Annotated in this window: 110 protein-coding genes, 1 pseudogene and 1 riboswitch (1 of these 112 only partly in view); of the genes and pseudogenes, 41 read left to right on the plus strand and 70 right to left on the minus strand. The window is 63.5% G+C overall.

Going from position 1 to position 115343, the window contains the following annotated elements; all coding sequences use genetic code 11:
- From G8767_RS13885 to G8767_RS13890, 3 genes are all read left to right on the plus strand, one after another.
- Nucleotides 1-354: the 3' portion of a TetR/AcrR family transcriptional regulator gene (locus G8767_RS13885; protein WP_166810488.1), read on the plus strand. 237 nt of this gene lie to the left of the window's left edge; only the last 354 of its 591 coding nucleotides appear in the window; the start codon falls outside the window, past its left edge; its stop codon occupies nucleotides 352-354.
- Entirely contained in the window at nucleotides 351-482 is a 132-nt protein-coding gene (locus G8767_RS36330) for a hypothetical protein (protein WP_260395768.1), read from the plus strand. Before G8767_RS13885 ends, G8767_RS36330 begins: the two co-directional genes overlap by 4 nt.
- A gap of 63 nt (nucleotides 483-545) precedes the next feature.
- Complete coding sequence (locus G8767_RS13890; protein WP_240952284.1) at nucleotides 546-932, plus strand: VOC family protein; 387 nt, start codon at nucleotides 546-548, stop codon at nucleotides 930-932.
- On the opposite strand, the gene G8767_RS13895 is transcribed toward G8767_RS13890, so the two are convergent.
- The 4 genes and pseudogenes from G8767_RS13895 to G8767_RS35805 form a co-directional block, all read right to left on the minus strand.
- Entirely contained in the window at nucleotides 916-1320 is a 405-nt protein-coding gene (locus G8767_RS13895; RefSeq protein WP_166810490.1) for an arsenate reductase ArsC, read from the minus strand. The genes G8767_RS13890 and G8767_RS13895 overlap by 17 nt on opposite strands.
- On the minus strand, nucleotides 1317-2417 hold the full coding sequence (gene arsB, locus G8767_RS13900) for an ACR3 family arsenite efflux transporter (RefSeq protein WP_166810491.1): 1101 nt from the start codon (nucleotides 2415-2417) through the stop codon (nucleotides 1317-1319). Before arsB ends, G8767_RS13895 begins: the two co-directional genes overlap by 4 nt.
- Complete coding sequence (locus tag G8767_RS13905; protein WP_166810492.1) at nucleotides 2414-2800, minus strand: metalloregulator ArsR/SmtB family transcription factor; 387 nt, start codon at nucleotides 2798-2800, stop codon at nucleotides 2414-2416. The genes arsB and G8767_RS13905 overlap by 4 nt, the downstream gene beginning before the upstream one ends.
- Nucleotides 2801-2885: 85 nt before the next feature.
- A pseudogene (locus tag G8767_RS35805) lies at nucleotides 2886-2978 on the minus strand (ArsR family transcriptional regulator); the annotation flags it as partial.
- 83 nt (nucleotides 2979-3061) lie between these two features.
- Between G8767_RS35805 and treZ the strand changes: the two are divergent.
- Nucleotides 3062-4783 carry a malto-oligosyltrehalose trehalohydrolase gene (treZ, locus tag G8767_RS13915; RefSeq protein ID WP_166810493.1) on the plus strand — a complete coding sequence of 574 codons (1722 nt, stop codon included), beginning with the start codon at nucleotides 3062-3064 and terminating at the stop codon, nucleotides 4781-4783.
- 41 nt (nucleotides 4784-4824) lie between these two features.
- Here the strand turns inward: treZ and G8767_RS13920 are convergent, their stop codons facing one another.
- Nucleotides 4825-6369 (minus strand): MFS transporter, encoded by a 1545-nt coding sequence (locus tag G8767_RS13920; RefSeq protein WP_095969903.1) that lies wholly within the window; start codon nucleotides 6367-6369, stop codon nucleotides 4825-4827.
- Nucleotides 6370-6498: 129 nt separating this feature from the next.
- Between G8767_RS13920 and G8767_RS13925 the strand changes: the two genes are divergently transcribed.
- Nucleotides 6499-7020, plus strand: coding sequence for a TetR/AcrR family transcriptional regulator (locus tag G8767_RS13925; RefSeq protein ID WP_095969902.1), 522 nt, complete (start codon nucleotides 6499-6501; stop codon nucleotides 7018-7020).
- Between the two features lie 13 nt (nucleotides 7021-7033).
- Here G8767_RS13925 and ilvA read toward each other — a convergent pair whose 3' ends face one another.
- The 3 genes from ilvA to G8767_RS13940 all read right to left on the minus strand — a co-directional run bounded on the left by ilvA (nucleotide 7034) and on the right by G8767_RS13940 (nucleotide 10791).
- Complete coding sequence (gene ilvA / locus G8767_RS13930) at nucleotides 7034-8389, minus strand: threonine ammonia-lyase IlvA (RefSeq protein ID WP_095969901.1); 1356 nt, start codon at nucleotides 8387-8389, stop codon at nucleotides 7034-7036.
- A gap of 78 nt (nucleotides 8390-8467) precedes the next feature.
- On the minus strand, nucleotides 8468-10243 hold the full coding sequence (locus G8767_RS13935; RefSeq protein ID WP_095969900.1) for a pyruvate dehydrogenase: 1776 nt from the start codon (nucleotides 10241-10243) through the stop codon (nucleotides 8468-8470).
- Between the two features lie 113 nt (nucleotides 10244-10356).
- Nucleotides 10357-10791 carry a nitroreductase family deazaflavin-dependent oxidoreductase gene (locus G8767_RS13940; protein WP_065456581.1) on the minus strand — a complete coding sequence of 145 codons (435 nt, stop codon included), beginning with the start codon at nucleotides 10789-10791 and terminating at the stop codon, nucleotides 10357-10359.
- A 234-nt stretch (nucleotides 10792-11025) separates the two neighbouring features.
- Here G8767_RS13940 and G8767_RS13945 point away from each other — a divergent pair, with 234 nt between their 5' ends.
- The gene (locus G8767_RS13945; protein ID WP_166810494.1) at nucleotides 11026-11259 is read left to right on the plus strand and encodes a hypothetical protein; all 234 of its coding nucleotides are present in this window, start codon (nucleotides 11026-11028) and stop codon (nucleotides 11257-11259) included.
- Nucleotides 11260-11354: 95 nt separating this feature from the next.
- On the opposite strand, the gene dnaE is transcribed toward G8767_RS13945, so the two are convergent.
- The 5 genes from dnaE to lspA all read right to left on the minus strand — a co-directional run bounded on the left by dnaE (nucleotide 11355) and on the right by lspA (nucleotide 18104).
- On the minus strand, nucleotides 11355-14891 hold the full coding sequence (gene dnaE, locus G8767_RS13950) for a DNA polymerase III subunit alpha (protein WP_166810495.1): 3537 nt from the start codon (nucleotides 14889-14891) through the stop codon (nucleotides 11355-11357).
- A 99-nt stretch (nucleotides 14892-14990) separates the two neighbouring features.
- Entirely contained in the window at nucleotides 14991-15929 is a 939-nt protein-coding gene (gene rarD / locus G8767_RS13955; RefSeq protein WP_166810496.1) for an EamA family transporter RarD, read from the minus strand.
- Complete coding sequence (locus G8767_RS13960) at nucleotides 15926-16597, minus strand: hypothetical protein (RefSeq protein ID WP_166810497.1); 672 nt, start codon at nucleotides 16595-16597, stop codon at nucleotides 15926-15928. Before G8767_RS13960 ends, rarD begins: the two co-directional genes overlap by 4 nt.
- Nucleotides 16594-17520 carry an RluA family pseudouridine synthase gene (locus G8767_RS13965; RefSeq protein WP_007733161.1) on the minus strand — a complete coding sequence of 309 codons (927 nt, stop codon included), beginning with the start codon at nucleotides 17518-17520 and terminating at the stop codon, nucleotides 16594-16596. The genes G8767_RS13960 and G8767_RS13965 overlap by 4 nt, the downstream gene beginning before the upstream one ends.
- Nucleotides 17517-18104, minus strand: a complete 588-nt coding sequence (lspA, locus tag G8767_RS13970) for a signal peptidase II (RefSeq protein ID WP_230091214.1) — start codon at nucleotides 18102-18104, stop codon at nucleotides 17517-17519. Before lspA ends, G8767_RS13965 begins: the two co-directional genes overlap by 4 nt.
- Nucleotides 18105-18271: 167 nt before the next feature.
- Here lspA and G8767_RS13975 point away from each other — a divergent pair, with 167 nt between their 5' ends.
- From G8767_RS13975 to G8767_RS13985, 3 genes are all read left to right on the plus strand, one after another.
- Complete coding sequence (locus G8767_RS13975; RefSeq protein ID WP_166810498.1) at nucleotides 18272-19198, plus strand: hypothetical protein; 927 nt, start codon at nucleotides 18272-18274, stop codon at nucleotides 19196-19198.
- On the plus strand, nucleotides 19195-19959 hold the full coding sequence (locus G8767_RS13980) for a sensor domain-containing protein (protein WP_346842990.1): 765 nt from the start codon (nucleotides 19195-19197) through the stop codon (nucleotides 19957-19959). The genes G8767_RS13975 and G8767_RS13980 overlap by 4 nt, the downstream gene beginning before the upstream one ends.
- Before the next feature lie 142 nt (nucleotides 19960-20101).
- Nucleotides 20102-21493, plus strand: a complete 1392-nt coding sequence (locus G8767_RS13985; RefSeq protein WP_095969894.1) for a glutamate decarboxylase — start codon at nucleotides 20102-20104, stop codon at nucleotides 21491-21493.
- A gap of 83 nt (nucleotides 21494-21576) precedes the next feature.
- Here the strand turns inward: G8767_RS13985 and G8767_RS13990 are convergent, their stop codons facing one another.
- From G8767_RS13990 to G8767_RS14115, 26 genes are all read right to left on the minus strand, one after another.
- Entirely contained in the window at nucleotides 21577-22086 is a 510-nt protein-coding gene (locus tag G8767_RS13990) for a hypothetical protein (protein ID WP_029538256.1), read from the minus strand.
- Nucleotides 22087-22202: 116 nt separating this feature from the next.
- Entirely contained in the window at nucleotides 22203-23567 is a 1365-nt protein-coding gene (locus G8767_RS13995) for a DNA polymerase IV (RefSeq protein WP_166810500.1), read from the minus strand.
- Nucleotides 23568-23603: 36 nt separating this feature from the next.
- Nucleotides 23604-23942, minus strand: coding sequence for a TfoX/Sxy family protein (locus G8767_RS14000; RefSeq protein ID WP_095969892.1), 339 nt, complete (start codon nucleotides 23940-23942; stop codon nucleotides 23604-23606).
- Between the two features lie 67 nt (nucleotides 23943-24009).
- Nucleotides 24010-27123: an isoleucine--tRNA ligase gene (gene ileS, locus G8767_RS14005; RefSeq protein ID WP_166810501.1), complete on the minus strand. Its 3114-nt coding sequence runs from the start codon at nucleotides 27121-27123 to the stop codon at nucleotides 24010-24012.
- A gap of 333 nt (nucleotides 27124-27456) precedes the next feature.
- Nucleotides 27457-27765 carry a hypothetical protein gene (locus G8767_RS14010; protein ID WP_124569363.1) on the minus strand — a complete coding sequence of 103 codons (309 nt, stop codon included), beginning with the start codon at nucleotides 27763-27765 and terminating at the stop codon, nucleotides 27457-27459.
- A 49-nt stretch (nucleotides 27766-27814) separates the two neighbouring features.
- Nucleotides 27815-28642 (minus strand): DivIVA domain-containing protein, encoded by an 828-nt coding sequence (locus G8767_RS14015; protein WP_003941722.1) that lies wholly within the window; start codon nucleotides 28640-28642, stop codon nucleotides 27815-27817.
- Nucleotides 28643-28768: 126 nt separating this feature from the next.
- Nucleotides 28769-29047: a YggT family protein gene (locus tag G8767_RS14020; protein WP_003941780.1), complete on the minus strand. Its 279-nt coding sequence runs from the start codon at nucleotides 29045-29047 to the stop codon at nucleotides 28769-28771.
- A gap of 4 nt (nucleotides 29048-29051) precedes the next feature.
- Nucleotides 29052-29198, minus strand: a complete 147-nt coding sequence (locus G8767_RS14025; protein WP_235169615.1) for a hypothetical protein — start codon at nucleotides 29196-29198, stop codon at nucleotides 29052-29054.
- Nucleotides 29199-29236: 38 nt separating this feature from the next.
- Nucleotides 29237-29887 (minus strand): cell division protein SepF, encoded by a 651-nt coding sequence (locus G8767_RS14030; RefSeq protein WP_003941752.1) that lies wholly within the window; start codon nucleotides 29885-29887, stop codon nucleotides 29237-29239.
- Nucleotides 29888-29972: 85 nt separating this feature from the next.
- On the minus strand, nucleotides 29973-30722 hold the full coding sequence (locus tag G8767_RS14035) for a YggS family pyridoxal phosphate-dependent enzyme (RefSeq protein ID WP_166810502.1): 750 nt from the start codon (nucleotides 30720-30722) through the stop codon (nucleotides 29973-29975).
- 6 nt (nucleotides 30723-30728) lie between these two features.
- Nucleotides 30729-31496 carry a peptidoglycan editing factor PgeF gene (pgeF, locus tag G8767_RS14040; protein WP_095969888.1) on the minus strand — a complete coding sequence of 256 codons (768 nt, stop codon included), beginning with the start codon at nucleotides 31494-31496 and terminating at the stop codon, nucleotides 30729-30731.
- A gap of 108 nt (nucleotides 31497-31604) precedes the next feature.
- Nucleotides 31605-32792 (minus strand): cell division protein FtsZ, encoded by a 1188-nt coding sequence (ftsZ, locus tag G8767_RS14045; RefSeq protein ID WP_095969887.1) that lies wholly within the window; start codon nucleotides 32790-32792, stop codon nucleotides 31605-31607.
- A gap of 258 nt (nucleotides 32793-33050) precedes the next feature.
- Entirely contained in the window at nucleotides 33051-33857 is an 807-nt protein-coding gene (locus G8767_RS14050; protein ID WP_019748870.1) for an FtsQ-type POTRA domain-containing protein, read from the minus strand.
- Nucleotides 33854-35362 carry a UDP-N-acetylmuramate--L-alanine ligase gene (gene murC / locus G8767_RS14055; protein ID WP_095969886.1) on the minus strand — a complete coding sequence of 503 codons (1509 nt, stop codon included), beginning with the start codon at nucleotides 35360-35362 and terminating at the stop codon, nucleotides 33854-33856. The genes G8767_RS14050 and murC overlap by 4 nt, the downstream gene beginning before the upstream one ends.
- Entirely contained in the window at nucleotides 35359-36528 is a 1170-nt protein-coding gene (gene murG, locus G8767_RS14060; protein WP_166810503.1) for an undecaprenyldiphospho-muramoylpentapeptide beta-N-acetylglucosaminyltransferase, read from the minus strand. The genes murC and murG overlap by 4 nt, the downstream gene beginning before the upstream one ends.
- Nucleotides 36525-38003: a putative lipid II flippase FtsW gene (gene ftsW, locus G8767_RS14065; protein WP_095969884.1), complete on the minus strand. Its 1479-nt coding sequence runs from the start codon at nucleotides 38001-38003 to the stop codon at nucleotides 36525-36527. The genes murG and ftsW overlap by 4 nt, the downstream gene beginning before the upstream one ends.
- On the minus strand, nucleotides 38000-39523 hold the full coding sequence (gene murD / locus G8767_RS14070; RefSeq protein ID WP_166810504.1) for a UDP-N-acetylmuramoyl-L-alanine--D-glutamate ligase: 1524 nt from the start codon (nucleotides 39521-39523) through the stop codon (nucleotides 38000-38002). Before murD ends, ftsW begins: the two co-directional genes overlap by 4 nt.
- 5 nt (nucleotides 39524-39528) lie before the next feature.
- A complete protein-coding gene (mraY, locus tag G8767_RS14075; RefSeq protein WP_003941699.1) occupies nucleotides 39529-40611 on the minus strand; it encodes a phospho-N-acetylmuramoyl-pentapeptide-transferase in 1083 nt (360 codons plus the stop codon).
- On the minus strand, nucleotides 40608-42176 hold the full coding sequence (murF, locus tag G8767_RS14080) for a UDP-N-acetylmuramoyl-tripeptide--D-alanyl-D-alanine ligase (protein ID WP_166810505.1): 1569 nt from the start codon (nucleotides 42174-42176) through the stop codon (nucleotides 40608-40610). The genes mraY and murF overlap by 4 nt, the downstream gene beginning before the upstream one ends.
- The gene (locus tag G8767_RS14085) at nucleotides 42173-43807 is read right to left on the minus strand and encodes a UDP-N-acetylmuramoyl-L-alanyl-D-glutamate--2,6-diaminopimelate ligase (protein WP_124569357.1); all 1635 of its coding nucleotides are present in this window, start codon (nucleotides 43805-43807) and stop codon (nucleotides 42173-42175) included. The genes murF and G8767_RS14085 overlap by 4 nt, the downstream gene beginning before the upstream one ends.
- A 151-nt stretch (nucleotides 43808-43958) precedes the next feature.
- Nucleotides 43959-45833: a penicillin-binding protein 2 gene (locus tag G8767_RS14090; protein WP_095969881.1), complete on the minus strand. Its 1875-nt coding sequence runs from the start codon at nucleotides 45831-45833 to the stop codon at nucleotides 43959-43961.
- Nucleotides 45830-46474 carry a hypothetical protein gene (locus tag G8767_RS14095; protein ID WP_124569356.1) on the minus strand — a complete coding sequence of 215 codons (645 nt, stop codon included), beginning with the start codon at nucleotides 46472-46474 and terminating at the stop codon, nucleotides 45830-45832. Before G8767_RS14095 ends, G8767_RS14090 begins: the two co-directional genes overlap by 4 nt.
- Nucleotides 46471-47484, minus strand: a complete 1014-nt coding sequence (gene rsmH / locus G8767_RS14100; RefSeq protein ID WP_007730079.1) for a 16S rRNA (cytosine(1402)-N(4))-methyltransferase RsmH — start codon at nucleotides 47482-47484, stop codon at nucleotides 46471-46473. Before rsmH ends, G8767_RS14095 begins: the two co-directional genes overlap by 4 nt.
- Nucleotides 47485-47674: 190 nt before the next feature.
- Nucleotides 47675-48106, minus strand: a complete 432-nt coding sequence (mraZ, locus tag G8767_RS14105) for a division/cell wall cluster transcriptional repressor MraZ (protein WP_003941779.1) — start codon at nucleotides 48104-48106, stop codon at nucleotides 47675-47677.
- A 596-nt stretch (nucleotides 48107-48702) separates the two neighbouring features.
- Nucleotides 48703-49149: a DUF3040 domain-containing protein gene (locus tag G8767_RS14110; protein ID WP_003941660.1), complete on the minus strand. Its 447-nt coding sequence runs from the start codon at nucleotides 49147-49149 to the stop codon at nucleotides 48703-48705.
- A 237-nt stretch (nucleotides 49150-49386) separates the two neighbouring features.
- Nucleotides 49387-49938, minus strand: a complete 552-nt coding sequence (locus G8767_RS14115) for an SAV_6107 family HEPN domain-containing protein (RefSeq protein WP_235169621.1) — start codon at nucleotides 49936-49938, stop codon at nucleotides 49387-49389.
- 147 nt (nucleotides 49939-50085) lie between these two features.
- Between G8767_RS14115 and G8767_RS14120 the strand changes: the two genes are divergently transcribed.
- The 3 genes from G8767_RS14120 to G8767_RS14130 all read left to right on the plus strand — a co-directional run bounded on the left by G8767_RS14120 (nucleotide 50086) and on the right by G8767_RS14130 (nucleotide 53136).
- Entirely contained in the window at nucleotides 50086-50691 is a 606-nt protein-coding gene (locus G8767_RS14120) for an N-acetyltransferase (RefSeq protein ID WP_003941672.1), read from the plus strand.
- Nucleotides 50688-52286: an NAD(P)/FAD-dependent oxidoreductase gene (locus G8767_RS14125; RefSeq protein WP_166810506.1), complete on the plus strand. Its 1599-nt coding sequence runs from the start codon at nucleotides 50688-50690 to the stop codon at nucleotides 52284-52286. The genes G8767_RS14120 and G8767_RS14125 overlap by 4 nt, the downstream gene beginning before the upstream one ends.
- Nucleotides 52287-52356: 70 nt before the next feature.
- Nucleotides 52357-53136, plus strand: a complete 780-nt coding sequence (locus tag G8767_RS14130; protein WP_166810507.1) for a DUF3153 domain-containing protein — start codon at nucleotides 52357-52359, stop codon at nucleotides 53134-53136.
- A 43-nt stretch (nucleotides 53137-53179) separates the two neighbouring features.
- Here G8767_RS14130 and G8767_RS14135 read toward each other — a convergent pair whose 3' ends face one another.
- The gene (locus G8767_RS14135) at nucleotides 53180-54169 is read right to left on the minus strand and encodes a methylenetetrahydrofolate reductase (protein ID WP_020908084.1); all 990 of its coding nucleotides are present in this window, start codon (nucleotides 54167-54169) and stop codon (nucleotides 53180-53182) included.
- Nucleotides 54170-54339: 170 nt separating this feature from the next.
- On the opposite strand from G8767_RS14135, the gene G8767_RS14140 reads away from it, so the two are divergent.
- The 4 genes from G8767_RS14140 (at nucleotide 54340) to G8767_RS14155 (ending at nucleotide 59705) form a co-directional block, all read left to right on the plus strand.
- On the plus strand, nucleotides 54340-55479 hold the full coding sequence (locus G8767_RS14140; RefSeq protein WP_206029338.1) for a polyprenyl synthetase family protein: 1140 nt from the start codon (nucleotides 54340-54342) through the stop codon (nucleotides 55477-55479).
- A 2-nt stretch (nucleotides 55480-55481) separates the two neighbouring features.
- Nucleotides 55482-57074 carry a phytoene desaturase family protein gene (crtI, locus tag G8767_RS14145; RefSeq protein WP_095969875.1) on the plus strand — a complete coding sequence of 531 codons (1593 nt, stop codon included), beginning with the start codon at nucleotides 55482-55484 and terminating at the stop codon, nucleotides 57072-57074.
- 98 nt (nucleotides 57075-57172) lie between these two features.
- Nucleotides 57173-58741 carry an alpha-(1->6)-mannopyranosyltransferase A gene (locus G8767_RS14150; protein ID WP_124569352.1) on the plus strand — a complete coding sequence of 523 codons (1569 nt, stop codon included), beginning with the start codon at nucleotides 57173-57175 and terminating at the stop codon, nucleotides 58739-58741.
- Nucleotides 58742-58760: 19 nt separating this feature from the next.
- Entirely contained in the window at nucleotides 58761-59705 is a 945-nt protein-coding gene (locus tag G8767_RS14155) for a phytoene/squalene synthase family protein (protein ID WP_166810508.1), read from the plus strand.
- Between the two features lie 35 nt (nucleotides 59706-59740).
- On the opposite strand, the gene G8767_RS14160 is transcribed toward G8767_RS14155, so the two are convergent.
- On the minus strand, nucleotides 59741-60109 hold the full coding sequence (locus G8767_RS14160) for an Rv2175c family DNA-binding protein (RefSeq protein WP_095969872.1): 369 nt from the start codon (nucleotides 60107-60109) through the stop codon (nucleotides 59741-59743).
- A gap of 318 nt (nucleotides 60110-60427) precedes the next feature.
- Between G8767_RS14160 and pknB the strand changes: the two genes are divergently transcribed.
- Both pknB and G8767_RS14170 read left to right on the plus strand, forming a co-directional pair.
- A complete protein-coding gene (gene pknB / locus G8767_RS14165; protein WP_166810509.1) occupies nucleotides 60428-62491 on the plus strand; it encodes a Stk1 family PASTA domain-containing Ser/Thr kinase in 2064 nt (687 codons plus the stop codon).
- Between the two features lie 27 nt (nucleotides 62492-62518).
- Complete coding sequence (locus G8767_RS14170) at nucleotides 62519-62947, plus strand: protein-tyrosine phosphatase family protein (RefSeq protein WP_124569349.1); 429 nt, start codon at nucleotides 62519-62521, stop codon at nucleotides 62945-62947.
- An 81-nt stretch (nucleotides 62948-63028) separates the two neighbouring features.
- Here the strand turns inward: G8767_RS14170 and G8767_RS14175 are convergent, their stop codons facing one another.
- From G8767_RS14175 to G8767_RS14210, 8 genes are all read right to left on the minus strand, one after another.
- Nucleotides 63029-64414, minus strand: coding sequence for a 3-deoxy-7-phosphoheptulonate synthase class II (locus tag G8767_RS14175; protein ID WP_007730070.1), 1386 nt, complete (start codon nucleotides 64412-64414; stop codon nucleotides 63029-63031).
- 90 nt (nucleotides 64415-64504) lie between these two features.
- Entirely contained in the window at nucleotides 64505-64996 is a 492-nt protein-coding gene (locus tag G8767_RS14180; RefSeq protein ID WP_003941683.1) for a polyadenylate-specific 3'-exoribonuclease AS, read from the minus strand.
- Nucleotides 64997-65062: 66 nt separating this feature from the next.
- Nucleotides 65063-65869 carry a lysophospholipid acyltransferase family protein gene (locus tag G8767_RS14185; RefSeq protein ID WP_166810510.1) on the minus strand — a complete coding sequence of 269 codons (807 nt, stop codon included), beginning with the start codon at nucleotides 65867-65869 and terminating at the stop codon, nucleotides 65063-65065.
- 94 nt (nucleotides 65870-65963) lie between these two features.
- Nucleotides 65964-67004 carry an ROK family protein gene (locus G8767_RS14190; RefSeq protein WP_020969875.1) on the minus strand — a complete coding sequence of 347 codons (1041 nt, stop codon included), beginning with the start codon at nucleotides 67002-67004 and terminating at the stop codon, nucleotides 65964-65966.
- A gap of 124 nt (nucleotides 67005-67128) precedes the next feature.
- The gene (locus G8767_RS14195; RefSeq protein ID WP_166810511.1) at nucleotides 67129-67524 is read right to left on the minus strand and encodes a hypothetical protein; all 396 of its coding nucleotides are present in this window, start codon (nucleotides 67522-67524) and stop codon (nucleotides 67129-67131) included.
- Nucleotides 67521-68771: an ArsA-related P-loop ATPase gene (locus tag G8767_RS14200; protein WP_166810512.1), complete on the minus strand. Its 1251-nt coding sequence runs from the start codon at nucleotides 68769-68771 to the stop codon at nucleotides 67521-67523. The genes G8767_RS14195 and G8767_RS14200 overlap by 4 nt, the downstream gene beginning before the upstream one ends.
- Nucleotides 68772-69209 carry an SRPBCC family protein gene (locus G8767_RS14205; protein WP_166810513.1) on the minus strand — a complete coding sequence of 146 codons (438 nt, stop codon included), beginning with the start codon at nucleotides 69207-69209 and terminating at the stop codon, nucleotides 68772-68774.
- A 63-nt stretch (nucleotides 69210-69272) separates the two neighbouring features.
- A complete protein-coding gene (locus tag G8767_RS14210; RefSeq protein WP_095969865.1) occupies nucleotides 69273-69659 on the minus strand; it encodes a polyketide cyclase / dehydrase and lipid transport in 387 nt (128 codons plus the stop codon).
- Between the two features lie 159 nt (nucleotides 69660-69818).
- Between G8767_RS14210 and G8767_RS14215 the strand changes: the two genes are divergently transcribed.
- Entirely contained in the window at nucleotides 69819-71630 is a 1812-nt protein-coding gene (locus G8767_RS14215; protein WP_095969864.1) for a long-chain fatty acid--CoA ligase, read from the plus strand.
- Between the two features lie 82 nt (nucleotides 71631-71712).
- Here G8767_RS14215 and G8767_RS14220 read toward each other — a convergent pair whose 3' ends face one another.
- The 4 genes from G8767_RS14220 to G8767_RS14235 all read right to left on the minus strand — a co-directional run bounded on the left by G8767_RS14220 (nucleotide 71713) and on the right by G8767_RS14235 (nucleotide 76315).
- Nucleotides 71713-72840 carry a glycosyltransferase family 4 protein gene (locus G8767_RS14220; protein ID WP_095969863.1) on the minus strand — a complete coding sequence of 376 codons (1128 nt, stop codon included), beginning with the start codon at nucleotides 72838-72840 and terminating at the stop codon, nucleotides 71713-71715.
- A gap of 106 nt (nucleotides 72841-72946) precedes the next feature.
- The gene (locus G8767_RS14225) at nucleotides 72947-74305 is read right to left on the minus strand and encodes a hypothetical protein (RefSeq protein WP_296554664.1); all 1359 of its coding nucleotides are present in this window, start codon (nucleotides 74303-74305) and stop codon (nucleotides 72947-72949) included.
- Between the two features lie 74 nt (nucleotides 74306-74379).
- Nucleotides 74380-75432: a C40 family peptidase gene (locus tag G8767_RS14230; protein WP_166810514.1), complete on the minus strand. Its 1053-nt coding sequence runs from the start codon at nucleotides 75430-75432 to the stop codon at nucleotides 74380-74382.
- 325 nt (nucleotides 75433-75757) lie between these two features.
- Nucleotides 75758-76315 carry a C40 family peptidase gene (locus G8767_RS14235; RefSeq protein WP_003941754.1) on the minus strand — a complete coding sequence of 186 codons (558 nt, stop codon included), beginning with the start codon at nucleotides 76313-76315 and terminating at the stop codon, nucleotides 75758-75760.
- 14 nt (nucleotides 76316-76329) lie between these two features.
- Nucleotides 76330-76508, minus strand: a riboswitch (cyclic di-AMP (ydaO/yuaA leader).
- 521 nt (nucleotides 76509-77029) lie between these two features.
- Here G8767_RS14235 and G8767_RS14240 point away from each other — a divergent pair.
- On the plus strand, nucleotides 77030-78790 hold the full coding sequence (locus G8767_RS14240; protein ID WP_166810515.1) for a DEDD exonuclease domain-containing protein: 1761 nt from the start codon (nucleotides 77030-77032) through the stop codon (nucleotides 78788-78790).
- Nucleotides 78791-78868: 78 nt separating this feature from the next.
- Nucleotides 78869-79144: an Lrp/AsnC ligand binding domain-containing protein gene (locus G8767_RS14245; RefSeq protein ID WP_003941677.1), complete on the plus strand. Its 276-nt coding sequence runs from the start codon at nucleotides 78869-78871 to the stop codon at nucleotides 79142-79144.
- An 8-nt stretch (nucleotides 79145-79152) separates the two neighbouring features.
- On the opposite strand, the gene trpD is transcribed toward G8767_RS14245, so the two are convergent.
- The gene (gene trpD, locus G8767_RS14250; protein ID WP_095969860.1) at nucleotides 79153-80244 is read right to left on the minus strand and encodes an anthranilate phosphoribosyltransferase; all 1092 of its coding nucleotides are present in this window, start codon (nucleotides 80242-80244) and stop codon (nucleotides 79153-79155) included.
- A 112-nt stretch (nucleotides 80245-80356) separates the two neighbouring features.
- Nucleotides 80357-80845 (minus strand): hypothetical protein, encoded by a 489-nt coding sequence (locus G8767_RS14255; RefSeq protein ID WP_166810516.1) that lies wholly within the window; start codon nucleotides 80843-80845, stop codon nucleotides 80357-80359.
- 127 nt (nucleotides 80846-80972) lie between these two features.
- Here G8767_RS14255 and G8767_RS14260 point away from each other — a divergent pair, with 127 nt between their 5' ends.
- The 4 genes from G8767_RS14260 to G8767_RS14275 all read left to right on the plus strand — a co-directional run bounded on the left by G8767_RS14260 (nucleotide 80973) and on the right by G8767_RS14275 (nucleotide 85303).
- Nucleotides 80973-81584 carry a heme-copper oxidase subunit III gene (locus G8767_RS14260; RefSeq protein WP_095969859.1) on the plus strand — a complete coding sequence of 204 codons (612 nt, stop codon included), beginning with the start codon at nucleotides 80973-80975 and terminating at the stop codon, nucleotides 81582-81584.
- A gap of 64 nt (nucleotides 81585-81648) precedes the next feature.
- Nucleotides 81649-82500, plus strand: a complete 852-nt coding sequence (locus G8767_RS14265) for a cytochrome c (RefSeq protein WP_003941682.1) — start codon at nucleotides 81649-81651, stop codon at nucleotides 82498-82500.
- A complete protein-coding gene (locus tag G8767_RS14270) occupies nucleotides 82497-83639 on the plus strand; it encodes a ubiquinol-cytochrome c reductase iron-sulfur subunit (RefSeq protein ID WP_007730058.1) in 1143 nt (380 codons plus the stop codon). Before G8767_RS14265 ends, G8767_RS14270 begins: the two co-directional genes overlap by 4 nt.
- A gap of 59 nt (nucleotides 83640-83698) precedes the next feature.
- Complete coding sequence (locus G8767_RS14275; protein WP_007730057.1) at nucleotides 83699-85303, plus strand: cytochrome bc complex cytochrome b subunit; 1605 nt, start codon at nucleotides 83699-83701, stop codon at nucleotides 85301-85303.
- A gap of 149 nt (nucleotides 85304-85452) precedes the next feature.
- Here G8767_RS14275 and G8767_RS14280 read toward each other — a convergent pair whose 3' ends face one another.
- Nucleotides 85453-85749, minus strand: coding sequence for an antibiotic biosynthesis monooxygenase (locus tag G8767_RS14280; RefSeq protein ID WP_166810517.1), 297 nt, complete (start codon nucleotides 85747-85749; stop codon nucleotides 85453-85455).
- A gap of 66 nt (nucleotides 85750-85815) precedes the next feature.
- On the opposite strand from G8767_RS14280, the gene G8767_RS14285 reads away from it, so the two are divergent.
- Nucleotides 85816-86205, plus strand: coding sequence for a DUF3224 domain-containing protein (locus G8767_RS14285; protein WP_166810518.1), 390 nt, complete (start codon nucleotides 85816-85818; stop codon nucleotides 86203-86205).
- A 102-nt stretch (nucleotides 86206-86307) separates the two neighbouring features.
- Here the strand turns inward: G8767_RS14285 and G8767_RS14290 are convergent, their stop codons facing one another.
- Nucleotides 86308-86724 (minus strand): cytochrome c oxidase subunit 4, encoded by a 417-nt coding sequence (locus G8767_RS14290; protein WP_003941723.1) that lies wholly within the window; start codon nucleotides 86722-86724, stop codon nucleotides 86308-86310.
- 39 nt (nucleotides 86725-86763) lie between these two features.
- A complete protein-coding gene (locus tag G8767_RS14295; protein WP_007730054.1) occupies nucleotides 86764-87828 on the minus strand; it encodes a cytochrome c oxidase subunit II in 1065 nt (354 codons plus the stop codon).
- 319 nt (nucleotides 87829-88147) lie between these two features.
- Here G8767_RS14295 and asnB point away from each other — a divergent pair, with 319 nt between their 5' ends.
- Entirely contained in the window at nucleotides 88148-90073 is a 1926-nt protein-coding gene (gene asnB / locus G8767_RS14300) for an asparagine synthase (glutamine-hydrolyzing) (RefSeq protein WP_019748911.1), read from the plus strand.
- Between the two features lie 63 nt (nucleotides 90074-90136).
- Here asnB and G8767_RS14305 read toward each other — a convergent pair whose 3' ends face one another.
- The 3 genes from G8767_RS14305 to G8767_RS14315 all read right to left on the minus strand — a co-directional run bounded on the left by G8767_RS14305 (nucleotide 90137) and on the right by G8767_RS14315 (nucleotide 92878).
- Nucleotides 90137-91114, minus strand: a complete 978-nt coding sequence (locus tag G8767_RS14305; protein ID WP_095969856.1) for a carbohydrate kinase family protein — start codon at nucleotides 91112-91114, stop codon at nucleotides 90137-90139.
- Nucleotides 91115-91310: 196 nt separating this feature from the next.
- Entirely contained in the window at nucleotides 91311-91661 is a 351-nt protein-coding gene (locus G8767_RS14310) for an iron-sulfur cluster assembly accessory protein (RefSeq protein ID WP_007730053.1), read from the minus strand.
- Nucleotides 91662-91810: 149 nt separating this feature from the next.
- Nucleotides 91811-92878, minus strand: coding sequence for a glycerate kinase (locus G8767_RS14315; protein ID WP_166810519.1), 1068 nt, complete (start codon nucleotides 92876-92878; stop codon nucleotides 91811-91813).
- A 134-nt stretch (nucleotides 92879-93012) separates the two neighbouring features.
- Here G8767_RS14315 and G8767_RS14320 point away from each other — a divergent pair, with 134 nt between their 5' ends.
- From G8767_RS14320 to G8767_RS14345, 6 genes are all read left to right on the plus strand, one after another.
- A complete protein-coding gene (locus G8767_RS14320; protein WP_007730051.1) occupies nucleotides 93013-93669 on the plus strand; it encodes a DUF3043 domain-containing protein in 657 nt (218 codons plus the stop codon).
- Between the two features lie 2 nt (nucleotides 93670-93671).
- On the plus strand, nucleotides 93672-94259 hold the full coding sequence (locus G8767_RS14325; protein WP_166810520.1) for a bifunctional adenosylcobinamide kinase/adenosylcobinamide-phosphate guanylyltransferase: 588 nt from the start codon (nucleotides 93672-93674) through the stop codon (nucleotides 94257-94259).
- Nucleotides 94256-95404 carry a nicotinate-nucleotide--dimethylbenzimidazole phosphoribosyltransferase gene (gene cobT / locus G8767_RS14330; protein WP_166810521.1) on the plus strand — a complete coding sequence of 383 codons (1149 nt, stop codon included), beginning with the start codon at nucleotides 94256-94258 and terminating at the stop codon, nucleotides 95402-95404. Before G8767_RS14325 ends, cobT begins: the two co-directional genes overlap by 4 nt.
- A 2-nt stretch (nucleotides 95405-95406) precedes the next feature.
- Nucleotides 95407-96174, plus strand: a complete 768-nt coding sequence (locus G8767_RS14335; RefSeq protein WP_080656754.1) for an adenosylcobinamide-GDP ribazoletransferase — start codon at nucleotides 95407-95409, stop codon at nucleotides 96172-96174.
- A 9-nt stretch (nucleotides 96175-96183) separates the two neighbouring features.
- Nucleotides 96184-97158, plus strand: a complete 975-nt coding sequence (locus tag G8767_RS14340; protein WP_166810522.1) for a helix-turn-helix domain-containing protein — start codon at nucleotides 96184-96186, stop codon at nucleotides 97156-97158.
- A gap of 126 nt (nucleotides 97159-97284) precedes the next feature.
- On the plus strand, nucleotides 97285-98106 hold the full coding sequence (locus G8767_RS14345) for a dienelactone hydrolase family protein (protein ID WP_166810523.1): 822 nt from the start codon (nucleotides 97285-97287) through the stop codon (nucleotides 98104-98106).
- On the opposite strand, the gene G8767_RS14350 is transcribed toward G8767_RS14345, so the two are convergent.
- Nucleotides 98100-99203, minus strand: a complete 1104-nt coding sequence (locus G8767_RS14350) for a branched-chain amino acid aminotransferase (protein ID WP_166810524.1) — start codon at nucleotides 99201-99203, stop codon at nucleotides 98100-98102. The genes G8767_RS14345 and G8767_RS14350 overlap by 7 nt on opposite strands.
- Nucleotides 99204-99235: 32 nt before the next feature.
- Nucleotides 99236-100336: a glycine cleavage system aminomethyltransferase GcvT gene (gene gcvT, locus G8767_RS14355; protein ID WP_095969849.1), complete on the minus strand. Its 1101-nt coding sequence runs from the start codon at nucleotides 100334-100336 to the stop codon at nucleotides 99236-99238.
- A 158-nt stretch (nucleotides 100337-100494) separates the two neighbouring features.
- Here gcvT and G8767_RS14360 point away from each other — a divergent pair, with 158 nt between their 5' ends.
- Nucleotides 100495-102012: a leucyl aminopeptidase gene (locus G8767_RS14360; protein ID WP_095969848.1), complete on the plus strand. Its 1518-nt coding sequence runs from the start codon at nucleotides 100495-100497 to the stop codon at nucleotides 102010-102012.
- A gap of 55 nt (nucleotides 102013-102067) precedes the next feature.
- On the opposite strand, the gene G8767_RS14365 is transcribed toward G8767_RS14360, so the two are convergent.
- Nucleotides 102068-102418 carry a hypothetical protein gene (locus G8767_RS14365; protein WP_003941713.1) on the minus strand — a complete coding sequence of 117 codons (351 nt, stop codon included), beginning with the start codon at nucleotides 102416-102418 and terminating at the stop codon, nucleotides 102068-102070.
- 364 nt (nucleotides 102419-102782) lie between these two features.
- On the opposite strand from G8767_RS14365, the gene sucB reads away from it, so the two are divergent.
- From sucB to G8767_RS14390, 5 genes are all read left to right on the plus strand, one after another.
- Nucleotides 102783-104525, plus strand: a complete 1743-nt coding sequence (gene sucB, locus G8767_RS14370; RefSeq protein WP_166810525.1) for a 2-oxoglutarate dehydrogenase, E2 component, dihydrolipoamide succinyltransferase — start codon at nucleotides 102783-102785, stop codon at nucleotides 104523-104525.
- A 120-nt stretch (nucleotides 104526-104645) separates the two neighbouring features.
- Complete coding sequence (locus G8767_RS14375) at nucleotides 104646-105533, plus strand: TIGR01777 family oxidoreductase (RefSeq protein WP_095969846.1); 888 nt, start codon at nucleotides 104646-104648, stop codon at nucleotides 105531-105533.
- Nucleotides 105534-105562: 29 nt separating this feature from the next.
- Nucleotides 105563-106324, plus strand: coding sequence for a lipoyl(octanoyl) transferase LipB (gene lipB, locus G8767_RS14380; RefSeq protein ID WP_095969845.1), 762 nt, complete (start codon nucleotides 105563-105565; stop codon nucleotides 106322-106324).
- Nucleotides 106325-106375: 51 nt separating this feature from the next.
- The gene (gene lipA, locus G8767_RS14385) at nucleotides 106376-107386 is read left to right on the plus strand and encodes a lipoyl synthase (protein WP_166810526.1); all 1011 of its coding nucleotides are present in this window, start codon (nucleotides 106376-106378) and stop codon (nucleotides 107384-107386) included.
- Between the two features lie 76 nt (nucleotides 107387-107462).
- The gene (locus G8767_RS14390) at nucleotides 107463-108218 is read left to right on the plus strand and encodes a DUF4191 domain-containing protein (protein WP_003941625.1); all 756 of its coding nucleotides are present in this window, start codon (nucleotides 107463-107465) and stop codon (nucleotides 108216-108218) included.
- Nucleotides 108219-108290: 72 nt separating this feature from the next.
- Here the strand turns inward: G8767_RS14390 and G8767_RS14395 are convergent, their stop codons facing one another.
- Nucleotides 108291-108764 (minus strand): RDD family protein, encoded by a 474-nt coding sequence (locus tag G8767_RS14395; protein WP_166810527.1) that lies wholly within the window; start codon nucleotides 108762-108764, stop codon nucleotides 108291-108293.
- A gap of 213 nt (nucleotides 108765-108977) precedes the next feature.
- Between G8767_RS14395 and glnA the strand changes: the two genes are divergently transcribed.
- Nucleotides 108978-110414, plus strand: coding sequence for a type I glutamate--ammonia ligase (glnA, locus tag G8767_RS14400; protein WP_003941609.1), 1437 nt, complete (start codon nucleotides 108978-108980; stop codon nucleotides 110412-110414).
- A gap of 404 nt (nucleotides 110415-110818) precedes the next feature.
- Here the strand turns inward: glnA and G8767_RS36545 are convergent, their stop codons facing one another.
- Together G8767_RS36545 and G8767_RS14410 are read right to left on the minus strand one after the other, a co-directional pair.
- Nucleotides 110819-111439, minus strand: coding sequence for a YdeI/OmpD-associated family protein (locus G8767_RS36545; RefSeq protein ID WP_166810528.1), 621 nt, complete (start codon nucleotides 111437-111439; stop codon nucleotides 110819-110821).
- A 121-nt stretch (nucleotides 111440-111560) separates the two neighbouring features.
- Entirely contained in the window at nucleotides 111561-112526 is a 966-nt protein-coding gene (locus G8767_RS14410) for a YafY family protein (RefSeq protein ID WP_166810529.1), read from the minus strand.
- Nucleotides 112527-112636: 110 nt separating this feature from the next.
- Here G8767_RS14410 and G8767_RS14415 point away from each other — a divergent pair, with 110 nt between their 5' ends.
- Entirely contained in the window at nucleotides 112637-113578 is a 942-nt protein-coding gene (locus G8767_RS14415; RefSeq protein WP_124569308.1) for an alpha/beta hydrolase, read from the plus strand.
- Here G8767_RS14415 and G8767_RS36550 read toward each other — a convergent pair.
- The 3 genes from G8767_RS36550 to G8767_RS14430 all read right to left on the minus strand — a co-directional run bounded on the left by G8767_RS36550 (nucleotide 113484) and on the right by G8767_RS14430 (nucleotide 115274).
- The gene (locus G8767_RS36550; RefSeq protein ID WP_346842994.1) at nucleotides 113484-114128 is read right to left on the minus strand and encodes an ATP-binding protein; all 645 of its coding nucleotides are present in this window, start codon (nucleotides 114126-114128) and stop codon (nucleotides 113484-113486) included. The two genes, G8767_RS14415 and G8767_RS36550, sit on opposite strands and share 95 nt — an antisense overlap.
- Nucleotides 114129-114223: 95 nt before the next feature.
- Nucleotides 114224-114496: a hypothetical protein gene (locus G8767_RS14425; RefSeq protein WP_240952287.1), complete on the minus strand. Its 273-nt coding sequence runs from the start codon at nucleotides 114494-114496 to the stop codon at nucleotides 114224-114226.
- 319 nt (nucleotides 114497-114815) lie between these two features.
- Nucleotides 114816-115274: a DUF5994 family protein gene (locus G8767_RS14430; RefSeq protein WP_166810531.1), complete on the minus strand. Its 459-nt coding sequence runs from the start codon at nucleotides 115272-115274 to the stop codon at nucleotides 114816-114818.
- Nucleotides 115275-115343 lie beyond the last annotated feature (69 nt).

The raw sequence follows: 115343 nt of genomic DNA on the forward strand, positions 1-115343 counted from the left end.
AGACTCGTTACCCGTAGGGAAGCCGACGAAACCGATCCGTGGGCAATGCTCGCCGTACATGTTCACGAAGCCCCGGATCCCGGCGCAGCCAGGGCTGAGATCAAGGAACGATACGTTCACGGGATCGCGCGACGCATCGGCGACACCTCGCCGGATTTGGTTCGTAGCCAACTGGTCGTCTCACTCGTGCTCGGGCTTGCCACAGGTATGCGAACGCTGGACCTTCTCGGCGAGGATTCGTTGTCGTCGAAGGATTTGATCAAGCAGTACGGGAGACTCGTACAAACGATCGTCGACGAGATCGAACCCGTATCCGAGCAGGAACCGGACATCAATGGCACGGTGGAGGGATGACTACCTACCGATACCTCGACGCCGATCGGAACCTCCTCGAAGAGAAAGATTTCGAAACCGAGCAGGATGCACAGGAATACCGGCTCTCGGTCCTCGGTGCCGAACACATCGAGCCTGCCGACGGATAATGCCTCCGCGAAGGAAGCCGAACCAAGGAATTCTGTAGCGTCGAGCCCATGCCTGTAGCTCGCTTGGGATCGATCACCCTCGATTGCAATGATCCACAACGCCTTGCCGAATTCTGGCGAAATATGCTGGGCGGCAAAATCACGCACAGTACTGAGAAGTTTGCGACCGTCAGCGCAGGCGGCGGCCAGATCACCGCAATCCGCATCGACGAACATCGCCCGAGCACGTGGCCGACGGGTGCAATACCGAAGCAGATTCATCTGGATCTAGTGGTCGATGATCTGGACATCGCACAGGAGCAAGCTGTCAGCCTCGGCGCCCAACTCGGTAGACGGCAGAACGCGCCGGAGCGTTGCCGGGTGCTGCTCGATCCCGCTGGTCATCCGTTCTGTTTGTGTCTGGCGGGTCCGAATCTGTCGCCGTGGTCAATGCCTAGCGAAGCTGGTTGAGTTCGGCGATCAGGGCTCGAACGCGACGCTCGATTTCGTCGCGGATCGGGCGAACCGCGTCGAGGCCCTGTCCGGCCGGATCGTCGAGAACCCAGTCTCGGTAGCTCTTACCGGGAAAGATCGGGCACGTGTCGCCGCAGCCCATGGTGATGACGACATCCGAGTCCTGGACTGCGTCGGCTGTGAGGATCTTCGGAGACTGAGCTGAGATGTCGATACCGCGCTCTGCCATCGCCTCGACCGCTGCCGAATTGACGGCCTCGACGGGTGCGGATCCGGCGGAACGGACCTCGATAGCATCACCCGCGAGATGGCTCAGAAACCCGGCTGCCATCTGCGAGCGGCCGGCGTTGTGGACGCACACGAACAACACGGATGGCGTACTCATGACATCGCGCTTTCTCGACCAGGTGAAACCTCTTCGGCTGCAAAGCGTTTGCGTAGAGCAAGGGAGACGTACACCAGACCGACGAGCACCGGCACCTCGATCAGCGGGCCGACGACACCGGCAAGCGCCTGTCCCGAAGTGGCGCCATAGGTGGCGATGGCAACGGCGATCGCAAGTTCGAAGTTGTTGCCCGCGGCGGTGAACGCGAGGGTCGTGGTGCGTTCGTAACCCAATCCGATTGCGGCGCCGAGGATGTAGCCTCCGCCCCACATGAGTGCGAAGTACGCGAGCAACGGCAGCGCGATCCGGACGACGTCCCATGGTCGCGAGGTGATCTGTTCACCCTGCAAGGCGAAGAGGACGACAATCGTGAACAGAAGGCCGTAAAGGGCCCACGGACTGATCGCCGGGATGAACCTGTTGTCGTACCAGTCACGCCCCCTTGCCCTTTCGCCGAAGTAGCGGGACAGGAAACCGGCAACCAGCGGGATTCCGAGGAAGATCAGAACAGATTTGGCGATCTGCCAGGGTGACGTGTCGATCGTGGTTTGTTCGAGGCCGAGCCAACCGGGTAGGACGGACAGGTAGAACCAGCCGAGAACTGCAAACATGAAGACTTGGAATACCGAGTTGATCGCGACCAGAACGGCGGCGGCTTCACGGTCACCGCAGGCCAGGTCGTTCCAGATGATGACCATCGCGATGCAGCGAGCGAGGCCGACGATGATCAGTCCGGTGCGGTATTCGGGGAGATCCGGCAGCATCAGCCAGGCGAGGGCGAACATCAATGCGGGCCCGAGAACCCAATTCAGGACCAGGGAGCCCGCGAGTAGTTTCTTGTCGCCGGTGACCGTGTCGAGTCGGTCGTAGCAAACTTTCGCCAATACCGGGTACATCATGATCAGCAAGCCGAGGGCGATTGGCAACGAGATCCCGTCGATCTGGACCTTCTCGATGACCGTGTTGACGCCGGGTATCCACCGCCCCAGCAGGAGTCCTGCAACCATGGCGACGCCGATCCACACCGGTAGATAGCGGTCGAGGGTGGAGAGTTTGCCGACCACCGCAGGGTGGTCGACGCCGGCAGCCTTGCTCATGCCGTGACCTCAGCGCAAGAGCCTGCAGCACTCACGCTCGTACCTTCAACCAGGAGTACCGCGGAAAGCTGCTGCAGCGCAGCCGGAATCACCCAGTAGTACACCCAGGTCCCGCGTCGTTCACAGTCGAGTAGTCCGGCCTGGCGCAACACCTTGAGGTGATGCGAGATAGTCGGTTGGGACAGGTCGAACGAGTCGGAGATGTCGCAGACGCAGGCTTCACCACCCTCGTGACTCGCCACCAAACTGAGCAGACGGAGGCGAACCGGGTCACCGAGCGCTTTGAACATCCGAGACAGGTCGCCGGCCCAATCCTCGGTCAACGGTTCACGCACGAGTGGGGTGCAGCACGCTTCGGACTCCGGGGCGCCTTGATTCGACATTCTTCGATATTGACAGATTTCGAATCAAGGCGCAATCAAGTGATCTTCGACCACGGACCCCGGCCCGTCTAACGGGGGCGGTCACCGCACGTCGTTCGAGGAGAACAGCGTCACGCCAGACACCGTCGAGTTGGGCAACCTTTTCCCGGAGACCGATAGTTCTGAATCCAGCCGAATGATCCTGCGGATAGAAACCGTCCATGACGACCGATCCCGCCCCGCCAGGCTGCCGCATCCGACCGAACAAGGCATGCTGATCGTGTGCATACTTTCGAGGTCTGGGCGCCCACGCCGGAATCGGTCCGGGTCGACGTCAACGGAGTCACTCACGACATGGAACGCACCGACGACGGGTGGTGGCGAGCCGAGGTCGACTGCGACAGCCAGGCCCGTTACGGGTTTGTCGTCGACGGCGAAACGCTGCCGGACCCGCGATCACCGCGACAGCCCGAGGGCGTGCACCTTCGCTCCCAACTGCACCGGTTGGACGAGTCGTCCTGGACCGACTCTCACTGGACCGGAAGGCAACTTCCGGGATCGTCCGTCTACGAACTGCACATCGGAACATTCACCCCCGAAGGAACTTTCGACGCCGCGATCGAGCGTCTCGATCACCTGGTAGACCTCGGCATCGGGTTCGTGGAGCTGATGCCGGTCAACGGCTTCAACGGAACTCACAACTGGGGCTACGACGGCGTGCTCTGGTACACCGTCCACGAGGTCTACGGCGGTCCGGACGGATTGCAACGTCTGGTGAACGCTGCCCACGAACGCGGACTCGGCGTGATCCTGGACGTGGTCTACAACCATCTCGGCCCGTCGGGCAACTATCTCGAACGGTTCGGTCCCTACATCGCGGACGGGGCGAACACCTGGGGCCGAACCATCAACATCGGCGGCCCGCAGTCGGGCGAGGTTCGCGAGTACATCATCGGCAACGCCTTGCGATGGATGCGCGACTTCCACATCGACGGCCTACGCCTCGACGCAGTCCATGCCCTGGTCGATCACACCGGGACGCACATCCTCGAGGAACTCGCCGTCCGAACGGAAACACTGTCGGCCCATCTGGGTCGACCGCTCACGTTGATCGCCGAAAGTGATCTCAACGACGCCACTCTCGTCACGCCACGCGCGGCAGGCGGGTTCGGCCTGGACGCGCAGTGGGACGACGACATCCACCACACCATTCACGCGGCCGTCTCGGGTGAACGCCAGGGCTACTACGCCGACTTCGGTTCGTTGGAGTCACTTGCGAATACGTTGCGGCGCGGTTTCTTCCATGCCGGAACCTATTCGTCGTTTCGCGAGCGGGTTCACGGTCGGCCGATCGACATCACGCATCAGCCGGCCAGTGCTCTGCTCGCGTACACGTGCACCCACGATCAGATCGGCAACCGCGCGATCGGCGACCGCCCGAGCGCCTATCTGACGCCAGGCCAATTGGCGATCAAGGCGGCGCTGGTCCTGCTCTCGCCGTACACGCCGATGCTGTTCATGGGCGAAGAATGGGGAGCCACCACCCCGTTCCAGTTCTTCACCTCGCACCCGGAACCGGAACTCGGCGAAGCCACCGCCACAGGCCGCAAGGCGGAGTTCGCGGCACACGGCTGGAACAGCGACGACATTCCGGATCCGCAAGATCCACAGACATTTCTACGATCGAAACTCGACTGGGACGAGCGAGCCGACGAGACGCATGCTCGTATCCTGGCGTGCTATCGCGATCTACTTGCCCTGCGCAAGAAGCGAATCGAGATCACCGATCCTTGGCTTGGGCACTTGCACGTCGACTACGACGAGGACGGCCAGTGGATCACCCTGCGCCGCGGCGCATTACAGATCGTGTGCAATCTGGGAACGGACGCGGCCTCGGTCCCGGCCGGCGGAACCCCCATTTTATGCTGGGATCCGCCGACACAGGACGAGACCGCGTCCGCAACCGTCGTGCCTGGGCACTCGTTCGTCGTACTCGAACGCTGACTACCTGGGTTCCGTCAGAGTCGGCGCTACTTCTACACGGGTCAACGCTTCGCGTTCTCTGGGGTACTCCGCAGCATCCGCAACACCAATGCGGCACTGACGAAGAGAACCAAAGCGGTAGCGCCGGCAGCAACGTGCATACCGTCGACGAAGGCCGACTTCGCGGAATCGGCAAGCACCGAACCGAGTTCACCGGGCAGGTACGTCGCTTCCTGCAGCGCACCACCCAAAGTGCCCTGCGCGGCGTGCGCCTGATCTGCTTCGAGCATCGACGTGTCGATTCCCTTGCGGAAGATCGCCATCACCACGCTGCCCAGGATCGCCACGCCGAGCGCGATACCGAGTTCGTACGCCGTCTCCGACACCGCGGACGCAGCACCGGCACGCTCGGGTTCCACCGAACTGACCACAAGATCCGACGTCAGTGTCAGTGCGACACCGACACCTGCACCGGCCAGACCGAAGCCGATCACGAACATCAGCGGGCCGCTGTCGACGCCGAGGGCGAGCAGCATCGCAGCACCGATACCGGCAACCGCGAGGCCTGCGCTGAGCACGTGAGACACCGACCACCGGCGGATCAACCATGCCGCCGCAACCGCAGTGAACGCGCTGAGCAACATGCCCGGAAGCATCAGCAAGCCGGCGTTGAACGCCGAGTTACCGAGTACCAACTGCAGGTACTGCGAACCGAAGAACAGCACGCCCGCCAGCGCGAAGATCGAGAGCAGGTTGGTGATGACCGCGGTGGAGAACGACGCGTTGGCGAACAGTTTCAGATCCAACATCGGATCCTTCAGCATCCGCTGACGACGCACGAACACGTAACCCGCCGCGAGACCAACCAGGCCGATGACCAGCAGCGTGCCACTGACGCCGTGCACCACGGATTCCTTGACCGCGTACACGAGCGGCAACATGGTCGCCATCGACAGACCTGCACTGATGAGGTCGAATCGACCCGGATTGGGGTCCTTCGACTCCGGGATCAGAATCGGGCCGAGTACCACCAGCGCGATCATGACCGGGATGTTGATCAAGAAGACCGAGCCCCACCAGAAGTGCTCGAGCAACCAACCACCGACCAACGGGCCGGCTGCGGTACCGCCACCTGCCATCGCGCCCCAGACGCCGATGGCTTCGGTGCGCTGACGCGGGTTGACGAAGATCGTGCGGATCAGACCGAGGGTGGCCGGCATCAGCGTTGCACCGGAGATGCCCTGCAGCACACGGGCGGCGATGAGCATTTCCGGACTGACTGCGAGGGCCGCGATGATCGAGGCCAGACCGAAGCCCACGGCGCCGATCAGGAGCAGTTTTCTCCTGCCGATCCGGTCACCGAGCGTACCCATCGTGATGAGCAGACCGGCGAGCACGAACGAATAGACGTCGATGATCCACAGCAACTGCGTGCTGCTCGGTTCGAGGTCCGCGCTGATGAACGGAAGCGCAAGATCGAGCACCGTGCCGTCGACTGCGATGAGCAACACAGCAAAGGCAAGGACTATCAAGCCCGCCCAGTCACGCTTTGTCGCCCGAACCTCGTCGGGATTGATTGCAGACGTGTGATCTGCCGACACTGACATTGCTCCCCTGCGACTTTCTCTGATGTTCTTTCGAAAAGATTTCACTGAACCGTCCAGCCGGTACAGTAGGTCTACGGTAACAGTGAACCGTCCGAGCGGTAAAGTTATTTCCGGGTAGGGTCACATCACATGGCTGCCGACACTCGCGATCGAATTCTCGACGCACTGGAGAAGCTGCTGCTGGTCAGCGGCGTCGCCCAAGTCACGCTCGAAGGCGTTGCCGCCGAGGCGGGGGTTTCCAAGGGCGGGCTGCTCTATCACTTCCCCAGCAAGGAAGCACTCCTCGCGGCGATGGTCCGCAGACTCGGCGAACGCTCGGATCAGCAACTCGAGGACGCCGTTGCCGGCGGTACGACTGTCACCGAGTTCTATCTACAGATTCCCGATGCCAACGAAAGCGAAGAACTCTCCCTCTTCCGCTCCATCATTGCCGCGCTCCGAACAGTCGACGGACAACACGACGAAATCCAGAAGGCTGTCACACATGTGATGCGGAGCTGGGACAAGGGTCTCCAGACCGAAATCGCCGATCCCGTACTGGCCGAGATCATCCGCCTCGTCGGCGACGGCCTGTACCTGGCGGCCATGCTCGGGCTCCCCCAGCCCGACCCCGAGCTGCATCGACAGGTTGTCGAGCGGCTCAGGCCCTGACCGGGGGCGTCCCTTACGTCAGATAGCGGTACGCCGGGCTTCCCGGCTCGAGCCTCTCGGACTGCATCGGCGCGCGCTCCATCCGCTCGAGCAACGACGCCAACCCGTCGGCGGAACCGAGTTCGATACCCACCAACGCGGCGCCCGTCTCGCGATTGTTTCGCTTGACGTACTCGAACAGGGCGATGTCGTCGTCCGGCCCGAGCACGTCCGAGAGGAAGCGTCGGAGCGCTCCCGGTTCCTGCGGGAAGTCCACCAGGAAGTAGTGCTTGAGCCCGAGGTGAACGAGCGAGCGCTCGAGGATTTCGCCGTAACGGGAGACGTCGTTGTTGCCACCGGAAATCAGACACACGACGGTCGATCCCGGCTCGAACGTCAGATTCTGAAGTGCCGCAACGGAAAGCGCCCCCGCCGGTTCGGCGATGATGCCCTCGCTCTGATATAGCTCGAGCATCGCCGTGCAGATAGCGCCCTCGTCGATCTGATTGACGACGAACGATCCCGAACCGGAGCGCGTCTGAAGTTGACGAGCCACGAGCGGCAACGACGCGTGCGACACGACGGCAGCACCCAGACGTGAGACGACCTCGTAGGGAACGTCGCCGATCCGCTTGACGGCGGCGCCATCCACGAACGGATCGACGTCGGGAAGAGTTACCGGGCCGCCGGCAACGAGAGCGGCTGTCATGGATGCCGCGCCGGACGGTTCAATTCCGACGATCGACGTCTTGGGCGACCGCTCGTGCAAGTAGGTGGCTATCCCCGCGATGCAACCGCCGCCGCCGACCGGCACCACGATCGTGTCGAGAGGTGCGTCCAGTTGCGTGAGGATCTCGGCCGCGATGGTTCCTTGCCCCGCAGCGGTGCGCACGTCGTCGAACGGGGGGACCATGGTTGCGCCGGTTTCGGCTACGTCCTCCGCGGCCGCAGCAGCGGCGGCGTCATAGGTCTCACCGATCATGAACAGTTCGACAAACGCTCCGCCGTGGGCGCGGATGCGATCACGCTTCTGCTTTGGGGTATTGGCCGGAACATAGATCCGACCCTTGATCTGCATGGTTCGGCACGCGAAGGCAACACCCTGAGCATGGTTTCCGGCGCTGGCGGTCACCACGCCTGCCGCACGCTCGGCCTCGTTGAGCTGAGCGATCAGGTTGTACGCGCCGCGAATCTTGTACGAACGGACACCTTGGAGGTCCTCGCGCTTGAGGTACACGTGCGCGCCGGTCAACGCCGAAAGGCGGTCGCTGTACTGCAAGGGGGTAGCCGCAATGACGTGCTGAATTCGCTCGATGGCCGCGTCGATCTCCTGCGCGTCGAGCGCGGGGAGGGCGGACTTGGTTACTACGACATCGGGCGAGTTAGACACTCCGCCATTTTCGCACGTCGGGGATCAACCTTCCCACCGCCCCGCCCCGCATCGTCGGCAGGGCAGGGCGGGAGTAGGTCAGCCGCGAGGATCCAACTGCGAGGGGCGTGGCACGTTCCGCAGATTCGACTTGGCCATCTGTACTGCCTCGCCGACGCCGCCGTTCATCACCATCTTCGACATCGCCAGGGCGAAGCCCTTCATCTGACCACCGGTGATGGTGGGCGGCAACGACAATGCCAGCGGATCGGTCACCAGATCGACCAAGGCCGGACCGTCGTGATCGAGCGCGGCGCGTAGGCCCGCTTCGATGTCAGCGGGATTCTCGATTCGGCGCGAGAAGATACCGAGCGCAGCAGCAACCGCCGCGTAGTCGACAGCGGGCACGTCGACCCCGAAATCCGGAAGGCCGTCGACCAGCATCTCGAGCTTGACCATTCCGAGTGTCGAATTGTTGAACACCACGATCTTGACCGGCAACTTGTACATCGCGACGGTGACCAACTCACCGAGCAGCATCGACAATCCGCCGTCGCCGGACACCGAGATGACCTGACGTCCCGGACTCGACCACGCCGCACCCATCGCGTGTGGGAGCGCATTGGACATGGATCCGTGCAATGCCGAGGAGATGAAGCGCCTCGACCCGTTCGGATTGAGGTAGCGCGCCGTCCACACATTGCACATTCCGGTGTCGGCAGTGAAGATCGCGTCGTCCGCAGCCAGATCGTCGAGGATCGAGGCCGCATACTCGGGATGGATGGGCGTGCGCTGCTTGACCGGATCCGTGTATGCACCAACCACTTTGGTCATCAGAGTGTTGTGCTTGGCGAGGGTGTCCTCGAGGAACCCGCGGTCGGTCTTGCGATCGAGCTGCGGAATCAGTGCACTCAATGTGCTCGCGACGTCGCCGTGCACAGCCAGGTCCAGGCTGGTTCGACGCCCCAACCGCTCGGCCGCGATGTCGATCTGAGCAGTGCGAACATCATCGGGCAGGAATTGATCGTAGGGGAAGTCCGTGCCGATCAGGAGCAGGAGATCGGCGCCGTGGATACCGTCGTGCGCCGCACCGTAACCGAGCAATCCGGTCATCCCGACGTCGTACGGGTTGTCGTACTGGATCCATTCCTTGCCACGCAGCGAATGCCCGATGGGAGCACCGACGGTTTCGGCCAGCGCCAACACCTCTTCCCGTGCGTCTCGCACACCCGCGCCGGCGAAGATCGCAACCTTGCGCGAGCCGTTGATCACGTCTGCCAACGCCTTCACGTCACCGGCGTCCGGAACGACTGTCGGCCTACGAGTTTCAACGAGCGTCGGCGGGGTCCCTTCGGCCGGACAATCGGCGATGTCCCCGGGAAGCACGATCACCGAGACGCCGTTTCGAGCCACCGAATGCTGAATCGCCGACTGCACCACGCGAGGTGATTGGACTGCCGTGCTGACGAGTTCGGTGTAACTCGAACATTCGATGAAAATCCGCTCGGGATGCGTTTCCTGGAAGTAGCCCATTCCGATCTGGGCGCTGGGGATGTGTGAGGCGATCGCGAGGACCGGGGCGCCCGAACGATGAGCGTCGTACAGGCCGTTGATCAGGTGAAGGTTTCCGGGACCGCAGGATCCCGCACACACTGCGAGTTTCCCGGTGATCTGGGCATCCGCTGCGGCGGCAAACGCGGCTGCTTCCTCGTGACGGACGTGTATCCAGTCGATTCCACCCTTTTCGGAACCACCGGTGCGACGTACCGCGTCGACGATGGGATTGAGACTGTCACCGACAATGCCGTAGATCCGACTGACACCCGCGTCGACGAGCTGCTGAACCAATTGATCTGCAACGGTTTTCGGACTCATCAGACCTCCATGACACACTCATGGGAGTCGGGATCGCCGACCCCCGCGAGTGACGATTTACTTGTGATTTATGCAGTGATTCTTGTGAAGTGGTTTCTTGTGGAATGCCGGCGCTACTTGGGTTCGAGCACGAACACCGGAATCTCACGATCGGTCTTCGTCTGATAGTCGGCGTAGTCGGGGTACGCAGCGACAGCGCGCTCCCACCAGATCGCCTTCTCGTCGCCGGTGACTTCACGAGCAACCAGGTCGAAGACCTGCGTCGCGTCACGCAGGGTGACGTGCGGATCGGCCTTGACGTTGTAATACCAGACCGGATTCTTCGGAGCACCACCGAGCGAAGCCACAACGGCATACGAGCCGTCGTGCTCGACGCGCATCAGCGGCGTCTTCCTGACCTTGCCGGACTTTGCCCCGATTGTCGTGAGAACGACGACGGGCATGCCGTTCATGTCGTTTCCCTCGGTGCCACCGGAGTTCTCGATGCGTGCGACCTGATCGGCGGCCCACGACGCTGGACTGGGTTCGTACTCACCTGTGATTGGCATGTGTACCAGTGAACACCCCCTCGACTGCCTTGGCCACCGAACCGCGCCGACCAGGTCCGTAGCCGACATCTCCCCCTGGTTGATCGATTAAGTGAGCTGCCGATCATTAAAGTTCGCTTGCCCGAACTCTCATCTCTGGCTACTCTGAAACCACAGCTTCGAACAGCCGTATCGGCCCGGCGTCACCGAGAAGCTGGCAGCACCGAGAGCCGGCACCACCGAGAAAGGGACGAGATGACCACCGCAGATATCTCCACTCGCGAATCACGCCCCTCGTCCGACCATTGCATCGATCTCGCCGGTACTCGCTGGCCGCTGTACAAGATCGAAGCTCTCGCGGTTGGCTTCGTGCTGTTCGTCATAGCAGGCGCCGTCACCCAGTCGATGCAGGTTGCAGTGCTGACTTCCGCAACAGCCGCTGTGACCACCTGGTGGGCGCGTCGCGTGTACTACTCGCGCACCACCTGATCACTTCACTCCCCGAACTCCAGCGGACCACGAAGGGACCTTGCTGCTGATGCAGCAAGGTCCCTTCGTGTGGTTCAGGTGCGCTCGATCGGTGGTCAGACCGTCAGGCAGCTCGGCCCGAGCAATGCCTTCAAATCGCCCATCAGCGCCGAGGACGGTTCGACCCGAAGGACGTCGTCGACCTTCCACAGGCTGATCTCGGTTCCGCCGATCAGCCGGACATGGACGTCGGACGTTCCCGGATGTCTGGTCAGCACCTGTTTGAGAGCACTGAGCTTGTCCTTGGTGCACTGCCGAAGCGGCAGCGAGACCGACAGGGGGCGTGCGACGCCGATGGCCGAAATATCAGGCACCGCGAGGTCGTTGCCGATCAGCGACATCCGATCGTCTCGGATCGAGACGCGAGCCTTGACCAACACGATGGCATCCTCGGCGATGTCCATTCCGTACACGGCGTACGCCTGTGGGAAGAACAGCACCTCGATCCCACCCACGAGATCTTCGAGCTGCACGATGCACCAGGTCAGACCGTTCTTGTTGACCCGGCGGTCCACCGAGGCAATGATGCCGCCGAGAGTCACCTGGGCGCCGTCCTGAACGCCGCCTTCGAGTATCGCAGCGATGGACGTGTCGGATTGCTGGCGAAGAATGTGCTCGACACCGTTGAGAGGGTGACCGGAGACGTACAGCCCCAACATCTCTCGTTCGAGTGCCAGGCGATGCTTGGAGTCCCACTCCTCCTCGGGAATCTTGACGTCGAACACCGAGGTGATCGACTCGTCGGCCTCGGCACCACCGAAGAGATCGAACTGTCCGATCGCCTCCGCCTTCTTGGTGCTCATCACGGAATCGATGGCGTCGGCATGAACCAACATCAGGCCCTTGCGCGGATGACCCAACGAGTCGAAAGCACCGGCCTTGATGAGAGATTCGGTGACCTTCTTCTTGCAAGCCATCGCGTCGATCTTGCCGAGGTAGTCGGAGAAATCGGTGAACTTCGATTTCTCGGTGCGCGCCTTGATGATCGAGGCGACGACGTTGGCGCCGACGTTGCGCACCGACCCCATACCGAAACGGATGTCGTCGCCGACGGTCGCGAAGTCGACTCGCGATTCGTTGACGTCCGGCGGGAGCACGGTGATGCCCAACTTGCGGCAGTCGGCGAGGTAGATCGCGGACTTGTCCTTGTCGTCACCGACGGAGGTCAGCAGACCCGCCATGTATTCGGCCGGGTAGTTCGCCTTGAGGTACGCAGTCCAGTACGACACGAGGCCGTATCCGGCGGAGTGCGACTTGTTGAACGCGTAGCCGGCGAACGGAAGGACGGTGTCCCACAGCGCCTTGATGGCCGCCTCGCTGAAGTTGTTGTCCAGCATGCCCTGACGGAACCCGGCGTACGCCTTTTCCAGCTCGGACAGCTTCTTCTTACCCATGGCGCGACGCAGCAAGTCGGCCTGGCCCAGGGTGTACCCGGCCACCTTCTGCGCCAGTTGCATGATCTGCTCCTGGTAGATGATCAGGCCGTAGGTCTCGGAGAGGATTTCCGCGAGCGGCTCCTCCAGCTCGGGGTGAATCGGCTTGACGTCTTCCAAGGCGTTCTTACGCTTGGCGTACGAGATGTGGGCGTCCACACCCATCGGTCCCGGGCGATACAGCGCCAATGCGGCCACGATGTCGCCGAATCCGGTGGGCTGCATCAGTTTCAGCAACTCGCGCATACCGCCGCCGTCGAGCTGGAACACACCGAGGGTGTCGCCGCGGGCGAGCAGTTCGTATGTTGCAGCATCGTCCATCGGCAATGTGTCGAGGTCGAGGTCGATGCCGCGGTTGGCTTTGATGTTCTCGAGCGTGTCGCCGATGACCGTGAGGTTTCGCAGACCCAGGAAGTCCATCTTGAGCAGACCGATGGCTTCACACGAGGGGTAGTCCCACCCGGTGATGATGGCGCCGTCCTGGGCACGCTTCCACACCGGGATCGCGTCGGTGAGCGGTTCGGACGACATGATGACTGCGCAGGCATGGACGCCGGCGTTGCGGATCAGCCCTTCCAGGCCCACCGCGGTCTTGTAGATCTTCGCGACGTCGGGGCTCGAGTCGATGAGCGCCCGAACCTCGACGGCCTCCTTGTACCGCTCGTGCTTCGGATCGGTGATACCGGAGACCGAGATGTCCTTGGCCATGATGGGCGGCGGGAGTGCCTTGGTGATCTGATCAGCGATGGCGAAGCCCGGCTTGCCGAACTGGACGCGAGCCGAGTCCTTGATGGCAGCCTTGGTCTTGATGGTGCCGAAGGTGATGACCTGGGCGACCTTGTCGTTGCCCCACTTGTCCGTCGCGTAGCGAACCATCTCGCCGCGACGGCGATCATCGAAGTCGATATCGATATCGGGCATGGACACGCGCTCGGGGTTGAGGAATCGCTCGAACAGCAACCCGTACGGGATCGGGTCGATGTTGGTGATACCCATCGCGTAGGCCACCAACGAACCGGCGGCCGATCCACGGCCGGGCCCGACACGGATGCCGACGTCCTTGGCGTGGTTGATCAGGTCGCCGACCACGAGGAAGTAGGCCGGGAAGCCCATTTCGTTGATGACGCCGATCTCGTAGTCTGCGCGGGCGAGGTACTCCTGCGGAGGTCCGCTCGGGAAGCGGCGGTCGAGTCCGCGCATCACCTCGGCACGCAGGAAGGTCTGCTGTGTATGACCCTCCGGGACCGGGAAGATCGGCATGCGGTCGTGGAACGCCCAGACGTCCTCGTACGACTGCACACGCTCGCCGATGGCAACAGTGTTGTCGCATGCCCCCGGTACCTCGTTGTCCCAGATGGCGCGCATCTCGGCAGCGGACTTGAGGTAGTAGCCGTCGCCGTCGAACTTGAAGCGAGTGGGATCGGACAGCGTCTTGCCGGTCTGGATGCAGAGCAGCGCCTCGTGGTTCTCGGCTGCGTCCTTGGTGACGTAATGGCAGTCGTTGGTGGCAAGTGGCGGGATACCGAGTTGCTTGCCGATGTCGAGCAGACCCTCGCGCACACGGCGCTCGATCGAGAGACCGTGATCCATCAGTTCGAGGAAGAAGTTGTCCGGTCCCCAGATCTCCTGCCACTTCGCAGCAGCTTCGAGAGCCTCACGATCGTGGCCGAGACGAAGACGGGTCTGGATCTCACCGGACGGGCAACCCGTGGTGGCGATGATGCCCTCGGCGTGCGCGGCGATGAGCTCTTCGTCCATACGCGGCCATTTACCGAGCTGACCTTCGATCGATGCGAGCGAAGACAGCTTGAAGAGGTTGCGGAGCCCGGTCGCGTTCTCGGCCACCATCGTCATGTGGGTGTACGCGCCGCTACCGGAGACGTCGTCGGACTTCTGGCTGCGATCTCCCCACAGAACTCGCTTGGTGTTGAAGCGGGATTCCGGCGCGATGTAGGCCTCGATGCCGATGATCGGCTTGATGCCGGCACTCTTTGCCTCGTTGTAGAACTGGCTGGCGCCGTACATGTTTCCGTGGTCGGTCATGCCGACGGCGGTCATTTCGAGACGAGCGGCCTCCTCGAACATGGCGCCGACCTTGGCCGCACCGTCGAGCATCGAGTACTCGGTGTGATTGTGAAGATGTACGAACGAGTCAGCCACGTGCGCCTCTCTGAAGGTCTGGGAGCGAGATCGAGTGTATGCCGCGTTGCCGACACGTTCGGCGACCGCCATCGTGGAGTCGCAGCGTGCCGCCTCGGATCACGTGACCGGAACCTCAGGTTCGACGCTCGACCTCATCGAACGCCGAGAACGCCGACCGGCGACGAAGGTGTCTGTCGTGAAGATCACCAGCGCGGCCCAGATCAGAACGAAGCCGATCCAGCGTGACGCCGGCATGTCCTCGTGCATGACGGCCACTCCCCACGCCATCTGCAGTGCCGGAGTGAGGTACTGCAGCATGCCCATCGTCGCCAACGGAACTCGCTGCGCGGCGACGCCGAACAGGAGCAGTGGCAGCGCGGTGACCGGGCCGGCGGCAAGTAGCAACAGACTGTGTCCGGCGCCGCTGCCGATGAATGCACCGGCCCCGGTCAGGCCGAGAAACACGAGGTAGCCGACCGCGAACGGAGCAGCAACGACTCCCTCGGCGGTCAAACTGGTTCGAGGATCGAGCGGAACCACCTTCTTGACCAACCCGTAGGTGGCAAACGAACCGGCGAGAAGCAAAGCGACGATCGGGGGTTTACCGAAGTCGACCGTGATCACGACAACTGCCGTGGCGGCGAGGACGAGCGCAGCGATCTGGGCGGGACGCAATCGCTCGCGGAAGATCACGACGCCGAGCAGAACGGTGACCAGCGGGTTGATGAAGTACCCGAGGGCCGCCTCCACGACGCGGCCGGACACCACGGCATAGATGTACGTCCCCCAGTTCACTGCGATCGCCGCTGACGCCGCCGTCACCAGCAGCCAGGTGCGTGCGCTGATTCCGCGAAGCGATCCGAGACGGCCGGCAAAGGCCAACACGATCAGCATCAACAGAAGGGTCCACACCACACGGTGCGCAAGGATCTCGACCGGATCGGCGAAGTCGAGAAGCCCGAAGAAAGCCGGAAACGTTCCCCACAACAGGAAAGCCGCTACGCCGTAGAAGATTCCCGAGGACGATCGGGAATCAGCGCGTTTGTCCTCGCTCACGGGACCGGACCGTCGTCGGGACCGGGAGCAACGACGTCCACGTACTCCGGCAGCAAGGGACGGACGGCCGCCAACCAGGGCGAGGCGTCGGACGGCAATGCTTCCACTGCACGGACGTTCGACTCACGTGCGATCGCGTCGAGTCCTTCGGGAGTAGCTCGCACCAGTACACCTACCGCACAGGCGCACCCTGCGGACAGTTGCTTCGCCGACGCGAGAGCGACCTGTTGCTGACGATCGGTGTCGCCGCCGAGCGAGGCCAGTCGCGTAGCTGCCACTCCGGGCGATCTGCGCACTGCTTCGTCGTTGTCGGGAACGGGCACCGACATGAGCGGCGTCTGGACGCGCTCGATCGGTACTCGGTACATGACCCTCGCCACCCGAACATCGGGCACACGAACACTCGAAACCTGAGAACTGCCGGTCGTCGTGATGACCTCGTCGACGGTGAGTGCCTTCGTGAAGGAGACCAACGCCCACACCGGCCCGTCGAGGGCCGCAATCGAATCTCGCGCTCGGTCGAGGTAGTCCGGCACAGCTTCCCCACTGTCCGGGCCGAGAGTGTCCGTCCTGATCGGCGGGGTCGGCACGGGATTCGCGAACCCCACACCGACCACCGCCGCCACTGCGACGACGGCCAGCGCGGGAGCGAGCCCGCGCGGTGTCATGAGGACCGGAGAACTTCGAGTGCGTGTTCGAGATCCTTCGGGTACTTGCTCTTGATCTCGACCCAGCGGCCGTCCGCCGGGTGTGCGAAGCCGAGCGAGACTGCGTGCAGCCACTGGCGCTCGAGACCGAGCCTTTCGGCAAGTCGAGGGTCCGCGCCGTAGGTCAGGTCGCCGCAGCACGGATGGCGCAACGCCGAGAAGTGGACGCGAATCTGGTGTGTGCGACCGGTTTCGAGGTGCACGTCCAGCAGACTTGCTGCTTGGAACGCCTCGATGGTGTCGTAATGCGTGACGCTGGGCTTGCCGTCGGCCGTGACCGTGAACCGCCAGTCGTTCCCGTGGTGGCGTCCGATGGGCGCGTCGATCGTTCCGCTGCTCGGGTCGGGGTGTCCCTGAACGAGAGCGTGGTAGCGCTTGTCGATGGTCCGCTGTTTGAACGCACGCTTGAGCAACGTGTACGCGCGCTCGGAGGTGGCAACCACCATGACACCCGACGTTCCGACGTCCAGACGGTGGACGATGCCCTGACGCTCGTGGGCACCGGACGTCGAGATACGGAAACCGGCCGCGGCAAGTCCGCCGATGACCGTCGGTCCCGTCCACCCGACGCTGGCGTGCGCGGCAACTCCGACGGGCTTGTCGACTGCCACGACGTCGTCGTCGGCGTAGAGGATCTCCATCCCCTCGACGGGCGTCGCCTCGATGGTCAGGGGCCGCGGCGGTTCGGGCAGGACAACCTCGAGCCACGACCCTGCGGTCAGACGATCGGACTTGCCGACCGCCACACCGTCGACGAGTACCGAGCCTTCTTCCGCGAGTGTCGCGACCACGGTGCGCGAGAGTCCGAGAAGGCGCGCGAGGCCGGCATCGACCCGCATGGCGTCGAGGCCGTCAGGCACGGGCATCGAACGGGATTCCCTCACTTGGTTTCTCCCTCGGCTGCGGCCTTCGATTCGGTGAGCTTCTTGTCGTCCGCCTTGTGATCACGCAGGCGTTCACCGTTGGGTTCGAAGCCGAAAAGAGTCAGTACGACAAGCAGGATCGCGCCACAGACGATCGCGGAATCCGCGATGTTGAACACCGGCCACCAACCGACGGAGACGAAGTCCACCACATGTCCGCGCATGATTCCGGGAGAGCGGAAGAATCGGTCGACGAGGTTACCCAGCGCGCCGCCGAGCACGAGGCCGAGACCCAGCGCCCACCACGGTGATCGGAGCGTGCGACCGATCTTGATCACACCGATGACGACACCGATGGCGACAAGGGTGAGGATCCACGTCATCGACGTCGCCATCGAGAACGCTGCTCCCGGATTGCGGACCATCGTGAATGTGACCACGTCACCGATGATTTCGATCGGCTGCCCCGGCTTGACCGCGGCGACGGCCCACACCTTCGTGAGAATGTCCGAGAGCAGGATGACAGCGGCGATGGCAATGAGCATGGTCAGCCGGCGGGGCTTTGCGACCGGCGCAACCGCCAAGTCACCGTCTTCCGATTTCACGGCTTCCGGTTTCACGGTTTCGGGCTCGTCGGCCTTCGAGATTTCGGTAATCGGCTGATCCTCCGCGTTGACATCTCGGTCTGGGTGGTCTGTACTCACGCAACCATCATCCCTCATGTTCACCGCACCGGGTCACGCACTCTGCAACTGCGGCTAGCCTGGAGCGCGTGCCACTGCTGTCCACGACCGGCCGACGAGTTCCGTTCGCCCTCGCTGCCCTCGCTCTCACCACCGTTCTCACCGCTTGCGGCGACTCGGATCAACCTCCCACCACACCCACCTCGTCGCCGAGCGAAGTCACTGTTCCGGTGACCGCCGCCACCGTCGAGGTACTCGATGGGGGAAGCGAACCGCGCGAGGTATTGCGCATGAACTTGCCTGTCGGCACCACGCAGACGGCGACGCTCGTCACCCAGGCGGTCGTGAGTCAGCAGATCGATCAACAGCCGGCACAAGATTTCTCTTCGCCGGAGATCACGATCCCGCTCTCGGCAAACGTGACCGCCGACGATCCCACCGCTGTCGTGGACCTGACGCTGTCGTCGATGACCTCGCCGGACGCAACGCTGCAGGCAGCGCTGAGCGGGGCCGACGGATCTGCGGCCGGATTGTCGGTCACGGATTCGGGCGCCATCACCGCCCTACGGTTGAAGCCGTCCGCCAACTCGGCCAATGCTGCCCGCGCTGCAATCGAACAGGCGCTCGGCCAAGCGGTCTACCGGACCGTTGCACTCCCCGACGCTCCGGTCGGTATCGGCGCACGTTGGGTGGTTCGGCAGCAAGTCAGCAGCGAAATCCTGCTCGATCAGACAACCACCGTCACGCTCACCGCGCGGGAGGGCAATCGGCTTTCGCTCGCGGTGGACGTATCGCAGACCCCGCAGAGCCCGGTCTGGAACCTGGCCGGTGACGCCGGAACGCTCAACATCGATCAGTACGTCATGGCCGGCTCCGGAAACCTCACCGTCGACCTCTCACTCCCCTTGCCGATCGACGGACAGATGACCGTCGGCGGCGACCAGGCATACGGCGACCCGGACAGCTCCTCGGTGATCCGGCAGACCATCTCCAACAGCATTCGGTGGGAATCGTGACACGCCGGTCGCTCGCACTGGGCCTGACAGCAACGGCGGCACTGTTCGTCGTCACCGGTTGCGGCTCGGACGACTCTCCTAGTGCTGACACAACTACGCAGGTTTCCGCCCCACAGGTCGGCTTGGCGCCGTTCACGGCTGCTCCGGCCGCACCGCTGAGCGGGGCACCTCTCGACCGTGACGCGCTGCAGCGAGCCGCGCTCACCCTCTCCGAACTACCTGCCGACTTCGACATCGTTCCCGACCCGGTCGACGACCTCGGCCTCGCACCGGCGCCGGAGAGTTCGGAGGCGGACAAGTCGAGCACCGACCCTGCCGTCTGCGCTCAGGTTCTGGCGCCGATAGCCACCCAGGCAGCCGGATCGGTCGCCGACCTCTCCGACATGTTCACCGGTCCCGATTTCACGAGCATCGACCAGGACTCTGCTTCGTACGCCGACGGCGCAGCGGCAGCAGCAGCTTTCGAGAAACTTCAGACCACGCTGGCCGGGTGTGCGGAGTATTCAGGAACCGATGCCGACGGAACGACAATCACCTATCGCGTCGGCGGAGCCACGAACCCGAACGTCGGCGACGCGTCTTTCGCCTTCCGAATCATCACGGAGAGTGGCGGTTTCACCTTGGTCGCCGATGCAGTCGTGGCCGCAGTCGGGACCACGTTGACTCAGGTGTCCGCGACGGCGCCGAGTCCGATCGCCCCCGATGTTCTGCACTCGATGGCGTCGGCCGCCGCAGATCGCCTGCGCGCACAAACGCCCTGACACCAAGCGGATTCGTCCCGTCTCGGCCTGACGCGAATGATTCGGGACCACAGACCCTTTGACAACTGCCCGTCCACACTGAACGGTGAGAGTAGGTACGAAACAGACCAACGCGACACACTGATGTGAGGAGCAGAAGTTCATGCCGGAACCCAGAAGGTCAGATCACACCGATTACGTAGCCGTCAATCCGATCTTCTCGAGGCCTGGCGAGGATTCGGTTGCATCGAAGTACACACTCGAACCCGACGGCATGCTTCCCGAGACCGCCTATCAGATCGTCCACGACGAAACGATGCTCGACGGCAATGCGCGGCTCAATCTCGCGACGTTCGTCAGCACGTGGATGGACGATCACGCCACCAAACTGTATGCCGAGTCGTTCGACAAGAACATGATCGACAAGGACGAGTATCCGCAGACCGCCGCGATCGAAACCTACTGCTGGCGCATCCTTGCCGATCTCTGGCACTCACCGTCCCCCAAGGACGCGATCGGTACCTCGACGATCGGCTCGTCCGAAGCCTGCATGCTCGGTGGCCTGGCGATGAAACGACGCTGGCAGCACGCGCGAAAAGCCGCGGGCAAGTCCACCGAAAAGCCAAATCTCATCATGAGTTCCGCGGTCCAGGTGTGCTGGGAGAAGTTCTGCAATTACTGGGACGTCGAAGCGCGTTACGTGCCGATCAGCGAGGAACACCGCACCCTCGACGGTCACGATCTGGACAAGTACGTCGACGAGAACACCATCGGCGTCGTCGCGATCATGGGCGTCACGTACACCGGGATGTACGAGCCGGTCCTGGAAATCTCGAAAGCTCTCGACGCCATTCAGGAGAAGACTGGCCTCGATGTCCCCATCCATGTCGACGGCGCTTCCGGTGCGATGATCGCCCCGTTCCTCCAGCCCGAACTCGAATGGGATTTCCGCCTCCCGCGCGTGCACTCCATCAACACCTCGGCGCACAAGTACGGGCTCGTCTACCCGGGCCTCGGATGGGTGGTGTGGCGGTCTCAGGATCTACTTCCCGACGACCTCGTCTTCAAGGTGAGCTACCTCGGCGGCAGTATGCCGACCTTCGCACTGAACTTCTCGCGACCCGGTGCTCAGGTGATCCTGCAGTTCTACTTGTTCCTGCGTCTCGGCCACGACGGCTATCGCGCGATCCAGCAGTCCTCACAGGACGTGGCGAAATTCCTCGCCGAAGGGATCGGGAAGCTCGACGCGTTCGAACTGTGGAACGACGGTTCCGACATCCCGGTCTTCGCGTGGCGCCTCGCCGAGGGCCACACGTCCAACTGGACGCTGTACGACCTGTCGGACCGACTACGCGGCAAGGGCTGGCTGGTGCCGGCCTATCCCATGCCGGACGATCTCGCGGATCTGACAGTGCAGCGCATCGTGGTTCGTAACGGACTGAGTATGGACCTGGCGGCCAACCTGCTGCGCATCATCGAGGAGGAAACCGCGTTCCTCGACGAGCTGGACAGCCCGATGCCGCGGCCACGGGTTACCGAGGGATTCCATCACTGACGACGCTTACCGCAGAAAGAGCGGCCGTCGACTCCCCTTCGGGAGTCGACGGCCGCTCTGGTGTTTCAGGTGTTGCGCAGAGATCAAGCAGCGCAAGCAGGCGAGGTCAGACCTGCAACGCCGACGATCTGGCAAGCGGTGGTCTTCGAGAGCTTCCAGACGCCGTCCTCGTAGACGAACGAAGCCTGCAGACCCTGCTGCAGCGGCTGGCCGTTGACGACGATGTTCAGCGAAGCTGCGGCCGTCTCGCTACCCGTGTCGGTGACCGGGTCGAGGATCTCGACCTGCGCGCCGGCAGCCTTGGCGGCAGCGGCCACCTGGTTGATCAGCTCGGGATCAGCCTCAGCTCCCTGGACGAGGTTGACCTTGTCTGCGGCCGGAACACTCTCGTCGAGTGCCTGGGCGACCTTCGCGTTGAGCTCAGGGGCGGTCGGCAACGCGACCGGTGCATCTGTCGAGTCCGAGGCCGTCGTGGTCGTCGTGGTCTTGGACGACGTTGTGGGTGAGTCGGTCTTGTCATCCGACCCACAAGCGGTCATCGTCAGGGCTGCTGCGATCGCCACGGCTGCAACGGTCATCTTCTGAAGCTTCAACTTCTCAGTCCTATCCATTCGGGTGTTCACATTCGAGCGTCAGTCGAACATCGTGCTTGCTCGAGGATCGTCGACAACATTACCCAACGGTAAGCGGAAAAAGTCTAAGGACATCCTCAGAGAAGGCTGTCGACCGCATCTGCTACCTCGAGCACCTCATCCGATTCGGCGAAGGTTTTGGCTATTCCCGTTCCGCTGGAACGGGTTTCGAAGCGAACTGTCACCACTCCGTGCCCGGCACCCTGCACCCAACCGTGTCCGTATTCTGGATGCTTCACGTCCAAACCAGGGTGCCAGTAGCGCTGAGGCACGCGTGCGGCCACCGGAACGTCGAGTTCGGCCTCATCGAGGGCGCCCGTGAGAGTCTCGACCGGATAGCCGGGAACGTCCTGATCCAACTCGGGAAAAAGTGATCCTTGCCGAACCGTGGACAAACCGGCGAATCCCACACCGACCAGGCGAATCGGCCCCAATTCCTGTGGATCGATGACCTGTTTCTGCGCTGTCGCGATAAGGATCTGGCGGTCGATGGTGGCGAACGGCAGCGTTACGGATCGAGTCAAGATACTCATGTCGGACTTCTTGAGCTTCAGTACGACGGTGCGAGCAGCTCTTCCGTCCTTCTCCAGCCTGGAAAACGCTGCACGACCACTACTTTCGACGGCCGCGCGCAATTGTGCCATCGTGACGATGTCTGCGGCGAACGTCGATTCCGCGCTGATCTGCTTGGATTCGGCACGCTCGGCGACCGGCCGGTCGTCGATCCCCTGCGCGAGCCGATGCAACCCCGGTCCGACAGTGGTTCCGAGTATCGACGCCACCTCCGCCATGGGAGTGCGGGCAAACCCTCCGATGGTTTCGATGCCGAGACGCTTGAGCTTTTCCTCGGCAACAGGGCCGATCCCCCACAGCTTTCGCACGGGAAGTGGATCGAGCAACTCATGCTGCATCCCGGGAGGAATCACTGCGACGCCGTCGGGTTTTGCCAGTCCCGACGCGATCTTGGCAACCTGCTTACCTGCGCCGGCACCGATCGAGGCCACCAACCCTGTCTCGGCTTTGATCAACGCCCGCAGGTCTTCGCAGAACGCGCGCACCTCGTCGGCCCCGACGCCGGCCAACTCCACCGGTTCTCCGAAGGCCTCGTCAACCGACAACTGTTCGAGGATCGGCATGCGCAGGCGCAAAGCGTCGAACGTGCGTTTACTCAGAACCGAATACAACGACATCCGAGGCGGCAACACCACCGCTCCGCCACCGACCATCCGGCGTGCTTGGTGCATCGGCATTGCCGAACGGGCACCGAAAACTCTCGCTTCGTAGCTTGCCCCCGCGACCACTCCGCGCCCGCCCAAGCCGCCGACCAGCACCGGGCGACCTCGCAGCGTGGGACGGGTCAACTGCTCGGCGGAAGCGAAAAAGGCATCCATGTCGAGATGCAGCACCCACCTGCGACTTCGTGTGGGATCACCTTGATTCATCGGGAGTTACGGTTCTCTCAAAAGTAGGTGCAGAATCTACGTCCGCGCCTTCTTCTTGGGCGACTTCTTCTTCGGCAGGGGCAATACGTCGGCAGTCCGTTGGATGAAGGCGTGCAGATGATCGAGGTCCTGCAGCCGTTCCTCCGGCACCCGGTAGTAATCCTTTGCCCCCGGGTACGGCGGAGCCAGATCGGCCTCTGACCCGAAATCAGCACTGACCTCGGTGGGTTTGACGAACAAGACGTCTCCGCAGATCAAGCCCACGATCTTCTCGTCGCAATACAATCCGTACTCGCCGAACATCGCCCTTGCCCGCACGTCGAGCGGTTCCAACTGCTCGAGAATGCGCGCCACGGTTTCCTTGCTCGTACCCATGAGAGCAAACTACTCCGGCACCCCGACATACAGACATTCATCGGGAGCCGGAGTAGTCGCGTCGGTACTAGACCTTCGTGATCGCGGCGCGGATACCGTCACCGAGATCGACGGCGTCGTCTCCTGCTTCACCCACCGAGAACGAGGTGGCCAGAACCTCACCGGCGATCAATTCGCGATGACGCTCCGCCCACTCCTTGCAGTCCTGCGGAACCTCGAGCACGACGTTGATCCGGTCCGAGACATCCAAACCGGCGGCACGACGCGCATCCTGCAACTGACGGATACGGTCCTTGGCCCAGCCCTCGGCTTCGAGTTCCTCCGTCACAGCGGAGTCGAGTACGACCAGTCCCGCACCGTCGGGCAGTGCAGCCGTCGAATCCGGCTCGGCTGCAACCAGTTTCTGCGTGTACTCCTCTGGCAGCAGTTCGATGCCCGCCGCAACCACGACGCCGTCCGCGTTCTCGGTCCAGTCGCCCGCCTTGACCGCCTTGATGACGGTCTGCACGGACTTGCCCAGACGCGGTCCTGCAGCACGCGCGTTCACCGCGATCTCGAAGCGCCCGTGCACGTCGACGTCATCGGTCAGATCGACCTTCTTGACGTTGACCTCGTCGGCGATCAGTCCGAGGAAAGGACGCAGACGCTCGGCATCCGGCGCCGCGACCGTGACCTCAGGCAACGGAAGACGAACACGCAGATTCTGTGCCTTGCGCAGGCTCAACACCGTGGAGCACACGGTCCGGACGTCGTCCATCGCCGCTACCAGCTCGGGGTTCGCCGGGAGCTCCGACGCCTCCGGCCAATCAGCCAGGTGAACCGAGCGCTCCCCGGTCAGCCCGCGCCAGATCACCTCGGACACCAACGGCAACAGCGGCGCGGCGAGACGCGTCACGACCTCGAGCACGGTGTGCAAGGTGTCGATCGCGTCGCGATCCTCGTCCCAGAACCGCGAACGAGAACGTCGCACATACCAGTTGGTGAGCGCGTCACAGAACAACCGAAGCTCGTCGCACGCGCCGGCAATGTCGTTGACCTCGAGGGCCTCGGTGATCACGTCGCGGGTGGTCGCGAGCTTGGCCAGGATGTACTGATCGAGGATGTTCTCCGAATCGGTACGCCACACACCGGATTCCGGCGCGTACAACTGCAGGAAGCTCCAGGCGTTCCACAGCGGGAGCAACGCCTGACGCACACCTTCGCGGATGCCCTGCTCGGTCACGATGAGGTTTCCCCCGCGCAGGATCGGCGAAGACATCAGGAACCATCGCATCGCATCGCTGCCGTCGCGGTTGAACACCTCCTTCACGTCCGGATAGTTGCCCTTGGACTTGCTCATCTTCAGTCCGTCGTCGCCGAGCACAATGCCGTGCGCGGCAACGGTTTTGAACGCCGGACGATCGAAGAGTGCGGTGGCCAGCACGTGCAGCGTGTAGAACCAGCCGCGAGTCTGGCCGTTGTACTCGACGATGAAATCGCCCGGGAAATGGCCCTCGAACCATTCACGGTTCTCGAATGGGTAGTGCACCTGCGCATACGGCATCGAACCGGATTCGAACCAGCAGTCGAGCACCTCGGGAACACGGCGCATCATCGACTTCCCGGTCGGATCGTCCGGATTCGGGCGGACCAGGTCGTCGATCATCGGCCGATGCAGATCGGTCGGACGCACACCGAAGTCTGCCTCCAACTGGTCGAGCGATCCGTACACATCCGTACGCGGGTACTGCGGATCGTCCGACACCCACACCGGGATCGGGCTGCCCCAGTAGCGGTTTCGGCTGATGTTCCAGTCGCGGGCACCTTCGAGCCACTTGCCGAACTGGCCGTCACGGATGTGCTCGGGCACCCAGGTGATGTCCTTGTTCAGCTCGACCATGCGGTCGCGGAACTTGGTGACCGCGACGAACCACGACGGAACCGCCATGTAGATGAGCGGCTGCCCACTGCGCCAACTGTGCGGGTAGGAGTGCTCGATCGTCTCGTGCCGCAGCAGCTTTCCGGCAGCCTTGAGGTCCTTGATGATGACGGGGTTGGCGTCGAAGACCATCAAGCCCTCGTACGGCGGAACCATCGAGGTGAACTTTCCACCCGGATCGAGTGGCTGCACGACCTCGATGCCGTTTGCCGTGGCGACATCCATATCCTCTTCACCGAAAGCCGGTGCGAGGTGGACGATTCCGGTTCCGGAGTCGGTTGTCACGTAGTCGGCCGAGAGCACGACGTGTGCGTTCGGATGTCCGAGGAAGAAGTCGAACGGCGGCGTGTAAGACAGTCCGACCAACTCGGTGCCCTTGTGACGGGACACGACCTCGGGGTCCTCCCCCAGCTCACGTGCGTAATGAGCCACCCGCGCTTCCGCGAGCACATACCGCTTTCCGTCCTCACCGAGCACCTGAACGTAGTCGACCTCGGGATGCACCGCAGTCGCCAAGTTGGACGGCAGGGTCCACGGGGTCGTGGTCCAGATGATCGCGTTTGCGCCGTCGAGGGGTGACCCCGGAGCGACCAGCGGCATGTCGACCGTGACTGCGGGATCCTGACGCATCTTGTACGCGTCGTCGAGGCGAGTCTCCTGATTGGACAGCGGAGTCTGCTCGTACCAGCTGTACGGCAGCACGCGGAAGCCCTGATAGATCAGGCCCTTGTCGTGCAGCTCCTTGAAGGCCCACATGACGGACTCCATGAAGTCGACGTCCAGGGTCTTGTAGTCGTTGTCGAAGTCGACCCAACGTGCCTGGCGAGTGACGTAGTCACGCCACTCGTCGGTGTACTTGAGCACCGAGGCCTTGCAGTACTCGTTGAACTTGGCCAGACCCATGACTTCGATCTCGGCCTTGTCCTTGATGCCGAGTTGCTTCTCCGCTTCGAGTTCCGCGGGCAGGCCGTGGCAATCCCAGCCGAAGCGTCGCTCAACCTTGCGTCCACGCATGGTCTGGAAGCGCGGCACCAGGTCCTTGACGTACCCCGTCAGCAGGTGACCGTAATGCGGCAAACCGTTTGCGAATGGCGGTCCGTCGTAGAAAACGAACTCTTCGTTACCGTCCCGATTGGCAACCGACGCACGGAAGGTGTCGTCGTCGTCCCACTGTTTCAGGACTTTCTGTTCCAGATCGGGGAACTTGACTCCGGTGTCGGCGGGGACACCGTAGTCGACTTTGGGATACCCGTTACTCGCCATGGCGATCTCCTCGTGCCAGTCGGACTCGGCACGGGGACGACGTGGCGCTTGTGCGCCGACACCGCGGTACCACCCCGTTTGCACCCCGCCGATCCGCGCTTGGATCCCGAGGTGCCACTCGATCGAGCTGTGACGGGCCCACCCGTTCGGTTCTACTGAGTTCTCGTCGCCTGAAGCGGCAAGAACCGTTCTTCCGAAAGCTCCCCGGTGATTGCCGGATCAAAGCCAGGTATTCGTGATCGACAGTCTAATACTTGTCCTGCGACGTGTCGGTACTGCCCAGGACTTCGGTACAGCCCAGGACTTCGGTATGGCCCAGGACTTCGGTAGAGCTTAGGTCTTGCCGCCCGACGCTTCGCCATGGTTTCCCGGATTGTCGTCGTTGACAGTGGCTGCATCACCGGTCGAGGAATCCGAGGAACTCTCGCCTCGACCGTACGGCGACGACATGCCACTGCCCGATACCGGGTCATCCAACGAAGGAACCGCCTTCCTGCTGGTCAGCGCACTGACCAGCAGAAGGACGGCACCTGCTACACAAATCGCGATACATGCCCACGCCCAGATCAGCGACCCTGTGGTCAGGGCAACGATCAGGAGTGCGAAGCCAACTCCCGCGAGAACCAACGTCACGACCAGCACGTATCAACCTTTGTCCGGTCCGATAGCTGAGCCGACGGGGCGCTCTCGGTCAGCTGTTCCCCTTGGCGAAGGACGGGCTGTAGGAATCCTGTCCGCCGTCGACCGGAACGGCCGAGCCACGCTGTTCGAGCTCTTCGAGCTGCGATTCCAGGTAGGACTTCAGGCGCACCCGGTACTCACGTTCGAACGTCTTCAGCTGCTCGATACGGCCTTCGAGGACCGAACGCTGCTGGTTGATGGTCGCCATGATTTCGGTGTGCTTCTTCTCGGCGTCCGCCTTGAGAGCGTCTGCCTTCTCCTGAGCCTGGCGAAGCTGGGTCTCGGAGCGGGTCTGAGCGTCGGTGAGCATTGCCTCCGACTTGTTGCGCGCATCCGCGATCATGCCGTCGGCCTTGCTGCGAGCCTCGCTCATGAGCTGCTCGGAGTTGGTGCGAGCACTGCCGAGCAGCTGCTCGGACTCGGTCTTCGCATCGTTGGTGAGGCGATCCGCCATCTCCTGAGCCAGTCCGAGGACCTTCGCGGCCTGCATGTGGGTGTCGCCACTCTGCGGCGCTGCAACGGCAGCGGCGGCGGGAACCGGTGCTGCAACAGGTGCAGGCTTGGGCGGCTCGACGACCCGAGCGGGCTCCGGCTTGGGCTGCGCTGCGACGGGTGCCGCTTGCTGAGCCGGTGCCGGCGACTTCTTGGCAGCCGCGAGCTCCTGATCCAGCTCACCTACGCGCTGGCGCAGGTCCGCATTCTCTTCGATGAGCTGCGACAGCGCCTGTTCGACGAGGTCGAGGAATGCGTCGACCTCGTCCTCGTTGTAGCCACGCTTGCCGATAGGCGGCTTGCTGAACGCAACGTTGTGCACGTCAGCTGGAGTCAGTTGCGGCATGGAAGGATCCCTTCACGCGTCATTTGGCGGTCTAGCAAGCATTCAGTTGCAACACAGTCTACGTAGTGGCGAACCACCGTATGAGTTATGGGTTCCATTCTGGCACACCACTCACTCGGACTGCGCTCAGCGAACAACCGACATCAGGATGATGACGATGAAAAGCAAGACCATGATGGATAGATCCAAGCGAACTCCACCGAGGTTGATCGGGGGGATCAACCTGCGGAGCAGTTTCACCGGAGGATCGGTGATCGTAAAAATGGTTTCGAGAATGACAGCGACCAATCCGGTCGGTCGCCAATCTCTGGCAAACGAACGAACGAACTCGACGATCACTCTGCCGATCAGCAACAGCCAGAAGACAACCAGCACCAGATAGATCACAGAGAGAAGCGCGTCCACACCCTCACTCTGCCTGACTTCTGCGTTGTGTCCAAAACAGACACACCGCAGCAATTCCGGAACCGGTTCGCATCGCGCCCGCCTTGTAACGGCCGGCGATGGGTCCGAATGCGGCGCCCGCCGAGACGGGCCGCCGTTCGAATGTGCTCATGTCACCCCTGCTCAGGGGCCGGACTGCGGTCGAGACCATCATTTCTGGCTGTAGAAACCCGTCTCGGCGATCCGACGGCGTTCCTCAGCGGAAACGTCGATGTCGGCCGGTGAGAGAAGAAACACTTTGGTGGCTACCTTGTCGAAAGAACCACGCAATGCGAACGCCAGGCCGGCCGCGAAATCGACCAGACGCTTCGCGTCGGCGTTGCTCATGTCGACCAGATCCATGATGACGGGAGTGCCGTCGCGGAACCGCTCACCGATGGTGCGGGCCTCTGCGTAGCTCTGCGGACGCAGCGTCGTGATCTTGGCGAGCGGGCCGCCGTCATCGACAACAGGTGCACGTCGCGCTTCGGGACGCTCTGCACGAGCGTCGACCGCGAGGTTGCCGCGGCTTGCCGGGCGCGGCGCCATCGCCGGGCGGCTACTGCGACTGGGAACGGTGTCGACGCGGGGCCGGGAATCGTAGCGATCGAACTCCGCGTCCTCTTCGTCACGACGACTGGGCGCGTAGCTCGCCTTCGAGAAGGCAGGTTCGACGAATTCGCGGTCGTCGCGCTCGGCATAGCCGTCGTGACTACGACGGGGTGCGCGGCGAGCCTGATCGGGCTCCTCCACGTATTCGTCCTCGTAGTCATCGAGGGGAACCATGCCGAAGTAAGCCTTGAACTTATGCAGGTTGCTCATTGATCGACCTTCCTTGGCGCGGCGGAATCAATCCGACTGCGACCGGTCGCAGCGGTGTGGACGGGTTGGGCGATCACCTGAGCGATCACCTCGAGATTACTGGTCGTGAGCCGAGCAGTGCGGTTCCGACACGCACGCAGGTTGATCCATGGCGCACTGCGGCCTCCAGATCACCGGTCATTCCTGCCGAGAGTTCGGTTGCCCGTGGATGCGATTCGAGAATCAAAAGATGTGCCCTGCGGAGGATTTCGAACTGCTCGTCCGGTTCTGACCCAAGCGGCGGGACGGCCATCAGTCCCGCGAATTCGAGACCTTCGGCTGATTCGATCCGCTCGGCAAGAGGGGTTAGCTCTCCCGTCGGAACTCCGCCACGCGCAGGGTCTCCGTCCAGACTTACCTGGATGAGCACCCGCAGCGGCGCTGTGCGCTCTCCGTCGGACAAAGCTCCGAGCGCCGCCCGATCGAGCGCATCGGCCAGTCGCGCACTGTCCACCGAGTGAATTGCGTAGGCCCACTTCGCTACCGAACGCGCTTTGTTGCGCTGCAACTGCCCGATCATGTGCCAGCGAACCGGATCGTCGATCGCGCCGCTCTCTGCAGCGCGGTCGAAGTCCGCAACCTTCTCCACTGCTTCCTGCTCACGAGACTCACCGAATTCACGGCAACCCAGTTCGTACAGGATTCGGGCGTCGGACGCCGGAAAGAATTTGGTAACTGGCAGCAGTGCTACGTCGGAAACTTCACGACCGGCGGCAAGGCAGGCGGCCGCCAGTCGCGCCCTCACCGAGTCGAGTGCCGTCGATATTTCTGTCAGCCGCATATCCGTCTGGCGCATTTCTGCCTAGACGGTTTCCTGCGCTGCGGGCGCTTCCATCCAGATCACTGCAGCTTGACGCCCGGTCAGAGATTCTCGGCGATGACTGAACAACGCGCGATCCTCGATCGTGCACCGGGGGTCCTCGGCGACACCGGACACACCCGCGGCGAGCAACTGCTTACGCAGTCCCGCACGTAGATCGAGTCCCGGCGTGCCCTTCTCGGTGCGAGTTGCGCTGCCCGGCAAGTGCTTTTCCACGTCTGCGCGCATCGCGGCGGGAACCTCGTACTGGCGTCCGCTGGCTGCCGGACCGAGGAAGGCGCCGATACGTGAGACGTCCGCGCCCTGTCGCACCATCTCCGCGAGGACGCGCGGGACGATACCGATGCGGGCACCGATCCGTCCGGCATGAACGGCCGCGATCACACCGGCCTCCTCGTCGGAGAGCAGAACGGGAACACAGTCTGCACTGAGAGTGGCGAGTGCCAGGCCGGGAACGGTGGTGACCAGAGCGTCCGTCACCGGAATCACTTCGTCGGTCGGTTCCGTCACGACAGTGACGTTGCGCGAGTGGATTTGTTCCATCCACACGAGATGGTCAGGCTCGACGCCTATTTCGCGCGCCAGGCGACGGCGATTCGCATCGACGGCCGCCGGATCGTCTCCGACGTGATCGCCGAGATTGAACGACTCGTACGGTGACGCGGAAACACCACCGGCTCGGCTGGTCACGACGCGGCGAATGCGGGTGCGGGTGGTCGACTTCTCGGTACTCAAGATATGTGTGCTCACAAACGTCGAAAGTTGTCGTCCGGCTCAGACGTGACCGGACATCCAGTCAAGAACAGGGTACCCAGAAATTCCGGGCACCCTGTTCGCGAAACTGTTTGTAGCCCTACGTCAGCGACGCATGAAGACCGGCACATCGACGTCGTCGTCGCCGTCGTCTTCCTGGACCGGCGCATGGCGTGGGCCACCGATCGGAGGCAAGCTGCCCGAACCGGTGGTCTCGCGCGCTGCGGAAATCGGCTGCTCGCCAGCAGGTTCGGCGGCCACCGGTGACCGGCCGACCTCACCTGCGCGCCCGGCACCGATTGCTCCACGTCCCTGCGCGGTCGACTCCACGGGACGGCGAGCCGGAGCTCCTCCGTCGAATCCTGCAGCGATGACCGTCACACGAACCTCGTCGCCGAGTGAATCGTCGATGACCGTTCCGAAGATGATGTTGGCGTCGATGTGCGCAGCTTCCTGCACCAGCGAAGCCGCCTCGTTGATCTCGAACAGACCCAGATCGCTGCCGCCGGCGATCGACAGGAGAACGCCGCGGGCGCCTTCCATCGATGCTTCGAGGAGCGGGGAATTGATCGCGGATTCTGCCGCCTTGATAGCGCGTCCCTCACCACGTGAGGATCCGATGCCCATCAAAGCGCTGCCGGCGCCGGACATGACACCCTTGACGTCCGCGAAGTCGACGTTGATCAGGCCCGGGGTGGTGATGAGGTCGGTAATGCCCTGGACGCCGTTGAGGAGAACCTCGTCGGCGCTGCGGAAGGCATCCATGAGGCTGACGGCCGCGTCACCCAGCTGGAGCAGGCGATCGTTGGGAATGACGATCAGCGTGTCGCAGGACTCGCGGAGCGCCTGGATTCCGGTATCCGCCTGTCCCCCACGACGCTTGCCCTCGAAGGAGAACGGCCGAGTCACGACGCCGACGGTGAGTGCGCCCAGCTTCCGGGCGATGCTTGCCACGACAGGGGCACCACCGGTTCCGGTGCCACCACCCTCGCCTGCGGTCACGAACACCATGTCGGCGCCCTTGATGACCTCTTCGATCTCGTCCTTGTGATCTTCGGCTGCCTTGCGACCCACTTCAGGGTCAGCACCGGCGCCGAGGCCACGGGTCAATTCACGACCGACGTCGAGCTTGACGTCGGCGTCACTCATCAGAAGGGCTTGCGCGTCCGTGTTGACCGCGATGAACTCGACTCCCTTGAGTCCCTGTTCGATCATGCGGTTGACTGCGTTCACGCCGCCGCCGCCGATGCCGACGACCTTGATTACGGCGAGGTAGTTGTGCGGGGGCGTCATCGGCTCTCGCCTTCCGTGTCGTGTTTCACGCTGCTTGTCAGTGCTGCTGTCTTTGGTAGTGCTGCTGTCTTTGTAACTGCTGGGTCTTTGTTACTGCTGGTGTTCGAGATAAACTCTAAACCTCAACCACAGGGTTAGAGTTATGTCAAGTATTCGATCTGAAACGAAACGCTATGCACCGTCGTCGCGTTCCGCCATTAGGCGCGCCGGGACACACCGAAGTATTTGCCACGCACCGACGCACGAGTGCACCGTGCGCTATCGGACCGTCGGCAGATCAGGACTGGACACGTCGTACGTCTGCCCCGGCTGAGTCAACAGCGGAAGCGTCACGGCAGCCTTACGATCCGAGTGCTCGACACCGCCCCAGTTTACGACGCGACCGTCGAGCAGGGTCAGCGTGACACTCGAAATCGACCGAGCGGCAACCTCTCCCACCTGAAATCTCAGATCCGGCGGCAACACCGACAACACCTCGAGAGCAGCGAGCGTCGGCTCGTCGTTCCACCCGGGCGTCGGTGTCACCAGACGCGGAACCCCGGGCGGCGGGACGCCCATCTCGAAATCGACACCCTTCTCGTCCAGCAGGTGTGCGCCCTCAGGTGAATCGACGAAGACAACCGGTACCCGTTCGGTGACGGTGACGCGGATGGTCGACGGATACATCCGCTGCACACGAGCAGATGCCACCTTCGGAATCGTCGCGACACGTGCCGCGGCGGCGCCGGTGTCGACCCGCATCAACGGCTGACCGGTCGGTACGGCCAGGAGCGAAAGGATCTGTTCCTCACTGACGGTCGTCGCACCGAGAACTTCGGTGCCCCGGACCGAGAGCACCGGAGACAACCAGGCCGTCAGCGCGATCCCCACCACCAGCACGATTGCCAGCGGGGCCACGATCAGCGGTCGCTTGAACCACTTACGAGTCGGTGTGGGTTCGGGAGCCGGCTCCGTCGACCGCGTCGAGTATCGCGATTCGGTGCGAGTACTACGCCGACGCGTGCTGGTGGCGCGTCTGGCTTGAGGATCTCGGCGCCCGCGCCGACTTCGTGCGTCGGGTGTCATCGCGGCGCGGGATGCGGCGCCGAACGCAAAGCATCGAGGATCTGTTTGCCGAGCATGGTGACGTCGCCGGCACCCATCGTGATGACGATGTCGCCGGGGTGAGCCAACGCCGCAACCTGCTTCGGCGCCTGCGACAGATCAGGTTGATAGTGAACAGGTTTGGTGACCGATTGAGCGACCAGCGCACCGCTGACGCCCGGCATCGGCTCTTCGCGAGCGCCGTAGACGTCGAGAACCACTACCTCGTCGGCCAAGTCCAGTGCCTGCGCGAACTCCTCGGCAAACGCGGCTGTGCGCGAATAGAGATGAGGTTGGAAGACCACGATCACGCGTCCGGCGGCCGAATTGGTCGACGACGAATCGTCTTCCGGTCGAACCAGATCCGCCGCCGCGCCGAGGACCGCGCGAACTTCGGTCGGATGGTGGGCGTAGTCGTCGAACACCCGGACACCACGCTCGCGGCCGGTGAACTGGAATCGGCGGTGGACGCCGCCGAATCCGGCGAGCCCCTCGACGATTTCCTCCGTCTCGGCGCCGGCGTCACGCGCGGCCAGCAGAGCGGCAAGTGCGTTGAGCGCCATGTGACGACCCGGCACTGCCATCCGCACCGTTCGCGCAGCGCTCTCGCCGGCGAGCTGGAACTGCAGGACTCCCCCGACGTCGTGTGCATGGAAGCCAAGTAGTCGGACTCCGACCTCGACGCCGTCGACAGGCTCGAAGGCAGTGCCCGCCTCCACTTCCTGCGCGTCTGCTGATCCGTAACCGAGTACCCGGATGTCCGAACGACCCGAGGCCACGATTCGCTTCGCGAGGTCTGCAGATCCCGGATCGTCGAGGCAGGCTATCAAGAGTCCGCCCGGACGTAGCTTGTCGACAAAATCGTCGAACACCTTCACATAGGCTTCGACGCTGCCGAAGTAGTCGAGGTGATCGGCCTCGATGTTGGTCACGACGATCACGTTGGGGTCGTACTGAAGCAGCGACCCGTCGCTCTCGTCCGCCTCGGCGACGAAGACGTCACCGCTACCGTGATGGGCGTTAGTTCCCGCCTCGTTGAGTTCGCCACCGACGGCGAAAGACGGGTCGAATCCACAGTGCTGCAGGGCGACCACGAGCATCGAGGTCGTCGACGTCTTGCCGTGTGTACCCGAAACCAGGAACGTGCGATTGCCCTGCATGAGCGAAGCAAGGACAGCCGGTCGAAGAATCACCGGGATTCCGCGGCGAGCGGCCTCGACGAGTTCCGGGTTGTCCTTCGGGATGGCTGCGTGCGTCGTGACGACGACGGTCGGACCACCGGGCAGCAGGTCGAGAGCATCGGCGTCGTGGCCGATCCGAACCTGCGCCCCGCGTGCACGAAGCGCCAGGACCCCTCGGCTCTCCTTGGCGTCCGAACCCGATACCAGGCCCCCGCGGGAAAGCAGAATTCGCGCGATGCCGGACATACCGGCACCGCCGATTCCGACCATGTGTACTCGCTCGAGGTGGGCGGGCAGCGCGGTCATCGGTTTCCCCTTGCGTTTTCCTGGACGGCGTTTTCCTTTGCCGCGATGTCGAGCACTATCCGTGCGATCTCGGTTGCCGCCGTGCGGTGTCCGACATTGGCAGCGCCACTGCTCATCTTGTCGAGGCGCGCGCTGTCGCTCAGCATCGGCACGACAGTACCGGCGACGAACGTCGGCGTGAGCTCGTTGTCGGAGACGATGATCGCGCCGCCCGCTGCGACAACGGGTTTCGCGTTGAGCTCCTGCTCACCATTGCCGTGCGGCAGCGGAACGTAGACAGCCGGAAGACCGACGGCAGAGACCTCGGCAACCGTCATCGCGCCGGAACGACAAATGGTCGCGTCGGCTGCGGCGTACGCGAGATCCATCCGTGAAAGATAAGGAACAGCCACGTACGGTGCCGTTTCCGAGTACTGCGTGACCTCGAGAGAGTTCTTGGGACCGTGAGCGTGCAGCACCGAGATCCCGGCCTTGGCCAGTTCTTCCGCTGCTCCGGACACCGCGTCGTTGAGCGACTTCGCGCCCTGCGATCCACCGAAGACGAGCAGAACGGGACCGTCCTGCGGCAGTCCGAAGTACTCGCGCGCTTGCGAGCGGAGACCTGCTCGATCGAAATTCGCGATCGACGCCCGCACCGGAATGCCGACGATCTCGGCGTCCTGATCGCCTCGGTTCTTCACACCCGACCCCGGAACGGCAGCAAGCACACGCGTCGCCAGGCGGGCACCGATCTTGTTCGCGATGCCGGCACTGGCGTTCGCCTCGTGGATGACGATCGGAATCTTGCGGCGGCGCCGAAGAACACCACCGCGGGCGGCAAGGTAGGCCGGAAGCGCGACGTAGCCGCCGAAACCGACGATCACGTCAGCGTCGACGGAATCGAGTACCTCGCGCGTCCTGCGCACCGAGGCCAGGATGCGTGTCGGCAGTTTCACCAGATCCATCGTGGGCTTACGGGGAAGCGGAACCGGCGGAATGAGTTCGAGGGTGTACCCGCGAGCAGGAACCAAGGTGGTTTCGAGACCACGCGCTGTCCCGAGTGCGGTGATCCTGGTATCGGGCTGAGCGGCCTTGACCGCGTCCGCGACCGCAAGTGCGGGTTCGATGTGACCAGCCGTGCCTCCCCCTGCCACCACTACCGACAGAGCCGATTTGTTGCCGCTCACCTACGAATTCCTCGCTCTCGAACTTCTCGTGGATCTTGTGCCCTACGTGTCGGCGCCTGCCGACGCTGACCATTCTGCCCTCCCGCGGTGCGCTTCCGTGACCCAGCGGCCGCACCTCGTGTGGAATCCGCGGATGTGCGAGCACCTTGATCTGCCCGCTTGCGTCGATCACCCATCTCGATCGCGCGCCGGCCGTCGCGTCCGCGTGCCGGTTCGATCTGCCGTGCGGGCTTCGGTCGACGGATCGGCCGACCCCCTGACGGCGGGTGGTACAGCACCGGCTTGGGCAGTCTGAGCAACTTCGAGATCTTGCCGTCCTGCCCGGAGTTCAGAGCGGCAACTGCTTCCGGTTCGTGTCGTGCTGCATTGGCGATGACGCCGAACATGAACAGCGTAATCGCCAGGGACGAACCACCGGCGGAGACCAAGGGCAACTGGAGTCCGGTCACCGGCAGCAGTCCGATGACGTAACCGATGTTGATCATCGCCTGGCCGACGATCCAGGTAGTCGCGGTAGCCGACAGGAGGCGCCAGAACGGATCGATGCTGCGCGCTGCGATTCTCAATCCCGTGTACACGAACACGGCGAACAAACCGATCACGACCGCGCAGCCGACAAATCCCAGCTCTTCCCCGATGATCGCGAAGATGAAGTCGTTGTGCGCGTTGGGTAGGTAGTTCCACTTTGCGACGCTCTGACCGAGTCCGCGTCCGAAAAAGCCCCCGTCGGCGAGCGAATACAAAGCCTGCTTGGCCTGATAGTTGTTGCCCTGCAGGTCGTCGCTCTTGTTGAAGAAGGCCTGAACTCGATCGGAACGATAACCAGCCGTCATGGCCAGCACGCCCGCCACGACGACGCCCGTCACCGCTATCGAGCCGAAAAGTTTCAGTGGCAGCCCACCGAACCACAGCAGGGCGCCGACGATGATTCCCAATGCGATGGTCGTACTGAGGTTCGGCTGCGCGACGACCAGGGCGAAGACCAGCATCGCAGCGGGCACGAGCGGAATCAGGATGGACTTCACAGATCGGTCGTCCGGCCGCCTCGAGGCCAACAGATGCGCGCCCCAGATCGCCAACGCGACCTTCATGATTTCCGACGGCTGCACCGAGAACCCACCGACGTTGAACCAGCGACGCGCGCCCTGCGCTTCGGTGCCGATGCCCGGAATCAGGACGAGTACCAGCATGATGAGCACGACGACGAACAGCGGAAACGAATACTGCCGGAGCACTCTCGCCGGGATGCGCAGCGCGACGTAGAAGAGCACCGCCCCGAGAATCGCGAAGATCAACTGCTGAGTGAACAGCGAATATGCCGATCCACCGGACACGTACTGCTCGACGCTCGACGCCGAGAGAACCATCACGAGCCCCAAGACGGTCAACATCGTGGCAATCGTCACCACCAGGTGGAACGACGCCAACGGCCGCGCCAACCAGGCACCGATTCGGGTCTTGGGACCCTTGGTCATCGCAAGTTCCCGGCTTCGCCAGGCGAATCGGTGAACGGATCGGGTAATGCTGCTACAGCGGCGGCGAAGCTGTCACCACGATGTCCGTAGCTCGCGAACATGTCCAGCGACGCGGCGGCCGGGGCGAGTACAACCGCATCACCGGGGGACGCCAACTCGGCAGCTTCGACTACCACTGCCGCCATGACGGCATCCGCGTCGGCACCCGACGGCAGCCGGATGGTGAGAGTCGAGTTGCTGCTGGTTTCGCTCACCGCTTCATCGTCCCCCGACAGCACGTGCACCACGGGAACATCGGGCGCGTGTCGCGCCAGCGCGTCCTCGATCACACCGGCATCACGGCCGAGAAGTACAGCACCGGACAACCGCGGTCCCACTTCGCTCACCAACTGGTCGACGCTTGCACCCTTGAGCAGACCGCCTGCAACCCAGACGACGCGGTCGTGCGCGAGTATCGACGGTCTGGCTGCGTGCGGGTTGGTGGCCTTGGAATCATCGATGTACACAACGGATCCGACACGGCCGACCAGGGCGCCGCGGTGTGGGCCGACCTTGTGTGCGGCCAGACCGCGTTCGACGACGTCTGCTTCGAATCCGAGTGCCCGCGCCAAGGCTGCAGCGGCAAGCGCGTCCATGACGCCTGCCGGGCCGGCCGGATCGATGGAAGCTGCTTCGGCCAAGCGGACGTGATCGCCGAAAGCGTAGTCCACGAGGTGTCCCGCTTCGACACCCAGTTCTCCTTCGCCCGGTTCACCCAATCTGAATCCGGTGACAACGTCTGCCGTTGCGCGAGTTCCCAGTTCGGAAGCGATTGCGTCATCGAGGCCGACCACCGCAACCTTTCCACTCAGCGCCCGCGACTTGGCCTCGGCGTACGCGCTCATTCCGCCGTGCCAGTCGAGGTGGTCCTCGGCGACATTGAGGACCACGCCGGCATCCGGACGCACCGAAGGTGCCCAGTGCAATTGGAACGACGACAGTTCGACAGCGAGGTACTCCACGCGCGGCGACGTTTCGGCGAGTGCGTCGAGAATCGGCAGTCCGATGTTTCCGCAGGCACGGCCGACGACTCCGGCGGCGTCGAGAATCGAGGCCAGCATCGACGTCGTCGTGGTCTTTCCGTTCGTCCCTGTCACCACGAGCCATTTACGGGGCCCGCCGAAGTGTCCGCTGTGGTCGACGCGCCACGAGAACTCGACGTCTCCCCAGATGGGAATCCCGTGACCGGCGGCAGCTGCAAGGATCGGTGCATCCGGCCGAAAGCCAGGACTGGTGACGACGAGCCCGTACTCGGTGATCGAATCCGGGGCATCCTCGATCGAGGTGGTGGTCACCATGTCCGCACCGAGCTCGGCGCAGCGCTGCGCGAAGTCCAAGGTCGAATCGGCCACTGTCACGACAGCACCGAGAGCGACGAGAGGTTCGATGGTCGCTTGACCGGACACCCGCCCACCGGCGACCAGCACGCGCGTACCGCGGAGCCAGGACAGATCGTTCTCGGAATCCGCTGAGCTGGTCATGGTTTTCAGCCTCCGAGCGCTGCGAGGTATTCGCTGTAGAAGAGTGCCAATCCGATAGCCGACGCAATAGCAGCCAGCAACCAGAATCTGATGATCACCGTGGTTTCAGCCCACCCGGCGAGTTCGAAGTGGTGATGGAACGGCGCCATTCGGAAGACCCGCCGTCGGCTGGACCGGAACACCGCTACCTGGATCACCACCGACGCGGCCTCCGCGACGAACAGCGCACCGATGACAACCATCAACAGTTCCGTGCTGGTGGTGATCGACAATCCGGCGAGCATGCCGCCCAGGGCAAGAGAACCGGTGTCGCCCATGAAGATCTTGGCGGGTGCGGCATTCCACCAGAGGAAACCGATGCACGCGCCGGCGCCGGCCGCGCAGAGCACCGCAAGATCGAGGGGATCTCGGACGTCGTAGCAACCCTTGCCGGGGTTGGTCTCACACGAGTAGCGGAACTGCCAGAACGTGATGATGACGTAGGCGCCGAGAACGAAACTCATTGCTCCGGCGGCCAGTCCGTCGAGGCCGTCGGTCAGGTTGACGGCATTGGACCACGCGCTGACCAGTAGGTAGCAGAAAGCGATGAAGACCACGGACCCGAGTGAGACGGTGGCGATGTCGCGAACGTACGACAGATGAACACTGCCCGGAGTCAGCCCGTCGTCACCGCGGAACTGAAGGGCCAAGATTCCGAAGGCAATGGCAGCGACGAACTGGCCGACCAGCTTCGCTGTCTTGTTCAGTCCGAGATTGCGCTGCTTGCGGATCTTGATGAAGTCGTCGAGGAAACCGACTCCACCGAGCGCGGTGGTCAGACCGAGAACGAGTAGGCCGGACGCCGATGGCCCCTCCGCGTTGTCCATGCCGAGACCGATGAGGTGTGAGCCGAGATAGCCGGCCCAGATTCCGGTCAGGATCGCGACGCCACCCATTGTCGGAGTGCCGCGCTTGGCCTGGTGACTGGCTGGACCTTCGGTTCGGATCTCCTGCCCGAAACCTTGTTTCGAGAACGCCTTGATCAGGATCGGCGTGAGCATGATGGAGACCGCCAGCGCGATGCCTGCGGCGAGAAGAATCTGGATCACTGCGAATCCCCGCCGTTCTCGCCATCGCTGTTCTCGTCACCGGTGTTGTCGCTGTCGGCGCTGGGCGCTGCGGCCAGAATTGCTTCGGCGACCGTCCACAGTTCGACCGACTTGGACGCCTTCACCAGGACGAGATCGCCCGGTTCGAGTTCCGATTCGAGAATGGCGATTGCCGCAGCTGCGTCGGGCACGACGACGGACTCGTCACCCCACGACCCCTCCATCACCGCTCCTTGATGCATCGCACGCGAAGTGCGGCCCGTTCCGACGACGATCAACTTGCTGACATCGAGTCTGACGGCAAGGCGACCGATCGCGTCGTGCTCGACAACCGATTCCGGTCCGAGCTCACCCATCTCACCGAGCACAGCCCAGCTACGGCGCCCGAAGTGCCGATCCGATCGCGCCATGGACACCAACGCCTTGAGGGCGGCGCGCATGGAATCGGGATTGGCGTTGTAACTGTCGTTGACGACGGTGACGCCGTCGGCGCGCTCGGTGACTTCCATCCGCCTCGCGGACGCTGCCCTCGTGCCCTCGAGGACACGTGCGATGTCGGCAACCGTGAGGCCGTTCTCGAGTGCGACGGCCGCAGCGGCAAGAGCATTGCTCACGTGATGTTCGCCGTGAACGGCCAATCGAATACGTGCAGAACCCTGTGAACAGTTCAGCGTGAAGGAAGCCCTGGCCTGATCGTCGACAACCACGTCGGTCGCCCGAACGTCGCAGTCTTCCGACTGACCGACGAATACGATCCGAGCCTTGGTTCGACTCGCCATTGCGGCGACCATGCGATCGTCGGCGTTGAGCACTGCAACTCCACCGTCGGCTGCCGACGGGAGTGCTTCCACCAGTTCACCTTTGGCGACCGCGATCGCTTCACGCGAACCGAACTCACCGAGATGGGCGGTACCCACGTTGAGAACGACGCCGATCTTCGGCGGCGCGATCTTGGTCAGTTCGCCGACGTGACCGACCCCACGGGCCGACATCTCGAGGACGAGGAAGCGGGTCTTCTCGTCGGCGCGGAGCACGGTCCACGGCAGACCCAGTTCGTTGTTGAACGAGCCTGGTGGAGCGACCACCTCGCCGCGCTCGCGAAGCAGCGCCGCAATCAGGTCCTTGGTCGAGGTCTTGCCTGCCGAACCGGTGACACCGACCAGAGTCAGCCCGCCCCCCGAAGCCGACCCCTCTGCCGCCAGTTCGTCAACCACGGCCCTGGCCAGGAGGCCGAGGGCATGCAAGACAGCAGCCCCCGATCCGTCTGTGTCGTGTTCGAGCAACATCACCGCGCTCGGACCGTCGTTCGGTACCGACGGGACAACTATCGCCGGAACCCCGACCGGCCGCGCCGCGAGCACCGCCACAGCACCGGCTGCCACCGCCGCTTCCGCATGATCGTGACCGTCGACGCGTGCGCCGGGGAGTGCGAGGAACAGTCCACCTGGACCAGCCTTGCGCGAATCGAATTCGACGGTTCCTGTCACCTGAGTCGACGGATCGTCGACGTCATGCAGGGTTCCTCCGACGATCTCGGCGATCCGAGAGAGCGTCATCGGGATCATTGCTTGCCTCCATGTGCTGTGTTGATCGCGAATCGGCCGATCATTTCGCCCAACACCTCGCGGTCGTCGAATGGGTGTTTGACCCCGTCGATTTCTTGACCCACTTCGTGGCCTTTGCCTGCGACCAGAACTACGTCGCCTGGCTGCGCCCACCGAACCGCCTGCTCGATCGCGAGCGCCCTGTCCCCCACTTCGCGAACCTCGCCGCGTTCGGATTCGGGAACGTCGACGGCGCCTCGCATCACCGAAGCGCGAATTTTCGCCGGATCCTCGGTGCGCGGGTTGTCGTCGGTGACGATCAGCAGGTCTGCGCCCCTCGCGCCAGCTTCGCCCATGAGGGTGCGTTTGCCGGCGTCGCGGTCACCGCCCGCACCGACGACCACAGCCACTCGACCGGGAACCTGATTGCGCAGGGTGGCGATCACGGCTTCGAGCGCTGCCGGTTTGTGGGCGTAGTCGACCACCGCCAAGAAGCTCTGCCCGCGGTCGATCCGCTGGACGCGTCCGGGGACATCCACCGTTCCGAGTGCTCGAACAGCAGCGTCCGGATCGAGTCCGGCCGCGAAGCTGACAGTCAGCGCCAAGGCTGCGTTGGCCACGTTGTATCGACCCGGGAGGCGAAGCGAGACGGGCCACGATTGTCCGTCCGGCCCGACCAATTCGAAGGTCTGCGAGCCGTCCTCGGCAACCTCGACTGCGCCGACCTTCCACTCGGCCTCGGCCGTCGAGGTCGAGACCGTGGTCACCGCATCGCTCTCGTCGGTCGCGGCCAGCTCAGCCATCCGTCGACCCCAGACGTCGTCGACACAGACGACGGCATGCTCGGCTCGCACCGTCGACTCGGGATCGAACAACCGAGCCTTGGCCTGGAAGTACTCCTCGAAGTCCCGATGGAAGTCCAGGTGATCCTGCGAAAGATTGGTGAACGCGCCGATGTCGAAGCGGATGCCGTCGACGCGTCCGAGAGCGAGCGCGTGACTGGACACCTCCATGACGACGGTATCGATCCCCTGCTCTGCCATCACGGCGAACAGAGCATGGAGTTGCGGAGCTTCGGGAGTGGTCAGAGCGCTGGGCACCCGACGGCCGTCGATCCGAGTCTCGATGGTGCCAACCAGCCCCGGCTTGCGGCCGGCTCCGGCAATCGCTGCTTCGAGCAAGTACGACGTCGTGGTCTTGCCGGATGTGCCGGTAATGCCGACGACCTGCATCTTCTCCGAGGGCCGTCCGTAGATCTCCGCTGAGATCTCACCGAGCACATCCCGCGGATTCGGATGAACGAGAACCGGGACGGACCGGTCGGGCGCCTTGTCAGCGGCCTCGATCAATTCGAGGCCGGCCTCGTCGGTCAAGATCGCGGTCGCACCACGCCCCAGAGCGTCGACGGCGAACTGAGCGCCGTGGGTCCTTGCGCCGGGCAGAGCGGCGAAGAGGTCATCGCTCACGATTCCTTGCGCACGCAGGTCCACGCCCTTGACGACGACCTCGGACGACTGTGATCCCGGTTGCCCGACCCATTCGAGGCGAGCCCCGGACAGTTCGGAGAGCGCCGTGATCGCGGTAGCAACCGGTTGTGTCGGACGCGTCCCGGGAGCGCCGTCCGAGTTCGACGATTGCAAACGATTCGGCACTGTCACTCGACTCCTGGCAATTGTCGTTGTTCTTTGGCGGTCGCAGCGCAAGCAAAGTTCGGCGTACTGCGATGAATGAGGTTACTGCGACGTTTGAGATTACCGTGTCCGGGATTCACCCGAAGACCGTGTCGAAACCGACACACCGCAATCAGTCCGCCTGCAACACCAACTTGCGACCGGGGTCCGGCGACATCGGGACACTGTCACGCTGGAGCATCCACGACGCGATGTTGTGGAACAGCGGTGCTGCCGATTGACCGCCGCCGCCGTCCACGCCGCGAACCGGTGCGTCGAGCATGATTCCGATCACGAATCGAGGATTGTCCGCAGGCGCGATTCCCGCGAAGGTGATCCAGTAGTTGGAGTTGGAGTAGCACTTGCATGCCGGATCCACCTGCTGCGCGGTACCGGTCTTTCCGCTGACCTGGTATCCCTCGACGCCCGCGGCAACACCGGTTCCTCGTTGGTTGCCGGTGTCTTCCTGAGTGACCGATCGGAACATGTCCCGAACCGTCGCCGCTGTCTGGGCGCTGACCACCTCGACGCCCTCGGGCTGCGGTGTCTCGGTCCGAGTGCCGGAAGAATCGACAGTCGACTTCACGATCCGCGGAGGAATTCGCACGCCGTCGTTGGCAATGGCCTGGTACATCCCGGTCATCTGCAGGGTTGTCATCGAAAGACCCTGCCCGATCGGCAAGTTCGCGAAGGTTCCGCCGGACCACTGGTCACGACTCGGAACGCTGCCCGCGCTCTCGCCGGGAAGCCCGACGTCGGTGCGTTGTCCGAGGCCGAACCTGTTCAGCATGTCTGCGTAGCGATCCTCGCCCACTCGCTGAGCGAGCATCAAGGTGCCGACGTTCGAGGACTTTCCGAACACACCGGTAGAGGTGTACGGAGCCACACCGTGATCCCACGCGTCCTTGACTGTGGCACCGGACATCGTGATGCTGCCCGGGACCTGCAGAACTTCGTCCGGAGTTGTCTTACCGTCCTCGATGGCCGCTGCCGCGGTGACGATCTTGTTCACCGATCCGGGCTCGAACGGCGTACTGACCGACGGATTGCCCATTTCGGCTGTCGGCGCGTTCTTGTCGATGCCGATCGCGGGGTTGAAGGTGCTGTCGTTGGACATGGCCAGCACCTGTCCCGTCTTGGAGTCCATGACCACCACCGAAGCGTTCTTTGCGCCCGACTTGTCCTTGGCGATCTGGACCTGCTGCTGAACGTAGAACTGGAGGTCCGAATCGATGGTCAGCTCGACACCCGAACCGTTGACTGCCGGTTGCTTGTCACGCCAGCTACCGGGGATCACAGCGCCGTCGGAACCGCGGTCGTACGTTTCGGATCCATCGGTTCCGGCGAGCGTGGAGTCCATCGAATCCTCGAGGCCGAGCAAACCGTGCCCGTCCCAGCCGGTCGCGCCGACGAGATTCGCAGCCAGGGAGCCACCGGGGTACTCGCGGATGTCCTGTCGCTCCAGGCCGACCTCCCGGAACTTGTCCGAGATCTCGGCAGCAACTGCCGGGTCCACGCTGCGCGCGAGGTACGTGAACGTCTCGTTGCTGTTCATCTTCTGAAGCAGATCTTTTTCCGGAACGGTATCGCCGAGCTTGGCGTGGATTCCGGCGGCGATCTCAGCGAGGCGATCGCTCACTTCGGGGGCCTGCTTGTCACCCTCGGCACCCTGCTCGATGCTCTTGGCGCGCGCTTCCTCGAGTTCCTTGCGTACCCGCACCGGCTGGAAGGTCAGCGCCTTGGCTTCCATCGTGAATGCGAGAGGGTTTCCGTTGCGATCGGTTATCGAGCCGCGTACGGCAGGATCGACCTGCGTCGTGGTTCGTTGATTGGCAGATTCCGCAGCCAGGCTCGGCGCGTCGATTCCCTGAATCCACAAGAGCTGCAATGCCGCAACGGCGAGCGCACCACACATGGTGATACGACCGACTCGCTGACGAAACGGGAAGGAAGCGGTAGCCGCGCGGCGCGGACGCCGACCGGGGTTGTTACGGGAGTTCTGACTCACCGACGTTCCTCAGGCGGAGCAGGCACCGCCGTCGTGGTGGCGGGTGCTGTCGTCGTGGGGATCACAGGAACCAATTGTTCACTCTGCGCGAGGTTTCGCGTGTTATTCGGAACGCTCGGCGTGGCTCCCGGAACAACGGGTGTCGTTGTGCGCGGGGGCGTCGCGGTCGGTGCGGGCACCGATGTGGGCGCATCGAGCGGCGGCATCGCTCCGGCAGTTGCGGGAGTCGGCGTTCCGACGACCTCGACCGAACCATCGGGATGAACTACCAGGCGTGCAGGGTCCTTGGCGGGGACCATTCCGAGAGCGCTTGCCTGATTTGCCAACTCCGGAGCCGAGTTACGCGACTGGAAGTCGCGTTCGAGCGCTGCTTTCTGCTCGACCAGAGACTGGTTGTATGCACGCGCGTCGCTCAGTTGGTAGGAATCCTCGGCAGCGCGGGTGGTCAGCAGCAGAGTCACCGCGAGACCGATGGACAGAAGTCCGATAACGGAGGCCACGAACGGTACTCGCCCCTTGAGCATCGCCCGAGGAGAGATAGTCGGGCCGGCAGCAGCGACAGTTCCGGTCCGGCCTGCCGCCCGTGCGGTGCGCTTGTCGTATGCGCGTTGCGCTGCACCGGATTTGCCCTGACGACTCATGCCCGCCTCCTGGAAATGCGTTCTGCGGCACGCAAACGCACCGGAGCTGACCGTGGGTTCTCTTCGATTTCCTGCTCTGACGCACGTTCTGCGCCACGGGTGAGAATGCGGAACTCCGGCCCCATACCCGGCAACTCGACCGGTAGACCTTCGGGGCTGGTGGACTTCGAGCGGGGAACCAACTCCGCCTTCACAACTCGATCCTCGAGCGACTGGTAGGACATGAACACCACTCGCCCACCGACTGCCAGTGCGTCGAGTCCGGCAGGAACGGCGGCACGAAGCGAATCCAACTCGGCATTGACTTCGATCCGCAGCGCTTGGAAGGTGCGCTTGGCCGGGTGTCCACCCGTACGCCGTGTGGCTGCCGGGATTGTTCGGTACAGCAATTCGACCAGAGCTGCACTGGTGGTGAATGGTTCACGCTCACGCTGCCGAAGGATCTCGGACGCAATCTTTCCGGCGAACCGCTCTTCCCCGTACGTGCTCAGAATGCGAGCAAGGTCGCCGTGACTGTAGGTGTTCAGGACCTCTGCCGCGGTCAGCCCGACCGTCTGATCCATCCGCATGTCGAGAGGAGCGTCGATCGAGTACGCAAAACCTCGGTCTGCTTCGTCCAACTGCATCGACGACACACCCAGATCGAAAAGGATCGCGTGAACCGACTCCGTCGACGGCAGGCCGGCCTGTTCCAGCGCGTCCTCGATCCCGTCGTACGTGGTGTGTACGAACGTCGTTCGGTCCGCGAACGGCGCCAGACGCTCGGAAGCGATACGGAGTGCGTTGGTGTCGCGATCGAGACCGATGAGGTGAAGGCCGGGGTACTTGCCGAGGAAGAATTCGGAGTGGCCACCGAGCCCCAACGTCGCATCGATCATGTATGCGCCTGCGCCACCGTCGCCAACGGCTGTGATGGCAGGACCGAGAAGATCGTCGGCGCGATGCAGTAGTACGGGGACGTGCGCGAAGCCATCGGCATCCGAGGGTTCGTTCACCTCGTGATCCACCATGATTGCTCCGGCTCCTACTTTCATGATTTCCGATGACTTTTCGAAAAGGTGCTGACTTTCCGAGAAGGCGATGACTGTTCGAGAAGGAGAATGCTTCGAGGTCCCTGCCCGAAGGAGAACCTGGCGCTGGGGAAGTGCGTCAGGGTCTTTCCGGGCAGAGGCCTCGCGGCATTCGCCGGGGGCTCTTCGCTTAGACGATCTCGCTGAGAGATTCGCCTGTTGCCTGCGAATAGTCCTCTTCGTTGTCTCCGAGATACCTCTCCCAGGCTGCTAGATCCCAGATCTCGAGGTAATCGACGGAGCCGGTCACTACGCATTCCTTGGACAGGTTTGCGTAACGCCGATGATCAGCCGAGAGGGTGATTCGCCCCTGGGCATCGGCGTGCTGTTCATCTGTGCCGGCGGCCAGGGCACGTACATACGCCCGAGCTGCCGGATCATTGCGTGGAGCTGCCGCTGCCTTTCGAGCAAGCTTGACGAACTCGTCCCGGGGGTAGATGGCGAGGCTGTGATCCTGACTCTTGGTGATCATCAATCCTCCTGCCAGTTCGTCTCGGAACTTTGCCGGCAACGTGAGCCGACCTTTGTCGTCGAGCTTCGGCGTGAAGGTACCGAGGAACACTCGACACCTCCTGCGAGCTTGCGCTGAAACCCTCCCTATCGAGCGGATCGTGCTTCAGCTCTCCGCCCGAACCCACAGTACCCCACTTTCCCCCACATACAAGGAGCACATGGTCCCTATTCAGCATCATTTGCTGACAAATAGCAGGTCAGCGCAGGTGGGGAGACGTGGGGGAAATTTGTAACCGTGTCCCGGCCCACACCGCCGTCATATCGGCCCCGCACGCCACGATTTGTCGCTCCCCCAGGCAAAATCGCAGTACAAGCGCGGTTTTCGAATAGACGTGAGCGGGACCATGTCTGGTCGTGCGTCGCAGTTCGACCAGGGTGGAGGAAAGTGGAGGGCCGAGTGGAGCGAAGTGGAGGAAGCCCGCGGGAAGGGCTAGAGGCAGCCGGGGTGGCGAGTGATTCGCTCGCGCGTCACTGATTCACTTCGATGGATTGCAGGCACACACGTAAGGCACCCACAACAACGGCGTGTGGCGGTCGGCAACCTTGGTTGCCGACCGCCACACGTGTGGTCGTGCGTGCCCCTACACAGGGCGTCATGTCCGAACTGCATCACTCTCGAAGTACGCCCGACCAAGGGCAGAAGAGCTAGTCCTGCTCGAACCTGCGTTTGAATCGATCTTCCATCCGCGACGAGAATCCGCCGCCGGACTTGCGGCCGCGCCCCCGCCCGGATCCGCCGGCACTACCCCTACCCGGCGGACCGGAGGGATGATTGCCACCCTCGGAAGCGGAGTCGGCAGCCGGCGCGGACTTACGTCCACCACCCCAGAGGAACAACACCCCTGCGCCGAACATGAACAAGAAACCGAACAGGCTGATGATCGGAAAACCGCCCGGCTTGAGCGGGAGGGCAACCCCCGCGATCAGCAGGACCAGACCCAGCACGAATAGAGCCGCTGCTTGGAACCGCCGTCTACTCGACGGCGCCCGCATACGGCCGCCCCTCACATTGGAGGCGAACTTGGGGTCTTCGGCATAGAGAGCGCTCTCGATCTGATCGAGCATGCGCTGCTCGTGCTCGGAGAGTGGCACGGTACCTCCCCCGGCACTGGAAGTTTGGCAACCACCCCACGGTGTGGGGCGGCGGGTAATCAAGTTGGACGATTACCTGTTTTCATAATACGAGCAGTTTAGGTCTCGGACCACCAACTCCGGGTACGAGTTCCGCCACAAGCGTACGTATTCGTGCCGAAGGGCCCCGATTCGGCACCATTTGCCCGTGCGGACCAGGAAATTCCCCGGAAACAACTGCCGACACGGACCATTTGTTCACGACGCTCGCAAATGCTCGGACGTGTCCTGACCGATGAAATCTTCGACCGCCGTGAGAAAACGGCCGACCTCGGCGAAGAATGCGTCGGAATCGGAGTCCGTGATCACGATCGACACACCGGTTTCCACGGCCGCACGCGTAGCGGACCACCCTGCGAAGAACTTCGACCACGCTCCGAACGCAGGCGCTGCGGCGTCCATCAAAACCCACGCGTTTCCGCTTCGCTTGCGCTTCGAGCCGGCACCGGCAGGAGCTGCGGCCAACACTGCCCCGGCACCACGTAACGCGGCCAGGTAGGCACACCGGAACCGGTCGGCAGGATCGCCCGCCCCAATCGCTTCCTCGAGAAGCGCATCCGCCTTCCGGAGCAACCCCCACGCCACACCGGACTTTCCCGCTCGAGCAGTGCGGTGGCTGGCGTCCGTCGCGCCGAAGGACCGCCTCGCCGACATCGGCAATCGAGAAATTGCGGCATCCGACGGACTCGACAATTCGGCAGGAAGAGTTCGTTGGCACTTCACACGTTCAGGCTTCACACGCTCGGACATCGGGGCACCTCCTGCACCGTAAGGATCCAAGACCAGGTGGGCCGGAGATGCCCGCTTCCCTTCGGGCATCTCCGGATCACCCACATCGAACATCTGTTCGACCTATTCAATATAACTGCACCCACCGACACGCCGTCAAGAGAAGAGGTGAGACCGGTCGACCCGCAGATCGCCTGGACACCACATACGGTCGACCTCGATCGCGCAGAATTCGCGAGTCGACTCCACGAGGCACTGGCCGTGTACGTCACTGCGATGGACTATCCGCGAGGAACCGAGTTCCATCGCGCACCGATGTGGCAGGAGCACGCGAACCGGCCTGGCTGGAAGGCCGTCGGCGCATTAGCGGTTCCCCAGCAACCGTCACACGAAAATCTGCCGCTGGTGGGGATCGCTTACGGGTATCGCGGGAGCCCGGACCAATGGTGGCATCAACAGGTACTGCACGGGCTTCGGCGCTCGGGTCGCCCTCAGAGCGAGATCGACGCAATTCTGAGCGACTACTTCGAACTCACCGAACTTCACGTGCATCCGAACGGACAAGGTCACCGATTGGGCGAGTCGCTCTTACGTCATCTCCTCGTCGATCGACCCGAACGTAGCGTTCTGTTGTCGACACCCGAGGTGTACGACGAGGACAATCGTGCCTGGCGGCTGTACCGCCGTCTCGGCTTTCGTGACGTGCTCCGCAGATTTCGTTTCGCCGGCGACAACCGACCGTTCGCAGTCCTCGGCCGTGGACTGCCGCTGTGAGCGCGCTTCTCGACGCCGTCGTCGTCGGCTCCGGACACAACGCGCTCGTTTCGGCCGCCTACCTCGCACGCGAGGGTTGGTCGGTCGAGGTTCTGGAGAAGGACACGGTTCTCGGCGGAGCCGTCTCGACCGTCGAGCGATTTCCCGGATACAAGGTGGACCGGGGTTCGTCGGCGCACCTCATGATCCGACACAGCGGCATCATCGAGGAACTCGGACTCGGCGCGCACGGACTGCGCTACATCGACTGTGACCCGTGGGCGTTCGCGCCGCCCGCCCCGGGCACCGACGGGCCGGGCATCGTGTTTCACCGCGACCTCGACGCAACCTGCCGGTCCATCGAACGAGCATGCGGGACAAAGGACGCCGACTCCTACCGGCGATTCGTCGCCGTCTGGTCGGAGCGCAGTCGACATGTCATGAAAGCGTTTTCCGCACCGCCCACAGGATCGAACCTGATCGGTGCGTTCGGAGGTCTTGCCACCGCACGCGGCAACAGCGAACTGTCGCGGCAGTTCCTCGCGCCTGGCGACGCACTGCTGGACGAGTATTTCGACAGCGAGGCACTCAAGGCTGCGCTGGCGTGGTTCGGCGCCCAGTCCGGGCCTCCGATGTCGGAACCGGGAACCGCTCCGATGGTCGGCTTCGCGGCCCTCATGCACGTCTTGCCGCCAGGGCGAGCAGTCGGTGGGAGCGGCTCACTGAGTGCTGCGTTGGCCTCCCGTATGGCCGTCGACGGCGCCACCGTCGCGCTCGGTGACGGCGTGACGTCGATCCGCCCGAACTCGAATCACTGGACAGCCACAACCGAGAGCGGTCGAGAAGTTCACGCTCGCAAGGTGATCGCCGGGTGCCACATCCTGGCCACGCTCGACCTTCTGGGCCGCGGGGGCTTCGACCGAACCACGCTCGATCACTGGCGGCGGAAAATCAGGGTCGGCCCCGGCATCGGTGCGGTACTGCGATTGGCGACTTCTGCGCTTCCGTCGTACCGCGGAGAGGCCACGACACGGGAAGCTACCTCGGGATTGCAATTGCTCGTTTCCGATCGCGCCCACTTGCGCACTGCACACGGCGCAGCGCTGGCGGGGGAACTTCCTCCTCGCCCTGCGGTTCTCGGAATGAGTTTCAGCGGAATCGATCCCACGATCGCCCCGGCCGGTCGGCATCAGGTGACGCTGTGGTCGCAGTGGCAGCCGTATCACCTCAGCGGTCATCGCGATTGGGCGTCGCTCGCCGAGGCGGAGGCCGACCGGATCGTCGGCGAGATGGAGGCTTGTGCACCCGGATTCGCCGATTCCGTCCTCGACCGCTTCATTCAAACTCCACGCGACATCGAGTCGGAATTGGGGATGATCGGCGGAAATGTCATGCACGTCGAGATGTCACTCGATCAGATGATGTTGTGGCGACCGCTTCCGGAACTGTCCGGCCATCGTGTTCCGGGAGCAGACGGGTTGTATCTGACCGGAGCATCGACACACCCCGGTGGCGGTGTGTCCGGAGCCAGCGGTCGCAGTGCCGCTCGAATCGCACTGTCCGACAGCCGGCGGGGTAAGGCGAGTCGGTGGCTGCGTCGAACGAGCGGGCCCTGAACTCCACCCGCCGAACTTCACCCGCCGACACGCCCCCGCCTCGACGACTGGCTACGCCACGGCTGGCACGATGACCACTGTGCAACAGTCCACCGATCCCGCCGCCAAGCCGACCAGTCGGAAACGTTTCCTGACGGTTGCCGCGCTCGCCCTCATGCTTGTTCCCTTGCTTGCAGGGTGTATTCGCGTGCAGGTGTCGATGGGAGTGTCCGCGAACGATCGTGTGACCGGACAGGTGGTAGCTGCCGCTATTCCGGCGAACGAGGCGGACAAGGGTCCGCAGCTGACCCCGCCTTCGTCACTCGAGGACAAGATACGGGTTCAGGAATACAAGAAGGACGGATACGTCGGCAGCCAGGCGTTCTTCAGCGACCTGTCCTTCGGTGACGTCGCCCAACTGGGCTCCATGTATGCCGAGGGATCCGGGTCGTTCCAGATCACCCTCAAGCGATCCGGGGACACCGTCACGCTCGACGGCAAGGCAGACCTGAAAACGGTCCCAACTCAGGGCGCCGACGTCCAGGTCAGCATCGCCTTCCCGTCACGGGTCGGCACGACCAACGGAACACGAGACGGCGATTCCCGGGTGTCGTGGACCTTGCCCGCCGGCGAGGTGTCGACGATGCGCGCCGAGGTCAACTACGCGGACCCCAGCACCCGAAGCTTCGCCGGGTGGGCGGGAATCATGGCCGGGCTGGCGCTCGGTGTCGCGATTATCGTCGGTGCAATGGCATGGATGGCGCGCAATCGAGCACCGATCAAGCGCGCGCCCGCCGCGAAAGCACCGGCCATGAAGTCACCTGTCACGAAGCACGCTGACCCCGAGAATCCGAAAAACACCACGAAGTAGCGTCTGGCGGCTGCCCGAATATCGTCGATCGGGCAACCGGAGATCAGACGGCTTGGGCTGTCCCGACAGAGGTGTCGGGGGTGAGACCGAGGCGCTCGAGGACTTCACTGGTTGCGCGCGCGAAATTCAACGTGATGAAGTGCAGGCACGGAGCGCCTTCGGCGATCAACCGCTCTCCCATCTCGGTGGCCAGATCGATGCCGAGCTCTCGGACGGCTGCACGGTTCTCTTCCGGGCCGCTTCCGGCCGCGGCGTCGAATCGACGCTCGAGAGCGGGGGGCAACGACGAGCCCGACAGCTCGAGCATGCGCCGCACCGAGCGCAGCGACGTCACCGGCATGATTTCCGGGATGATCGGCTTGGCGCCCTGTTCTGCATCGTAGGCACTCACCCGGTCACGAAGACGCAGGTAGTCCTCCACGTCGAAGAACATCTGAGTGATCGAGTACTCGGCGCCGGCACGCAACTTCGACACCAGGTACTTCGTGTCGTATGCCAAGTCCGGGGCGCGGTAGTGCCCCTCCGGGAACGACGCGACGCCGACGTGGAAGTCGCCCAGGTCACGGACCATCCGCACGAGTTCCTCGGCGTACTCGACGCCTTCGGGATGCTTCTTCCACTCGCCGAGGGGATCGCCGGGCGGATCGCCGCGCAACACGAGGATGTTGCTGATGCCACGATCGGCGTAGGCACCGACCATGGCGCGAAGTTCTTCGGTGCTGTGCGACACGGCAGTCAGGTGAGCAACCGGCAGCAGGGTCGTCTCTTCGGCCAGTTCACCGGTGACGCGCACCGTACGATCGCGCGTCGAGCCACCTGCGCCGTAGGTCATCGAGACGAACGCCGGTCCGAGCCGCTCGAAGGTACGCACCGCACGCCACAGGCGCGCTTCGGCGTCCGCGTCACGCGGCGGCGAAAACTCGACCGAGAACGGAATACGGCTACCTGTCGAGGAAGCGATCCGATCGACGATCGACGGTGTTCGGGTGGCCCACCCCTCGCTGGAGCGGCCCCTGACTGGATCGAATGTCACCGGTCAAGCATATGTTTTCCACCTGCAAACAAGCTCATCGCCCAGGACTGCGTATCCCGAATGTCAGGATCACGCAGTTCACGGCCCGAACCGCCGTTGATTCCAACCCCCACTAAGCTGGGCCCCAAGCTCGCTTCCGTGTAACCCTGCGGCGCGAGAACATACCGATCTTGGAGGCCACCCTGTCCGCAGGAACCGCGCGCGTTGGACAGAGTTCGACCAACACCGCACCGCATCCGACCTCACTCGAACTGCCGGGCCTGTTCGAAGGAGCGCTCCGCGACTTCTTCGATTCACGCCGCGAACTCGTCTCGACCATCGGCGGTGGTTACGAGAAGGCCGTCAGTACCCTCGAGGCCTTCGTCCTGCGCGGAGGAAAGCGCGTTCGGCCGTCCTTCGCCTGGACGGGATGGCTCGGTGCCGGAGGCGACCCGAACGGTAAGGACGCAGACGCTGTGATTCGTGCGTGCGCCGCCCTCGAACTGGTGCAGGCCTGCGCGCTCGTCCACGACGACATCATCGACGCATCAACGACCAGGCGCGGCTTCCCGACCGTTCACGTCGAATTCGAAGACCAGCACCGAGGCCAGGAGTGGAGCGGCGACTCCGCGCACTTCGGCGAGGCCGTCGCCATACTAATCGGCGATCTGGCCTTGGCCTGGGCGGACGACATGATCCGAGAATCCGGGATCAGCCCCGAGGCGGCCGCTCGAGTCAGTCCGGTCTGGTCGGCAATGCGCACCGAGGTTCTCGGTGGCCAATTCCTCGACATCAGCAACGAAGCCCGAGGAGACGAGACCGTCGAGGCAGCCATGCGGGTCAACCGCTACAAAACCGCCGCGTACACGATCGAACGCCCACTGCACCTCGGCGCCGCACTGTTCGGTGCAGACGCCGAGTTGATCGATGCCTACCGGACGTTCGGCACCGACATCGGTGTCGCTTTCCAACTTCGCGACGACTTGCTCGGTGTCTTCGGAGATCCGTCCGTCACGGGCAAACCGTCGGGCGACGATCTCATTGCCGGTAAGCGGACGGTGCTGTTCGCGATGGCGCTCGCCCGCGCCGACGCCGCAGACCCGGCCGCCGCACAACTGCTCCGCAACGGAATCGGCACCCAGTTGACCGACAACGAGGTCGACAGCCTGCGCCAGGCGATCACCGATCTCGGCGCCGTCACCGACGTCGAAACGCAGATCGACGCCCTCGTCGAGGCAGCTGCGAACGCCCTCGGCGCGAGCACGGCAACGGCAGAAGCCAAGTCACGTCTGACCGACATGGCGATCGCGGCCACGAAGCGAAGCTACTGACCGTGGCAGACGTGCACCGCACTCGAACCGTCAGCTCGCCGACCGATCGAGTCGTGATCGTCGGTGCGGGACTCGCGGGACTCTCCGCCGGGTTGTATCTGCGAGGCGCCGGACGCGACGTCACGATTCTCGAGAGCAACAGCTCGGTCGGCGGGCGGGTCGGTGTCTACCAGGGCAGCGACTACAGCATCGACAACGGCGCAACGGTGCTCACGATGCCCGAACTCGTCGACGACGCCCTCGCGGCCGTGGGCGCCGACCCCGACTCGACGAACCCCAAATTCGTTGTGCACAAGCTCGATCCGACGTACCACGCGCGATTCGCAGACGGCACCGCTCTCGATGTTCATGCCGACCCCGAAGACATGGCTGCCGAAGTCTCCCGTGTTTGCGGGCCGGAAGAAGCGCAGCGATACCGCGCCTTGCGCCGATGGCTGAGCCGTATCTTCGACGCCGAATTCGATCGCTTCATGGACGCCGACTTCGATTCTCCCCTCGGACTGGTCAATTCGCGTGACGCAATCAAGGATCTGAGCCGTCTCGTCGCGCTGGGCGGATTCGGGAAACTGGGTGGGCAGGTGGATCGCAAGATCCGCGACCCTCGCCTCCGGCGGATCTTCACCTTCCAAGCGCTGTATGCGGGCGTTGCTCCGTCTCGAGCCCTCGCGGTGTACGGCGCGATCGCTCACATGGACACCTCACTCGGCGTCTACTTTCCTGAAGGTGGGATGCACACGATCGCCGAGTCGATGGCCGACGCCTTCACCGACGCCGGTGGAATTCTGCATCTCGGCCGCACGGTCGAACGCCTCGAAGTGAGCGATCGTCGCGTGCGTGCCGTCCACACACGCGACGGTGAGCGCTTCCACTGTGACGCCGCGGTCCTGACCCCCGACATGGCCGTCACGAACTCGCTCTTGCGTCCCCATACGCGATTGCGACCGCGCCCGGTCCGGACATCGCCGTCGGCTGTCGTGATTCACGGCACTGTTTCCTCTGCGGTCGCCGACGGATGGCCCGCGCAGCGACACCACATGATCGACTTCGGCGAGGCGTGGAAGCGCACCTTCGCCGAGATCACGGCACGCCGCGGCCGCGGGCAATTGATGAGTGATCCGTCACTGCTCGTCACCCGACCGGCACAGACCGATCCGAGTCTGGCCTTCTCGCGAGACGGCCGGATCCGTGAACCGCTGTCAGTCCTCGCGCCGTGCCCGAATCTGGACAGTGCGCCGCTCGACTGGTCGACTCTCGGCCCGGCCTACGTGCGCGAAATCATCCTCACGCTGCAAGAACGTGGCTATACGGGACTGGTCGAGGGGTTCGAGATCGATCACGTCGACACCCCACAGACCTGGCTCGAGAAGGGCATGGCCGCGGGTAGTCCGTTCGCGGCAGCACACACCTTCACCCAGACGGGGCCGTTCCGACGCAAGAACCTCGCCCGGGGTTTCGAGAACGTCGTACTCGCCGGGTCGGGAACCGTTCCGGGGGTAGGGGTACCGACCGTTCTGCTGTCCGGACGGCTCGCTGCCGAACGTATTACCGGTACACGCGAGCGAGCCAGCGCAGTGAGCACTCGTGCGAGCAACTAAACTAGCCCCTCGTAACCGACCATTCATCCACGATTCACCGACTCGGGCGCTGCACGCGCCGATCGACACCGATCTCCTCGGGGGAGGAACCTGCACCGATGACGTCCTCTGCCGCAGCCACTGAAAGACCGTGGCACCTAAGGGCCGCCAACTTCCTTCGGACCCCCGAAGGTCACAGTGCACTGCTCGGCTTCGTCGGCGCCGCCATGATCACTTTCGGCGGATTCGGTGCCGGGAGCGTCCGGCGCCAGGATCCGCTGCTCGAGTCGATGCATCTGTCCTGGCTCCGATTCGGACACGGATCGATTCTGTCGGCGGCGATCGTCTGGATCGGCGTCCTGTGCATGATCGGCGCCTGGGTTCGGCTGGGTCGTTCGACTCTGCGCGGTGACGTCTCGTTGCGCGGTCTGCGTTACGTCGTTCCGGTCTGGACGTTTCCGCTCCTGTTCGCGGTTCCCATGTTCAGCCGCGACGCCTACTCCTACCTGGCACAGGGCGCCTTGTTGCGCAACGGCTTCGACCCGTACGCCGTCGGGCCGGTCGTCAATCCGGGAATCCTGCTCGACAACGTCTCCAACGTGTGGACGACGACAACGACCCCGTACGGTCCGGTTCACCTTCTCCTTGCCGACGCCATCGTTCGCCTGACCGGCGAGAACGTCATCGCCGGCACGATGCTGTTGCGGATCACGATGCTCCCGGGACTTGCCCTGATGATGTGGGCGGTCCCCCATCTCGCAACGAAGCTCGGCGGAAACACCTCGATCGCGCTGTGGCTCGCAGTACTCAATCCCCTCGTTCTGATCCACCTGATCGGCGGCGTTCACAACGAGATGCTCATGGTCGGCCTCATGGCCGCGGGCATTGCGCTCGCTCTCGAACGTAAGCACCTGTTCGGAATAGGGCTCATCGCGCTCGCCGTCGCGATCAAGGCAACCGCGGGCGTCGCACTTCCCTTCATCGTCTGGATCTGGATGATCCACGAGCGGGAGGATGCCGCGGCGGCCGGGCGAGAACCGGCGTCACCGATCCGCTCGTTCGTCAAGACGGCCGGTGCTGGTTTTGCCGTGTTCGTGGCGGTACTCGGATCCACCTCACTGATCGCCGGAGTCGGCCTCGGCTGGACGACGGCACTCTCGGGTTCGGCAAAGATCATCAACTGGCTCTCGCTGCCCACGATCGTGGCGCACATCGGAACCATGGCCACCTCCTGGTTCGCCGGTGACCATTTCAACGACATCCTCGAAGTCTCCCGGACCATCTCGGCGGTTGTGTTGATCGCGATCATCGCCGTCGTGTGGTGGCGTTACCGCAAGACCGAGCGCGACGCCGTCATGGGCATCGTGATCGTGATGGTCGCCATCGTCGTTCTCTCCCCCGCCGCACTCCCCTGGTACTACTCCTGGCCGCTGGCAGTAGCAGCCGGTTTCGCAATGTCGCCGACCACCCTCGCAGTCCTGACCGGACTGTCCACTTGGCTCATGCTGGTATTCCAGCCGGACGGATCCATCGGCCTGTACACGTTCCCGCACGTGGCTCTGGCCGTCTTCGCCGCTGTGGTCGCGGCTCTGTCCTTGCAGACGGAAGATCCACTCCGGCTTCGCGGTCGCCGGCATGAAAAGCCGGCCGAAGTCCCGACAGCGGCCTCGGCGACGTCGACGTCATGATCCGCGTGATTCACGTGTCATGAACACGCTGACCGCGTCCTACGGATTCTGCGAGGGCGTGACGAGGGAACACGGCCGAACGTACTATCTGGCCGCGCGGTTGCTACCCGAGCCTCGACGCCGCGCAGTTTACGCACTCTACGCATTTGCTCGCGTCGTCGACGACATCGTCGACGAACCGTCGGGTCCGCATGAACGCGGCACGGTGCTCGCCGACGTCGAACGTGCAGTCGTCACCGCACTCGACAACGCCACTGTGACAGTTGAATTTCCGTCGACGGTTCCCGCCGCCCTGACACGCGTACTCCCGGCCTTCGCCGATGCTGTGAAGACGTTCGACATCCCGCGCGCATATTTCGACGCCTTCTTCGAGTCCATGCGAATGGACGCCCCCGACACGGCGAAGTTTCGACCCGTCTACAACACGATGGACGAGCTTGCCGAGTACATGTACGGCTCCGCCGTCGTCATCGGTTTGCAGATGCTTCCGATTCTCGGAGTGAGCGTCCCGCAGCAAGAAGCTGTAGTGCCCGCGTCGAATCTCGGTGAGGCATTTCAGCTGACCAACTTCATCCGCGACGTCGGTGAAGACCTAGGTCGAGGACGTCTGTATCTACCGGCAAGCGAGTTCTCCGCGTTCGGCGTCGACATCGAGATGCTCGAGCACGGGCGCAGAACCGGAACGGCGGACCTTCGTGTCAAGCGCGCACTTGCGCACTTCATTGCCGTCACGCGAGGGCGGTATCGGTCTGCCGAATCCGGAATCCCGATGCTCGACCGGCGGGTCCAGCCGTCGATCCGTACCGCCTTCGTGCTGTACGGAGCGATCCTCGACCAGGTCGAGGGCGCCGACTACCGAATACTGCATAGACGCGTATCCGTTCCCGGACGCACGCGACTTCGTGTCGCTGCGCCGGGTCTCGTCCGGTCTGCTACCTACGCGGCGAAAAACCGCATGGGATGAGTTGTCAGAAGGCCGGCATCCCAGAAAGCGGCGGCTCAGAAAGCCATGGCCTGTGCGCGGCGGATGACCTCACGTGCGAGATGTCCGTGGAGTGCGTCTACCGGGCGACCGGGCAGGGAGTCGTCGGCCAGGAACAACCAGCGAAGGATTTCGACGTCGGTGTAGCCGCCGTCGTGCAACACCGCCAGGAGACCGGGCAGCCACTTGACGATCTGGCCGTCCTCACCGAAGAACACTTCGGGAACGCCGAGAACACCGTGACGCTTGACTGCGATGATCTTGTGATCGCGAAGTAGCTGGTGAACCTTGCTCACCGGCAACCCGACGTTCTTCGCCACATCCACCAGTTGGAACAGGGACACCGAAGAATCCAGGACATCATCACAATAAGGAATCGCGCTCACCGCGAGAAGTTTATCCGGTCCGACGAGCCCGCTGTGTACCGCCCGGTGCAGTGCTCGAAACTGCCGCTCCGCTCAGGTCACAGCGCTCTGTGACGTTCTCGAGACTTCCGCGTCGGTATCGCTGGCTACGATGGACGGGATGCGGCGTATCAGTAACCGGGATTTCGCGGTGGATGTGAATCGGTGCCTCACTGCGGGAGCCAGTACGCGGTATACAACCACCCACATTGCTGACAGCTACCACCCAGACCGCAAGCAGACAGATCGCAAGCACGCAGATCGCAAGCACGGAGGAATAGTCATTACGGAGGTCGAGGGTTGATCGGCGAAATGCTCGAGCGCCGCTATCGAGTGGACGCACCGATCGCGCGCGGCGGTATGTCGACCGTGTATCGAGGCCTCGATACACGGTTGGATCGACCTGTCGCGATCAAGGTGATGGACCCGCAATTCGCCGGCGATCCAGCGTTCCTGACTCGTTTCGAGTTCGAGGCCCGGGCTGTGGCCCGGCTCAAGCATCCGGCCCTTGTGGCCGTCTACGACCAAGGCAGCGATCGCAATCACGTGTTCCTCGTGATGGAACTCGTCGACGGTGGAACTTTGCGTGAGCTCCTTCGTGAGCGCGGACCGATGCCGCCTCACGCCGTCGCTGCAGTCGTGGCACCGGTCCTGGACGCGTTGGCGGTGGCGCATCGAGCGGGACTGGTTCACCGTGACGTCAAACCCGAGAACATCTTGATCTCGGACACCGGCGAGGTGAAGATCGCCGACTTCGGATTGGTGCGTGCAGCTGCGGCAGCAACCACCACCTCCAACAGCGTGATTCTCGGCACCGCGGCCTATCTGTCGCCGGAACAGGTGACGTCAGGAATAGCCGACACGCGAAGCGACGTCTACTCCACCGGCGTGTTGATGTTCGAACTTCTCACTGGTACAACACCGTTCACCGGCGATACGTCACTCTCCATCGCCTACCAACGCATCCACGACGATGTCCCGCGCCCAGGTTCACGTATCCCTGGTGTACCGGCGCAGTTCGATCGTCTGGTTGCCGAAGCCACTCACCGTGAGCCGGCACATCGTTTCGCCGACGCCGGTGAGATGGCAGCTGCACTTCGCAGTGTGAGCGAGCAGCTGGAACTTCCGTCGTACCGTGTTCCGGCTCCGCGTCGAAGCGCCCAGCACCAGAGCGCGCAGGTTGCGCCGGCCCGGCCACAACCGGCGCCTGCGCCCCCCACGGATGTACACCCGAACTCTGCTGCGCGCCCGAACCCTGCTGCCACGACGGTATTGGCGTCCGGCGTGGCCCCGGCTGCGGCAGCCACCACGGCACTCGGCACGGCCTCTCCTCCCCCTGGCGGCATTCAGCACACTCGCGCGGTCACCGCACAAACTGCTCGTCCGGCGACTGTCGACGGCGACTCGGATTTCGACGACGGTTCCGATTTCGGCGACGACCACCTGGTACCCGACGATCCGCACGCTCATTTTGTCGAGGCACGACGCAAATCGCGAAGAGCCACTCTGATCTGGCTGCTCGTCATCGCGGTCCTGGCGCTTGCGTTGGGCTTCGGCGGATGGTGGATGGGCTCGGGCCGCTATACAGCTGTTCCCTCGATCGACGGCCTGACCAAGGACACTGCGGTCACCGCGCTGCAGGACGCCGGGCTCTCCCCCGACGTCCAGGGTCAGTATTCCGACGCTCAACCCATCGACACGGTGATCGGGACAGATCCGGCCTCCGGCTCCAGGGTCACCAAAGGCTCGACCGTCGCGCTGCTGACGTCGCTCGGGCGTCCGACTGTCCCGCCCATTCCGGCGGGCGGTGACGTCTCGGCGCTGGGCGCACAACTCGCCGACCGCACTCTCGTCGCGGTCGACGGCGGAGACACCTTCAGCTCCAAGATCCCGATCGGCGGCGTGGCAGCGCTCGACCCGGCACCGGGAACCGAGGTTGCCGTGGGATCCTCGGTCAAGGTCATCACGTCCAAAGGGTCACCGCCCGTGGACATTCCCGATGTGAAGGGCATGTCCGAGAACGCTGCACGCGCCGCCCTCGACAAGGTTGGCATCTCCGTCAGCACCACGAGAACTACGTTCGACGACGCCGTCGAGGGCGGGAACGTGATCGGCACCGATCCCGCAGTCGGCTCCTCCGTCAACGCCGGCACCTCCGTAGTTCTCCTGATCTCCGACTCCGTGAAGGTCCCCTCCCTGATCGGTCGCTCCGTCTCCTCCGCACGCGAAGAACTCGGCCGCCTCGGCCTCGAGATCACCGTGCGTCAGCTCACCCAGAACGACAGCTCGGTAATCATCAGCCAGAGCGTGAAGAACGACCTGGTTGCCAAGGGCACCGATATCAGCGTCGTCGCAATTCCCTGACAGTCCGCTTCGGCCTAGTCTGAATTCATGGCCACGTGGGAACCCGAGAGCCTCGGGATACTCGACTTGCCGTCGGGGAGATCGATTCGGGGTCGAGGACTCCGCAATCCACTTCCTTCCGGACCTCTTCCCACCTTCGGCGTCTATCTGACCGGTAAAGAACCCCCCGCCACCGTGTGGGATTCGGTGTGGGTCCGCTGGCGCGATTTCTGGTTGCCCAGCGATCCCGATGCGCTGCGCAGCGCCCTGCACGAAGTGTGGGTGCGTTCGGAAAGCGAAAGAGTCGAGATCGCGTGCGGAGGTGGATACGGCCGCACCGGAACAGCTTTGGCCGCTCTCGCCATCATGGACGGTGTGTCGAGTAAGGACGCCACCGCGTACGTTCGCGCACACTACTCACCCCGCGCCGTCGAAATGCCCTGGCAGCGCCGATTCGTCACACGATTCACACCATGACGAACGCCCCCACCTGCGCGAGCAGGTGAGGGCGTTTACTGAAAAATCAGCGTCGCGAATCAGATTCGCCGGACCGCAGTGTCAGCCTCGCAGCATCTCGGCCACGAGGAAGGCGAGCTCCAACGACTGTTGGGTGTTCAGGCGCGGGTCACAAGCCGTCTCGTAGCGACCACCGAGATCGAGGTCGGAGATGTCCTGTGCGCCGCCGAGGCACTCGGTGACGTTCTCGCCGGTCAGCTCGACGTGGATGCCACCTGGATGCGTGCCGAGACCGTTGTGCACCTCGAAGAAGCCCTGAACTTCGTCGACGATGCGGTCGAAGTGGCGCGTCTTGTATCCGGTGGAGGCTTCGTGGGTGTTGCCGTGCATCGGATCGCACTGCCAGATGACCTGGTGGCCGGTGGCCTGGACCTTCTCGATGATCGCCGGCAGCAGGTCGCGGACCTTGCCGTTGCCCATGCGCGAAATCAGAGTCAGTCGACCCGGCTTGTTGGTGGGGTCGAGACGCTCGACGTATTCCACCGCCATTTCCGGCGTCGTGCTCGGACCGATCTTGAGGCCGATCGGGTTGGACACCAACTCGGCGAAGGCGATGTGCGCGCCGTCGAGCTGACGGGTGCGGTCGCCGATCCAGAGGAAGTGAGCCGACAGGTCGTAGAGCTTGGGGTGGTCGCTGTCGTTGTCGAGACGCAGCATCGCACGCTCGTAGTCCAGAACCAGTGCCTCGTGGCTGGCGAAGATCTGTGCCTGGTGCAGGCTCGGATCGGTGACGCCGCACGCGTTCATGAACTGCAGGCCGCGGTCGATCTCGGCAGCGAGTTGCTCGTACCGTGCACCGGCGGGCGAGGCCGCGACGAACTCGCGGTTCCAGTCGTGCACCTTGTGCAAATCGGCCATGCCGGCACCGGTGAGCGCGCGGACGAGGTTCATCGCGGCGCTGGCGTTGGCGTACGCACGCACCAGACGCGAAGGATCGTGGGCGCGGACAGCCTCGTCGGCGACGAGCGAATTGATCATGTCGCCGCGGTAGGACTTCAGACCTAGCGAGTCGATGTCGGCAGAGCGCGGCTTGGCGTACTGGCCGGCGATGCGAGCAACCTTGACGACGGGCATCGAGGAACCGTAGGTGAGGACGACGGCCATCTGCAGCAACGTGCGGATGTTTCCCTTGATGTGCGGCTCGGTGTTGTCCGCGAAGGTCTCGGCGCAGTCACCGCCCTGGAGCAGGAACGCCTCACCACGCGCGACCTGCGCGAGACGCTCTTGCAGCGCCTCGACTTCGCTGGCCACCGTGATGGGAGGCACGCTCTCGAGCACAGTCCGCATGGCGGCCGCCTGGTCAGCGGGCCACGAGGGCTGCTGAGCAGCGGGCTTCGCGAGCGCCTCGTCGAGCTGCTTACGCAGTCCGGCAGGCAGCGGCGGGAGTTCGGGCAAGCGGTCGATCGGCACGTCGACAGTCCAGTTCACCTCTACAGGATATTCGCTCGCCCGCCGGCGCGTCACACAGGCTCTCGATCGCAGCCCAATCGGGACACTTCCCGCGCACCGAAACCTGGGTCAGCGAAGTGAACGAGCTGCCGAAATCGCGTCGAACTTCACGAGGTTGTGCCTGGCGTCGGCAAGTGCGTCGTGTGCGTCGGCGGGCGCTGACGGGAGGGCAGGACTGCCGTTGTCTTCCCAGAACTGTCGGAGTTCGCGGGTGTACCGCGGCATCGACTGCGGTAGTTCGGTCATATCGCCCCACAATTGACACAGCGCGACATGGTCGTAGGCGGCGACCCACGCCCAGAGCTCCGGAACGACCATCGGCCGCGGAACGAAGAACTTCAAGAGATCGTCGCGGATCTTCTCGCGTGATTTCCACAGCGGAGACGACGGCTGCGGCAATTTCGGCAGCACGTTCTTGCGCACCCAACTACCGGCGCGGGCAGGATCGAACTCGGTCGAGACCGCGTAGTACTCACGGCCGTCCTCGCAGACGACGCCGATGGACACGAGATCGATGGTTCGACCGTCTTCGATGAATTCGCAGTCGTAGAAGTAGCGCACGTCCGAAAACTATGCCGCACGCGCAGGCTCTGGGGCCAATGCGCGTGCGGCAGGTGTGGGAAATCTCTAGCTGGCCTGTGCGTCCGGGAGCGAATCCTTGTCGGTCTTCGCGGATTCCTTGGACTCGGCCGAGGCCACGAGATCGACAACCGACTCGCTGCTTTCCGCCGAAACGTCGACGGCAGCTTCGGGTTTCGTGGGTGCCTGGTTCTTGAGACTGGCCGCGTAGATGTCCACGTACTCCTGGCCGGAGAGTTTCATCAGCTTGTACATCACCTCGTCGGTCACAGCGCGCTCGACGAAGCGGTTCCCGCCCATGCCTTCGAAGCGGGAGAAATCGATCGGTTCGCCGACGATCACGGTGACCTTGGCCGGACGCCACATCCGTGAGCCGATCGGATTCATCTTGTCGGTACCGACCATCGCAACCGGGATCACCTTGACGCCCGATTCGAGCGCGAGGCGCGCCATTCCGGTCTTGCCCTTGTAGAGGCGACCGTCAGGCGAACGCGTTCCCTCGGGGTAGATACCGAGCAGACTGCCCGAACCGAGAACCTTGAGACCGGCGTTGAGCGCATCCTGCGCTGCGTCCGCGCCGGTTCGGTCGATGGGGACCTGTCCGACCGCGGTGAAGAACCACTTCTGGAATGCGCCCTTGAGACCGGAACCGGTGAAGTACTCGCTCTTGGCAAGGAACGTGATGCGTCGGTTGACGCGAAGCGGAAGGTAGAACGAGTCCAGAACCGCCTGGTGATTGCTGGCCAGGATGGCCGCCCCGTCAGTCGGAATGTTCTCGTGACCCTTGACCGTCGGACGCCCGAGCAGCCAGAGAATCGGCCCCAGCAACACATACTTGAAGAGCCAATACCACACGGCGTCCCTCCCATTCACAGCTGAATTTCGCTGAGTACGACCTTACTGCCGACCCGTAACCCCCGCTACACACGCCCCTGCAGGATCGACCCGATCACAGTCCGGCAGACGTGGTTCCAGCGCCGTCGACCCCACCGAGATCCTGAGGCACCACCGATCGGGCCAAAGCGGCGGCGCCGACCATGCCCGCCGCTTCGCCCAGCTGAGCGGAACGGATTCGGGCCAGTGGTCGGTGCTTCGCCCCGGTCAGCAATGTCGCGTACTGCTCACGGGCGTCGTCGAGAAACAGTGGGGCAGAACTCGCGACGCCACCGGCGATCACCACCAGATCGGGATCGTAGACGTCACCGACCATGGCGAGTCCGACGGCCAGCCAACGGGTGAACTCGGCGATGGTTGCCAGCGCGAGTGGGTCACCGTCCTGCGCGGCGTTCGCGATCCGGCGGCCGGTGAGGGAACCTGGATCCACCGCTACCTCACGCGCCAGAACGGTCGACGCGGCGGGGTCGGCGGCGAGCAGCTCGATGGCCGTGTCGACGAGCGCCGTTCCGCTGCAATAGCGCTCCCAACACCCACGTTTGCCACACGCGCACTGACGCCCGCCCGGAACGACCTGGATGTGGCCCAGTTCGGGGGCGACGCCGTGACTCCCCCGGTACAACTCACCGTTGATCAGCAGCGCACCACCGATTCCGGTCCCGATTGCCACCATCACGACATTTCGGCCCCCGGCAGCCGCTCCGAATCGGTGCTCCGCGAAGGCTGCTGCGTTGGCGTCGTGTTCGAGCACGACCGGCAGCCCGAGTCGCTTGCTCAGGTCACTTCCGACCGGCGCGTCCACCCACGGCAAGTGCGGCGCGAACCGTACCGAGCTTCGATCGGAGGTGATGAAGCCGGCGACCGCCAAGCCCACGGCCGACACCTCGTGCCTGGTGACCAATTCGCGCACGACGCGATCGAGACCGTCTTCGAGTGCCCTGGCCGACTGCGGGGTCGGGGCTTGAATCATCTCGAGCACTTGTCCGTCCACGTCCACGACGGAGGCTCTGATGCTCGTCCCGCCGACGTCGATGCCGACCGTCAAGATGTCGTCCATGGTGGAGTCGGAGACCGCTTTCAAGCGGCGCGCGCTCATCGCGACAATTCCCGCGCGAGCGTCGCCCGCTGGAGTGCGCACCCTGTATCGGTGCCTCGTGCGTCGGTGACCATTGTGTCGATTGTGCTCATCGCGGACCGTTCGCTCTACCCGGGGTACGAAGTCAGTCCTTGACCGTCACGTTGATCGGGACAAATGCCGCAGTCCGAGTTCGCTCCGCACCCGGCGCCGTCGGGCCGCCGTCCGGTCCACGATCGGGGCCTGACGGCCCCCCGAGAAACTCTTCGAGAATCTCGCGAAGCAACGCAAGGAATACCGCTGCTTGACCCGCGAGGAATGCCAACAGTTCGTGGTGCTCACCGCGAACCAGTGCAGCGAGGGCGCACACCGGGCACCAACTGCAGCCGGTGAACACCGGCTGCGTGTCCGCTGACGCCGAGTCACTCGCAACATCGGCCGTCGCTGCTGCGGCCTTGAGCAACACCGGTTCCAGGCGCGTCAGAACGGTTTCCGCCAGCGCGCGAAATTCCGCGACGAGGCGCTCGTGCTCTTCGCTCATACCGGCCACACCGCGGGATCCGGGCTGAACCGAATGATCAGGTAACTGCCGTCCAACTCCGCCCCGTTCACGACACAACGACGCAGCACCGACGCCAAACGAACTCTGCGTCGTACGCCGTCTGCTCCCACCAGCACATCGTCCTCCACCCGGCCCAACGACAACGACGACGGATCCACGAGCGGTAAGTACATCCGCATCACGTACACCGAATCGACTCCGGTCCCCGACTCCAAGGACACCACGATGTTGTCCGCGGTGCCGACGGTGCCCGAATCCGTGCCCGTTCCACCCTCGAACGTGGCCGCGATCTCGCCCAGAGCGGCCAACCCTACCGGTTCGGCGCAGACGCGTTCGACCGTTGTGACGGACATTCCATCGGTTGATTTACGCAATTCGTCGACGACGAGCGCCTGTGACGCCTGGATCGAAGCGAGCCACCGCGCCGCCGGCGAATCGTCGACCGCCTTCCCAGCCGGCGAGTTGAACTGCGGGACAAGGTTGTTGACCACAATCCCGTCCACTCGCAGACCGGCAAGAGCCAGCCCGGACAACGTCCGACGAGTCGCCGCGACCGACACGCCGTCGGCCGACGTCACCACACTCACGCTGGTGTTCGCGCGATCCGAGAGGTGAGTCGCGATTCGATCCACCGACGCGAGCACACGTTCGACAACGGACACGAGTAAGAGCAACCGCATGTCCGTACCCGTCACAGCGACCATCCGCCTGTGCCGCGGCCACAATCGCTCGAGATACTCCGACACCATCGACGGCGAACCGAGTATCCGCAGCGCTTCGGCTGCAGCCGGACAGTCCACGATCACGAGGTCGTAGTCACCGCTGTCCGAGAAGTCGACGATTTCGGCGAGCCCGAGCATGTCCTGGATTCCCAGGGATCCCGTCAACTCTTCCGGTTCCAACCCCTCGAACGACGAACCGTGTTCGTGATCTCCCGCTCCGAAAGTTCCTGCAGCATCGATCAAGCCCGACAATCCTCGGAACTTGTCCTCGAGGAGCGCTGACGTGTCGAGTTGCCGGACGTCGAGGCGCTCGGTGAGAGGTGTAGTCGTTCGCGGATTCGGCACGCCCAGGACATCCGCGAGAGAACCTGCCTGATCGATCGACACCAGCAGCACTCGGGCCCCGGAGGTCGCCGCCGACACAGCCGTCGCCGCGGCAAGCGTCGTCGTGCCTACTCCACCTTTACCGACGAACAGTTGGACGCGCGATCGTTGCTCCGGCACTCAGCCCTCGACTCGCTTCTTCAGTTCCTTCAGAGCTGTGTCGGTGATGATCTTCTCGGCCTTCCGCTTGAAGAGACCGATCATCGGAATCGTCAGGTCGACCGTCAACTCGTAGGTGACCGACGTGGTGCCGTTCGGGCCGGGCTCGAGTGTGTACGAACCGAATTGGGACTTCTGAATCTCACCCGATATCAGCTCCCAACTCACCGCCATACCGTCCGGTGCCCACGAATACTGCAGTTCGTAGGTGTCCTTCACCATCCCCGCGTCGAGGACGAAACGTACTCGGTCCGCGCGGCCGCTCTGCCCCGGCGCCGTCACCTCGACAGACTTCGCCGCGGCCACCCATTCGGGGTATCGCTCGAAATCGGCGATGACGTCCATCACGGCGTCGGCAGGAGCGTCGATGCTGATCAACCCCTTGGTCTTCTCGGCCATACGACTGCGCTACCTTCCTTCGTCAAGAGTCCAGAACCTGCACAACGTTCACTGCTTCGATTATCAGTCCGGTGCTACGCCGGCGGCGCGTCCCGCTTCGAGTTCGCGCTTGAGCTGGAACGACATGACCTTGCCGTCGACCCGACGCTTGCGGTTCATCCCGGCGAGGTCGAGGTTCGCCAGATCGGACGGTGATACGCCGACCGGTTCACAGTGCAGGAAGTAGTGCGCGATCGTCCCGTCCATCACCGGTTCGAGCCACACCTCCATGGTGCCGACCAACTGACCGGATACTCCCCACCGGAATCCCGCGGGACCGCGATCTTCCCGGACTTCGAGCGCAAGATCACTGAACCAGCGACGCCACTGCGCGCGCGAGGACAACAGTTCGGCGACCCGCTCGGGCGGGGCGGCGATGAAAGTCTGGTCTGCGACCTGAATGCTGCTCACCGAAGTAGCTTCACATATCGCGTCGGCGAAGCGTCGAGGGGTGTCGCAACACTACATACCGGACAGACTGTAAGCCTGGCCACAACTGCGTCGGACATGCGACTACAGTAGGAGACGAAAACCCTACTCGTCAGTATTTCGCAGTGTCGGAGGTATTTCGTGCCTGAGTTCAGCGCACCCCAGACGTTCACCATTCCCGAGGATGCCTCCGCGGTCGACTCGGTCTTCGCCTTCGCGAAGACGAAGCCGGCGGCGGTTGTCTACAAGCGCAAAGTCGGAAATGCATGGGTCGATGTCACTGCAGGCGATTTCGCCGCTCAGGTGACTGGCGTCGCCAAGGGCCTGATCGCGATCGGAGTCAAGCAGGGCGATCGCGTCGGCCTCATGTCGGCGACTCGCTTCGAATGGCCGCTCGTCGACTACGCCATCTGGGCGGCCGGCGGCGTGACGGTTCCGATCTACGAAACCTCCGCAGCCGAGCAGGTTCGCTGGATTCTCGAGGACTCCGAAGCAATCGACCTCATCGTCGAGAACGACGCGCATGCCGCGACCGTGAAGGACGTCGCTGCAGCGGCACCCGCGCTGCGCACGGTCTACCAGATCGATGCCGCGGCAGGCGGTAAAGGTGTTGTCGAGGAATTGACCGCACTGGGCGCCGACATCTCCGACGAGGACGTCCACGCCCGCGTCGCTGCACTGAAGGCATCCGATCCCGCGACCCTGATCTACACGTCGGGCACCACAGGCCGACCCAAGGGCTGCCAGCTGACGCACTCCAACCTCATTGCCGAGTCGAAGGGCATCCTCGACTCCAACCTCGGCACGCTGCTCAAGACTCCCGGCGTCAGCACCCTGATGTTCTTGCCGCTCGCGCACGTTCTCGCTCGCGCAGTCAGCATCGCGTCGTTCGACGCCGGTGCAACGTTGGGGCACACGAGCGACATCCCGAACCTCGTTCCGACGTTCGGCGAGTTCAAGCCCGACTTCATCCTCTCGGTGCCGCGAGTGTTCGAGAAGGTCTACAACAGCGCACGTGCCAAGGCGCACGGCGACGGCAAGGGAAAGATCTTCGACGCGGCCGCAGACACCGCTGTTGCCTGGAGCGAGGCGCAGGACAAGGGCGGCGCCGGCATCGTTCTCAAGGCCAAGCACGCTCTCTTCGACAAGCTCGTGTACTCGAAGCTTCGCGCTGCACTCGGCGGGCAGTGCCAGCTGGCCATTTCCGGTGGTGCACCTCTGGGCGCTCGACTCGGCCACTTCTTCCGCGGTATCGGCGTCACGATCTACGAGGGCTACGGACTGACCGAGACCACCGCAGCGTTCGCCGTCAACACCATCGGCGCACAGAAGGTCGGCTCGGTCGGAAAGCCGTTGGCCGGCAACTCCGTTCGCATCGCCGAAGACGGCGAAATCCTCCTCTCGGGACCGGTGGTCTTCACCGGTTACTGGCGCAACGAGAAGGCGACTGCCGAGTCGATCGAGAACGGCTGGTTCCACACCGGCGACCTCGGCACCGTCGACAAGGACGGCTACATCACCATCACCGGCCGCAAGAAGGAAATCATCGTCACGGCGGGCGGCAAGAACGTCTCCCCCGCTCAGCTCGAAGATTCCCTTCGCGCCCACCCACTGATCAGCCAGGCCATCGTGGTCGGCGACCAGAAGCCTTTCATCGGCGCCCTCATCACCATCGACGCCGAAGCTCTTCCCGCTTGGAACGAGCGCAACAACAAGGCCGCGGGAACCACAGCTGCCGACCTGGTTTCGGACGGCGAACTGGTCGGCGAAATCCAGGACGCCATCGACGAGGCCAACAAGCTCGTCTCACACGCCGAGGCGATCAAGAAGTTCCGCATTCTTCCGGTCGACTTCTCCGAGGACACAGGCGAACTCACGCCCACGATGAAGCTCAAGCGCAACGTCGTGCACGAGAGCTTTGCCGCCGACATCGAAAAGATCTACGCCAAGTAGCCTTTCGTCGATCAGTCCTCTGCCGACAGGAACGGCCCGCACCGAATTCGGTGCGGGCCGTTCGCGTTCGAGTCCCGGTAACTCAGCCGAGGAGATTACGCAGCTTCGAAGCGAGCGTGTCCCACTTCCATTCTTCGGCAACCCACGCCCGGCCGGCTGCTCCCATCGCGGCTGCTCGATCACGATCGGACAGCACCTCGATCACGGATTCGGCGACGTCACGAACAGAGGTGCCGTCGACCACGAGCCCGGTCTTGTTCTGCTGCACGGTTTCCGGAGCGCCACCACTGCGCCCGGCGATGACCGGCACACCGGTAGCCGAGGCCTCGAGGTAGACGATTCCCAGCCCTTCGACGTCCAATCCGGCGCCTCGGGTGCGGCACGGCATGGCGAAGACGTCGGCAACAGTGTGGTGAGCCGCCAACTCTGCGGCAGGCACCGTGCCGGTGAAGACGACGTGATCGTCCATCCCGGTCTTGCGCGCCAATTGACGGAGATGGTCCTCGTACGGTCCACCGCCGACGATCACCAGCACTGCTCCGTCGATGCTCTTCCGAATCGTCGGCAGCGCCTTGATAAGCATGTCCTGCCCCTTGCGTGGCACGAGCCGCGACAGGCACAGGATCGTGGGCCGCTCTCCCAACCCGTATCGCTTACGCAGTTCTGCACGGGCAACCGAGTCCGGGTGGAACACCGACGTGTCCACTCCGGATGGAAGGTGCTCGAGCGCCGCTTGCGGGCCGAAAGCCGCCGAGAACCGCCCACGGGTGTACTTGCTGACAAACGTCACCGCATCCGTGTGATCACCGATCACACGCAACGACTGCCGCGCACCGGGAATCATCGACCATCCGACCTCGTGGCCGTGAGTACTCGCGATCACTCGGCTCGCTCCGGCGCGCCGAACAACCGGCGCCAACAACGCCAACGGCGCTGCCGCACCGAACCAGACCGACTCGCAGTCGTGCTTCTTGACCAGCTTCGCAGCCCGACGAGCGACGAAGGGCGACGGCAACATCAGTGTCGTCGGGTGCCGAACGACCTCGAAAGGCTGTGCCGCATCGAACTTCTTGTGCGAGTCGCCCCGCCACCGCGGTGCGTACACCACCAACTTGTCCGGCGGCAGATGCCCGGCGAACGTGTGGAGATAAGACTGGATACCTCCGGGGCGAGGAGGAAAGTCGTTGGTCACCAAGAGGGTCCGGCGCATTCGTCCACCGTAGGGCACGCTGCGCTTCGAGACGTGACAAGGGCACGCTGCGCTTCGAGACATGACAAGGTCACCCTGCCGCTGCTGTCGACCAGCCGCGAACTACTCAGCCCAGATGGCTGTCGGTCCAGTCGACCCATCCGAGTCGCAGTTCCTCGGTTCCGACGCCCAGGACCGCTCGGATTCGCGAGTCGAGATCTTCGGCCGTCATCTTTCCGGAAGCGAGGGCGCGAAAGAGGTCGGTCAGCTTGGCCTCGCCGAATCGATCGGCGATATACGCGTTGACAGACCACGCCGATTCGTACGCCAGCGAACTCACAACCGGGACACCGCCGAACTGTGTGTCGTCCGGAAACTCCGTCGGTGTGTCGCCGGCACGGACCGCTGCTGCCAGAGTCGGCGCTATCTCACCCCAGGCCCGCGAGGATCCACGATTTCCCGCGTACTCGGCGAACCCTTCCAACACCCACATCGGCGACCCGTCACGGGTTTTCGATCGGGCGGCTATGTGCATGAGTTCGTGGCGCAATACCGTTCGCCTGGTGATGTCGGTCAACCTCGAAGCCGCGGCGGGTGAGAAGACCACCCGCTGGCCGCTCACGTCGGAAGACCCGTCCGTCGTTGCATCCGCGACCGACACTGCGGCAATCGAAGCGCCGTCGTGATGAGAGCCGACCAGTGCGGTGAATTCCTCCGAGGACCCCGCCACCATGAGCACCGCGCGCTCGGACCACCACGGCCCCCACAACTGCGTTGTGTTCTCGATGGCTGAGTCCACATCTGCAGCCAAAGCGTCGACGAACGCCTGCTGACCCGGGTGACCGATCACGAGTGCATTGCGCGCGGTGTTTTCGGCGACGGCCAGCGGGCCGAAGTCCCAGGGGCCGTTCCAGGATTCGCCTGCCGTTCGGGCGCCGTCCAGTCCGACGATCGACCCGTCCGCAAGAACCGACCACTGATCGCCGCGTTTCGCGAGCGTCATGGACACTGCCTTGCGAGTGGGCAATGCGTCGACGCCGTCGAGGGCGTACCGAAACAGAACTTGCGCATTCCAGACTTCGACGTCTCCGTCCGGTGCACCGGTTCGCGGCGCCGGAGTCAGGCCGCCGCTGGGGATCTCGTATCCCCAGTCGGAGAAATCGAGCGCTCCCGCTGCAGTGGCTCGTCGAATTTCCGCCTCGAGCACACCGGGTGCGGCAGCATTGTCGACGAACTTCGCCAGCCCCGACGGATCGTCGGACATCTGCGATGCAGCCCATGCGTCGAGAAATGCCTGTACCTGCGCGGTTCGTTCGGCGTCCTGCTCGCTGGCCGCACTTTCGTCGGAATCGGACCTGTTCGTCAGGAAGATCGTCAAACCGAGAACGAGCACCACGGCTACGCCGAGCGCCACGAGTGCTGGATACTCCCATCGGCGTGGTCGATCTGCGCCGACGTCGGGCGTCGTCATCGGTTCAGTCGGCACGGTGCCGAGTGTAGGAGAACTCGACTCGACGCTTCACGGCGGCTGGCCACACGCCGCTCGGGCGCAGCAAGCCGTCAGTAACGACGCGCAGTGGAGAACTCCATGCCTGCCATCGACTGAACCTTCACCGGCACGCCGAACGTCGACGCATGCAGAATGTTTCCGTCGCCGGCATAGATACCGACATGCGAGTTGTCGCTGTAGAAAGTCACGACGTCACCGGGCTGTAGTTGATCCCGCGACACCGGTACACCGCCCTGCGCCTGCGCTTGGCTCGAACGCGGCAGAGTCTTTCCGATCTGCTTGTAGGCCCACACGACCAGACCTGAGCAGTCGAACTCGTTCGGGCCGGTCGCGCCCCAGACGTACGGGTCACCGATCCGCGTGAGGCCTGCCTGAAGCGCTGCAGCACCGGAGCCGGGCGTAAGGTTAGCTAGAATTTTGCTGAGATCGACGTCAGGAGGGAACGGCGTACCGCTCAGTTGGTTACGCTCGTCGTCGGTGAGGTTCTGGAACGCTTTGGTCACATCGGCGATCTGCGTCTGCAGTTCACTCTGCTTGCGCTGCAAGTCGTCACTGAGTGCGCGGGCTTGATCGGCGGCGGTCCGCGCTTCTTCGGCCGAGCGCTTCGATGCTTCCGAGGCCGCACGGGCAGCGGCAGTGGCTTCGTTGAACTGGGAGACCTGCACTGCCGCGTCGTTGGAAATCACGTCGAGCGCCGACATCTGGTCGAGCAACTGCTGCGGCGAATCGCTGACCATCAACGCAAAGAGGCGATTGGTTCGTGCACCCTGGTAATTCGCTGTGGCAATGCGGTTTACCGCCGGCGCGAATTCGGCGACACGTGCCGAAGCCGCGTCGAGAACACCCTGATCGGCTGCCGATCGCGCGTCCGCATCGTTGGCGACGCCCAGCTTCGCGTCGAGATCGATCTGCGCGTTGTGCAGCGCTTCGTTGGTCTGCTCGGATACCCGGGAGAGTTCACCGAGCTTGTCGAGTGCCTCGGTCGGGTTGGTGATGACGGGGTCGGCACCGGCCTGCATCGAAGGCCCTGCGACGAGTCCGAACACCAGCACTCCCACTGTCACTGCGGCGCGTACTCGACTGTTGTTTTTCGATGAAACCACGGAATGCAACTCTCCGTCTCGGTGAAGCGACGTCGACCGGGACCGGTCGACGATCTGTTAGCTGGCTGTCAACTATCTACAGTACCTGTCTCGCCCGCGTAATGTCTCGATAAGGTTACGGAACGGCATACGTTTGTGTCTACTCGCCGGTAGGCGTGTCGGGGTGAAGTACCTGGCGAATTGTCGAGAAACAGAAATGTGGGCCTCGAATCGAAGATTCGAGGCCCACATTCGAAGATCCGGAGCTCCCCCCGAGCTCCGCCGCCTTGCAGCGGCGGATCGTTCCGACTGCCTACCGGAGACAGCCGTCGAGCGTGATCAGAAATCAGTAACGGCGAGCACCGTCGTACGGCATCGAGGACACCGGAGCGAGCTTCACGGGCTGACCAGCGGTCGACGCGTGGATGACATTGCCGTTGCCGGCGTAGATGCCCGAGTGCGATCCGCCGTAGAAGGAGATCACGTCGCCGACCTGAAGATCGGACTGTGCGACGGCAACGCCGGCTGCAGCCTGGTCGTAGCTCGTGCGAGGCAGGTTCAGGCCGGCCTGCTTGTATGCCCACTGGACGAGACCGGAGCAGTCGAATGCGTCCGGGCCGGCTGCGCCGTACACGTACGGGGAGCCCAGCTTGCTCTCTGCGGCGCGAACTGCCTGCTCACCAACACTGGAGATGGGAGCGGCCGGTGCAGCCGGTGCGATGTCGGTGATGCCCGGAATGACCGGCAACTGAGGAATAGAAACACCCGGAACCTCGAACGTGCCGACGCCGGGGATGGTGATGGGGTCTGCCGAGGCAGGTGCAGCGGTTGCAGCGAATGCTCCGACTGCGAGCGCGCCGGCTACCGCCAACTGCGCTGAACGCTTGAAACTCTGTGACGCCACTTAAGGGGTGCTCCATTTCTTCCATTCATCCGCCGACCGAGTTAGCTGACGGGTTCGGGCTGGGAAGATCAGCCCTACCCGCGTGGTCTGCAGCGATCCTGCGTGCTGCACCCCAGGCGGGATTCACCCCAGTGGAAACTTGGGTTCCCGGTTCGGGTTCCTCGCGGAGATCCCGATTAGGCGGTTCCTGACGATGCCGGTCCTGTTTGGTCCGGCAAGACTTCGTTAGGTCTCAGGAAGGTTACGAAATGATCGCGACGATGTCGACCGCTTCGTGACAATCGCGCCCGATTCGCCGGAAAACGTGGTGCCGCGCCCGCGATACGCCCGGCGGGTCACGAGGAGATAACAACAGGTCGGTTCGGCGCCCCACCCTCGGCCCGCAAACGTGCACCCGTTACCCACTGCCAAGGCTCACCAAACCCGACAATCCGATCTTCCGCGCAGTTCAACGACAATTACTTGAAACTAGAACCTGTTCCGTTCACGGGCGCGAAGTCAGCCACCGATCAACGCAGCAAAGGCCCTCCGAATCGCCCTACCGGCAAGTAGGCAGGAGTCCGCATTCGCGAGTTCCCACCGCAAGTGTGATCCTCGTCTCTCATACTTTTGTCGGGGGCCGATCCGCTGCTTTCGCAATGGAAGTCGGAGTGAGCCGGATTCCGCGTCGGCATTCTCCAATTCCTGTCGGGGGGTCCTTCTACTGTCTGCGATGTGAGTCCCGCCTCGGCCCGAGAATTTCCGTCTCCGCCCCCGTTCTCCGACGGGGAGAAAGTCGACGTCGGGCGGCAACTGAGCTTCGACGAGCTGGACACACCGCTGAGCGAGACGACGTTCGTCGTCGTCGACCTCGAGACCACAGGTGGAAGCGCCGACCAGGACTCCATCACCGAGATCGGCGCCGTCAAGATCCGCGGTGGCGAGGTACTCGGTGAAATGGCAACCCTCGTCGATCCCGGCCGGTCCATTCCGCCGTACATCGTCGAACTGACCGGAATCACCACGGCCATGCTGATCGGCGCACCTCCCATCGAACATGTCCTACCAGCTTTTCTCGAATTCGCCGAGGGCGCGGTGCTGGTGGCACACAACGCGCCCTTCGACATCGGCTTTCTCAAAGCAGCGGCGTCACGCAGTGCACGCCCGTGGCCTGCGTTCCGTGTGCTGTGCACTGTCAAGCTCGCCAGGCGCGTGCTCACACGCGACGAGGCGCCTTCGGTCAAACTCTCCGCACTCGCCCACCTCTTCCAGGTAACCACCCAACCGACGCACCGCGCGCTCGACGACGCGCGTGCGACAGTCGATGTCCTCCACGGGTTGATCGACAGAGTCGGGAACCAAGGCGTCCACAGTTACAGCGAACTCGTCGACTACCTGCCCAACATTTCCTCACATCAGCGGGCCAAACGGTCCTTCGCCGCAAATCTGCCGCGAAGCCCCGGTGTCTACCTTTTCCGAGGTCCTTCCGACGAAGCCCTCTATATAGGAACTGCTACCGACCTTCGACGCCGCGTCCGCAACTACTTCACCGGTTCGGAGACCCGCGGCCGAATGAAGGAAATGGTCGCGCTGGCCACCCGTGTGGACCATGTCGAGTGCGCGCACGCTCTCGAAGCCGGGGTGCGTGAACTACGACTGCTGAGCGCGCATGCACCGCCGTACAACCGTCGCTCCAAGTTTCCCAAGCGAGGTTGGTGGATCACCCTCACCGACGAGGCGTTTCCGAGACTGTCCGTGGTTCGCACGCCCACGACCGATTCGATCGGCCCGTTCACCTCTCGCGCCGACGCAGTCGAGGTCGCGGACACCGTCGCAGAGTTCAGTCGTCTGCGCACGTGTACCAAGCGTCTCGGGCGCGGCGCCGTTCACGGCCCTGACTGCCCCGCTCGTGAGCTGGGGGCGTGTCCGGCCTCCTGGACCCCGGAAATCAACGCAGAGGACTACGCGGCCGCCCCTGAGGCCGTGCGTGGTTTCTTCCGAGGAACCAACGACGCTCCCCTTCGACAGATGCAGGCCCGGATAGACGAGCTGTCCGCACACGCGTTGTTCGAGAATGCTGCTCGTCTGCGTGACCGAACGGTCGCAGTCGCTACCGCGGTGCGGCGCACTCAGCGACTCGCCGCAGTCGCTGCGATCGAACAACTCGTACTCGCCCGACCCACCGGGGACGGCGGCTGGGAGCTGTCGGTGATCCGTTCCGGGCGTCTCGCGTCGGCCGGGCTCGCCAGACGTGGGACTCACCCGATGCCCGTCGTCGACGCCATCACCGCGGCGGCCGAAACCGTCCTACCGGACGACGCACCGTTTCGCGGCGCGTCACCCGAAGAACTGGGACTGATCGCACGGTGGCTCGCGTCGGACGGTGTCCGAATCGTGTCGGCGACGTCCGGCTACGTCGAACCTGTAGGCGGCGCCGGCAAGTGGGAAGCCTGGTGCCGACTCGCGCGGGCCGGTACCGAATCCGAACATCGATGACGTAACGAGGGGACGGCACCCCTAAGCTCGATCGAAACCACCGGGTCATCACAACCCACCGGGAAATCGAGGAGAGAAATGATCAACGCCATCGTCATGATTCACGCCGAGTCCGCTCGGATCCCGGAAACCGCGCAGGCCGTCGCCGACCTGTCCGGGGTGACGGAGGTCTACTCGTGCGCAGGTGACGTCGACTTGATCGCCATCGTGAAGGTACGTGACCACGCCCAGATCGCCGACGTCGTCACCGGAGGAATCAACAAGGTGCCCGGCGTTCTCCGAACCGCCACACACATTGCCTTCCAGTCATTTTCCAGCGCAGACGTCGAGGCCGGATTCTCTCTGGGTGAATAGTCCGTCGATCAGGCTTGGTCGGCCAGCTGGGCGGTGAGCGCCGCCCACTTGTGAAGCAGTTCAGCGCCCGCGCCGCTGTCGATCGCGGCAGCGGCTGCAGTCATCCCGGCCGAGATCGCACCCTCGAGATCGTCACCGACACCGTTGAACGCCGCGATAGCCGCTCCCGCGTTCAGCAAGACCGCGTCTCGGACCGGCCCCTTCTGCCCGGACAGCAGCGTTCGGGCGACGGTGGCGTTGATGTCGGCGTCTCCTCCGCGTAACTCTTCGAGAGGAACGCGGTCGATTCCGAGGTCACGCGGATCCAGCGTGACAGTTCGCACACTTCCACCCCCGACGATGTGAACCGTCGAAGTCGTCGATGTGGTCAGTTCGTCGAGTCCGTCGTCGCCACGCACCACCAACGCCGAATTACCGCGCTGCGCAAGGACTCCCGCGACGACCGAGATCAGCTTCGGAAATGCGCACCCGATCAGCCCGGCACGCGGACGAGCCGGATTGGTCAGCGGACCGAGCACGTTGAATGCCGTCGGGATGCCGATTTCCTTGCGAGGTACCGCCGCAAAGCGCAGTGCGGGATGGAAGACCGGCGCGAAACAGAAGCCGATGCCGACCTCTTCGACGCACCTCGCAACCTGCTCCGGCCCGAGGTTGATGCGAACTCCGAGCGCCTCGAGCACGTCAGCGCCACCACTCTTGGACGAAGCAGCGCGGTTGCCGTGCTTGACGACTCGCACACCGGACGCGGCAACCACGATCGAGGCCATCGTCGAGATGTTCACCGTGTTGGAGCGGTCACCACCCGTGCCGACGATGTCGACGACGTCGGAATCAACCGGCACGCGTCTGGAGTGTTCGAGCATCGCGGCGGCGAGCCCTTCCAACTCCGCGGGGGTTTCGCCCTTCATCTTCAAGCCGACGCCGAAAGCAGCGATCTGAGCGGAGGTGGCATTGTCCGACATGATCTCGCCCATCGCCCAGCGACTGTCGGCTTCCGACAAGTCACTGCCGTCCGTGAGCAATCCGAGAATCATCGGCCATGACCGCACCACTGCACTCGAATCGACGTTCACGGCGTTGGTTGCGTCGGTGCCGGCCATAGTGCCTTGGTCCCCTGTCGTCCATGTGGGCTGTGTTCGTGCTGTCATTTCGAGCTGTCGATGACCCTCGCAGCCTAGTCAGTGAGGTAGCGAGGAAACCGAATAGGGCCGCTCAGGACTTTCGGCGACCGCGTTTGGGCGGCGCCTCCGCGAGAACCGGGGGCTGGAGCGCGTCCCACCCGGCGACCGAACCACCGAGCCGCTGCGCCAGACCGGCCATTCGTGAACGCTCCTGGGAGCAATGCAGCGCGTCGAGCACCTGGACCCGCTCGAAGATGACGCGAACCGAATTCTCGACCGCCCGAGCCACGTCCTCGGGCCGACTCGCGCCTCGCACGTATCCGTCCTGGGCGACGATGCTCTCGGCATCGGCAACCAAGTCCTCCGGAAGGTCGAGATGGTGCCGCAGAACCACTTCGGACTCCGCCATGAACTCCGGCTCGGTGGAGGCGGCACGTTCGAGAGCCGTCGAGCTCGCCTCGGCGTCGTCGAAGCCTTCGGCGACGACGACCAGATCCGACCGCCCTGCATCGAGCGGTGTCGGAATCTTCGTGCCGAAAATTCTCAGGAACCACGGTCTACTCTTGTGTGTAGCTGCCATCGCGCCAGCATATTCCGACCACGCCACCAGCGCGTTCGCCGCCCGATCCCGCGAACTCGAGCCGAGCGACGCGCCGATGGTGGACCCGAGTGGTCGTCTCTTACGACGAAGCGTCATACTTCTGTCTGTGACGAGCGCAGTAGGGACTTCAGGATCGGCAATCACCCAACGCGTGCACTCGCTGAACCGGCCGAATATGGTCAGCGTTGGCACCATCGTGTGGTTGTCAAGTGAGCTCATGTTCTTCGCAGGGCTCTTTGCCATGTACTTCGTGGCACGAGCTCAGGCGAACGGAAATTGGCCGCCGGAGCCAACCGAATTGAACCTGTATCTGGCCGTGCCGGTGACTTTGGTGCTTATCGCATCGTCGTTCACCTGCCAGATGGGTGTCTTCGCGGCTGAGCGTGGCGACGTCTTCGGACTTCGTCGCTGGTACACCATCACCTTGGTCATGGGGGCGTTCTTCGTCACCGGCCAGGGTTACGAGTACTACCACCTCGTGCACGAGGGCACCACGATTTCGAGCAGCGTGTACGGCTCGGTGTTCTACATGACCACCGGCTTCCACGGTCTGCACGTCATCGGCGGTCTCATCGCCTTCGTCTTCTTGATCGCACGTACCCGGGTCAGCAAGTTCACGCCCGCCCAGGCCACCGCCGCGATCGTTGTTTCGTACTACTGGCACTTTGTCGACATCGTGTGGATCGCGCTGTTTGCCACGATTTATTTCATCCGTTAATCAGCTGTACGCCCCAGGCAGCCCCTGACGTCCAGTTCCGTCCCGACATACCAAAGGGATACAGATGAGTTCATCCCCCCCTCCCGCATCCGATAACTCAGCGAATGCCGCGAAGTCGCGTCGCCAGCGGAAAATCCGCCGGCGCGTCACTGGCGCGCTCGTATTGATGATGGGATTGATCAGCGCAGGTTTCCTCGCTTCGGCGTTGACACCAGCTCCGCAGGTTGCGACCGCCAGTGACGATTCAGCAGCCCTGATTCGTGAAGGCAAGCAGCTGTACGACACGTCATGCATCACGTGCCACGGCGCGAACTTGCAGGGCGTGCAGGACCGCGGTCCCAGCCTCATCGGCGTCGGCGAAGCAGCCGTGTACTTCCAGGTCTCCTCTGGTCGTATGCCCGCAGCTCGCAACGAGGCCCAGGCTGCACGCAAGGACCCCAAGTTCGATGCTGCGCAGACCGACGCCCTCGGCGCTTTCATCCAGGCCAACGGCGGCGGCCCGACGCTCATCCGCGACGAGAACGGCGAAATCGCCCAGTCCTCGCTGCGCGGTGGCGACGTCGGACGCGGCAGTGAGCTCTTCCGGCTCAACTGCGCGTCGTGCCACAACTTCACCGGCCGCGGTGGCGCACTGTCCTCGGGCAAGTACGCCCCGGTCCTGGATCCGGCCAGCGAGCAGCAGATCTACGCTGCCATGGTTACCGGCCCCCAGAACATGCCGAAGTTCTCGGATCGTCAGCTGACGATCGAGGAGAAGAAGGACATCATCGCCTACGTCAAGTCGTCGGGCGAGTCGAAGGACCCCGGTGGGTACGGGCTCGGTGGCCTCGGTCCGGCCTCTGAGGGTCTCGCCATGTGGGCCGTCGGAATCATCGCTGTCGTCGGTGCAGCATTGTGGATCGGAGCAAGGTCATGAGCGACGCTGGCCAGCATGGCGGCGATACGCCTAAGAAGTACACAGATGAAGAGCTCGACGCGATGTCACGCGACGACCTGGTCAAGCTGGGTACCAATCTCGATGGCGTCGACGTCGTCTACCGCCGTGATCGTTGGTCGGTAAAGGGCACCAGGGCGGAAAAGCGCGCCGAGCGCAACGTCGCCTTCTGGTTCGGCCTCGCCGGCGTTTCGGCGATCGCGTTCATCGCGATCTACCTGTTCTGGCCCTGGGAGTACGCAGGCGCCGGTGACGAGAACTACGGCAAGTACAGCCTGTACACCCCGCTGATCGGCTTGACCATGGGTCTGGCGATCCTCGGCGTCGGCATCGGTGCCGTTCAGTTCACCAAGAAGTTCATCCCCGAAGAGGTCTCGATCCAGGACCGCCACGACGGTGGTTCCACCGAGGTCGATCGTCGCACGATCGTCGCCGAACTCGGCGACACCCTCGAGACGTCCACCCTCCCCCGCCGCAAGGCCATCAAGCGCAGCTTGATGTTCGGTGGCGGCGCACTCGGCGTCATGATGGTCATGCCTCTCGGCGGACTCATCAAGAACCCGTGGGCCAAGGGCGACGACTCACCACTGTGGGTGTCCGGCTGGACCCCGAACTACCCGGGCGAGACCATCTACCTGCGTCGTGACACCGGCCGTCCCGAGGACATCGTCCTCGTTCGCCCGGAAGATCTCGATGCCGGTTCGATGGAAACGGTCTTCCCGTTCCGCGAGTCCGACCGTGGCGACGAGCATGCTCTGCTCGCAGCACTGCGCGGCATTCGTAACTCGGTGATGCTCATCCGCCTCCGCACGGAAGACACCGCACGTGTCACCAAGCGCAAGGGCCAGGAAAGCTTCAACTACGGCGACTACTTCGCGTACTCGAAGATCTGCACCCACCTGGGTTGCCCCACCTCGCTCTACGAACAGCAGAGCAACCGTATTCTGTGCCCCTGCCACCAGTCGCAGTTCGACGCACTGACCTACGGCAAGCCGATCTTCGGTCCCGCTGCTCGCGCACTTCCGCAGTTGCCTATTACAGTGAACGAAGAGGGCTTCCTGGTCGCCGACGGTGACTTCATCGAAGCACTCGGCCCGGCATTTTGGGAGCGTCGACCGTGACCACAACAACAACCAAACCGTCCAAGATCAGCGCGGCAGCGGCTGGACAAGCGGAGGCTATGGACTCCCGCTACCACCTCGCTGCAGGCATGCGCCGGCAGATCAACAAGGTCTTCCCGACGCACTGGTCCTTCATGCTCGGCGAGATCGCGCTCTACAGCTTCGTGATCCTGCTGATCTCCGGTGTGTTCCTGACGCTGTTCTTCGATCCGTCGATGGCACACGTCGTCTACCAGGGCGCGTACCAGCCGCTTCGCGGTGTCACGATGTCTCGCGCCTACGAGACGACCCTGAACATCTCCTTCGAGGTGCGCGGCGGTCTCTTCGTTCGCCAGATTCACCACTGGGCTGCACTGATGTTCGCGGCGTCGATCATCGTTCACCTCGCTCGCATCTTCTTCACCGGCGCATTCCGTCGCCCGCGTGAAGCGAACTGGGTCATCGGCTGCCTGCTGCTCATCCTGGCGATGTTCGAAGGCTTCTTCGGCTACACCATCCCCGACGACCTGCTCTCGGGCACCGGCCTTCGCGCCGCCTTCGGTGGTATCACGATGAGTATCCCGATCGTCGGTACCTGGATGCACTGGCTGATCTTCGACGGCGACTTCCCCGGCGACCTCATCATTCCGCGCCTCTACGTCGCTCACGTGCTGCTGTTCCCGGGCATCATCCTGGCCCTGATCGCCGGCCACCTCGCGTTGGTCTGGTACCAGAAGCACACGCAGTTCCCCGGCCCCGGCCGTACGGAACAGAACGTCGTAGGCGTCCGCATCCTCCCGGTCTTCGCAATGAAGGGTGGCGCGTTCTTCGCCATGACCTTCGGCGTGCTCGCACTGCTCGGTGGTCTGTTCCAGATCAACCCCGTGTGGAACATCGGTCCGTACAACCCGTCTCAGGTCTCGGCTGGTTCCCAGCCCGATATCTACATGATGTGGACGGACGGCCTCGCTCGACTGTGGCCGGCGTGGGAGATCTACCTGTTCAACCGCTACACGATCCCCGCAGTGTTCGCCGTCGCCCTGATCATGGGTCTCGTCTTCGCACTGTTGATCGCGTACCCGTGGATCGAGAAGCGTCTCACCGGAGACGACGCTCACCACAACATCCTGCAGCGCCCGCGCGACGTGCCGGTCCGTACCGCTATCGGTGCGATGTCCATCGCGTTCTACCTGGTGCTCACGATCTCCTGCATCAACGACATCATCGCGTACCACCTGCACATCTCGCTGAACGCAATGACGTGGATCGGCCGAATCGGCATGGTCATCCTTCCGCCCATCGCGTACTTCGTGACGTACCGGTTCTGCATCGGCCTGCAGCGCAGTGACCGTGCAGTCCTCGAGCACGGCATCGAGACCGGCATCATCAAGCGGATGCCGAACGGCCAGTACATCGAGATCCACCAGCCGCTCGGCCCCGTCGACGAGCACGGACACCCGATCCCGCTCGAGTACCAGGGTGCTGCCGTCCCGAAGAAGATGAACAAGCTCGGCCTCGCCGGCAAGCCCGGCAGCGGTAGCCTGATCACCGCTGACCCAGTCGAGGAGAGCGAGGCTCTCGAAGCCGCTCATCACGAAGCTGAGCACGAGCAGCTTCAGATCCTTCTGGACTACCAGAACCGAACCAACGGCAAGTCCGATGGTTCCAGTGGAGAACTCCACTAGGAACGACAGCTGACCAGTGAGGCCCCGAACCGGAATCCGGTTCGGGGCCTCACTCGTTCTCTGAGCAATTCGGTATGGACGACCCCCAGTGGGTCACCACTCCCCCGCCGCGACGTCTGAGTCCCGGCAGCAGCGGGATTTTCACCCTTCTAGGCTTCGAGCACCGGCGAATAGTGCTCCACTGTCGGGAACGGCTCGTAGAAGTGATGGAGGAGTTCTCGCCACCGCTGGTAGCCCGCGGACTGACGGAACCCGACAGTGTGCGATTCCAGGTCGCTCCACTCGACGAGCAGGAGATACCGCTCCGGCGCTTCCAGACAGTGCGAGAGCCGCAGCCTGATGAATCCGGGAACCTCGGCGATGATGGTTCGGGCCACGTCGAACGCGGCCTCGAATTGCGCTGACTGCGACGGATCGACCTGCAGGACGGCATGTTCGAGGATCATCTACGGAGTGTTGCACGTTCTCTCGAGTCCCCTCGAAGCCTTGCCGGCTGGTGAGATACTCGGACCATGACATCTCATGCACGCGGCACCTTCGAGGTCGATCTTCGACCTGCCGATACTGAGCTCTCCGGGCGCGTCGGGCGCTTCGAGTTCGACAAGACGTTCATCGGCGGCATCGAAGGTACATCGACCGGCCTCATGCTGTCCGCCGGCGATCCGAGCAGCGGTGAAGCCGGCTACGTCGCCCTGGAGGTAGTCACCGGGCAGGTCGACGAAGCTGTGGGATCGTTCGCACTGCAGCAGTTCGGTCAGATGATCGACGGAACGCAGAAGCTTCTGTACGAGATCGTGCCGGGGTCCGGAACCGGTGAGCTGAAGGGTATCTCGGGCACTCTCGAGCTCGAGATCGTCGACGGGCTGCATCGCTACGACCTCGAATACGTGCTCCACCATTGAGCGGTTGTCGATCGCACCCTCGTACCACCGAAACTCTCATATACGACAACAGAGGCGCCGTACCCGGGTGGGTGCGGCGCCTCTGTTCGAGTGCGGGTGAAACTAGTGCTTCTCGGGTCCGGTGTAGTACTCGAACACCAGGCCTGCAGCGGCGGCCAGCACACAGACAACTGCGACTGCGATGAGCCACGGCTGGAAGTAGGCCAGCGACACTGCTGCGAGTGCAGCGGCGGCAGCAAGCAGGATCGGCCAGAAGCTACCGGGGCTGAAGAAGCCCAGTTCTCCTGCACCATCCGAGATTTCAGCGTCGTCGTAGTCCTCGGGACGGGTGTCCAGACGACGAGCGACGAAGCGGAAGTAGGTACCCACGATGAGCGTCAGACCTGCAGACAGGACGATGGCCGTCAGTCCGGCCCACTCGATACCTGTGCGTGACAGAGCGGTGAACACTCCGTAGATGATCGCGACGAGAATGAAGAACATCGTCAGGATCTCGAAGAGCTTGGCTTCGATCTTCATATCAGCACTTGTCCTTGTTCAGTGAAGAGGCTGGCCGGCTCAGTTGCCTGCAGTGGCGACGGTTGCCTGACGGTACTCGCGGTCGGTGTTGAACGGCGTGGTCGACGTAGCCACCGGCGACTGACCGATTGCCTGCAGAGCCTCAGCGGTCGTCAGACCACCCTTGCCCTCCGCGTCACCCTTGCGCAGTTCGATGTACTTGGCGAAGTCCTCGGGCGAAACCGCACGAACCTCGAAGTTCATCATCGCGTGGAACGTGCCACACATTTCTGCACAACGCCCGACGAACGCGCCTTCCTTCTCGATCTCACTGATCTGGAAGATGTTGTCCGAGTGGTTCTCCTTGGGGTTCGGGAGAACGTCGCGCTTGAACAGGAACTCAGGCACCCAGAAAGCGTGGATGACGTCCGAGGAAGCGAGTTCGAACTGGATCCGCTTGCCGGTGGGCAGAACGAGGATCGGGATCTCCTGGCTGGAGCCGACGGTCTCGATCTTGTCGTAGTGCAGGTAGCTCAGGTCCTCGGTGCTGTTGCCGTGGATCGGGCCGGGAACTTCTTCGCCGTGATCGTTGACAGTGGAGCCCTCGGTCTTGGCAGCCTCTTCGGCCTCGACGTCGATTCCGTTGTACTTGGCGGAGCCGTCACCGAACTCGATGGAGCGGTAGCCGAACTTCCAGTTCCACTGGAAGGCCGTGACGTCTACGACGACGTCAGGATTGTCCGTCTTGTCCAGAACATGGTTCTGAACGATGACGGTGAAGTAGAAGAGAACCGCGATGATGACGAAGGGAACTGCCGTGTAACCGAGTTCGAGCGGCACGTTGTATGCCGTCTGGCGCGGGAATTCCGGCGAGTCCTTCTTCTTACGGTGGAAGATGACGGCCCAGAAGACCAGCCCCCACACCAGCACACCCATGACGAGGGCGGCTACAACCGACCACGTCCACAGCTCACGCATGCGCGTCGCCTCCGGGGTGATGCCCGAAGGCCACCCGAAACGAAGCACTTCGTTGTCGATGGAGCAACCCGACAGCAGCAAGGCAGCAATGCCCAGAGATACTGCCAGCCCCGCTCGCCGAAGGATCCGACCTTGCGCCACGTTCACGCCTTCCTGATCGCCACAAAATTCAACTAGGGCATGCCCGGAGGGAAGGCCCAATTACTACGCAGCGTAGACCAAAGCCGGGCGCTATCCATCCTCGGGTCCTCGCCCGTGTCGCGGCGGACGTCACACAGCTCTCTCAGGTGCTGCTCAGGAACGGCTCAGGTCGTTTCGGCGACGCACATCACGTCGATTCGTTCCGCCGCGATCGGCAGGGACGTCGATCTGCGGCATACTTTCGACAAGAGTTCGTTGACCTCTCCCCGACACTCGTGTCCGGGAGCCTTCTGTACAAAAATTCTGAATCGAGGAACCGGACGCTGTGTGTGGACTGCTCGGGCTACTGACATCTGGCGGAACCAGCGAGGACGCCGTCTCGCGGGTCGACCAGGCGATGCATTGCCTTCGTCACCGCGGGCCGGACGAACACGGGACGTGGAATGACGACCACCTCGTCTTCGGGTTCAACCGCCTGGCGATCATCGACATCGCTCATTCCCACCAGCCGCTGCGTTGGGGCCCGCCGGAGAACCCGGAGCGTTATGCGCTCACGTTCAACGGCGAGATCTACAACTACTTGGAGATCCGTGCCGAACTGGTCAAGGACCACGACGCCAAGTTCTTCACCGAGGGCGACTCCGAGGCCATCGTCGCAGCATTCCACTACTGGGGTGAGGATGCGGTCCGGCGCCTGCGCGGAATGTTCGCGTTCGCGATCTGGGACACCGACACACGCGAGCTGTTCATCGCACGCGATCCGTTCGGTATCAAGCCACTCTTCATTGCGACCGGAGCGGGCGGCACCGCGTTCGGCAGTGAGAAGAAGAGCCTTCTCGAACTCACCGATCTGATCGGCATCGGCACCGAGCTGGATCCGCGAGCCATCGAGCACTACACCGTTCTGCAGTACGTACCGGAGCCGGAAACACTGCACAAGGAGATCCGACGCCTGGAGTCGGGCAGCTTCGCTCGGGTGCGTCCGGGCGAGGAGCCCACGTTCACGCGGTACTTCACACCGAAGTTCCCGGCCAAGCCTTTTGCACCGGGCACTGAGAAGGCGCGCTACCAGGAAATCGCCGAAGCACTCGAGGATTCGGTCGCCAAGCACATGCGCGCCGACGTCACCGTCGGCTCGTTCCTCTCCGGCGGTATCGACTCCACCGCGATCGCGGCATTGGCGATGCGCCACAACCCAAACCTGATCACCTTCACGACCGGTTTCGAACGTGAGGGCTATTCCGAGGTCGACGTCGCGGCAGAATCCGCCGCAGCGATCGGCGCGAAGCACGTCGTCAAGGTGGTCTCCCCCGCCGAGTTCGCCGCTGCCATTCCCGAGATCGTCTGGTACCTCGACGACCCGGTGGCCGATCCGGCATTGATTCCGCTGTGGTTCATCGCGAAGGAAGCACGCAAGCACGTCAAGGTCGTGCTGTCCGGCGAGGGCGCCGACGAGCTGTTCGGCGGTTACACGATCTACCGTGAGCCGTTGTCGCTCAAGCCGTTCGAGTACCTTCCCAAGGGATTGCGTCGGGCTGCGGGCAAGTTGTCCGAACGCATCCCGGACGGCACCCGCGGCAAGAGTCTGCTCAACCGCGGTTCGTTGACCCTCGAGGAGCGCTACTACGGCAACGCTCGTAGCTTCAACGACGCTCAGCTCCGCGCCGTCCTGCGCGATTTCCGTCCGGAGTGGACTCACCAGGACGTCACCGCGCCGATCTACGCGCAGTCCCGGGACTGGGATCCGGTTGCCCGGATGCAGCATCTCGACCTGTTCACGTGGCTGCGAGGCGACATCCTCGTCAAGGCCGACAAGATGACGATGGCCAACTCGCTGGAGCTGCGTGTGCCGTTCCTCGATCCCGAGGTCTTCGACGTCGCGTCACGCGTACCGCTCGATCAGAAGATCACGAAGGACACGACCAAGTACGCGCTGCGTCAGGCCTTGGAAGGCATTGTGCCGCACCATGTTCTGCACCGCGCCAAGCTCGGATTCCCGGTTCCGCTTCGCCACTGGCTGCGCGGCACCGAGCTCTTCGACTGGGCACATCTGCAGATCGAGGAGTCGGGAACCGACCACATCTTCGACAAGCAGGCCGTGGTGAAGATGCTCAACGATCACCGAGAGGGCGTGTCCGACCACAGCCGACGCCTGTGGACCGTCCTGACTTTCATGGTCTGGCACGGAATCTTCGTGGAGAAGCGCATCGTGCCGCAGATCCAGGAACCGGTGTACCCGGTCAACATCTAGGCCTTCGGCCCCGTGAGCGGTTAGGGAGTCTCCGGACTCCTCAACCACTCACGGGGCGGAGCGCTACTTCGGCAGGATCGTCGCGATCTCGTCCGCCGCCGCGCTGCCGTACGCCTCCGTGAGACGCTTGAGCGCCTCGTCGCGGTTGAACACCCACTCCTGGGTTCCGACGGTCTCGAGGACCAATACAGCAACCAGAGATCCCAGTTGTGCGGCTCGCTCGAAGCTCAGGCCGGCACCGTGGGCGAGCAGGAAGCCGGCACGGAAGCCGTCGCCGACGCCCGTCGGATCAACCTTGCCGGTCTCGGGCACTACGTCGACGCGCACCCAATTGCCTTCGGCATCAACAATTTCCACACCCTTGGAGCCGAGGGTGGTGACCCGAATACCGACCTGCGCGCGGATCTCTTCTTCGCTCAGACCCGTCTTCTGCTGAAGCAGACCCCACTCGTACTCGTTGGTGAACAGGTACTTCGCGCCGTGGATGAGCGCCTTGGCCTCGTCACCGGACAAGCGGGCAAGCTGCTGCGACGGATCCGCTGCGAACGGAATCCCGAGCGCGCGGCATTCGTCGGTATGGCGAACCATGGCCTCGGGGTCGTTGGCGCCGACCAGTACGAGATCGAGCGCACCCGCGGTCTTGGACACCGCAGCGAGTTCGATCTCGCGGGCCTCGCTCATCGCACCGGGGTAGAACGACGCGATCTGCGCCATGTCCTCGTCGGTGGTGCACACGAAACGCGCGGTGTGCGCCTTGTCCGAAATGCGGACGGCACTGCAGTCGACGCCGTTGTCCTCGAGCCACGTGCGGTATTCGGCGAAGTCCGCACCGACCGCGCCGACGAGCAGCGGCGATCCACCGAGCACGCCCATGGCGTAGGCGATGTTGCCGCCGACGCCACCGCGGCGAATCACGAGGTCGTCCACCAGGAAACTCAGAGAAATGTGGGCGAGCTGATCGGCGAGGAGCTGATCGGCGAAGCGGCCGGGAAAGCGCATCAAGTGGTCGGTGGCGATGGAACCGGTTACCGCAATAGTCACGGATCGTGGCCTTTCAGCGAAGTGAGTACAAGAATGAAAGAGGAGCAAAAGTTCACGTTACCGCCCGTAGCGCCGTCTTCGGCGTCCGAGCCGTCAGTTCGGAACGGTCTACGTACGAGTCACCACAAACAACTGACGCGAAACCGAATGTCGGTTCCGCGTCAGTTGTTCGTGAATTGAGTTGTGATCGACGGACTCAGTTGAACGAGTCACCGCAGGCACAAGAGCCTGTTGCATTGGGGTTGTCGATCGAGAAGCCCTGCTGCTCGATGGTGTCGAGGAAGTCGATGGACGCACCTTCGACGTACGGCGCGCTCATCCGGTCGACAACCAGGTTGACGCCGTTGAAGTCGACGGTGAGGTCACCGTCGAGAGTGCGGTCGTCGAAGAACAGCTGGTACTTCAGTCCGGCACAGCCGCCGGGCTGCACTGCGATACGCAGCGCAAGGTCGTCGCGCCCCTCCTGATCGAAGAGGGCCTTCGCCTTGGCGGATGCGGCCTCGGTCATCTTGACGCCGTGGGTGGCGGTCTCGTTCTGCACAGTCATGGGCTCTCCCTAATGTTCGTACCAACCCGTGAACGCTTCAACGGTACGCCGCTGCCGACTTATTCCCGCCAGTCCTTACCGGGTGCGATTCGTCTTCATCCTATCCGGTCTTCCCGACACGGCAACGGCGCGTCGACGCTCGTGGATCCTCAGCTCGGGCCGCCGCGCCAGATGTTCCACTCGCGTGCCGTGTGTTCGGCGAGTCCCTCGAGACACGCCGACGCTTCCTTCATCGCACGGTCCACCGACCCGGCGAACTCCGTCACCGATTTCGCCGCGGCTATCGAGGTCGACCCATAGTCCGTCTCGTCGAGCGTCACCTGACCGGCAAAGACGAGTGTCGGAACGCTATGCGCCGCCCCGGCCGACGCGAGCGCACTGACGAGTTTGCCTCGCAAAGATTGGTGGTCGAACTTACCTTCACCAGTGATCACCAGGTCAGCCGATGCCAATAGCGCGGCCTGCCCGGTGCGCTCGGCGACGACGTCGGCCCCGGGTCGCCGCTGTGCACCGAGCGCGAACAACGCAGCACCGATACCACCCGCGGCGCCGGCACCCGGAAATTCCGACACTCGCTGTCCGGTGACGGACTCCAATTGCTCGGCCCACGTCGCATTCCGCGCTTCGAGAACGGCAACAGTCGCGGCGTCGGCACCTTTTTGCGGGCCGAACACCGCTGCCGCACCATGCTCGCCGAGAAGAACGTGCTCGACGTCGGTGGCTGCGACCAACCGAACGCCCTCCGTGGCCGCCGTCGCCGCCTCCAAGCCGCCCAACGCCTCCACCAGTCCACGTCCCCCGTCCGTGCAGCAACTCCCGCCGAGTCCGACCACAATCGTCCTCACGCCGGCATCGAGGGCGAGCGCGATCAGTTCTCCGACACCGCGACTGTGCGCGGCGAGCGCACTCTCGCGCGTCGGCGGTCCTTCGAGTAGACCGAGCCCGACGGACTGAGCGGACTCGATGTACGCCGTGCCCGAATCGAACAGCCACTGCGCGTCGACGCGCGAGGTCAACGGTCCGGACACCCGCGCGGACCGGACGGCCCCTCCGGCTGTTGCCAACACGTCGACGAATCCCGGTCCGCCGTCGGATTGTGGCGCGGTGACGACGTCGTCGCCGGGTCGACCGCGCCGCCAACCGGCAGTAATGGACTCGGCCGCCGCGACGGCAGTCAGGGTTTCGCCGAATGAATCCGGAGCAACTATTACCCGCATAACCGAAGTCTAAGAGTCCCGAATGACCCCGATGTTTCACGATCTCGCGCGTTTCAACGTCTCGGGCGATCGAGTTTTTCAGAAAGACCGAGGTCGGTTTCCCAGACCATGCACTTATCCAATAGCCTGGAGGTGTGAAATTGCTACGCCGCGGTGACTCAGACAACTCCGACAAACGTGACGTCGAGGGCACTGAGGCATCCTCGGCCTCCGAAGAGGCGCCCATCGAGCAGGTGGGCAAGGGCCGCCCTACACCCAAGCGTCGCGACGCCGAGGCGAAGAGGCGTGGCCCCGTTGCTCCTGCCCCGCTGACCGCGAAGGAAGCCCGCGCCCGCCGCAAGGCGACCCGCGGCTCCAAGGAGGACCGCAAGGCCGAAGCCGCCGAGCGTCGCGCTTCGTCGGCAGACCGCCGCGCCCGCATGCTCGCCGGCGAGGACAAGTACCTGCTCCCCCGCGACAAGGGGCCGGTTCGCGCCTACGTCCGTGATTTCATCGACGCTCGCCGCAACCTCGTCGGGCTGTTCATGCCGCTCGCGTTGATCCTCATCATGACGATGTTCGTCACGCCCGCGCTCCAGCAGATCGTCACGCTGGCAATGCTCGTGATGATGCTCTTCATGGTCGGTGAAGGCATCTGGCTCGGTCGCATGATCAACAACCGCGTCGCCGAGCGCTTCCCCGACAGCACCGACGGCGGATTCAAGCTCGGCTGGTACGCGTTCGTTCGCGCGTCGCAGATCCGTAAGCTGCGCGCACCGAAGCCTCGTGTGGGGCCGGGCGACGCAATCTGAGCGTGACGAACACGTATAGAACTTTGGTCCTCGGCGGCGCGCGGTCTGGTAAGTCCGCGCACGCCGAGGATTTGGTTTGTGCAGGCCAAATACCCGAGCGTTCGGTGCCGATCCGGTACCTGGCGACAGCCAGACGCGATGTCTCCGACGCAGACTGGGAAAGCCGGATCGACCAGCACCGCAACAGACGGCCTTCTCATTGGTCGACGGTCGAAACCGCAGACGCAGGTGACCTCGCGGCGCAACTCGAAAGCGATCCACACACAGCGACGTTGGTCGACGATCTGGGAACGTGGCTGACCACGGAATTCGATCGTCAGAGCGCCTGGGACGCACCGCGCGGCACCATCACTCCCGCGGCGGACAGCCTTGTCGCCAGCGTCGAGAACTACCGCGGTCCCCTGGTGCTGGTCAGCCCCGAAGTGGGTTTGGCCGTCATCCCCGAGACTCGGTCGGGACGATTGTTCCGCGACGAGATCGGCACCCTCAACGCTCGTATCGCCGCGGTGTGCGATCGTGTCGTACTAGTGGTTGCAGGGTTACCGCTCATCTTGAAAGATACTGCTGCACAACCGGAAGGCGCGATGTGAGTACCGAGGCCAGTCCAGATGCCAACCCTGACGTCGCTCCGGTCAGTAGCGCCGACTTCGAACCCGTCACCCCACCCGACCGTGACGTGCGCGCGCAGGCCGACGCACGACAACGTGATCTGACCAAGCCGGCCGGCTCGTTGGGCCGATTGGAGGCTCTCGCCGGTTGGGCATCAGCCTGCCAAGGTGTTTGTCCCCCACATGCTTTCACCCGGCCTCGCGTCGTCGTCTTCGCCGGCGATCACGGAATCGCCCGCAACGGTGTCTCCGCCTATCCCCCGGAAGTGACCGCACAGATGGTCGCGAACTTCCTCGGAGGCGGCGCGGCAGTCAACGTCCTCGCCGAGGTTGCCGGTGCCACTGTTCGCGTCGTCGACATCGCAGTGGACGGCGATACCGATCCGTCCGTCTCGAGCCACAAGGTACGCAGATCTTCCGGGTCCATCGACCGCGAAGACGCCATGTCGAACGAGGAAACACTGAAGGCCATCGCCGCCGGCCGAGCGATCGCGGACGAGGAAATCGACGGGGGCGCAGATCTTCTCATCGCCGGCGACATGGGCATCGGCAACACGACGCCCGCCACCGTACTCATCGCCGCCCTCACGGACAGCGAACCTGTCGCGGTCGTGGGTCGAGGTACCGGTATCGACGACGCCGGGTGGATCCGCAAGACCGCCGCAATTCGCGACGCTCTCCGGCGCGCCCGTCCGCACGTTCGCGACACAGTCGCGCTGCTGCGCACGTCTTCGGGTGCCGACCTCGCTGCAATGGCCGGCTTCCTGGCCCAGGCAGCTTCGCGTCGTACACCGGTGATCCTCGACGGTGTAGTCGTCACCGCAGCCGCCATGGTCGCCGACGAGTTGGCTTTCGGCGCACGTGAATGGTGGGTCGCCGGGCATCGCTCCACCGAACCCGCACACACCATCGCATTGACGCGAATGGGTCTCGACCCGATCGTCGAGTTCGACATGCGACTCGGCGAAGGTTCAGGTGCAGTGACTGCGCTCCCGATTCTTCAGGGCGCCGTGGCAATCCTGAGCAAGATGGCGACATTCTCCGAAGCCGGTGTCAGCACTCAGGGCAGCGCACCCGCCGACGAATCCGAGTCGATCGACCTGACCAAGACCGATACGGCGGAGTGAGCGTGGCGGGCCCGCTGTCCGGAGTGCCGCTCGCATTCTCGTGGCTGACGGTTCTTCCGGTTCGCGGCCCCTCCGACATCGATCGCACGGCCGGTCGTCGCGCCATCGCGGCAGCTCCGCTCACCGGAATCGCTCTCGGCATTGCCGCGGCGTTCGTCCTCTGGGGCACAACCAGTATCGGCCTGAATCCCTATCTCGCAGGCTTGCTGACAGTAGGTGCGCTCGCTCTCGGCACCCGCGGGATGCACGTGGACGGACTGGCAGACTCCGTCGACGGACTGGGTTGTTACGGTCCCCCGGAGCGCGCCCGCGAAGTCATGCACAGCGGCGGTGCCGGACCGTTCGGGGTCGCGGCACTGTTCATCTTCCTCGGGCTGCAATCGGTCTCCTTCGGCGTCCTCGCTGTTGCCGACTCCCCCACGCAGTGGATCGCGGTGCTCGTATCTGTCGCCGCGGGTCGTGTGGCCGTCGTGTTCGCCTGCCGCCGAGGCATTCTCGCATCGAGCCCGAGCGGATTCGGTGCGCTCGTCGCCGATTCGCAACCGCTGTGGGCCGCAATCGTATGGTCGGTTCCGCTGATCGCCGCTTCTGCCTTTGCCACCGACCGGTGGTGGCTCGGCCCTCTCGTGACCGCGTCGGCGCTGCTGGTCAGTGTGCTGTGCGTGCGTCACTGCGTCCGCAGATTCGGCGGACTCAACGGAGATGTTCTCGGATTCGCGCTCGAACTCACGGTGACGCTGACGGCCGTCGGCCTCACTCTCGGACTGTGATCCGACGTCGTGCGAGTCGGAGTCCTTGCGTACGAAGGTTGCCTGGCGGCCGAGATCTTCGTTCTCACCGACCTTCTCCTGATCGCCAATCGCGTCGCTGATGGAGCATCCACCGACCCCTTCGCGGTATCGGTCATCTCGGCGTCCGGCACGTCCGTCGTTGCGGCAGGCGGATTTTCGATCGGCGCACAGGAGTGGCATCACGACTTCGATCACCTGGTGGTGCCAGGGTTCGAGCTCGTACCGTCCGAAGACCCCGCGACGCGTTTGTCCCTGTGGGACAGAGAAATCGAGTTCATCCGTGCCAGCGAGGCTCGCGGCGTTCGGGTGTCGTCGGTCTGCGTCGGCGCGTATCTACTGGGCGAGGCCGGACTGCTCGACGGACGCCGATGTACGACGTCGTGGCTGTACGGTACCGACCTCGCGAGTCGGTACCCCGGTGCGACGGTTCGAACCGAGTCACTGATCGTCCATGACGACGGCGTCACCACCACTGCGGCGTTCACTGCCGCGCTCGACCTCGCAACGGCACTCGTGCGCGAGCATCTCGGCGACACGATTGCGCGAACGACCGCAAGAATTACTCTGGCGCCGGAAAACCGAACCAGTCAATCTCCGTACATCGTCGACTCGATACTGCCCGTCGAACACACACAGTTCGCCGACGACGTCGGAAGCTGGCTGGTCGAACGGATCGCGGAGCCCTACGACCTGGATCTGCTGTCGGATGCTTTTCACCTCAGCACCCGAACAATGCTTCGGAAGTTCAAGGACGAGGCCGGGGAGTCGCCGCGCAGCTACCTGCGGCGTGCACGGATCCGAAAAGCGAAACGGTTGTTGGAATCGACCGACTTGCCTCTCGGAAAGATCCTGGGACACATCGGCTATCAGGATCCTGGAACCTTCCGTCGCCTGTTCACCGACCGCGTCGGCATGAGCCCGGCCGACTACCGAAAGCGATTCCGCAACGGCGGCGCCGGATAGGCCCTACGTGGCGAGCCCGCCCGAAAACGTGGCGAACCGCCCTCTTCTGTAGTTGATCCCTCGCCGAAAGACTGTGCAGAGGAATTGTTTCGACTACCGAGAGGGCTCACCGTGCCGAACCGGAGCATGACCAGAGACGATCCGCTCGACGACTTCGACCGTCGAACGATCACCATCGACGCAGTGACGAAGTCCGTGTACGTGGCGGGCACCGGTCCCGCGGTAATTGTCATGCCGGAAATGCCGGGCATCAGCCCGCATATTGCACGATTCGCCCGCTGGGTGCGCGACGCCGGCTTCACTGTCTTTGTTCCGTCACTGTTCGGCCGCGACGGAGCAGTCCCCACAGTGGACGAGGGTCTGACGGTATTCAAGAGGGCCTGCGTCAGTGCGGAGTTTCGCGCCCTCGCTGCCGACGAACCGAGCCCGGCGGTCCGTTGGCTGCGTTCACTCGCCGCTTCGGCCCATGTGGAATGCGGAGGCCCTGGCGTCGGAGTGATCGGGATGTGCTTCACCGGTAACTTCGCGTTGTCGATGATGCTAGAACCTTCGGTCGTTGCACCGGTTCTCGCCCAACCGTCGTTACCGCTCGATCGACCGGACGAAACCGACAGCGGGCCAGAAGAACTCGAAGCCGTGCGCTCCAGACTCGAGGCCGAAGACCTCACGGTGCTGGCATACCGCTTTCAAGGTGACCCGTTCTGCCGCGCACAACGATTCGCGGCCTACTCGAAGGCCTTGGGCGAGCGCTTCGTCGGGACGGCACTCCCCGACGAAGCGGCCAACGCGACAACGTCACCGTTCTTCGAACACGTCATCGCCAATCCACACAGCGTGGTGACGGCTCATCTCGTCGACGAGGCAGGGTCGCCCACCACCGTCGCTCGAGACGAGATTCTGCTGTTCTTCCGCGAGCGATTGCTCGCGGAACGAACCAGCGATCAGTGAAGCTTGGTCATCCAGCCGTGAGTGTCGGCGAAGGTGCCGCGCTGAATACCCGTGAGGGTGTCGCGCAGTGCCATCGTCACTTCACCCGGCTCGCCGTCGGCGATGGTGAACTCACCCTCGGCGGACTTGACGCGTCCGACGGGGGTGATGACTGCTGCTGTGCCACAAGCGAAGACCTCGGTGATTTCTCCGCTCTTGCACTTGGTCCGCCATTCGTCGGTGCTGATCTTGCGCTCTTCGACGGCAAAGCCGGAATCGGCAGCGAGGGCGAGCAGCGAGTTGCGCGTGATGCCGGGCAGCAACGAACCGGACAGCGACGGCGTTACGAGGCGAGCGTCGGGACCGGAACCGAAGACGAAGAACAGGTTCATTCCACCCATTTCCTCGACGTACGTGCGCTCGATGGCGTCGAGCCAGACCACCTGGTCGCAACCCTCGTCGGCAGCTTGCGCCTGGGCGAGGAGCGAAGCGGCGTAGTTGCCTGCGAACTTGGCTGCGCCGGTCCCGCCGGGGGCCGCGCGAACGTATTCGGTGGACAGCCACACACTGACCGGCTTCACCCCACGCGGGAAGTACGCCCCGGCGGGCGAGGCGATCAGCAGGTAGCGGTACTCGTCGGCGGGACGGACGCCGAGTCCGGCTTCGGTGGAGAACATGAACGGACGGAGGTAGAGCGCGTCCTCGCCGCCGGCAGCGGGAACCCAGTCGAGATCGACGTCGATCAGTTCGGTGATGGAATCGATGAACATCTGCGCCGGCAGTTCGGGCATGGCGAGACGGCGCGCAGATGCTGCGAAACGCTCGGCGTTGGCCTCGACGCGGAACGAGCTGATCTCGCCACCCGGCTGGCGGTATGCCTTGAGGCCCTCGAAGATGGCCTGTCCGTAGTGCAAAACCATTGCGGCCGGATCGAGCTCGATGTTTCCGTACGGCAACACCTGGGCGTCGTGCCAGCCCTCGCCCGCGGTGTAGTCGATCGAGACCATGTGGTCGGTGAAGTGCCGCCCGAAGCCGGGCGCCGCCAAAATGTCACGGCGCTCGGCGTCGGACTTCGGGGACGAGCTCTGAACACGAACGAAATCGGCGGCACCTGTCATGGGCGCAATCCTATCGAACGTGAAAAAGCTCTCTACTTGGTGTTGGTCTCCACGAACGGAGGAGAGACCACGACGCACCGAAGAGCGCGACCACGGACGTCGACTTCGATCTCGTCACCGGCCGCGACATTGGCTCCGGAATCCAGGAGCGCCAACGCAATTCCCACTTTGAGGGACGGTGAAAACGTTCCAGAGGTGGTCTCGCCGATTGCCTCGCCGTCACGCAGAACACCGAGGCCGGCCCGCAGCACACCGCGATCGAGAGCCTTGATCCCCCAGAGTTTGCGAGCCGGGCCGGCGGCCTTCTCGTCGGTCAAGGTCTCTTTGCCCCAGAATGTCGGCTTCTTCCAACCGATCGCCCATCCGCAGCGCGCTTCGAGCGGAGAAATCTCGAGCGAAAGCTCATGCCCGTGCAGCGGATAACCCATCTCGGTACGAAGAGTGTCACGGGCGCCAAGTCCGGCGGCCTGCCCACCCTCGGCGCGCACTGCCTCGAGAAGCGCGCGGAACAACGGCTCGCTGTCCTCCCACCGCGGCAGGAGTTCGTAGCCGACCTCACCGGTGTAACCGCTGCGGCACACACGCACGGGCACGCCGTTCCATTCCGCATCTTCGTACGCCATGTACTCGATCTCGGTGGGAAGTCCCAGCGCCGTCAGAACAGCCACCGATTTCGGACCCTGAACAGCCAGCACACCGTAGGCACGATGCTGATCCTCGACGGTGATTCCGTCCGGTGCCACAGCGACCAGCGCCGCAACGACGTCCGCGGTATTGGCAGCATTCGGGACGAGGAAGATCTCGTCGTCGCTGACGTAGTACGCGATGAGGTCGTCGATGACGCCACCGGACTCGTTGCAGCACAACGTGTACTGAGCCTTGCCCGGCCCGATCTTGTTCAGATCGTTGGTCAGTGCGGAGTTCACGAATTCTGCGGCGCCCGCGCCACGCACGACGGCCTTGCCGAGGTGACTGACGTCGAAGAGTCCGACATTCTCACGCACAGAGGTGTGTTCGGCCACGACGCCGGCGTAGGAAACCGGCATCTGCCAACCCCCGAACGGCGCGAACGTCGCACCGAGTTCGACGTGGACGGGGTGGATCGGGCCCTGCAACAGTTGTTCGTCGGTCATGGCCCACAACCTATCGGACTTCGCCGATCGAAACATGTCCGCAGCGAGAGCTCACCCGGCCGAGACGATCGCCCGTCCGCAAACTGCAAAGGGCCTAACATCGACTCAGGCATCCGCCAGAACCGGACGCATCGCACACTCACCTCACAGGAGACACCTTGAGCACTCGCACAGCCCGATCGTTGGGACCCGACCTCGTTCTCGCCGGCACAGTCGCCAAGCGCGCAGAGATATTGGTCGTCGGCCTGACGTCGGGTCCGGACGGCCCCGAAATCGCACTCAGCGAAGGCATCGTCGACGAGGACGTGCTTGCCGAGATCCTCGACAGCCTCATCGCCGTCGGCGCCACCGGCAAGCCCGAGCAGCTCACTCGCGTCCCGGCACCGAGCGCGCTGTCGGTCACCAGCGTCCTCGCCGTCGGACTCGGCTCCGCCGACAGGCTCGGCAGTGAACAGATCCGCAAGTCCGCCGGCGCTGCAGCTCGCTCGCTGTCCGGCATCGACACCGTCGCAACCACGCTCTCGATCCTCGACCTCGGTGCCGCTGCCGAGGGATTTGCGTTGGGCGCGTACAGCTTCACCGAATTCAAGTCCTCGATGACGGCTCCCGGCCCTGATTCGCAGCCACTCGCCCGCGTCGAACTTCTGGTGCCATCGCCGCGCACGAAGGAGACCAAGGCAACGCTGGCACGGTCGGCTGCCATCGCCGAAGCCGTCGCCACCGCACGCGAGTTCGTCAACACTCCCCCGAGCCACCTCTACCCCGCCGAGTTCGCCGCGCGCGCGAAGGCACTGGGCGTCGAGGCCGGGCTCACCGTCCAGGTTCTCGACGAGAAGGCACTCGAGAAGGGTGGCTACGGCGGAATCATCGGCGTCGGCAAGGGCTCGTCACGCCAGCCTCGTCTCGTCCGCCTCGAATACGCGTCGAAGAAGCGTGGCGCCCGCAAGGTCGCGCTGGTGGGTAAGGGCATCACCTTCGACACCGGCGGAATCTCCATCAAGCCTGCCGCAGGTATGGAGAACATGACTTCGGACATGGGCGGCGCCGCAGCCGTCATCTCCACCGTCGTGCTTGCAGCCAAGCTCGGCCTGCCCGTCAACGTCGTCGCATACGTTCCGATGGCCGAGAACATGCCGTCCGCGACCGCGCAGCGTCCCGGCGACGTGTTGACCCAGTACGGCGGAATCACCATCGAGGTCGTCAACACCGACGCCGAGGGCCGTTTGATTCTTGCCGACGCGATGGTTCGCGCGGGTGAGGACAACCCCGACTACATGATCGACACCGCCACCCTGACCGGTGCGCAGATGGTCGCGCTCGGCAACCGCACCCCCGGCGTCATGGGCACGGACGAGTTCCGTGACCGTGTCGCCTCCATCTCGCAGAGCGTCGGCGAGAACGGCTGGGCCATGCCCCTGCCCGAAGAACTGCGCGGAGATCTCGACTCCAAGGTCGCCGACATGGCCAACGTCACCCCGCACCGCTGGGGCGGCATGCTGGTCGCAGCTCACTACCTCAAGGAATTCGTTCCCGAGGGTGTCCAGTGGGCGCACATCGACGTCGCAGGTCCGGCGTACAACACGTCAGGGCCGTGGGGTTACACCGGCAAGGGCGGTACCGGCGTTCCCGTTCGCACGATGATCTCGGTCCTGGAGGACATCGCGGTCAACGGCTGACCACCTGCTGTGCGCCTTTATCAACCCCCCGCGGTTAATAAAGGCGCACAGCAGTTCAGGCACCGTCGCGCAATTCCTGCTCGCGAGCACGCTTGCGCTCGATGCGCTTACGCTCGTCGTGATCGCGCATACGCTGCGGATATCCCGTTTTGCGGACGTCGTAGACCGGGATCTTCAAGTCCTGTCCCAATTTGCGGGCACCGCGCTCGCCGCCGACTCGGCGACGAGTCCACTCCCCGTCCTTCGCTACGAGCACGACGGTCACCTCGGTCACCGTCGTCTGAGGTTCCACGTACGCCTCTACGCCTTCGTGCGAGTGCGCCCAATTCGCCAGATGATCCGCATCACTCTGCGCTGCGGCCTGAGCCGCACTCGGCGGACGCTTGAAACGATCGAACAGTCCCACGGTCGTACCCTCCTCGGTACCGACGCCGCGGATGCACCCCGGCGATATGTCAAGTTTGCCAGGCGATGTCCGTTGTGCCTGCGCACGACATACCGTTTGGTCCGCTTACGACGTTACAGTCGGACCCCCGACGCATACCTACTCGCCAGTAGCCGACACACCCGAAACGGACGGCATCCCCCTCATCGGACACGCCCGGCGTATCAATGGAAAGATGAACGACGGTGACGCCGCGCCCGCGCGTCGACATCGGCAAAATAGCTACAAGTAGCCGCACGTCGCGCGCCACTCGAGCACAATGCATTACGACCACAAGTCGACAAAATTCAACAACCCGAACACAACTGTCGAGGAGTCAAAAGACATGGCCTTCTCCGTCCAGATGCCAGCCCTAGGTGAGAGCGTCACCGAGGGAACTGTCACACGGTGGCTCAAGCAGGAAGGAGACACGGTCGAAGTCGACGAACCCTTGCTCGAAGTCTCCACGGACAAGGTCGACACCGAGATTCCGTCTCCCGTCGCCGGCGTCCTGACCAAGATCGTCGCGCAGGAAGACGACACCGTGGAAATCGGTGGCGAGCTCGCCCAGATCGGTGAAGCCGGCGAAGCCGCAGCACCCGATGCAGAAGCACCCGCTCCCGCCGCAGAAGAAGCTCCCGCCGAGGAAGCCCCGGCTGCCGAGGCACCCGCCGAAGAAGCTCCCGCTGCCGAGGCACCCGCTGCTTCCGGTGGTTCCGCTGAAGGCACCGCCGTGACGATGCCCGCCCTCGGCGAGTCCGTCACCGAAGGCACCGTCACCCGCTGGCTCAAGGCCGTCGGCGACGAAGTTGCCGTCGACGAGGCGCTGCTCGAAGTCTCGACCGACAAGGTCGACACCGAGATTCCGTCTCCCGTCGCCGGAATCCTGCTCGAGATCAATGCGCAGGAAGACGACACCGTCGAGATCGGTGGCCAGCTGGCCGTCGTCGGATCCGGCGCACCCGCCGCGGCTCCGGCACCCAAGGCTGCACCGGCCGCACCGCCGGCGCCCAAGGCTGAAGCACCCAAGGCCGAAGCACCGAAGGCCGAAGCACCCAAGCCTGCTGCCGCACCGGCTGCACCCGCTCCGAAGCCTGCTGCAGCTCCCGCACCGGCGGCTGCCCCCGCAGCTTCCGGCGACAGCAGCCCGTACGTCACCCCGCTCGTGCGCAAGCTCGCGACGGACAACGGCGTCGACCTCGCGACCGTCACCGGCACCGGCGTCGGCGGCCGCATCCGCAAGCAGGACGTGCTCGCCGCTGCGGAGGCCAAGAAGGCTCCCGCCGCCGCTGCTCCTGCTGCTGCAGCACCCGCGGCCGCACCGGCCGCCACCGCAGCCGCAGGCGTCCGACCGGAACTGGCACACCTGCGCGGAACCACGCAGAAGGCCAACCGCATTCGGCAGATCACGGCCACCAAGACACGTGAGTCGCTGCAGAACACCGCTCAGCTCACGCAGACCTTCGAGGTGGACGTCACCAAGATCGTCGCCCTGCGGGCCCGCGCCAAGGCCGGCTTCATCGAGCGCGAAGGCGTCAACCTGACGTTCCTTCCGTTCTTCGCCAAGGCAGTCGTCGAGGCGCTGAAGTCGCACCCGAACATCAACGCCAGCTACGACGAGGCTGCCAAGCAGATCACCTACTACGACGCTGAGCACCTCGGCATCGCGGTGGACACCGATCAGGGCTTGCTCTCCCCCGTCATCCACAACGCCGGCGATCTCGGCCTTGCCGGCTTGGCCCGCGCCATAGCCGACATCGCGAAGCGTGCACGCTCGGGTGGCCTGAAGCCGGACGAGCTCTCGGGTGGAACGTTCACCATCACCAACATCGGCAGCCAGGGCGCGCTGTTCGACACCCCGATCCTGGTACCGCCGCAGGCGGCCATGCTCGGAACCGGCGCTATTGTCAAGCGTCCGATGGTGGTCACCGACGAGAACGGCAACGAGTCCATCGGCGTTCGCTCGATGATCTACTTGCCGCTCACCTACGATCACCGTCTCGTCGACGGTGCCGACGCGGGCCGATTCCTCACCACTGTGAAGCAGCGGTTGGAAGAAGCCTCGTTCGAAGCTGATCTGGGCTTGTAAGCATCTGCTCGGCCGGCCGGGGCGTCATCTCCATCAGGAGGTGGCGCCCCGGCTTTTTCAGTACGGTCGGATATATACGTTCGGATATCGAAGCAGGCTGAATCGAAGGAGGCTTTCCGAATGCGAGTAGTCATCGCCGGCTCGTCCGGTTTGATCGGAACGGCCTTGGTGTCATCGTTGCGCTCCGACAACCACGACGTAGTACGTCTGGTGCGACGGTCGACCGCCGGCCCCGACGAATCGCGTTGGGACCCGGACCACGACCGTCTGGACCTCTCCGTCTTGCAAGGCGCTGACGCCGTCGTGAACCTCTGCGGCGTCGGCATCGGCGACAAACGGTGGTCGGGTTCCTACAAGCAAGCGATTCGTGACAGCCGCATCGTCGCGACCGATGTCCTGGCCGAAGCTGTCGCAAGTCAGAAGGTTCCCGTACTCGCCAACGCAAGCGCCGTCGGCTATTACGGCGACACCGGCGACAACATCGTCGACGAGGATTCGCCGGCAGGTACCGACTTCCTCGCCACGACGTGTCGCGATTGGGAACTTGCCACCGAGCCCGCGCGCAAGGCGGGAGCCCGCGTGGTCAATCTGCGCTCGGGCGTCGTGATTTCACCCCACGGCGGCATGCTCGGTCGGCTTCGACGCATCTATTCGTTCGGTCTCGGCGGACGACTGGGCAACGGTCGCCAGTACTTTCCGTGGATCTCACTCGAGGACGAGTGCGACGCGATCAAGTTCGCGCTCACGAATTCCGAACTCTCCGGTCCCGTCAACCTGACTGGTCCGGCCCCTGTCACCAACGCCCAGTTCAATGACGCCATGTCCCGTGCGGTCCACCGACCGGCTCCCTGGATCGTTCCCGGGTTCGCTCTCGAAGCGTTGATCGGAGAATTCGCCAAGAGCGGCATCCTCGGTGGCCAGCGAGCCATTCCCGCGGCTTTGGAAAAGGCGGGATTCTCCTTCCGCCACAACACGATCGGCGAAGCGCTGGCGGCCGCACTCGGATGATTCCGAAGTCGGGCGTAATCTCTACGTCCATGAGCAGCGCTGCCGTTTCCGCCCGGTTCTCGAAACTGCCGATCGCCGTCGAGCAACTCGGTTTGATCGACTACAACGCCGCGTGGGACCGCCAGCGTGAGCTCGCGGCAGCGCGGGCAGACGACATCGGACCGGACACGCTACTGCTCCTCGAACACCCGCCGGTGTACACGGCAGGACGACGCACGGAACCCGAAGATCGTCCCGTCGACGGCACACCTGTCATCGATGTCGACCGCGGCGGGAAGATCACCTGGCACGGCCCCGGCCAGCTGGTCGGATATCCGATCGTGAAACTGGCCGAGCCCATCGACGTGGTGCGATATGTCCGACGCATCGAAGAAGCACTGATCACGGTGTGCACGGACCTCGGCCTGAACTGCGGGCGCATCGACGGCCGCTCCGGCGTCTGGCTGCCTGCCGACACTGCGAACGGACAATGGAAGCCCGAGCGCAAGGTGTCCGCCATCGGCGTGCGCGTCCAACGGGGCGTGGCACTGCACGGCTTCGCCCTGAACTGCAACTCGGTCCTGACCGGATTCGACAACATCATTCCCTGCGGCATCCGTGACGCCGGGGTGACAACGCTGTCGCAGGAACTCGGTCGCGACGTCACCGTGGACGAAGTTACTCCCGCCGTGACCGAGGCAGTGATCGCTGCTCTCGACGGAACCATGCCCGTTACCGAACGGAACGTCGAGCGCGTCACCTTCGAAAGCGCCTCGCCTACTCCGACTTTTACTACCGTTCAGTACAGCTGACGGGCTCGCCCGAACCCCGTTGCAGTAATCACCCGGCGTAGGATCACTGTCGTGACTATCGCCCCAGAAGGACGTAAGCTGCTCCGTCTCGAGATCCGAAACGCGGAGACGCCCATCGAACGCAAACCCAACTGGATCAAGACCCGCGCAAAGATGGGCCCCGAGTACACGGAGCTCAAGGGCCTGGTCAAGCGTGAAGGTTTGCACACCGTCTGCGAGGAAGCAGGCTGCCCCAACATCTACGAGTGCTGGGAAGACCGCGAAGCCACCTTCCTGATCGGCGGCGAGCAGTGCACACGCCGCTGCGACTTCTGCCAGATCGACACCGGCAAGCCCGAAGCCCTCGACCGCGACGAGCCCCGTCGCGTCGCCGAAAGCGTTCAGGCCATGGGACTTCGGTACTCCACGATCACCGGCGTCGCCCGCGACGACCTCCCCGACGGCGGCGCCTGGCTCTACGCCGAGACCGTCCGCAAGATTCACGAACTCAACCCGGGCACCGGCGTCGAGAACCTGGTTCCGGACTTCAACGGCAAGCCCGAACTGCTCGACGAGGTCTTCGCCTCACGCCCCGAGGTCCTCGCACACAACCTCGAGACCGTCCCCCGCATCTTCAAGCGGATCCGTCCGGCCTTCCGGTACCAGCGCAGCCTCGACGTCATCACCGCAGCGCGCGACTACGGACTGGTCACTAAGTCCAACCTGATCCTCGGTATGGGCGAAACCCCGGAAGAGGTCACCGAGGCGATGGCAGATCTCCACGCCGCCGGTTGCGACATCCTTACCATCACCCAGTACCTGCGCCCCTCGCCACGGCACCACCCCGTCGAGCGGTGGGTCAAGCCCGAGGAGTTCGTCGCACACTCCAAGGCTGCAGAAGAGATGGGCTTCGCGGGTGTCATGGCCGGCCCGTTGGTTCGCTCGTCGTACCGCGCCGGGCGCCTGTATGCGCAGGCCATGGCACATCACGGCCGTGAACTTCCCGAGGCGCAGCGTCATCTGACCGAGGGCGGAGCCGCTTCGCAGGAAGCCAGCTCGCTCATGGCGCGCCTGAATCGCTGATCCACTTTTTGCTGTGCGCCTTTATTAACCGCGGGCGGTTAGTAAAGGCGCACAGCAATGGACGTATCCTGGGTACATGGCGAACGGCAGCAAATCCGGTAAGGGCAAACCCACCAAAGAGGCAAAGGCTGCAGCGAAGGCTGCCCGCAAGCAGGCTTCCAAGGAACGTAGAACTCAGCTCTGGCAGGCATTCCAGATGCAGCGCAAGGACGACAAGCTCCTCCTGCCGCTGATGATCGGCACCCTCGTCGGTGCGGCTCTGGTCTTCTTCCTGGTCGGTCTCATCTGGGGCCTTCAGTGGTTCCTGCTGCCGATCGGCATCGTTCTCGGTCTCCTCGGTGCCTTCATCATCTTCGGTCGCCGCGTCCAGAAATCGGTGTACAAGAAAGCTGAAGGTCAGGCCGGTGCGGCTGCGTGGGCCCTCGACAACATGCAGGGCGCGTGGCGCGTCACGAACGCCGTCGCCGGCACCACCCAACTCGACGCCGTTCACCGCGTCGTCGGACGGCCGGGTGTCATCCTCGTCGCCGAGGGTTCGCCGCAACGCGTCAAGGGCCTCCTCGCTCAGGAGAAGAAGAAGACCGCTCGCCTCATCGGCGACACCCCGATCTACGACATCATCATCGGCAACGACGAGGGCCAAGTTCCGCTCTCGCAGCTTCAGCGTTACCTGAACAAGCTGCCTCGCAACATCGACACAAAGCGTATGGACAACATCGAAGGTCGCCTCGCTGCGCTGAGCGCACGCGGCGGCGGAGCAGCGCTTCCCAAGGGCCCGATGCCCGGAGGCGCGAAGATGAAGGGAATGCAGCGAACCATTCGTCGTCGCTGACACTCCCCCACAGCAAAACGAAAGACCCGGGCCCATACGGACCCGGGTCTTTCTTCGTTCGAGAAGTTTGTGTCAGCGCGACTTCACGAGCAAAGTGCCGGTCGCGCGGTCCTGCATACCGCGTCCGTCGATGTCGGTGATGGTCGCGGGAATGACGAACACCAGCAGCGCCTGACGTCCCAACGCGCGCAGGAAGCCCACTCGGATCGGGCCTTCGATTCGCGCGACCTGAAGTCCGAGGACGAACTGCCCCGGGGTGAAGTTGAACAGCGCCACGGTGACGACACCGACGGCGAACCACACCATCAGCGTGACCGTCGAGGTCATGCCGTCGAAGAAGTCACCGGTGATGAGCGAGGCCACTCCCACGGCCATCACCCAATCCACCAACAGTGCCGCAATACGACGGCCCGAACCGACCAGCGAACCCGGACCCTCCTGAGGGAAACCGAGGAGCTCGCCGCGGTACGACTGCTCACGGCCGTCCGCGCTCTTCGGCAAAGCTGCTTGTGGCCCAGAGAGCCAACTTCCGGTGATACGTGCCATGCTGTCCAGGATAGGCGTCGCAGCACCGTAGTCCAGATTTGCCGGGTTTTAACTGTGTGGCCGGTCACATGGACTTCGGAAATCCCCAGGATGCTGCGACGCGTAACACTGCCGAAACAAAGGGTTGACGAGCGGGCAACACCAGCTCCCTACCGTCTGCCTCGACGGATTCAACCGACATCACTTGGCTGAAGCGACTTAAGGAGCACAAGCGTGGCGTTCACCACGGCCGAAGAGGTCATCAAGTACATCGCGGACGAGAACATCGAGTACGTCGACATTCGGTTCAGCGACCTGCCCGGCGTCCAGCAGCACTTCTCGATCCCGGCGTCTGCTTTCAACCAGGACGTGTTCGAGGACGGCCTCGCATTCGACGGATCTTCGGTCCGCGGATTCCAGTCGATCCACGAGTCCGACATGATGTTGCTTCCCGACGTCACCACGGCGCAGATCGACCCCTTCCGCAAGGCGAAGACCCTCAACATCAACTTCTTCGTGCACGACCCGTTCACCCGTGAGTCCTACAGCCGCGACCCGCGCAACGTTGCCCGCAAGGCCGAGGAGTACTTGGTCAGCACCGGCATCGCGGACACCGCATTCTTCGGCGCCGAGGCCGAGTTCTACATCTTCGACTCGGTTCGCTACGACTCCGGCATGAACTCCGCATTCTACGAGCTGGATTCCATCTCCGGTTCCTGGAACACCGGCGCAGAGACCAACGCCGACGGCTCCCCGAACCTCGGCTACAAGGTTCGCGCCAAGGGCGGCTACTTCCCCGTCGCTCCGTACGACCACTACGTGGACCTGCGCGACGAGATCTCCACCAACCTGACCAACGCAGGCTTCGAGCTCGAGCGCGGCCACCACGAGGTCGGCACCGGCGGACAGCAGGAGATCAACTACAAGTTCAACACGCTGCTCGCAGCTGCTGACGACCTGCAGCTGTTCAAGTACATCGTCAAGAACACCTGCTGGCAGCACGGCAAGTCCGCGACCTTCATGCCGAAGCCGCTCTTCGGTGACAACGGCTCGGGCATGCACGTCCACCAGTCCCTGTGGAAGGACGGCAAGCCCCTCTTCCACGATGAGTCCGGCTACGCAGGCCTCTCGGACATGGCTCGCCACTACATCGGCGGCATCCTGCACCACGCTCCGTCGCTGTTGGCCTTCACCAACCCGACGATCAACTCGTACCACCGTCTGGTGCCGGGCTACGAAGCTCCCATCAACCTCGTGTACAGCCAGCGCAACCGCTCGGCAGCTGTCCGTATCCCGATCACGGGCAACAACCCGAAGGCAAAGCGTCTCGAGTTCCGCGCACCCGACTCCTCGGGTAACCCGTACCTCAACTTCGCTGCACAGATGATGGCCGGCCTGGACGGCATCAAGAACAAGATCGAGCCGATGGCGCCGGTCGACAAGGACCTCTACGAGCTTCCCCCGGAGGAGGCTCGCAACATCCCGCAGGCTCCGACCAGCCTCGAGACGGTCATCAACCGCCTCGAAGCCGATCACGAGTACCTGACCGAGGGTGGCGTCTTCACCACCGACCTGATCGAGACCTGGATCTCGCTCAAGCGTGAGCAGGAAATCGCTCCGGTCAACCTGCGTCCGCACCCGTACGAGTTCGAGCTCTACTACGACGTGTGATCCGCATCCTGACGTAAGTCAGACCTGCGAGTACCAAGTGCACCCGTCCCGCGCCTGCGGGGCGGGTGCACTTGTTCCGGTCCGATCGAATGTGTCCGCCACACATGTTCCCGTAGGTGTCGTGTCGTCTTCGCACTCGGCCGCATCCGATGCTGAACTGTCTTGATATCAGCTCCCGACGCGATGAGCAGCGAGGGCGAGAAAGTGCCGCAAATCGTGGAAGCTGACCTCGTTGAAATGTCAATCCGATTCAGGTCCAGCACGGCGGCTTGATCCGGACCCGTCGTGATGCACGGATCAGGAAGATTGATGAGCTCGGGTTTGAGCGAGGCGGGAGGAGTCCGTGCCAGGTTCGATGATGTTGCAATGACCGGCCTCCATACCGGACGCGGTCGAATCGCGGATCAGCCGCGGGCACGTTGCCCGATGGCCGCTTTGTTGACGATATGGGCGATTCGAACTGCCCGTGTTTCGTCTCGAGCGGCACAGACGATCCACCACAGCATCTGTTTGCGGGCGCTGGGCGGAAAACTGTCCCAGTTGCTTCGACTTTGCGGGTCCCGGTCCAGCGCCGCCTGCAAGTCAGATGGTTCCTCGAGGTCTTCGACTTGGTCGAGAATCGTCCACCAACCAGTGGATTTCGCGGCAGCAATGGCACCACGACCAGCAGCGGTCATAAGGCCACGCGCCTCCATATCAGCTGCGCGTTCGCGGTTGAGTCGGGTCCAGGAACTCTTGCGTCTGCGAGGCGTGAACAGTTGCAAATTGCGCTCTTCGTCGAAGACGGTGTTGGTGGAATCGATCCAACCAAAGCAGATGGCTTCCTCAACTGCCTGAGGGTAGGGGCAGCGTGGTCGGCCGGTGGTGGTGCGCCAGGAGCACAACCACACACCTCGGCCTGACGTGTGATTGTCAGTCAACCACGTTCGCCACTGTTCCCGAGTCTCGGCGTGGATGATCGGATAGTCGAACTTCCACGTCGGGGGGTGGACGGAAGCCGGTGGCGATGATTTCGAATTGGTCACTTACTCTCCAAGCTCAGAGGGAAACGGATACGTGCCTCAATAGACGAGGGGACGGCGCAGGGAACACGCCCCGCGGCAACCTGGACATGAATGGTCTTGTCGCGCAATCGTCTTCTGACTGTCATGGTGGCGAGACCCTGAGATGGAGGGCGAGCCGACTGACGGTGTCGGCGAGCTCGGTTGGTTCGATGACGACCACTGGGGCGGTGAGCGCAATGCGCGCAACAGTCATGGCGAGCCTGCCGAGATCTTCGCTGCGGATCTGGACAAGGCAGCGGTCCGCTGCCACCTCGATCGGTGTGTGGTCAATCCATCTGAATACGCCTTCGAGGTCGGCGAAAGTGGCTTCGATGGCGAGTTTTGCATCGTGGCGACGGGGCGGCGAGCCGACTGATCTCGCGACGAAGCCTGCCGCGTCACCGCCCGGGATCTCGCGTGGCGTGAAATGACTGCCTGCCAGCCAAGGCTCCGAGAGCCGGTCCAGTCGAAATGTTCGCCAATCCGCACGATGGTGGTCCCATGCTACGAGATACCAACGACGTCCCGCCGTGACAAGGCGGTGCGACTCGACGAGCCGTCTGCTGCTCTCGCCGTCACCTCGCCGGTAGTCGAAACGAACGTGCTCGTGGTCACGACATGCCGCAGCGAGCACACTGAGTGCTTCGGGGTCGACGATGTCGTCGTCGGCCCGCCGCATGGAACTGACGCTCGAATGCAGTGCCGACACACGTCGGCGTAGTCGATGGGGCAGGAGTGTTTCGATCTTCGTCAGCGCGCGTAGCGACGTTTCTTCGATTCCTCCGATGGCGGCCTCGGCGGCGTAGCGCAGTCCGACGGCTACCGCCACGGACTCGTCATCGTCGAGGATCAAGGGTGGCACGTGCGCCCCCGTTGCAAGTCGGTAGCCCCCGTATTTTCCGGACGTGGAATCGACCGGATAGCCAAGGTCGCGTAGGCGATCGATGTCGCGGCGCACCGTCCGCTGCGTGACATCGAGTCGTGCGGCAAGTTCGGCACAGTGCCAGAAGCGATGGGTCTGAAGGAGCGAGAGCAGTTGCAGTGCTCGGCCTGTGGGATCGTTCCGCATTTCTTCAGATTGCCAGCGATCTAGGACTTTATGTGTCCACGATGCTCCCTATCGTCGGAGCAACCGGTCGATTCAGACACGAGATCGGTACTCAACTCGAAGGAGCATCCGTGAATTCATCCGACTTCCCCAGGCCCGTCCTTATCCCAGTCAACGGCGTGGAACTCGAAGTCTTCGAAGCAGGGCGACACAATGCCGGGAGACCTCTCGTGCTGTGTCACGGATGGCCAGAGCACGCCTATTCTTGGCGATACCAGGTGCCCGCCCTTGTCGAGGCGGGCTATCACGTCATCGTCCCGAACCAGCGCGGCTACGGCAATTCATCACGTCCGACCGAAGTGACGGACTATGACATTGAACATTTGGCGGGTGATCTCATCGCACTTCTCGATCACTACGGCTACGACGATGCCACCTTTGTCGGTCACGATTGGGGCGCCTTTGTCGTGTGGGGCCTGACCCTGTTGCACCCGGACCGGGTAAACAAAGTGATCAACCTGAGCCTGCCCTACCAGGATCGCGGAGAGCAGCCCTGGATCGAGTTCATGGAAGCCGTGCTTGGCGGTGACTTCTACTTCGTCCACTTCAATCGACAGCCGGGCGTCGCGGACGCCGTGTTCGAAGACAACACCTTCCGGTTCCTTCGCAACCTGTACCGGAAGAACGAACCCCCCAGGGAGCCTCAGCCGGGTATGGCGCTGATCGATCTCGCCAGAGCAGAGACGCCACTCGGTGAGCCTCTGATGAGCGATAGCGAATTGGCCGTTTTCGTCTCCGCCTTCGAATCGACAGGATTCACGGGCAGCGTGAACTGGTACAGGAACCTTGACCGCAACTGGCATTTGCTGGCGGAGGTGGACCCGATTATCCAACAGCCCGCACTCATGATCTACGGCGACCGTGACGCGATCGCGAGGGCTGAGAACCTGACAGAGTTCGTGCCCAATGTGGAAGTAGTCAATCTCGACTGCGGTCATTGGATCCAGCAAGAAAGACCCGATGAAACCAACCAAGCGATCTTGAACTGGCTGGAACGGCAGGATGCCACATAGTTTCAAGGCTGGGTGCGGTCTCGGTGAAAATGTCGGTCTCATTCAGGTCCAGTAAGGAGCTTGATCCGGACCCACCTCGTGTGTGCAAAGCGGATTGCTGAACTCGGGTATGGGCGAGCCGGTAAGAGTCGGTGCCGATTTCGATGATGTTGTCGCCGAAGGTGAGCCGATCCACGATGGCGGCGCAAAGTCGTGGGTCGGTGAACATTGTCGTCCAGCCGGAGAACAATTCGTTGGAGGCGATTGCGACGGCGCTCTTTCCGCCCGTTCGGGCAACACCTCGAAAAGCTGCTCGGCGCCTCGTTTGTCGAGTTCCATGTAACCGAGTTCGTCGATGCAAGCCCACACGGCCGTAGCGGGCGATCGTGCGGGCGAGTTGCTTCTCGTCGGCGACTTCGACTTGCCGGGAGCGTCGGCGGAGATACCGATCAAGACCTCGCTCGCCGCGGACAACGCAGCCGACAGCGCGCGGCCCCGACCACCCACTGCCAGTTGGCCCAGGCCCAACCAGTTCCAGCATGGCCTGGATAGACGTTGTCGCCTGCAGCATCGACAAGAGCCTCTCGCCAGATTCCAAATCGCTACTGATACAACAAGTTACCGGGCTCCGCAAACGCGGCTGTCTCCCGGCTCCACTTTCGAGAATTAACGAGAGCGTCGGAAAACAAGCCACGCACCCAACCCGGCGATGGGCACAAGCCAAATCCCGACAGAGAAGACGACAGCGCGCCACACACCGATTCGACGGGACACGGAAACCACATCGGCTGTTCCGACAAGGCACAGGGAAATCCATGTCAAGGCGAGAATGAATCCGCCGACGTACAGAAGAACGAACGCCCCAAATCCGTCCATACAGTCCATTCCACTGTCGGCGCAGTCCTGAAGCCCCGCCGCACCGAGTAGGGAAATCTTCACAGTGGCGATGCTACGGAGCAAGGCGTCCCGAACGGCCGAACAACCCGGCAGATTCGGCGATGCGAACGCCGGTCAGTCCGAACAAAGTAGAAGCCCCACCCCCGTGGGGAGGGTGGGGCTTCCTTCGATCCGGCGCTCACGCACAGTGGGAGGGTGGTGGGCATGCCGGATCGACGACACGGCAGGGAGTCAAGCTGCCGCGCCCAAGCGCTGACCGGAAGGAATGCGCCTGAGATCGTGGTTACGAGAACCATCAAACCAGACAAACTGGACGCATGTTCAGGAATCGAAAGATTCGATCCCACCCGTCAGAAAGATCTCACTGCACCCGATAGATTTCGCTGCGGCCAGGATCCACCAACCGCCGCATGATCTCGTACGCACGGTCCGGATCCGTGTACGGCGGAATCATCATGAGAACGAGTTGACGGCCGTGGATGTCGTCGAGATACATCAAATCGTGAGGCTGGCCAGGGTACGGACCCCGCACTTCAAGACCGTCGACCTCGTCGATACGTCGCTGGGCGCTGCTGATCGTGTTCCAGTCGAACGCAACCCGCGCGATCGGCCCCAACCTCAGCGAAAGTGCGGATATCAGATCGTGAAGCTCCGCCGTGACGTTCGTGGTCCACGGGAACCACGCGCCGTCCACCGATGCCTTGACGGCACCTTGTCCGCGAAGCAGGAATCGCGGAGTCCGCGTCGGCGACGGGAAAGGTTGCCCGACATGGCGCTGCGGCGCTTCCGTTGTATAGTCGAGAGTGCTGATGTGCGCCATGACGACGCTCCTTAACGGAGGATTCGTGGAACCGTCAGGCAGAGGCGCCCGGTCGTGGGTTCCATACCT

The sequence above is a fragment of the Rhodococcus sp. IC4_135 genome (genome assembly GCF_011602025.1).
Classification (GTDB): Bacteria; Actinomycetota; Actinomycetes; order Mycobacteriales; family Mycobacteriaceae; genus Rhodococcus_F; species Rhodococcus_F baikonurensis.

Excerpts from the sequence above, each read along its gene's own strand:
- G8767_RS14035 (WP_166810502.1), bottom strand. The coding sequence starts at position 30,722 with ATGCGCCAGACGGATATGCGGCTGACAGAAATATCGACGGCACTCGAC.
- G8767_RS14050 (WP_019748870.1), bottom strand. The coding sequence starts at position 33,857 with ATGACACCCGACGCACGAAGTCGGCGCGGGCGCCGAGATCCTCAAGCC.
- G8767_RS14375 (WP_095969846.1), top strand. The coding sequence starts at position 104,646 with ATGCGAGTAGTCATCGCCGGCTCGTCCGGTTTGATCGGAACGGCCTTG.
- G8767_RS14115 (WP_235169621.1), bottom strand. The coding sequence starts at position 49,938 with ATGTCCGAGCGTGTGAAGCCTGAACGTGTGAAGTGCCAACGAACTCTT.
- G8767_RS14280 (WP_166810517.1), bottom strand. The coding sequence starts at position 85,749 with ATGATCCTCGAACATGCCGTCCTGCAGGTCGATCCGTCGCAGTCAGCG.
- lipB (WP_095969845.1), top strand. The coding sequence starts at position 105,563 with ATGAGCAGCGCTGCCGTTTCCGCCCGGTTCTCGAAACTGCCGATCGCC.
- ftsZ (WP_095969887.1), bottom strand. The coding sequence starts at position 32,792 with ATGACGCCCCCGCACAACTACCTCGCCGTAATCAAGGTCGTCGGCATC.
- G8767_RS14350 (WP_166810524.1), bottom strand. The coding sequence starts at position 99,203 with ATGACAGGTGCCGCCGATTTCGTTCGTGTTCAGAGCTCGTCCCCGAAG.
- G8767_RS14190 (WP_020969875.1), bottom strand. The coding sequence starts at position 67,004 with ATGAGCGCGCGCCGCTTGAAAGCGGTCTCCGACTCCACCATGGACGAC.
- ftsW (WP_095969884.1), bottom strand. The coding sequence starts at position 38,003 with ATGACCAAGGGTCCCAAGACCCGAATCGGTGCCTGGTTGGCGCGGCCG.
- G8767_RS14275 (WP_007730057.1), top strand. The coding sequence starts at position 83,699 with ATGGACTCCCGCTACCACCTCGCTGCAGGCATGCGCCGGCAGATCAAC.
- G8767_RS14270 (WP_007730058.1), top strand. The coding sequence starts at position 82,497 with ATGAGCGACGCTGGCCAGCATGGCGGCGATACGCCTAAGAAGTACACA.
- sucB (WP_166810525.1), top strand. The coding sequence starts at position 102,783 with ATGGCCTTCTCCGTCCAGATGCCAGCCCTAGGTGAGAGCGTCACCGAG.
- gcvT (WP_095969849.1), bottom strand. The coding sequence starts at position 100,336 with ATGACCGACGAACAACTGTTGCAGGGCCCGATCCACCCCGTCCACGTC.
- G8767_RS14170 (WP_124569349.1), top strand. The coding sequence starts at position 62,519 with ATGGCCACGTGGGAACCCGAGAGCCTCGGGATACTCGACTTGCCGTCG.
- G8767_RS14390 (WP_003941625.1), top strand. The coding sequence starts at position 107,463 with ATGGCGAACGGCAGCAAATCCGGTAAGGGCAAACCCACCAAAGAGGCA.
- G8767_RS14285 (WP_166810518.1), top strand. The coding sequence starts at position 85,816 with ATGACATCTCATGCACGCGGCACCTTCGAGGTCGATCTTCGACCTGCC.
- G8767_RS14025 (WP_235169615.1), bottom strand. The coding sequence starts at position 29,198 with ATGAGCACATTCGAACGGCGGCCCGTCTCGGCGGGCGCCGCATTCGGA.
- G8767_RS36330 (WP_260395768.1), top strand. The coding sequence starts at position 351 with ATGACTACCTACCGATACCTCGACGCCGATCGGAACCTCCTCGAAGAG.
- G8767_RS13925 (WP_095969902.1), top strand. The coding sequence starts at position 6,499 with ATGGCTGCCGACACTCGCGATCGAATTCTCGACGCACTGGAGAAGCTG.
- G8767_RS14130 (WP_166810507.1), top strand. The coding sequence starts at position 52,357 with ATGACCACTGTGCAACAGTCCACCGATCCCGCCGCCAAGCCGACCAGT.
- G8767_RS13960 (WP_166810497.1), bottom strand. The coding sequence starts at position 16,597 with ATGACACCGCGCGGGCTCGCTCCCGCGCTGGCCGTCGTCGCAGTGGCG.
- G8767_RS13995 (WP_166810500.1), bottom strand. The coding sequence starts at position 23,567 with ATGAATCAAGGTGATCCCACACGAAGTCGCAGGTGGGTGCTGCATCTC.
- G8767_RS14000 (WP_095969892.1), bottom strand. The coding sequence starts at position 23,942 with ATGGGTACGAGCAAGGAAACCGTGGCGCGCATTCTCGAGCAGTTGGAA.
- G8767_RS13935 (WP_095969900.1), bottom strand. The coding sequence starts at position 10,243 with ATGAGTCCGAAAACCGTTGCAGATCAATTGGTTCAGCAGCTCGTCGAC.
- arsB (WP_166810491.1), bottom strand. The coding sequence starts at position 2,417 with ATGAGCAAGGCTGCCGGCGTCGACCACCCTGCGGTGGTCGGCAAACTC.
- G8767_RS13895 (WP_166810490.1), bottom strand. The coding sequence starts at position 1,320 with ATGAGTACGCCATCCGTGTTGTTCGTGTGCGTCCACAACGCCGGCCGC.
- G8767_RS14315 (WP_166810519.1), bottom strand. The coding sequence starts at position 92,878 with ATGCGGGTAATAGTTGCTCCGGATTCATTCGGCGAAACCCTGACTGCC.
- ileS (WP_166810501.1), bottom strand. The coding sequence starts at position 27,123 with ATGGCGAGTAACGGGTATCCCAAAGTCGACTACGGTGTCCCCGCCGAC.
- murC (WP_095969886.1), bottom strand. The coding sequence starts at position 35,362 with ATGACCGCGCTGCCCGCCCACCTCGAGCGAGTACACATGGTCGGAATC.
- murD (WP_166810504.1), bottom strand. The coding sequence starts at position 39,523 with ATGACCAGCTCAGCGGATTCCGAGAACGATCTGTCCTGGCTCCGCGGT.
- G8767_RS14255 (WP_166810516.1), bottom strand. The coding sequence starts at position 80,845 with ATGGCAGCTACACACAAGAGTAGACCGTGGTTCCTGAGAATTTTCGGC.
- G8767_RS14245 (WP_003941677.1), top strand. The coding sequence starts at position 78,869 with ATGATCAACGCCATCGTCATGATTCACGCCGAGTCCGCTCGGATCCCG.
- G8767_RS13985 (WP_095969894.1), top strand. The coding sequence starts at position 20,102 with ATGCCGGAACCCAGAAGGTCAGATCACACCGATTACGTAGCCGTCAAT.
- G8767_RS13940 (WP_065456581.1), bottom strand. The coding sequence starts at position 10,791 with ATGCCAATCACAGGTGAGTACGAACCCAGTCCAGCGTCGTGGGCCGCC.
- G8767_RS13920 (WP_095969903.1), bottom strand. The coding sequence starts at position 6,369 with ATGTCAGTGTCGGCAGATCACACGTCTGCAATCAATCCCGACGAGGTT.
- trpD (WP_095969860.1), bottom strand. The coding sequence starts at position 80,244 with ATGGCCGGCACCGACGCAACCAACGCCGTGAACGTCGATTCGAGTGCA.
- G8767_RS14155 (WP_166810508.1), top strand. The coding sequence starts at position 58,761 with ATGAACACGCTGACCGCGTCCTACGGATTCTGCGAGGGCGTGACGAGG.
- G8767_RS14395 (WP_166810527.1), bottom strand. The coding sequence starts at position 108,764 with ATGGCACGTATCACCGGAAGTTGGCTCTCTGGGCCACAAGCAGCTTTG.
- G8767_RS14015 (WP_003941722.1), bottom strand. The coding sequence starts at position 28,642 with ATGCCGCAACTGACTCCAGCTGACGTGCACAACGTTGCGTTCAGCAAG.
- G8767_RS36550 (WP_346842994.1), bottom strand. The coding sequence starts at position 114,128 with ATGCTGCAGGCGACAACGTCTATCCAGGCCATGCTGGAACTGGTTGGG.
- G8767_RS13905 (WP_166810492.1), bottom strand. The coding sequence starts at position 2,800 with ATGTCGAATCAAGGCGCCCCGGAGTCCGAAGCGTGCTGCACCCCACTC.
- G8767_RS14220 (WP_095969863.1), bottom strand. The coding sequence starts at position 72,840 with ATGCGCCGGACCCTCTTGGTGACCAACGACTTTCCTCCTCGCCCCGGA.
- G8767_RS14205 (WP_166810513.1), bottom strand. The coding sequence starts at position 69,209 with ATGGCCGAGAAGACCAAGGGGTTGATCAGCATCGACGCTCCTGCCGAC.
- G8767_RS14345 (WP_166810523.1), top strand. The coding sequence starts at position 97,285 with ATGACCAGAGACGATCCGCTCGACGACTTCGACCGTCGAACGATCACC.
- G8767_RS14310 (WP_007730053.1), bottom strand. The coding sequence starts at position 91,661 with ATGACTGTGCAGAACGAGACCGCCACCCACGGCGTCAAGATGACCGAG.
- rsmH (WP_007730079.1), bottom strand. The coding sequence starts at position 47,484 with ATGGTGGATCACGAGGTGAACGAACCCTCGGATGCCGATGGCTTCGCG.
- murF (WP_166810505.1), bottom strand. The coding sequence starts at position 42,176 with ATGATCCCGATGACGCTCTCTCGGATCGCCGAGATCGTCGGAGGAACC.
- G8767_RS14150 (WP_124569352.1), top strand. The coding sequence starts at position 57,173 with ATGACGTCCTCTGCCGCAGCCACTGAAAGACCGTGGCACCTAAGGGCC.
- G8767_RS14290 (WP_003941723.1), bottom strand. The coding sequence starts at position 86,724 with ATGAAGATCGAAGCCAAGCTCTTCGAGATCCTGACGATGTTCTTCATT.
- G8767_RS13945 (WP_166810494.1), top strand. The coding sequence starts at position 11,026 with ATGACCACCGCAGATATCTCCACTCGCGAATCACGCCCCTCGTCCGAC.
- G8767_RS14195 (WP_166810511.1), bottom strand. The coding sequence starts at position 67,524 with ATGAGCGAAGAGCACGAGCGCCTCGTCGCGGAATTTCGCGCGCTGGCG.
- G8767_RS14410 (WP_166810529.1), bottom strand. The coding sequence starts at position 112,526 with ATGCGGAACGATCCCACAGGCCGAGCACTGCAACTGCTCTCGCTCCTT.
- G8767_RS14030 (WP_003941752.1), bottom strand. The coding sequence starts at position 29,887 with ATGAGCAACCTGCATAAGTTCAAGGCTTACTTCGGCATGGTTCCCCTC.
- G8767_RS14095 (WP_124569356.1), bottom strand. The coding sequence starts at position 46,474 with ATGAGTCGTCAGGGCAAATCCGGTGCAGCGCAACGCGCATACGACAAG.
- G8767_RS14430 (WP_166810531.1), bottom strand. The coding sequence starts at position 115,274 with ATGGCGCACATCAGCACTCTCGACTATACAACGGAAGCGCCGCAGCGC.
- G8767_RS14265 (WP_003941682.1), top strand. The coding sequence starts at position 81,649 with ATGAGTTCATCCCCCCCTCCCGCATCCGATAACTCAGCGAATGCCGCG.